83 protein-coding genes, 6 tRNA genes, 1 pseudogene and 1 riboswitch are annotated in these 91556 nt (G+C 53.5%); of the genes and pseudogenes, 59 read left to right on the top strand and 31 right to left on the bottom strand.

Annotation, left to right across the window (positions count from 1 at the left end):
* Positions 1-349, top strand: a pseudogene (locus KHW85_RS06020) (GNAT family N-acetyltransferase); the annotation flags it as partial.
* A gap of 54 nt (positions 350-403) precedes the next feature.
* Here the strand turns inward: KHW85_RS06020 and KHW85_RS06015 are convergent.
* From KHW85_RS06015 to lpdA, 7 genes are all read right to left on the bottom strand, one after another.
* On the bottom strand, positions 404-1180 hold the full coding sequence (locus KHW85_RS06015) for an amino acid ABC transporter ATP-binding protein (RefSeq protein WP_009409338.1): 777 nt from the start codon (positions 1178-1180) through the stop codon (positions 404-406).
* A complete protein-coding gene (locus KHW85_RS06010) occupies positions 1177-2073 on the bottom strand; it encodes an amino acid ABC transporter permease (RefSeq protein ID WP_291457504.1) in 897 nt (298 codons plus the stop codon). The genes KHW85_RS06015 and KHW85_RS06010 overlap by 4 nt, the downstream gene beginning before the upstream one ends.
* A 35-nt stretch (positions 2074-2108) precedes the next feature.
* Positions 2109-3038 carry an ABC transporter substrate-binding protein gene (locus tag KHW85_RS06005; RefSeq protein WP_291459174.1) on the bottom strand — a complete coding sequence of 310 codons (930 nt, stop codon included), beginning with the start codon at positions 3036-3038 and terminating at the stop codon, positions 2109-2111.
* 133 nt (positions 3039-3171) lie between these two features.
* A complete protein-coding gene (locus tag KHW85_RS06000; RefSeq protein WP_009409341.1) occupies positions 3172-3867 on the bottom strand; it encodes a DUF4191 domain-containing protein in 696 nt (231 codons plus the stop codon).
* Positions 3868-3963: 96 nt separating this feature from the next.
* A complete protein-coding gene (locus tag KHW85_RS05995; protein WP_009409342.1) occupies positions 3964-4542 on the bottom strand; it encodes a YagU family protein in 579 nt (192 codons plus the stop codon).
* Positions 4543-4736: 194 nt separating this feature from the next.
* Positions 4737-6512 (bottom strand): 2-oxoglutarate dehydrogenase, E2 component, dihydrolipoamide succinyltransferase, encoded by a 1776-nt coding sequence (sucB, locus tag KHW85_RS05990; protein ID WP_291459173.1) that lies wholly within the window; start codon positions 6510-6512, stop codon positions 4737-4739.
* 25 nt (positions 6513-6537) lie between these two features.
* Positions 6538-7911: a dihydrolipoyl dehydrogenase gene (gene lpdA / locus KHW85_RS05985; protein ID WP_291459172.1), complete on the bottom strand. Its 1374-nt coding sequence runs from the start codon at positions 7909-7911 to the stop codon at positions 6538-6540.
* A 191-nt stretch (positions 7912-8102) separates the two neighbouring features.
* On the opposite strand from lpdA, the gene KHW85_RS05980 reads away from it, so the two are divergent.
* Positions 8103-8624: a hypothetical protein gene (locus KHW85_RS05980; RefSeq protein WP_156335461.1), complete on the top strand. Its 522-nt coding sequence runs from the start codon at positions 8103-8105 to the stop codon at positions 8622-8624.
* Here the strand turns inward: KHW85_RS05980 and KHW85_RS05975 are convergent.
* Complete coding sequence (locus KHW85_RS05975; RefSeq protein ID WP_156335462.1) at positions 8621-9082, bottom strand: tRNA (cytidine(34)-2'-O)-methyltransferase; 462 nt, start codon at positions 9080-9082, stop codon at positions 8621-8623. The genes KHW85_RS05980 and KHW85_RS05975 overlap by 4 nt on opposite strands.
* A gap of 1 nt (position 9083) precedes the next feature.
* Positions 9084-9623, bottom strand: a complete 540-nt coding sequence (locus tag KHW85_RS05970) for a YbhB/YbcL family Raf kinase inhibitor-like protein (protein WP_156335463.1) — start codon at positions 9621-9623, stop codon at positions 9084-9086.
* 35 nt (positions 9624-9658) lie between these two features.
* Here KHW85_RS05970 and KHW85_RS05965 point away from each other — a divergent pair, with 35 nt between their 5' ends.
* From KHW85_RS05965 to KHW85_RS05950, 4 genes are all read left to right on the top strand, one after another.
* On the top strand, positions 9659-10192 hold the full coding sequence (locus KHW85_RS05965; protein ID WP_291459171.1) for a hypothetical protein: 534 nt from the start codon (positions 9659-9661) through the stop codon (positions 10190-10192).
* Positions 10167-11768 carry a DNA polymerase Y family protein gene (locus KHW85_RS05960; RefSeq protein ID WP_291459170.1) on the top strand — a complete coding sequence of 534 codons (1602 nt, stop codon included), beginning with the start codon at positions 10167-10169 and terminating at the stop codon, positions 11766-11768. The genes KHW85_RS05965 and KHW85_RS05960 overlap by 26 nt, the downstream gene beginning before the upstream one ends.
* Positions 11769-11794: 26 nt before the next feature.
* Positions 11795-14974, top strand: a complete 3180-nt coding sequence (locus KHW85_RS05955; protein ID WP_291459169.1) for a DEAD/DEAH box helicase — start codon at positions 11795-11797, stop codon at positions 14972-14974.
* A gap of 61 nt (positions 14975-15035) precedes the next feature.
* Positions 15036-18296, top strand: a complete 3261-nt coding sequence (locus KHW85_RS05950) for an error-prone DNA polymerase (RefSeq protein WP_291459168.1) — start codon at positions 15036-15038, stop codon at positions 18294-18296.
* Between the two features lie 7 nt (positions 18297-18303).
* Here the strand turns inward: KHW85_RS05950 and KHW85_RS05945 are convergent, their stop codons facing one another.
* Genes KHW85_RS05945 through KHW85_RS05930 form a run of 4 tightly spaced genes read right to left on the bottom strand, consistent with a single transcriptional unit; the run spans position 18304 to position 23419 of the window.
* On the bottom strand, positions 18304-19599 hold the full coding sequence (locus KHW85_RS05945; RefSeq protein WP_291459167.1) for an AI-2E family transporter: 1296 nt from the start codon (positions 19597-19599) through the stop codon (positions 18304-18306).
* Complete coding sequence (locus KHW85_RS05940) at positions 19592-21394, bottom strand: AMP-binding protein (RefSeq protein ID WP_291459166.1); 1803 nt, start codon at positions 21392-21394, stop codon at positions 19592-19594. Before KHW85_RS05940 ends, KHW85_RS05945 begins: the two co-directional genes overlap by 8 nt.
* A gap of 31 nt (positions 21395-21425) precedes the next feature.
* The gene (tgt, locus tag KHW85_RS05935; protein WP_291459165.1) at positions 21426-22745 is read right to left on the bottom strand and encodes a tRNA guanosine(34) transglycosylase Tgt; all 1320 of its coding nucleotides are present in this window, start codon (positions 22743-22745) and stop codon (positions 21426-21428) included.
* A complete protein-coding gene (locus tag KHW85_RS05930; RefSeq protein WP_156335469.1) occupies positions 22742-23419 on the bottom strand; it encodes a queuosine precursor transporter in 678 nt (225 codons plus the stop codon). Before KHW85_RS05930 ends, tgt begins: the two co-directional genes overlap by 4 nt.
* A 93-nt stretch (positions 23420-23512) precedes the next feature.
* Here KHW85_RS05930 and KHW85_RS05925 point away from each other — a divergent pair, with 93 nt between their 5' ends.
* Positions 23513-25123, top strand: coding sequence for an ABC-F family ATP-binding cassette domain-containing protein (locus KHW85_RS05925; RefSeq protein ID WP_291459164.1), 1611 nt, complete (start codon positions 23513-23515; stop codon positions 25121-25123).
* Positions 25124-25154: 31 nt separating this feature from the next.
* On the opposite strand, the gene KHW85_RS05920 is transcribed toward KHW85_RS05925, so the two are convergent.
* Positions 25155-27620 (bottom strand): DNA topoisomerase IV subunit A, encoded by a 2466-nt coding sequence (locus tag KHW85_RS05920; protein ID WP_291459163.1) that lies wholly within the window; start codon positions 27618-27620, stop codon positions 25155-25157.
* A 66-nt stretch (positions 27621-27686) separates the two neighbouring features.
* Between KHW85_RS05920 and KHW85_RS05915 the strand changes: the two genes are divergently transcribed.
* Positions 27687-28220 (top strand): DUF5998 family protein, encoded by a 534-nt coding sequence (locus KHW85_RS05915; RefSeq protein WP_291459162.1) that lies wholly within the window; start codon positions 27687-27689, stop codon positions 28218-28220.
* Complete coding sequence (locus KHW85_RS05910) at positions 28210-29352, top strand: alkaline phosphatase family protein (protein ID WP_291459161.1); 1143 nt, start codon at positions 28210-28212, stop codon at positions 29350-29352. The genes KHW85_RS05915 and KHW85_RS05910 overlap by 11 nt, the downstream gene beginning before the upstream one ends.
* Here KHW85_RS05910 and sepH read toward each other — a convergent pair.
* A complete protein-coding gene (gene sepH, locus KHW85_RS05905) occupies positions 29349-30320 on the bottom strand; it encodes a septation protein SepH (protein WP_291459160.1) in 972 nt (323 codons plus the stop codon). The genes KHW85_RS05910 and sepH overlap by 4 nt on opposite strands.
* 172 nt (positions 30321-30492) lie before the next feature.
* Between sepH and KHW85_RS05900 the strand changes: the two genes are divergently transcribed.
* The 4 genes from KHW85_RS05900 to KHW85_RS05885 are packed head-to-tail and all read left to right on the top strand — an operon-like array spanning position 30493 to position 32489.
* The gene (locus KHW85_RS05900; RefSeq protein WP_019126066.1) at positions 30493-30795 is read left to right on the top strand and encodes a DUF4193 domain-containing protein; all 303 of its coding nucleotides are present in this window, start codon (positions 30493-30495) and stop codon (positions 30793-30795) included.
* An 18-nt stretch (positions 30796-30813) separates the two neighbouring features.
* Positions 30814-31458, top strand: a complete 645-nt coding sequence (locus KHW85_RS05895; protein WP_009409365.1) for a DUF3710 domain-containing protein — start codon at positions 30814-30816, stop codon at positions 31456-31458.
* A complete protein-coding gene (locus KHW85_RS05890; protein WP_009409366.1) occupies positions 31451-31828 on the top strand; it encodes an OB-fold nucleic acid binding domain-containing protein in 378 nt (125 codons plus the stop codon). Before KHW85_RS05895 ends, KHW85_RS05890 begins: the two co-directional genes overlap by 8 nt.
* Entirely contained in the window at positions 31818-32489 is a 672-nt protein-coding gene (locus KHW85_RS05885; RefSeq protein ID WP_291459159.1) for a DUF3159 domain-containing protein, read from the top strand. The genes KHW85_RS05890 and KHW85_RS05885 overlap by 11 nt, the downstream gene beginning before the upstream one ends.
* Before the next feature lie 12 nt (positions 32490-32501).
* Here KHW85_RS05885 and KHW85_RS05880 read toward each other — a convergent pair whose 3' ends face one another.
* The gene (locus KHW85_RS05880; RefSeq protein ID WP_291459158.1) at positions 32502-33185 is read right to left on the bottom strand and encodes a TrkA family potassium uptake protein; all 684 of its coding nucleotides are present in this window, start codon (positions 33183-33185) and stop codon (positions 32502-32504) included.
* A gap of 3 nt (positions 33186-33188) precedes the next feature.
* Positions 33189-33839 carry a TrkA family potassium uptake protein gene (locus tag KHW85_RS05875; RefSeq protein WP_009409369.1) on the bottom strand — a complete coding sequence of 217 codons (651 nt, stop codon included), beginning with the start codon at positions 33837-33839 and terminating at the stop codon, positions 33189-33191.
* Positions 33840-33961: 122 nt separating this feature from the next.
* Here KHW85_RS05875 and KHW85_RS05870 point away from each other — a divergent pair, with 122 nt between their 5' ends.
* Together KHW85_RS05870 and KHW85_RS05865 are read left to right on the top strand one after the other, a co-directional pair.
* Positions 33962-35950: an APC family permease gene (locus KHW85_RS05870; RefSeq protein ID WP_291459157.1), complete on the top strand. Its 1989-nt coding sequence runs from the start codon at positions 33962-33964 to the stop codon at positions 35948-35950.
* Positions 35951-35964: 14 nt separating this feature from the next.
* Positions 35965-37227, top strand: coding sequence for a TRAM domain-containing protein (locus KHW85_RS05865; RefSeq protein ID WP_291459156.1), 1263 nt, complete (start codon positions 35965-35967; stop codon positions 37225-37227).
* Positions 37228-37343: 116 nt separating this feature from the next.
* On the opposite strand, the gene KHW85_RS05860 is transcribed toward KHW85_RS05865, so the two are convergent.
* Positions 37344-39341, bottom strand: a complete 1998-nt coding sequence (locus KHW85_RS05860; RefSeq protein WP_291459155.1) for a prolyl oligopeptidase family serine peptidase — start codon at positions 39339-39341, stop codon at positions 37344-37346.
* A 149-nt stretch (positions 39342-39490) separates the two neighbouring features.
* Here KHW85_RS05860 and dxs point away from each other — a divergent pair, with 149 nt between their 5' ends.
* Positions 39491-41398, top strand: a complete 1908-nt coding sequence (dxs, locus tag KHW85_RS05855) for a 1-deoxy-D-xylulose-5-phosphate synthase (RefSeq protein ID WP_291459154.1) — start codon at positions 39491-39493, stop codon at positions 41396-41398.
* Here dxs and KHW85_RS05850 read toward each other — a convergent pair.
* Both KHW85_RS05850 and KHW85_RS05845 read right to left on the bottom strand, forming a co-directional pair.
* Positions 41384-42622: an HRDC domain-containing protein gene (locus KHW85_RS05850; protein WP_291459153.1), complete on the bottom strand. Its 1239-nt coding sequence runs from the start codon at positions 42620-42622 to the stop codon at positions 41384-41386. The genes dxs and KHW85_RS05850 overlap by 15 nt on opposite strands.
* 3 nt (positions 42623-42625) lie before the next feature.
* On the bottom strand, positions 42626-43174 hold the full coding sequence (locus KHW85_RS05845) for a DUF3000 domain-containing protein (protein ID WP_291459152.1): 549 nt from the start codon (positions 43172-43174) through the stop codon (positions 42626-42628).
* Positions 43175-43336: 162 nt separating this feature from the next.
* Here KHW85_RS05845 and KHW85_RS05840 point away from each other — a divergent pair.
* From KHW85_RS05840 to KHW85_RS05795, 10 genes are all read left to right on the top strand, one after another.
* A tRNA-Gly gene (locus KHW85_RS05840) sits at positions 43337-43409 on the top strand.
* A 1-nt stretch (position 43410) separates the two neighbouring features.
* A tRNA-Val gene (locus tag KHW85_RS05835) sits at positions 43411-43482 on the top strand.
* Between the two features lie 49 nt (positions 43483-43531).
* Positions 43532-43604: transfer RNA gene (locus tag KHW85_RS05830), tRNA-Gly, on the top strand.
* 38 nt (positions 43605-43642) lie between these two features.
* A tRNA-Cys gene (locus KHW85_RS05825) sits at positions 43643-43713 on the top strand.
* A 1-nt stretch (position 43714) separates the two neighbouring features.
* Positions 43715-43786 (top strand) — tRNA-Val (locus KHW85_RS05820).
* Positions 43787-43884: 98 nt separating this feature from the next.
* A tRNA-Leu gene (locus KHW85_RS05815) sits at positions 43885-43970 on the top strand.
* Between the two features lie 113 nt (positions 43971-44083).
* Complete coding sequence (locus KHW85_RS05810) at positions 44084-44788, top strand: DsbA family protein (RefSeq protein WP_291459151.1); 705 nt, start codon at positions 44084-44086, stop codon at positions 44786-44788.
* Entirely contained in the window at positions 44788-45810 is a 1023-nt protein-coding gene (locus KHW85_RS05805; RefSeq protein WP_291459150.1) for a GNAT family N-acetyltransferase, read from the top strand. The genes KHW85_RS05810 and KHW85_RS05805 overlap by 1 nt, the downstream gene beginning before the upstream one ends.
* 74 nt (positions 45811-45884) lie before the next feature.
* Positions 45885-46982 (top strand): FAD-dependent oxidoreductase, encoded by a 1098-nt coding sequence (locus KHW85_RS05800; protein ID WP_156335487.1) that lies wholly within the window; start codon positions 45885-45887, stop codon positions 46980-46982.
* A gap of 22 nt (positions 46983-47004) precedes the next feature.
* Positions 47005-47316: a DNA primase gene (locus KHW85_RS05795; RefSeq protein WP_291459149.1), complete on the top strand. Its 312-nt coding sequence runs from the start codon at positions 47005-47007 to the stop codon at positions 47314-47316.
* A 69-nt stretch (positions 47317-47385) separates the two neighbouring features.
* Here the strand turns inward: KHW85_RS05795 and KHW85_RS05790 are convergent, their stop codons facing one another.
* A complete protein-coding gene (locus KHW85_RS05790; protein ID WP_291459148.1) occupies positions 47386-48303 on the bottom strand; it encodes an aldo/keto reductase in 918 nt (305 codons plus the stop codon).
* A gap of 88 nt (positions 48304-48391) precedes the next feature.
* On the opposite strand from KHW85_RS05790, the gene KHW85_RS05785 reads away from it, so the two are divergent.
* Together KHW85_RS05785 and KHW85_RS05780 are read left to right on the top strand one after the other, a co-directional pair.
* The gene (locus KHW85_RS05785; protein ID WP_291459147.1) at positions 48392-49249 is read left to right on the top strand and encodes an undecaprenyl-diphosphate phosphatase; all 858 of its coding nucleotides are present in this window, start codon (positions 48392-48394) and stop codon (positions 49247-49249) included.
* 26 nt (positions 49250-49275) lie between these two features.
* Positions 49276-49959 (top strand): HAD family phosphatase, encoded by a 684-nt coding sequence (locus KHW85_RS05780; protein WP_291459146.1) that lies wholly within the window; start codon positions 49276-49278, stop codon positions 49957-49959.
* On the opposite strand, the gene KHW85_RS05775 is transcribed toward KHW85_RS05780, so the two are convergent.
* A complete protein-coding gene (locus tag KHW85_RS05775) occupies positions 49953-50798 on the bottom strand; it encodes a PD-(D/E)XK nuclease family protein (RefSeq protein WP_291459145.1) in 846 nt (281 codons plus the stop codon). The two genes, KHW85_RS05780 and KHW85_RS05775, sit on opposite strands and share 7 nt — an antisense overlap.
* An 81-nt stretch (positions 50799-50879) precedes the next feature.
* Between KHW85_RS05775 and KHW85_RS05770 the strand changes: the two genes are divergently transcribed.
* The 24 genes from KHW85_RS05770 to KHW85_RS05655 all read left to right on the top strand — a co-directional run bounded on the left by KHW85_RS05770 (position 50880) and on the right by KHW85_RS05655 (position 73876).
* Positions 50880-51914, top strand: a complete 1035-nt coding sequence (locus KHW85_RS05770) for a tRNA (adenine-N1)-methyltransferase (RefSeq protein WP_291459144.1) — start codon at positions 50880-50882, stop codon at positions 51912-51914.
* Positions 51901-53415 (top strand): proteasome ATPase, encoded by a 1515-nt coding sequence (gene arc, locus KHW85_RS05765; protein WP_291459143.1) that lies wholly within the window; start codon positions 51901-51903, stop codon positions 53413-53415. The genes KHW85_RS05770 and arc overlap by 14 nt, the downstream gene beginning before the upstream one ends.
* Positions 53412-54974, top strand: coding sequence for a depupylase/deamidase Dop (gene dop / locus KHW85_RS05760; protein ID WP_291459142.1), 1563 nt, complete (start codon positions 53412-53414; stop codon positions 54972-54974). Before arc ends, dop begins: the two co-directional genes overlap by 4 nt.
* 2 nt (positions 54975-54976) lie before the next feature.
* The gene (locus KHW85_RS05755) at positions 54977-55162 is read left to right on the top strand and encodes a ubiquitin-like protein Pup (protein WP_048713483.1); all 186 of its coding nucleotides are present in this window, start codon (positions 54977-54979) and stop codon (positions 55160-55162) included.
* Position 55163: 1 nt separating this feature from the next.
* A complete protein-coding gene (locus KHW85_RS05750; RefSeq protein ID WP_291459141.1) occupies positions 55164-56564 on the top strand; it encodes a proteasome accessory factor PafA2 family protein in 1401 nt (466 codons plus the stop codon).
* Positions 56561-57571 carry a hypothetical protein gene (locus KHW85_RS05745; protein WP_291459140.1) on the top strand — a complete coding sequence of 337 codons (1011 nt, stop codon included), beginning with the start codon at positions 56561-56563 and terminating at the stop codon, positions 57569-57571. Before KHW85_RS05750 ends, KHW85_RS05745 begins: the two co-directional genes overlap by 4 nt.
* Positions 57572-57618: 47 nt before the next feature.
* Entirely contained in the window at positions 57619-58839 is a 1221-nt protein-coding gene (gene aroC, locus KHW85_RS05740) for a chorismate synthase (protein ID WP_009409392.1), read from the top strand.
* Positions 58836-59366 carry a shikimate kinase gene (locus tag KHW85_RS05735; RefSeq protein WP_291459139.1) on the top strand — a complete coding sequence of 177 codons (531 nt, stop codon included), beginning with the start codon at positions 58836-58838 and terminating at the stop codon, positions 59364-59366. The genes aroC and KHW85_RS05735 overlap by 4 nt, the downstream gene beginning before the upstream one ends.
* A complete protein-coding gene (aroB, locus tag KHW85_RS05730; protein WP_291459138.1) occupies positions 59338-60417 on the top strand; it encodes a 3-dehydroquinate synthase in 1080 nt (359 codons plus the stop codon). Before KHW85_RS05735 ends, aroB begins: the two co-directional genes overlap by 29 nt.
* Positions 60387-60950, top strand: coding sequence for a shikimate kinase (locus KHW85_RS05725; protein ID WP_291459137.1), 564 nt, complete (start codon positions 60387-60389; stop codon positions 60948-60950). Before aroB ends, KHW85_RS05725 begins: the two co-directional genes overlap by 31 nt.
* Positions 60951-60977: 27 nt before the next feature.
* Positions 60978-61541, top strand: a complete 564-nt coding sequence (gene efp / locus KHW85_RS05720) for an elongation factor P (protein WP_034251928.1) — start codon at positions 60978-60980, stop codon at positions 61539-61541.
* Positions 61542-61543: 2 nt separating this feature from the next.
* Positions 61544-62089, top strand: a complete 546-nt coding sequence (gene nusB / locus KHW85_RS05715; RefSeq protein WP_291459136.1) for a transcription antitermination factor NusB — start codon at positions 61544-61546, stop codon at positions 62087-62089.
* 441 nt (positions 62090-62530) lie between these two features.
* On the top strand, positions 62531-62842 hold the full coding sequence (gene mihF / locus KHW85_RS05710) for an integration host factor, actinobacterial type (protein ID WP_009409399.1): 312 nt from the start codon (positions 62531-62533) through the stop codon (positions 62840-62842).
* Between the two features lie 31 nt (positions 62843-62873).
* Complete coding sequence (gene gmk / locus KHW85_RS05705; protein ID WP_291458120.1) at positions 62874-63431, top strand: guanylate kinase; 558 nt, start codon at positions 62874-62876, stop codon at positions 63429-63431.
* Between the two features lie 37 nt (positions 63432-63468).
* A complete protein-coding gene (gene rpoZ / locus KHW85_RS05700; RefSeq protein WP_009409401.1) occupies positions 63469-63735 on the top strand; it encodes a DNA-directed RNA polymerase subunit omega in 267 nt (88 codons plus the stop codon).
* On the top strand, positions 63713-64951 hold the full coding sequence (coaBC, locus tag KHW85_RS05695; protein ID WP_009409402.1) for a bifunctional phosphopantothenoylcysteine decarboxylase/phosphopantothenate--cysteine ligase CoaBC: 1239 nt from the start codon (positions 63713-63715) through the stop codon (positions 64949-64951). Before rpoZ ends, coaBC begins: the two co-directional genes overlap by 23 nt.
* 5 nt (positions 64952-64956) lie before the next feature.
* Complete coding sequence (gene metK / locus KHW85_RS05690) at positions 64957-66144, top strand: methionine adenosyltransferase (RefSeq protein ID WP_291459176.1); 1188 nt, start codon at positions 64957-64959, stop codon at positions 66142-66144.
* Positions 66141-66743 (top strand): vitamin K epoxide reductase family protein, encoded by a 603-nt coding sequence (locus KHW85_RS05685; RefSeq protein WP_291459135.1) that lies wholly within the window; start codon positions 66141-66143, stop codon positions 66741-66743. Before metK ends, KHW85_RS05685 begins: the two co-directional genes overlap by 4 nt.
* A 61-nt stretch (positions 66744-66804) precedes the next feature.
* Positions 66805-68766, top strand: coding sequence for a primosomal protein (locus KHW85_RS05680; protein WP_291459134.1), 1962 nt, complete (start codon positions 66805-66807; stop codon positions 68764-68766).
* A gap of 21 nt (positions 68767-68787) precedes the next feature.
* Positions 68788-69732, top strand: a complete 945-nt coding sequence (gene fmt / locus KHW85_RS05675; RefSeq protein WP_291459133.1) for a methionyl-tRNA formyltransferase — start codon at positions 68788-68790, stop codon at positions 69730-69732.
* Positions 69732-71207 (top strand): transcription antitermination factor NusB, encoded by a 1476-nt coding sequence (locus KHW85_RS05670; protein ID WP_291459132.1) that lies wholly within the window; start codon positions 69732-69734, stop codon positions 71205-71207. The genes fmt and KHW85_RS05670 overlap by 1 nt, the downstream gene beginning before the upstream one ends.
* On the top strand, positions 71204-71869 hold the full coding sequence (gene rpe, locus KHW85_RS05665) for a ribulose-phosphate 3-epimerase (RefSeq protein ID WP_048713523.1): 666 nt from the start codon (positions 71204-71206) through the stop codon (positions 71867-71869). The genes KHW85_RS05670 and rpe overlap by 4 nt, the downstream gene beginning before the upstream one ends.
* A 34-nt stretch (positions 71870-71903) precedes the next feature.
* Positions 71904-72028: riboswitch (FMN riboswitch) on the top strand.
* A 56-nt stretch (positions 72029-72084) separates the two neighbouring features.
* Positions 72085-72855, top strand: a complete 771-nt coding sequence (locus KHW85_RS05660; protein ID WP_291459131.1) for an ABC transporter permease — start codon at positions 72085-72087, stop codon at positions 72853-72855.
* A 25-nt stretch (positions 72856-72880) separates the two neighbouring features.
* Positions 72881-73876 (top strand): ABC transporter substrate-binding protein, encoded by a 996-nt coding sequence (locus KHW85_RS05655; protein WP_291459130.1) that lies wholly within the window; start codon positions 72881-72883, stop codon positions 73874-73876.
* A gap of 59 nt (positions 73877-73935) precedes the next feature.
* On the opposite strand, the gene KHW85_RS05650 is transcribed toward KHW85_RS05655, so the two are convergent.
* Complete coding sequence (locus tag KHW85_RS05650) at positions 73936-74193, bottom strand: hypothetical protein (RefSeq protein ID WP_291459129.1); 258 nt, start codon at positions 74191-74193, stop codon at positions 73936-73938.
* Positions 74194-74339: 146 nt separating this feature from the next.
* Between KHW85_RS05650 and KHW85_RS05645 the strand changes: the two genes are divergently transcribed.
* From KHW85_RS05645 to KHW85_RS05625, 5 genes are all read left to right on the top strand, one after another.
* Positions 74340-75257 (top strand): WYL domain-containing protein, encoded by a 918-nt coding sequence (locus KHW85_RS05645; RefSeq protein ID WP_291459128.1) that lies wholly within the window; start codon positions 74340-74342, stop codon positions 75255-75257.
* Positions 75250-76224 carry a WYL domain-containing protein gene (locus KHW85_RS05640; RefSeq protein WP_291459127.1) on the top strand — a complete coding sequence of 325 codons (975 nt, stop codon included), beginning with the start codon at positions 75250-75252 and terminating at the stop codon, positions 76222-76224. Before KHW85_RS05645 ends, KHW85_RS05640 begins: the two co-directional genes overlap by 8 nt.
* A gap of 77 nt (positions 76225-76301) precedes the next feature.
* Positions 76302-78956 carry a DEAD/DEAH box helicase gene (locus KHW85_RS05635; protein ID WP_291459126.1) on the top strand — a complete coding sequence of 885 codons (2655 nt, stop codon included), beginning with the start codon at positions 76302-76304 and terminating at the stop codon, positions 78954-78956.
* Between the two features lie 83 nt (positions 78957-79039).
* Positions 79040-80527, top strand: coding sequence for an apolipoprotein N-acyltransferase (gene lnt / locus KHW85_RS05630; RefSeq protein ID WP_291459175.1), 1488 nt, complete (start codon positions 79040-79042; stop codon positions 80525-80527).
* Entirely contained in the window at positions 80527-81285 is a 759-nt protein-coding gene (locus KHW85_RS05625; protein WP_291457900.1) for a polyprenol monophosphomannose synthase, read from the top strand. Before lnt ends, KHW85_RS05625 begins: the two co-directional genes overlap by 1 nt.
* A gap of 71 nt (positions 81286-81356) precedes the next feature.
* Here the strand turns inward: KHW85_RS05625 and KHW85_RS05620 are convergent, their stop codons facing one another.
* The 8 genes from KHW85_RS05620 to pepN all read right to left on the bottom strand — a co-directional run bounded on the left by KHW85_RS05620 (position 81357) and on the right by pepN (position 88404).
* Positions 81357-81722 carry an RNA polymerase-binding protein RbpA gene (locus KHW85_RS05620; protein WP_019126022.1) on the bottom strand — a complete coding sequence of 122 codons (366 nt, stop codon included), beginning with the start codon at positions 81720-81722 and terminating at the stop codon, positions 81357-81359.
* A gap of 222 nt (positions 81723-81944) precedes the next feature.
* The gene (locus KHW85_RS05615; RefSeq protein ID WP_051007844.1) at positions 81945-82463 is read right to left on the bottom strand and encodes a MerR family transcriptional regulator; all 519 of its coding nucleotides are present in this window, start codon (positions 82461-82463) and stop codon (positions 81945-81947) included.
* 146 nt (positions 82464-82609) lie between these two features.
* A complete protein-coding gene (locus KHW85_RS05610) occupies positions 82610-83368 on the bottom strand; it encodes a MerR family transcriptional regulator (RefSeq protein WP_009409420.1) in 759 nt (252 codons plus the stop codon).
* Positions 83365-83799 (bottom strand): FHA domain-containing protein, encoded by a 435-nt coding sequence (locus tag KHW85_RS05605; protein ID WP_009409421.1) that lies wholly within the window; start codon positions 83797-83799, stop codon positions 83365-83367. The genes KHW85_RS05610 and KHW85_RS05605 overlap by 4 nt, the downstream gene beginning before the upstream one ends.
* A 67-nt stretch (positions 83800-83866) precedes the next feature.
* A complete protein-coding gene (locus KHW85_RS05600) occupies positions 83867-84664 on the bottom strand; it encodes a DUF881 domain-containing protein (protein ID WP_291459125.1) in 798 nt (265 codons plus the stop codon).
* A 2-nt stretch (positions 84665-84666) separates the two neighbouring features.
* Complete coding sequence (locus tag KHW85_RS05595; protein ID WP_009409423.1) at positions 84667-84999, bottom strand: small basic family protein; 333 nt, start codon at positions 84997-84999, stop codon at positions 84667-84669.
* A gap of 1 nt (position 85000) precedes the next feature.
* Positions 85001-85828 carry a DUF881 domain-containing protein gene (locus tag KHW85_RS05590; RefSeq protein WP_291459124.1) on the bottom strand — a complete coding sequence of 276 codons (828 nt, stop codon included), beginning with the start codon at positions 85826-85828 and terminating at the stop codon, positions 85001-85003.
* Complete coding sequence (gene pepN / locus KHW85_RS05585) at positions 85825-88404, bottom strand: aminopeptidase N (RefSeq protein WP_291459123.1); 2580 nt, start codon at positions 88402-88404, stop codon at positions 85825-85827. Before pepN ends, KHW85_RS05590 begins: the two co-directional genes overlap by 4 nt.
* Positions 88405-88482: 78 nt before the next feature.
* On the opposite strand from pepN, the gene KHW85_RS05580 reads away from it, so the two are divergent.
* The gene (locus KHW85_RS05580) at positions 88483-90042 is read left to right on the top strand and encodes a UDP-N-acetylmuramoyl-L-alanyl-D-glutamate--2,6-diaminopimelate ligase (RefSeq protein WP_291459122.1); all 1560 of its coding nucleotides are present in this window, start codon (positions 88483-88485) and stop codon (positions 90040-90042) included.
* A 37-nt stretch (positions 90043-90079) separates the two neighbouring features.
* Positions 90080-91556: ribosome biogenesis GTPase Der (der, locus tag KHW85_RS05575; protein ID WP_291459121.1), on the top strand; the 1477-nt coding region annotated here is incomplete at its 3' end.

Below are 91556 nucleotides of genomic sequence, written 5' to 3'. Positions count from 1 at the left end.
TTCTTTCGCTCCCGATTGGTCCTATATCGCGGTGGATCGACGTTCCGATCGCCCTCGGATTGCAGGTTTTACGCTTGTTTCAAAGTACGAGCAAGATTGGCCTGCACTGGGGTGGAAAGAAGGCTATATCGACCACATCGGTGTTGGAGACGAGTGGAGGAATACTCCGGTTCTTGATGCCTTAGTGGTTGCCTCGATGCGCGCACAAGCACAAGACGGCATGGATCTTATCGCAACGGGAATTGCTCAAACTGAAGGTTCCGCAACGCTATCAGTTTTTGAATATCTGGGTTTTCGAGTCGTTGGTCAGCAGCGACTTTACGCAATAGATATCCCGGATATCTCCTAAGCCTGAGCTAAGCCTGAACCTTTGAGATATCCGGGATCAATCAGAACTCTATTGTTAGAGGACCTTTGAGAAGAACTCCTGAGTACGGGGATTTTGCGGATTCACAATTACGTCCTCGGGGCTTCCTTCTTCAACGATCGTTCCGCCATCCATGAAGACAACGTGGTCAGCTACCTCACGCGCAAAACCGACCTCGTGGGTAACGACAACCATCGTCATTCCTGCCTTTGCGAGATCCTGCATGACGCTCAGGACTTCGCCGACGAGTTCGGGGTCTAGGGCAGAAGTGGGTTCGTCAAAGAGCATGAGTTCAGGTTTCATCGCCAAGGCGCGAGCAATCGCCACGCGCTGCTGCTGGCCACCGGAAAGCTGCGAGGGATAGTGGTTCAGACGATCGCCCAAACCAACTAATTCCAAGTACTCCTGGGCTTCTCGTGCAACTTCTTCCTTAGGGCGCCCCAAGACCTGAATTGGGCCTTCCATAACATTCTCTAAAGCAGTCATGTGTGGGAAGAGGTTGAAACGTTGGAAAACCATTCCGATTTGTGAGCGCTGACTTGCAATTTGCTTGTCCGTTAGGTCATGCAGTACCCCCGTTGAGGGGTCTTTTCGGTATCCCAAAAGCTCACCATCAATGAAGATTTCCCCTGCAGAGATTGTCTCTAGCTGGTTGAGACAACGCAGCAGCGTTGACTTACCTGAGCCTGAGGGTCCCATGATCACGCAGACCTCACCGTTGGCGATATCGAGATCTATCCCGCGCAGGACGTGGAGGTCGCCGAAAAACTTATGGACTCCGCGGATTTGAATGAGCGCAGACTGATCTGTCATGGTGTTACCTCGATGAAAGTCGTATCTACAGACTGATTGTCAGGATCAAATCCTTTGCCGAAGTATGCTTCGATGTGACTCTGGATCCACATGAGGATACTGGTGACAACCAAGTACCAGATTGCAGCTGCAATAAGCAAAGGAATTGGCTGGAATAGTTCTTGTCCCTTTTGGTTCGCAACGAAGGTTAGCTCAAGAGTGTAGGGGATTGCGCTGACCAGAGAAGTGGTCTTGAGCATCGAGATCGTCTCGTTACCAATGGGTGGGACAATCACTCTCATAGCTTGAGGCAAGATAATCCGACGGAAAATCTTCCCGCGAGACATTCCCAGAGCCGTTGCGGCTTCCCATTGCCCTTTATCCACCGAGAGCAGCCCCGCACGGATAATTTCGGCAAGGTAGGCACCTTCGTTGAGGCCGAGCCCGATAAACGCCATCCAAAATGGTGTGAACCAGTCTCGAGTCTCGAAGGAAAAGCCGAATTCGGTTCCGGGAATTCCCAAGCTAATTGTCTGGTAGAGAGTCGGTAGTAGTGACCAGAAAATCAGCTGCGTATAAATAGGCGTTCCACGGAAGAACCAAATATAAGCAGAAGCTACACCGCGTAAAACAGGATTGATTGACTGGCGCATGATCGCCATGGTGATGGCAAGCACTGTCCCCAGTGCCATGGACAAAACCGTCAAGACGATTGTCATCATCAGGCCGGTGATGATCATTTTTGAAAAGAGCCATTTCCACACCACATCCCACCTAAATTGGGGGTTTGTGACAAGGATGTAGGCCAATCCCAATGCCAAGAGTCCAACGATAATTGCGCTGATCCAACGACCTAGGTGAAAGACAGGGCGGGACTGGATTAACTCAACCCCGTCTTTGGTCTTTTCGGACATAACGAGAATTCCTTAAAGATGCTAGCGAGGAAATATCAGACCTGCGGGTTAATTTCTGCAGTCTTGAGCGCACCTTGGTTCGATCCGTAGGTTGCGAGGATCTTCTCAACGTATCCGTTGTCCATCAGGTACTGGACAGCTGCCTGGATGGCCTTCGTGAGTTGCTCGTTGTCCTTAGGAACAATGATTCCCTGCGGCGCAGATTCGACGACATCTCCGACCTGCTCGAGCGAACCATTAGATTGCTCAATGGTGTAGCCAATAACGGGGGAGTCAGCAAGGGTTGCATCGTACTGACCGCTGGCAACGCGCACTGCAATGTCAGTTTGAAGGTCGTGAGGCATGATCTTCACGGCCTTTTCGCCCTTCGCGGTGCAGTCATTAGACAGCTGAGTGATGTAGTCGAATTGGAAGGTTCCGTTTTGGACGCCAACAGTTGTTCCGCACACGTGCGTAGGATCAAAGTTCTTGGGATTGCCCTTTGCAACTGCGAAGGCGGTACCAGTTTCGATGAAACTGACCATGTTGACTTCCTTCTCACGGTCAGCAGTGATCGTGAAGCCGGAAATACCGATATCGAACTTCGAACCAAGCGAAGGAATGATTGTCGCAAATTCAGCGTGTTCTGTGGTCGCGCCCTTCAGGCCCATGACATGCGCGATCGCATCGGCCATATTGACGTCATAACCGGTGGGGGTGGTGCCATCTGACTTGAAGAACTCTGCCGGTGCATAGTCGATTGATGCGCCGTTCTTCAGCACCCCAGCTTTCTTGATGGAATCGGGAACCAATGCCTCAATTTCAGGGACAGCTTGGATCGATGAGGTATCGAAACTGAGATTCGCTGTCTGAGAGGTGGATGCTGAACCATCTGCTGAAGGCTTTTCGTCGGGGTTTGAGCAAGCTGCGATACCTGCTGCGCTCAGCACCAGAATGGATGGAATTGCAATAAGTTTTGTGTTCATGATGTCTCTCCTTGAGTTCTGATGAAATAAGCATACATCAGAATGCATATTATGCATAAATTGGAACTGGGTGAGCCCTCACACAAAAATTGAGGCCTGTGAACAACTTGGTTCACAGGCCTCAAATGAAAGATCAGCGTCCGCGCAGTGCGCGTCGGTTAGGACGCATCCGGGTAGGATCAATTCCCTTGGGGATTGGTGCAGACGTGCGGTCCAAAGCGCTCAGGCGCTGGTTGACCAGAGGTACTTCATCGCGAGTAAGCGTCTTTTTGAGTGAGCGAAGTTCGCGTTGAAGCTTTGCTAAACGAACCTGTCCCTCTTCGGTACCAACCTGAATGGTGGTTACGGTGACGTTGCGCATGATTCGCTGCGCCTTCTTGCGTTCCTGTTCAAGTAGAGAACGAACACGGGAACTGGGGCCTTCGGAAATGAGCACAATGCCAGGACGGCCGATAAGACGCCAAACAAGATCCTGTTCGGGGTTTGCGGCGATTGGCTGTTGATTGGCAATCCAGCCACTGCGGATGCGGCTAATCACCATGTATACCTGGCCAACAGTCCCCTCGACCTGGGCATATGTTGCGCGTTCGGTAAGAGTCGACAAGATGATGGTCGAGATCAAAACACCGATGAGCAGGCCGAGGAGGATGAGTGAGAACCAGCTACCGTGGATAAGTGCCGCAGCTAGAACTCCAAGTGCGGTTGCGACGACCGTAACGCCGATCATCAGCCAACCGATCCAAGGATAGGTTCGTGCGGCAATTCGGTACGCATCCATCAGATTGTGATAGAAGCGCCGTTTTTTCTGGGGTGTGCTGTTTTCGCTCATAACGGGTCCATCTTAGCGGTTTTTTCGTCTCTCACAGAATGTGAAAGGGGGTGTGGGGATCATTTGATCCCCACACCCCGATTCCGCTCTGCTATCTCAGCGAGTTGCAGCGGCCAGAGGGACCTCTGCATCGGGTTCATGAGTGATGCGGTTACGCAGGTCGCGGCGAACGATTTCGATCGACCACATCCACACAATATGTCCAAGTGCTTCTGAGAAGTGCTCAGCCCAGCTCTGTCCGCCTTCAACCCAGGGGAAGGGGGATGGGACTGTACCCATGAGGGGCATGAGGACAAGGTGGAATCCGATCCAGACGAGCAGACCGAATGCGGCACCTTGCCAGAGCTTAATTCCGGGGAAATATTCCGCGACAATGCAGTAGAAGAGTGCAAAGACAATCGCGAAGGAGAAGTGGATGATGAAAGAATAAATCGGCAGGTTATCGTTTCCGTTGAAAGAAACTGTTGTGTGAACCTGATCGGGGGTCATCCCGAGCTGCTCGAGGAGCATCTGTGGCGGGTTTGTTGCGTTGCGCTCGGGGGTACGAGGCGGGAAAGGAACTTCCCATCCGAACTTAACGATTGCGGAAAAAAGACCGCCGATGAGGCCGACGACTGCGGCTGTGCCAATGCGACGGCGTTTGGGATCAGTCTTCTTAAAAAGGTTTTTGAACATCTTCAGGCATTTCTATCGATACTGCTGCGTACGGACACCGAGGACGTCGCGAGGCGACGCAACCTCGCGTATCGGTTGACAGTCTCTCACCTTTGAACGTAGATCGCTAGGCGGTGGGCTTGTTGATGACAAGGTGAAATAAAAGTGGTGGGCAAGCCGAAGCTTGCCCACCACAGTGATGAAATTGGTGAGGTTCACAGGCCGAGTTCTGACTCGAATGCAGCTTCCTCAAGTCGGCGCTTCACATCCATGAGGAACCGCGAAGCGTCTGCACCATCAACCAGACGGTGATCGTAGGACAGTGAGAGGTAAACCATCGAACGGATTGCGATCGAATCGTTGCCGAGCTCGTCCTTTACAACCACCGGGCGCTTCACGATTGTGCCCACGCCCATGATCGCGGTTTCAGGCATGTTGAGCACTGGAGTATCGAAAAGTGCGCCACCCGAACCTGTGTTCGTGATGGTGAAGGTTGAGCCCGAAAGCTCATCAGCACCGATCGTTGCCGAACGTGTGCGTGCAGCAAGATCGTTGATTGAACGCGAAACGTCGGCGATCGACATTCCCTGGGCGTTCTTGATGACCGGGACTAGCAGGCCGCGCTCCGTATCTACCGCGATGCCAATGTTCTCGTGATCGAAGTAGGTTACTTCCTTGTCATTAATCGTTGCGTTGACCTTGGGGTGGAAGCGCAGTGCTTCGGTCGCAGCCTTAACGAAGAAGGGGAGGAAAGTCAGCTTGGTGTTCTCACGCTGAACAAATGCGTCCTTTGCGCGCGCACGCAGAGCGGCGATCTTCGTAACGTCGACTTCAATGACGGTGGTGAGCTGGGCAGCGGTTGCGAGTGATTCGACCATGCGACGGGCGATGGTTTGGCGCAAACGCGACATCTTCTCAGTGGTTCCACGAAGCGGTGATGCCTCGCGGCCGGAGAAGACATTGTCGCCGGGGGCTGCTGCGGCGGCAGCGGTCTGAGGTGCTGCGCTCGCTGCAGGAGCTGCAGGAGCTTGCGCTGCCTGACGTGCCTTGATAGCGGCCTCGACGTCTTCGCGACGAATTCGGCCACCGATCCCGGTGCCGGTCACCTCTGCAAGCTCAATTCCTGCCTCGCGCGCCAGCTTGCGGACGATAGGCGTCACATAGCCGGTTTGGGAAACCTGTGCGGGAGTAGATGCAGAAGACTGGGCCAGCTGGCCAGTTTCTGCGGTCTGAGCCAAGGAGGCGGGAGTCGGGAAGGGATTTACCGGTGCTGCGGGAGCCGGTGCAGGAGCCTGAGGTGCCGGGGAAGCAGGAACAGGTGCTTGCTGAGCCGGAGCCGCAGGTGCTGCTGCCGGAGCAGCGGGTGCCGCAGGTTCACTGGGGGCAGCCGAGGGAGCCTGAGCAGTAATCACTGCAAGGACAGTGCCAACCTCAACCGTTTCGTCTTCCGGTACGCGAATTTCTGCGAGGAAGCCTGAAGCGGGAGCGGGAACTTCGGAGTCCACCTTATCGGTCGAAACCTCAACCAGCGGTTCATCGGTTTCAACTGCGTCGCCAACAGACTTCAGCCAAGTGGTGACGGTGCCTTCTGTTACCGATTCGCCGAGCGCAGGCATGACGACCTCGGTTCCGCTTACCGGTGCCGAGGCCGGCGCAGGAGCGGAAGCAGCGGGTGCGGGTTGTGCCTCGGGAGCGGGCGCCGGGGTGGGTGCGCTTTCCTGTGCGGGGGCAGGAGAGTCTTGCGGGGCCTCGGAAGCATCACCGATGAGGGCTAGCTGTGTACCGACCTCGACGGTTTCGTCTTCGGGAACAAGAATTTGAAGAAGAACACCTGCCACGGGGGAGGGAACTTCAGAGTCGACCTTGTCGGTGGAAACTTCGACCAAGGGCTCATCGAGCGCGACGGTGTCGCCCACTGATTTGAGCCAGGTGGTCACGGTGCCTTCGGTCACCGACTCGCCCAAAGCGGGCATGATCACTGCGGTTGCCATGTTCAATCTCCTTGTCGGTGACAGGTTAGTTGTGTGCGTGGAGAGGCTTGCCGGCCAGAGCCATGGCTGCCTCGCCGATAGCTTCATTTTGCGTCGGGTGAGCGTGGATGAGTGCTGCAAGATCCTCTGGGTAGGCTTCCCAGTTGACCATGAGCTCTCCTTCGCCAACCTGCTCGCCAATCCGCGTGCCAATTCCGTGGAATCCGACGATGGGTCCATCTTCTACGGAAACGAGCTTAATGAAGCCCGTTGCTCCAAGGATATTCGACTTTCCGTTGCCCGCAAGGTTGTATTCGACCGTGCGTACCTTGTCGCCGTACTTTTCGCGTGCCTGCTTCTCGGTCAGGCCAACAGAGGCGATTTCGGGTTCGCAGAAGGTTACGCGTGGAATTCCGGACTCGTCCATCATCGTGGGGGAGAGGCCGGCAATTTCTTCCGCTACAAAGATGCCCTGCAGGAAGCCGCGGTGTGCAAGTTGAAGTCCGGGAACGATGTCTCCGACTGCGTAGATGTTGCCCACCCCGGTGTGCAGTCGCTTATTGGTGAGAACGAAGCCGCGCTCCATCTTGATACCGGCTTCTTCGTAGCCCAAGCCTTCGGTGACGGGACCGCGTCCAACTGCAACCAGGAGAACATCGGCATCGAAGGTCTTGCCATCTTCTGTTGCGACGTGAACGCCGGAGTCATCCTGTGTCGCGCCGGCAAAGCGGGTATTGGTGTGGAAAGCAATGCCGCGCTTACGGAATGAACGCTCGAGGTGCTTAGAAACGGCCTCGTCTTCGTTATTTGCAAGGTGGGGGAGCGCCTCGATGATTGTGACTTCCGCACCGAAGGAACGCCAGACGGAGGCGAACTCTAGGCCAATGACACCGCCGCCCAATACGACAGCCTTCTGAGGGACCCATTCCATTTGAAGGGCCTGATCAGAAGTGATGATACGGCCCGAAATGTCCAGGCCGGGGATCGAGCGAGAATAAGAACCTGTCGCAAGAATGATGTTGCGGCCAACGATGCGCTGTCCGCCTACCTCGACGGTGTCAGGAGAGGCCAAGCGACCCCATCCCTGGATGACGTCAACGCCGCGAGACGAAAGCAGGCCCTGAACGCCTCGGTACAACTTATTAATAATGGAATCGCGATACTGGCCGACCTTTGCCATATCGATTCCCTGGAAGCTCGCCTGGATTCCGAAAGTGTCGGATTCGCGGACGGTGTCAGCAGTCTCTGCTGCGTGCAGGTAAGCCTTGGTCGGGATGCAGCCACGGTGGAGGCAGGTTCCACCAACCTTGTCACCTTCGATAAGGGCTACTTTCAATCCCAGCTGGGAGGCGCGTAAAGCCGCGGCATAGCCACCTGAACCCGCACCCAGAATGACGAGGTCGTATACAGACTCGCTCACGTGTTCCACTCCTTGATAATGAAGAGAACGGACCTTCAATGTCCGACTTAGGTCCCATTCTTCCACTAGTCACTACTTTTGTCCGTCACAAAATCGTCTACTCGGCGGTTAGACAGCACACATGTTTTCATGCAAAAAGTCGTGGGGAGCGGCGCGGAGCAACTAGTATGGCAGTGGATTAAGGAGGAAAGGTGAGCGAAGCGGTTCACGAGCAATCTCAGGATAATCGCCCACCCGCACGCGGATCGGGACGACTGGTTATTGCCCTGTACTGGATTTTTAGCGTCACTGTCACTCTGCGAGCTCTTGCTGATTCCTATTATCTGCGGGAGATACCGTTGTGGGCGCGCATCGTTGCGGTGCTTATCGGTGTGATTTATGTAGTTGCTGCTATTAGCCTGACGCACAATGGAAGGCGTATGCGCATCCTTGGGTGGTGCATGATTGCTCTGTGCCTTATTGGACCTCTTGCGTGTGGCGTAGCTGGAGCTTCCTTGTCCTCAATGAGGCTGATGCCGAATGCTTGGAATGCTTTCGGCGCTGACTTCGCCTATCTCCCACTGGTTGTTGCCGCTATCGGCGCCATATGGATGTGGCTCTCTAATCCGCGAAGGATTGTCGAAATTGCCGAGCAGGTAGAGCGACCCGGTAAGGGGATTCTTTCCTCGAAAAAATTAGAGGCCTTGGAAGAGGCGGAAGCGGCCCGCGGCTAGATTCCGTTCGGGAAACCCAACTGACGCCAAGCCTCGTAAAGCGCAATCGATGCGGAATTTGCGAGATTGAGTGACCGCACTCCCGGGAGCATCTGAATGCGTACGCATTGAGTGATGCGGGGGTGAGTCATTGCCCATTCGGGAAGGCCGACCGATTCGCGGCCGAATAGCAGGCCATCTCCATCGGCATAGTGAACCTCGCTGTAATGATTTGAGGCATGTCCAGTAAATGCCCAGATGTGTCCGGGAACTTCGGCTAAGGCATCTTCAAAATTGGAGTGGACCTTGACGTGTGCCAGATCGTGGTAGTCCAATCCTGCGCGCTTGAGCTTGGTGTCGGACATGTCGAATCCCAGTGGTTCAACTAAGTGAAGAAAAGCTCCGGTGCACGCAGCGAGGCGAATTGCGGCGCCGCTATTTCCTGGGATTTCGGGTTCAAGAAAAATGATGTGAAGCATGTCAGTTCGATGGTGTTTGGTGTGTTGCGGTCAAGGTTGCGCGGGCAATGGTGTGTTCTAGGGCCTCGAATGAATACATTGCTGGTGAGGTGTCGTCATCGCAGCCTAGGGTTGGAACATCTAGGGCGTGAACGGAAAAGATGTAGCGGTGGGGGCGGTCGCCCGCTGGCGGCGCGGCGCCGAAATATGAATGATCGCCATGATCCCCTCGAAGGTGGAAGGCGCTTCCATCAAGTTCAAGATCGGAACTGCCGGCTCCGCGTGCAAGAGATGTACATGAGACGGGGATGTCGATCACCATCCAATGCCAAAAGCCCGATGGTGTGGGGGCATCTGGATCAAAGCAAGAAACAAAGAAGCTTTCTGTCTGATCGGGGAAGCCGCTCCACTCTAAGTGTGGCGAGATGCTGCCGCCTTCTGCTGTGTGCAGTTTTGGCATGGGGAGGCCATTGCTTAGATCTTGTGACACCACGGTAAATGTTGCACTGGGGGGAAGCCCTTCGTACGGGTTGGAAGCAAGAGGGCGATCAAAGAGGTGCATGCGCATATTCTTTCACTTCTTCAGAAGGAACCAAAGTGGACGCAAATGAGGGAGAGGTGCATACACTAATAGAACACTTGTTCGATCGGGGTGATTTTATGAAGCGTTTAGACCTTGCTCGTCAAGTTCTACGTGATACCGAAAATCGCCTGGGACTTGAGAAAAGTCAGGCTTTTTCAGATCTTTCATCGCGCTGTGTGGGGGTCTGGGAATACGGTGGGACTTATCCGCAATTGATTCGTGTCATTCTTTCTCTTGGCATCGAAGAGGCTTGCTGCGCTTTCATTGGAAGTGATGATTTTGGCTGGGAATATGCCTTTAAACAGGGATTGAATCTGGCGCGTTGCCTCTACGTTCCCTCCTCCTGTGCGGATGCGCAGGTAATCTCACTTCTTCTTCCGCATTGTCGATTGGTCTATGTGGACCGTTGTGTATTAGAGCTTCGTGATATGCGACGTTTGGGCGCCCAGGCGCGAAAAGAAGAAACAATTTTGCTGACTAAGTACCCATGGGTTGGCTTCAGTCGTCCATGGGGAGAAGAGTTTGGTATTTATCAAAAGGCGGGATGATATGCGCTGTCTCATGGTGTGGATTCCCAACTGGGAAATTAATGCTTTGGTAGTTGATATTCCTCCGGGGGCTCATGGAGCAATTGAGGAACGCGGTTTTCTTAAGACAGTGACTCCCTCTGCGTGGAAATGTGGTGTACGACAGGGAATGCGCGTGTCGATGGCACGTTATCTATGTCCAGATCTGCTTATTCTTCAAAGTGACCCACGTAGGGAATTGAACTCTTTTGAAGTAATTGTCCAAGCTTGTGAGCAATGGGTTGCGGGTATCGCCTGTGTGCGTCCGGGGCTGGCATGGGCCCCCGCCTCTGGAGCGGCTCGATGGAGCGGCAGTGAAGAACAGCTGGCCGAAAATATTGTTGATTCAATTTCTCGGTGGAGTGGATCAGAAAGCAATGTGGGGATAGCATCCGGACCCCTTGCAAGTTATGCAGCAGCAAGGCGTGGCATTATTGTGCCCCCAGAGCGTACTCAAGAGTTTCTCGATCGCATTGACCTTGCGCAATGTCTTCCATTATTTCCCCAAAAACAGCACGAACAGCTACAACAGGTCATTGATACGTGCCGCTCAGTGGGAGTGATGCACGGGCGTGATTTGATGCGCATCGGAGAAAGTGCTCTGTATACACGTTTTGGAAATATTGGTCGGCAGCTCTACGAATTATTTAGCGGGAAAGATCTTTGGATTCCGAAACATGAAATTCCTGTACGTGAAGTGCAAGTGGATGAAGAATGCGAGGAAAGCATTGAGAATGAAGAACAGGCCGCTTTCTGTTCTCGCCGTTTAGCGCGTCAAGTCTGCGAAAAGCTTGAAAGAGAGCAGCTGCGTTGCTCGAGTATCGTGATTACTGCCCGCGATCAGAGCCATGAAACTTACGAAAGACAATGGTGGGGAATCGACGGGGATGAAGAAGAAATTGCAGATCGTATTCGCTGGCAGCTTGTAGCTTGGCTTTCTTCTTCCACTACCGAGGAAGGGCTGAATCGCATCAGTGTTCAAGCCTTGCATTGCACGCCTTCAGCAGGGGTAAGCGCTCTATGGAAAACTCATCACTCACCTAAGCGTGATTCCGCCCTTCGTAAGATTTGCGCTTATAAAGGCGAAGATGCTGTTCGCCTCCCATGTCTAGTTCCGGGCTACACCCCCATGCAAAGAGCAGGCTTTGCCTGTATTGATCAAACAGCGACGAGCTCCAGTGATCTCCTTTACCCCGAAGGCGCAGTAGAAGATGCTCCCTCGAAGGTATACGCCACGCCTCTTCCGGCTTTTCTCTACGCTCATTCTTCTTTGCAAGAGCATGTGCAAGTGGCAGTTAGTGATCGTTCTACGCTCACGCATAATCCCAAAGAAATTGTTGCAGTAATTTCGGGGCGGCAACACCGATACGGGGTGCTTTCCTGGAAAGGTCCATGGAGTATGCCGCACTCGTGGTGGCAAGAGACGGCCGAGGCTATTGCCCATGCCCCCTGTACGCACTACCTCAGAGTGAGTTGTGAAAATTCCTCGGATCTTCTGCTGATGTGGGAACAAGGCTCTTGGAGCGTTGCTGGAATGTATGAAGATCGTCAAGGCTAATCATTCAGATGGATTATCCTGAAGGGATGGGTACGTCACCGATTCGTCAAGCTCTTCGCGCCTGCAGTGAAGAAGATGCAGTTGCACTTCTTGGGCACGCCTTATGGGCGCAGGCGGCTCTTGCAGATGGGCGCGGTGATGTTCAGGAAATAGCTTGGAGCGATACCGAGGCTTCGGCCCGCGTCCGCGCACCGGGCGTCATGTACCGAAGCGTCATTCGTTACGTAGATTCCTCAAAGACGCATCTTCATTTGACGTGTTCTTGTTATCTCGCAGGTGCTTGTGTCCATGCAGCGGCCTTGCTTCGTCGCGCTCGGCTCGAATGTGGTGAAGATTCTGCCACGCAAAATTCGGCAGGCTCAGTGTGGATGAGCGAGTTTGAAAGCTTGTTATCCACAGATGGTGCTCAAGCTATGGGGCTTATTGTTGACGCTCACGATCCTGCTCAACCGGTATGGCTGACTCCGTTGGTGCTTGTGCGCAATCAAGAAGCTCGTCGTCTCAGTTGGTCTGAACTTGCACAGTCTCAGTGGAGTGGCCTCTTAGATACGCTTTCGCCGCATCACCTCACAAGCTTGCGACGTCTCTACCAAAGCAGTAGAAAATCGAGTGAATATTCGCCTGGCAGCTATGACGTCTCGCTGGAATCACTGGGTCGCAGTGCACCCATCTGGCTCTATGAGCTTCAAAAATCGGGGGTTGTGCTTCTGACGCCACAACTCCATCGATTCGACTTTCAGATGAATTCTTTTGCTGTTGCGATTGATATGAACCTCGGCAGAAAAGGACTTGAACTCTGCTATAAACGCGAACAAATTGACCGGGCTGGTACAACGCTGCCTTTTCCGCGGCGTGCTGATGCAATGGGGCTGACCTTCATTAATGGAGGAGAAGGTGCAGTTGCAGATCCCATCGATCAAAACGAGCTGGCCCCCCTCAATGAGGTTTGTGTTCGCATTCCAATGTCTGCAATTGGAGATTTCATCAGGAATGAACTTGCCGCACTTCGTGCACACTACCGATGTATATCCTCGATGAGGACTTTCCCCTTTGATGAACTCCTGCCACAGTTGCGACTGTGCCTGCGAGAGCGAAATTCACAGTATGCCTATGTATGTTGGGCGGTGGATTACAGCTTAGATAAGAAGCGGTTCCGCTCTTATTTGCCCCCGCAGACAAAAATTAGTCATCTGAGCGATTCTCTTGCTCGTGACTTTGATGCTGCCCACGCAGCATTACGCGCTTACTTTCCTGCTGCCTCGCTGGCGCCAACCCTTCACGAACTGCTCATACCGCTTCCGCAAGTCCCCGAGCTGCTTCGTGCATTAAAAAATAGCTGGCCGCTGGATTCGGTGACCTGGGATATTGATCAGCATCTTGAAGAGACTCGCATCGTTGACGAGAAGCTGCAGATTAACGCACAGATTCAGGCAACGGATTCTCCGGACTGGTGGAATTTGCGCGTTACTGTTCGCGTCGGAGATGAAGAACTACCGATCTCTCGCGTCCTCAGTGCGCTCTCTGAGGACCAGGACTATATTCGCCTCGATAATGGTCGTTGGCTCCATCTTGAGGGCGTCGATATCGATCGCTTACGCCTACTTCTCCGGCAGGCGGCGCAACTTCACCGATCGCGTTCTCTCGATAATATTTCGCTGACTACCTCCCAATTTGGACTCTGGGAAAACCTGAGTGAGTTCGTCGATACGCGCGAAGAAGACCTTCAATGGAGAAGGCGCATTGACGGTCTCAGAGACTTGGCCAAGGAAGAAATAAAAGCGCCCACCGAGGATGAGCCAGGAATGCGTCCTTATCAGGCGATGGGCATGCATTGGGTTCTCAATAGAATTCGGGCAGGTTTTGGTTGTGTCCTTGCCGATGATATGGGACTTGGAAAGACCAGGCAGATCCTGGGGGCAATTGAAAAGTTTCGACGTCATACCAGCCATCCTGTTCTGGTTGTCGTCCCCACCAGCGTCATGTCGAGCTGGCAGGATGAAGCTGAAAGTTGCTTCCCGGAAATGGCGCTCTGTCTCATTCAATCAACCTATGCGCGTGACCCACAGGGATGGAATGGCTTGGATCGTGCGGATGTTGTTGTCACCTCGCATACGCTCTTTCGTATCGACTGTGAGCATTGGAAAAATAGAGAGTTAGCGGGCGTCGTCATCGACGAAGCTCAAGCCGCCAAAAACCCTCGCACGCAACTGTATCGATACCTGAAAGATCTACCTGTTGCCTGGCGTGTGTGCATCAGTGGAACTCCAATTGAAAACTCTCTTGAAGATCTCTGGTCACTCATGTCTTTAGCAGTCCCGGGGCTCCTCTCAAGTCATTCTTCTTTCAATGAGAAATTCCGGCGTCCGATTGAAGCAGGACGTTCGCCTGATCTTCTCAATCTTCTACACTCACTGATTGCTCCGTTTGTTCTCCGGCGAACGAAGGAAGAGGTCGCGCCCGAACTGCCTGAGCGTGTTGAAACTCTTCTTCCTGTGCCGCTGGGGCGCAAACAGCGACAAATTTATGACCGCTATTTGACCCGCGAACGTGCACGTCTTCTTCATCTTGAACTGGAAAATGACACTCGTGAGCGATTCGAAGTTTTGGCTGCGCTTACGCGTCTTCGTCAATTGTCTTTGGATCCTGCCCTAGTTGATCAGCGGTATGACTCTGTCGGCTCGGCAAAGATTGATCTGCTATGCGAACACTTGGAGCAGATTCTTCCGCTGGGGCATAAAGTCTTGGTTTTCAGTCAATTTGTTGCTTTCTTGGAACGAATTCGTCGTTCCTTGGACCAACGTGGGATTGTCTCCCTTCTTCTTGAAGGAAAAACACGTAACCGTCATGCAGTGATCGATGAATTCCAGCATGGAGACGTTCAGGTGTTCCTAATTTCCCTTAAGGCTGGGGGAGTGGGGCTTACCCTGACTCAGGCGGATTATGTCTACATGATGGACCCTTGGTGGAATCCTTCAGTTGAGGCGCAGGCGGTGAATCGTGCGCACCGTATTGGTCAGGATCGCAGGGTAAATGTTTATCGCTTGGTTGCTCAAGACACTATTGAAGAAAAGGTATGTCAGCTTCAGGCCCACAAACAGCTGCTTGTCGACAGTGTTGTGGGACAAAACTTAGGAGAAGGGCGTAGTTCCACTGATATTCAGCAGCTACTTAAGCTCATCCAAGAAGACCGGGATGGGCGTGTTTAGCTCGATCTTTTCTTGAGATAAATTCACTGCATATCGAACATATGTTCGATATGCTGATTGGGTGGGATCCCATCACTTTGCTGAGCTGCACGCGCATTCGTACTTCACTTTTCTTGAAGGGGCAGATGCGCCAGAGGACTATGTTTCTTCGGCGCAAAATCTGGATCTGAGCACTCTTGCTCTGCTTGAAGTCGATGGAATGTATTCCCTTATTCGGGCTTTACAGGCAGCGAAAGAATCTTCTTTTCCCCTTCTTATTGGCAGTGAATTAACTCTAGATGCGAGGCAGTTCTCCCGATATAGCTCATCAAAAGAAGTCGCTCGGGGGTGGGGGTTACCCAAGGGGTGGGAAGATCGCGGAATTCGTCTTCCTGTCCTTACGACCTCGGCGCAGGGATATCGAGATCTGTGTCATCTTATGAGCGAGTACACGCTAACGCACGATGCCAAGGAAAGCCCGGCCCACGACCTCGGCAATATTGCTCAGATGGGGGATATCCGTATTTTGACGGGAGGAAGCAGGGGGCCTCTGCGACGGATTTTGCATGCGCAGGGGCATACGCAGGCCGATCGTTTCCTTAAGGATCTCATCGCTCTATTTGGACGTGAACGCGTTCTTCTTGAGAGCGTGTTGATGCCTGGACAAGACGATCTTGGCCGCGAGCTTGCCGAACTTGCGCAAGCTAATTGCCTGACTCTTGTCGCAAGTGCTGCTCCTGTTATGGCCTATCCGCAATCGAAATATCGAGCAGATCTTTTGTGTTCATTGAGGCAGGGGCGCAGTCTTGATGATCTTCAGTATCGGCTTCCCGCACAGCACGCCTTCCTGCGAAGTGCCAAAGAAATGCTGGCCCTGCATCGTAGTGCGCCTCAGGCAGTGAATAATGCCTTCGAATGCGCAAACGAGTGTTACTACCCCTTATCTTTTGATTCTTTGGATCTTCCCGATACGGAAGTTCCCCCAGGCCACACGACGATTTCCTGGCTCAGGGAACTCACCTATTCTCGGGCAGTAGAAATTTACGGTGAGCGCAGTGCTTATCCGCAGGCGTGGCAGGTGATCGATCATGAGCTGGCAATTATCGAAAAACTAGATTTTGCGGGTTATTTCCTGATTGTTTATGACATCGTCGATTTTTGTCGTCGCTCTGGGATCATGTGTCAAGGCAGAGGGTCAGCTGCAAATTCTGCTGTCTGCTACTGCTTGGGTATCACAGCTGTTGATGCGATCAAGCATCATATGCTTTTCGAACGATTCCTTTCTCCGGGGCGATCGGGGGCTCCCGATATCGATATTGATATTGATAGCGCACGTCGTGAAGAAGTCATTCAATATGTGTATCGCCGCTATGGGCGAAGACGCGCCGCGCAGGTCGCGACCGTGATTACCTATCGTTCGCAACTGGCCTACAAGGATGCAGCTCGAGCTTTGGGTATTGCACCTGATAGTGTGCCTACTCGCGCTCAGCGTCGGGAGTGGTCCCAAAGCAGTGATTCATCGACTTCGCAAGAAATGCTTGGAACCTGCGCGCAGCTTCTGAGCGGTCTTCCACGTCATATGGGCATTCATTCGGGAGGCATGATTTTGACGAAGCAACCCGTGAGCGAGGTATGTCCCATCCGTTGGGCCCGTACAAGTGGGCGCAGTGTTATTCAGTGGGATAAAGAAGATTGCGCTGATGCCGGGCTGGTGAAGTTTGATCTTTTAGGACTGGGGATGTTGGGGGCGCTTGGAGGAATCTTTGATTCTCTTCAAGAATCGGGCGTGCGAAATTCTCGGGGAAAAGTTCTTTCTTTATACGAACTCGAAGATGAAGATCCTAGGGTGTATGACCTCCTGTGTGCGGCCGATACAGTAGGGGTTTTCCAAGTGGAATCACGGGCACAGATGAATGTACTTCCTCGGCTTCGACCTCGGTGTTTTTATGACATTGTCATCGAGGTTGCCTTGGTGCGTCCGGGGCCGATTCAAGGGGAGGCCGTCCATCCCTACCTGCGTCGTCGCCGAGGAGAAGAGAAAGTGAGCTATCTGCATCCACTTCTTCGTCCTGCTTTGGAAAAGACCTTGGGAGTTCCCCTGTTCCAAGAACAGATGATGCATATCGCTATGGATGTTGCAGGCTTCAGCGCTACGCAGGCGGATGAACTCAGGCGTGCCATGGGTTCTTCGCGCAGTATCCAAAAAATGCAGAAGCTTCGTGAGCCTTTCATGAAGGGGCTGCAGCAGCGCGGTATTCCTCAAAATATCTGCGAGGAAATTTTTACTCAGGTTCAAGGATTTGCCGATTTTGGTTTTCCCGAATCGCATTCCTTTTCTTTTGCCTACATCGTGTACGCATCGGCCTGGCTGAAGGTTCACTACCCCGAGCATTTCTATGCGGGGATTTTGTCTCATCAACCGATGGGCTTTTATTCGCCTTCCTCGCTGATTCACGATGCACGAGGCCATGGCCTGCTTGTGTGCCCGCCTGACGTTAACCTTTCGGCTGAGAAAACCCAGGTTTTCCCCGTCAATGAAATTGAGCGTGTCATTGGTGCGCAGGCACTTGCCGAGGCGCGTGGAGAGGTAGTCCCCGGAAAAGAAGGGTTGGTTGATCCTCACGCGCGCTGGGGAATTGTGATAGGGCTTGATGCCATCAAAGGGCTTGATCGATCTCGTATCCAGAGGATTGTGCGCGAACGCCAGGATGGCTTGTATGCAAGCTTCGAGCAGCTGGCATCCAGAGCTAGGCTCCGCAGTGCTGATCTGGAAAAGATCGCCCAAGCGGGAGCCCTAGATTCTTTGGGATATGAGCGACGCGAAGGAATCTGGGCAAGCGGTAGCTTGGGTCAAGACGGAGGAGATTCTGAGGAATACCAACCAATGCTTGATGGTTTTGGCCTGGAATACCATCTTCCCGAGCTTCCGCCTTTGGACGATTTTGCCCGCATCAATCTGGACTATGAGTCCATGGGGATGTCGCCAAAACAGCATCCTCTTGTGCTTCTTCGCCCCGAGATGAATGCTCAGGGGGTGACGCCTGCCTGTGGGGTCACCGCGTGTGAGAACCGTGCTCACATCAGAGTAGGAGGAATTATTACCCATCGTCAGCGTCCCAGTAGTGGCGGAGGGGTCCTCTTCCTGAGCGTAGAAGATGAAACCGGAAGTGTGAACGTTACGGTTACCGAAAATACGTGGCGGCAGTTTCGCCAAGAGGTCATGGCTCCGGCGGTTATTGTCGACGGCTACTGCGAAAACCTGTATGGGACACGAAGCGTACGCGCCTTCCGTATCTATCCGATGAATACGGAGCTATGCGTGCGCTCACGCGATTTTCGTTAAAGCGGGGTTATACACGCTCGCGAGGCACGTAGAGCTCAGAGAAGATTGACCAAATCACCGAAATAATCGGGATTGCAATGATTGCTCCCAATAGCCCAGCGGTGAAGGTTCCCACCATGACACCGATACCCACGACAACGGGGTGCAAGGATACCTGGTGTCCCATGATGAGCGGTTGAAGAATATGGCCTTCGATCTGGCCAATCAAAGCAATGCCCAAACCAACGATTGCAGCGGTAACAATGCCCTTGGCTGCAAGAGCAACGATCATGGCAAGGATCATCGCTGTTGGAGCACCAATAAGCGGAATGAAGGCACCGATGAAAACCAAAATTCCCAGCGCAGGAGCTACGGGGACTCCCAGTATCTGCAAGAAGATGGCTGCAAATAGACCATCTGTTCCAGCTACCAGCATGGTTCCACGTGCATAGCCGGAGAAGGTTGCCCATCCTGCTTGCGCTGCACGGTTTGTCACTGCTCGCCGGTGATAGGGAAGAAGCGCGACAAACCATGACCACATCTGGTTGCCGGAGTGCAAGAAGAAGATTGTGATGAAGAAGGCAAGGACGAGGACCGAAGCAACGACAGCCGCACTCGATACATTCGCCACAGTCTCGCTGAGCAATCCCGACCAATTAGAGGCAAGGAATTGCTTGCCTTGGTTCATCAGGGTTTCATTCAGATGAGTGAGATCGTTGATGGGGATTTGGAAAGGGAGCTTGAGATGGGAAACCAGATCAGAGACCTTAACAAGCCCGTTTTCGACCTCGACAAGAAGGTTCGGCCATTGACCAGCGATTGAAGTAATCACCAGTGTCATGAGTGCGACAAAAGTGCCGATGAAAGCCAGAAGAGAGGCAAAGACAGCTAGCCATCGATTCAACCAACGGCTGAGGAAATTTGTCAGGGGATTCAATATTGCGGTCAGAAGAAGTGCAATAAAGATCGCAACGAAGACAGGGGTGGCCTGAGCAATTGCGAAAACCACTGCAGAGATGACGATGATCACGCCGATAATCGCCCACGAGCCAACTCCCGCCTGGGCAAGCCAGCGAGGAACAAGAGGCTTACGGGTCGTGCCGTTAAGAACTCGGCGGCTACTTGAGGGGGTGCGCGTAGGCGGAGTCCACTGGACTCTCGGCGGAGCCTGGTGGTGTCGAGGCGTCGCCTGAGTTCCGCTGCGCGCCTTGAGACGTGCAGCGGTATGCGATCCCAGTCGTTGAGCTCCTTGGGAGAGAGAAGTGACAAGCGCCCGTGAATGACGAATCAGGCGCGTCGCTTGGCGCTGAGGTTTCTCACTCATTCTCGTCGCTCTTCTGCTCTGTTGAAGTATCGCCAGGGGAGAGGCGCTCACTTACTGCTGCCGCGGCCTCGCCAATTGCTCTTTGAGCGCTTTCAATCATTCGGTTTGCGGGGTCAAGAAGCTGTTCCTTGACCTTGCGACGCATGACTTTACCCAGCGGATTGCGTGGAAGGTCAGTGATGATCGCAATCTGGCGCGGAAGGGCGTAGTGAGAGACATATTTCTCGGCCCATGCGCGCACCTGTGCAAGGGTAATCATCGGTGCGTCATCTTCCAAGATCAACGCCGCGGTGACCTCTTCGCGCGCTTCGCCCGCGGGAAGTCCAACCACTGCAACATCCTTGACGCCGGGCATCGAGCGAATTGCTGCTTCGACCTGCGAAGGGTATACGTTGAAGCCACCCGAAAGGATGAGCTCCTTCTTGCGATCGGACATTACAAGGAAACCATCCTTATTGATCGCAACGTCGCCGGTACGTAGCCATCCGTCTTCAGTGAAGACGCGAGCAGTTTCTTCGGGCGCATCAAGGTAGCCACTGAAGACCTGAGGGCCTTTAACGATGATTTCACCGGGAGTGCCGTCTTCAACATCGATGCTGGGGTCTTCAAGGTCGACCAAGCGGACATCGGTCGAGGGAAAAACGACGCCCAAAGCGCCGTGGTACCGGTTATCGGCAAGGGGGGAACCGGCGATAACGGGAGATGTCTCGGACATCCCGTATCCCTCGATAATCATCCCATCGGTTGCCTCTTCCCATTGCTGAGCCAGAGTCTTCGAGAGTGGCATCGCGCCGCAAATCGACCACTTAATCGTCTTCAGAGCGACGTTCTTTTCAGCAGCGCGATTCATTACGCGTTCGAACATCGGGGGAACTCCGACAAAGAACGTCACAGGTCGGCGCTTATGTGCTTCCAATGCCAAATCGACATCGAACTTTGGAAGGAGTAATTGCGTAGCAGCAAGATGAACTGCCGCGCACATGAAGAAGGTCAATCCGTAGGCGTGGAAATAGGGCAACAGTGAGTAGAAGGTTTCAGCACCTTCGTGAAGCTTCCATACCCACATGCGACATTGATTGACATTCGTTCCAATGTTGCGGTGGGTGAGAGGAACTGACTTGGGAACGCCATTCGTGCCACCGGTATGAAGGATGACCGCTAAATCATCACCGGTTGCTTGGGGAGTATCAGGATGAACCAGTCGTGCATGAGCGACTGCCTGATCCCAGGAGCGGGCATCTTTAGGACGCGCGGCACGCATTTGTTCGCGAGTCTGCCGTGCTCGTTCAATTGGAAGGCTTAAGAGCATTCGTTGTGAGCGTGGCATCCCGGCCGAGATATCGACAGTAAAAATCGTATCCAGCGATTTATCGCCCTCGCGAATAAACGCGTCAACCGATTTTTCCCAAACGATTGCGACTTTTCCGTGGTGGCGATCGAGTTGCTGGTGGATTTCTTCAGCTGGTGCTAGTGGATTGTGCTCTGCAGCGACGACACCAATGCGCATGCAGGCATAGAAGGCAACTAATGCCTGCGGGCAGTTGGGAAGACAAATGGCGCAGACATCGCCACGGCGCAGGCCAGTCTCGATGAGTACTTGTGCGGCTCGCAGCACCTGCGCATAGAGCTGAGCGTAGGTCAGGGTAGCGCCAAAGTAGTCGACTGCAATGCGCTCGGGATAGAGCCGCGCGGAGGTCTCCAAAAGAGTGATCAACGATGTATCCGGCACGGGTACCTCTAGTGGCGTTCCCGGGTCGTATTGCCTGCGGGATTGCAATGTGAGGTCTGAAACCATGTCCACTCCTAGTAGAAAACTACTACTTACGTTAGCGTAGGTTAGCGCGCCCGGCGCCTGAAAAACGCCCAAGCATTTCCTCTTTAAATGCTGAGTATTCGCCGTTGTCGATGGACTCTCGAATGGCATCAACCAAGCGGACGGTGAACCACTCGTTGTGAATCGTTGTCAGCGTCGAAGCCAAGATTTCCTTCGCCTTAAACAGGTGATGGACGTATGCGCGGGTGTAATGCGTGCAGGTATAGCAACCGCAGCCATCGACCAGGGGAGTGAAGTCACGCTTGAAGCGAGCGTTTGTAATATTGAAACGACCGTCGGGGGAGTAGATTGCTGCATTTCGCGCAACGCGAGAAGGGTTCACGCAATCAAAGGTGTCTGCGCCGGCCTCGACGCCGCGGAAAAGATCGTCGGGTTCGGAAATCCCCAGAAGGTGGCGAGGGCGATCCTCGGGGAGCTCAGAACTCACCCAAGAAACGATTGTTCCCAGATTTTCCTTCTGCAGTGCGCCGCCAATACCGAAACCATCGAAGATCTGACCGTTCACGTCCATCTCGGCCAAGGTGCGGGCGGCATGTCGGCGAAGATCCTCGTATTGCGCTCCCTGAACAACGCCCCAGAGCTGTTGGTAGGGCTTTCCGACGCGCTCATTAGTGAGACGTTGATGGATCGCCAAGCACTGACGGGCCCATTCATGGGTACGTTCAAGGGATTCTTCTTGATAGAAACGAGGGTGAAGCAGCGAGGTCAGCTCATCGAAGGCAAACATAATGTCCGAGCCCAATTCGTGCTGAATACTCATCGAGATTTCGGGGGAGAAACGGTGCTTCGAACCATCGACGTGGCTAGAGAAAATTACTCCCTCTTCATCGACAACAGCACGTGAAGCTTTGACAGCCTGCTTATTGAGCTTGGGATCATCGAAGCTTGCTTGACCGCTGAACTCGGCTGAAAGCACCTTCTTAAACCCTGCGCCCAAAGAAAGAACCTGAAAACCGCCGGAATCCGTGTAGGTCGGGCCACCCCAGTTCATGAAGGAACCGACGCCACCGGCCTCGTCAACAATGTCCGAACCCGGCTGCAAATAAAGGTGGTAAGCATTGGCAAGTACAGCCTGTGCACCTAGACCGCGCACCATCTCTGGGGTCAGGGCCTTGACATTCGCTTTCGTTCCGACAGGGATGAAGGCAGGAGTTGAAATAGTGCCGTGCGCGGTGTGAATCGTGCCGGTTCGCCCCAAGCCTGAAGCGTAGTCAAGACGCGTTCGGCAATCGAAACCGCGGTCGCGATCTGATGTAGGGAAAGGGCCAGTGAACTCGGCTGGTTTACTGAGCCAATTTGAAGAAGTGCTCATGCCAGGACCTCGTCACTCTTCAAGTGCTCGACGCGGCGCACCAATGCGATCACGCGGTAAGTGATGGGGAGGAAGACAACTTCAATACCGACCTTGTAGACATAGCCGGTGACGATGTAGTTCACGAATTCCATCCCAGGGATGATGCCCGCAAAAGCAATCGTGCAGAAAATTACGGTATCGAAAGCTTCACCAACCAGGGTCGAACCAATCAGACGCGCCCACAGGTGCTTAGCACCCCAGCGCTCCCTGATTTTGACCAAAACCAGCGAGTTCATGAGCTGGCCGACCAAATATCCGCAGATCGATGCGGCAACAATGCGTGGAACAAAGCCGAGCACTGCGACAAAAGCATCCTGATTTTCGTATCCCGGACCAGCTGGAATTGATTGGACGACCCAGAAGGTTAGCGAGGCCAACAGAGATGCCGCGAAGCCCATGATGATGACCCTACGTGCCCGTGCAAAGCCATAGACCTCAGAGAGGACGTCACCAAGAATGTAGGTGAGCGGGAAGAGGACGGCACCGCCATCGAAAACCAGATGGATTGGACCCGCATCAAGCGCCGTAACTTTCGTTGCTGCGATATTCGAAATCAAAAGGAAAGCAACGAAGCTAACAGCAACAATGTCGTACACACGAGGCTGTGCGCTGCGTTCGGCGTGCTCGGTCATCAATCTCAACTTTCTATGCGCGTGAGTTAACCCTTCTATTGTGCCTGCTTGGTGCGTGAGCACGCGCGCTGGGCACCCCGTTAGAATGACAGAGTGATCAACGTTTCTCACTTTTCCTTGCGGATCGGTCCGCGCGAGCTCATTTCAGATGCCTCTTTCAGGATTGATAAGGGGATGTGCATTGGATTAGTTGGTCGCAATGGCGCGGGTAAGACAACGACGATGCGGCTTTTGGCCGGAGAAGAAGACCACGGCGCCGCTCAGTATGAAGGCACGATTACACGTAACGGAACGGTTGGATATCTTCCCCAAGATCCGCGCGAAGGTGATCCCGATCAGCTTGCACGCGACCGAATTATTTCGATTCGCGGTATCGACGCGATCATTAAGAAAATCAAGCGTTCCGAACAAGAAATGTCGACGACCGAAGGTACACGCCAGCAAAAAGCCATGGAGCGTTACGTTCGTCTAGACCACGAATTTACTCAGGCCGGAGGTTGGGCGGCGAATGCGGAAGCCGCGCAAATTGCCCACTCCTTAGGCTTAGATGATCGCGTCTTGGGACAGACTCTCTCAACCCTGTCGGGCGGTCAGCGTCGGCGGGTTGAACTTGCTCGCGTGCTTTTCTCGGGTGCGGATACCCTTCTGCTTGATGAGCCGACAAACCACCTCGATCACGACTCCATCCTGTGGCTTCGCGATTGGATCAAAACTTTCCCCGGTGGTGTCTTGGTGATCTCACACGACGTGAAACTTCTGGGTGACACTGTGAATCAGGTGTTCTACCTGGACGCTAATCGCGCGCATGTCGATATTTATCATTTGGGATGGGCTGCATACCTCAAACAGCGCGAGGAAGATGAGAGGCGACGCCGAAAAGAACGAGCTGTCGCGCTGAAGAAAGCCGAACAATTGCGCGCTCAGGGTGAAAAAATGCGCGCAAAGGCCACCAAAGCCGTTGCTGCTCAACAGATGCTTCGTCGTGCTGAAGAACTGGTCGCCTCTGTTGGAAGCGAAGAGGTCCAAGAAAAGGTTGCGCGCTTGCGTTTCCCCGAACCTCTTCCCTGCGGAAAAGTGCCGCTGAGTGCACAGGGGCTGTCGAAGAGTTACGGCTCTTTGGAAGTTTTTACCGGTGTTGATCTTGCCATCGACCGCGGGTCAAAAGTTGTCGTCCTGGGGCTTAATGGCGCGGGTAAAACAACTCTTCTTCGCCTACTTGCCCGCGTTGAAGAACCCGATAGCGGAATTGTTGAAGACGGCCATGGCCTCAAGCTTGGCTACTACGCTCAGGAACACGACACCTTGGATATGAATGCCACTGTTAAGGAAAACATGGCTCATAGCGCCCCGGGGTTTGACGATACACATGTGCGTAATGTCTTGGGTCAGTTCCTATTCAGTGGAGATGATGTCGACAAACCGACACACGTACTTTCGGGTGGAGAAAAGACTCGCCTAGCACTGGCAACCTTGGTTGTGTCGGGTGCAAACGTTCTTCTTTTGGATGAGCCGACGAATAACTTGGATCCCGCCTCGCGCGAAGAAATTCTGCATGCGCTCCATTCCTACGAGGGCGCCGTTGTTCTGGTCACCCACGATCCGGGTGCCGTGACGGCACTTGCCCCCGAACGCGTGCTGGTCCTTCCCGATGCCGATGAAGACCTTTGGGATGATTCCTATCTGGACTTGGTGACACTCACCTAAGCCCAGATAGAACAAACACGAGGCCGCTATCTCAACCGATAGTGGCGATTGCGTGCGTAATCGGGGTTCCCGAGGCGTCGCGACGTTCGTCGAGCGCGGGAAGCTCCACCGGAGTTCCATCGGCCGAGGCTGCGCGTGGGTTATCCCCAACCCAGGCGATATCCAAGCGGTCCTCTCCACGAAGGAAACGCTGGACGCGTACGCCTTGGGTGCCTCGTCCCTTGTAGGGGTATGCGGCTAGGGGAGTGACCTTTGCGGTTGTTTGTCCGGTCCCCGGGAGCGCCCCGGCAGCACCGGCCACGGTAACGACCACGGCCTCGTCGGGGCTACTCACCGACCAGAAGCCCAGCACGTTCGCCTCATCTGAAAGCTTCATTCCTGCCATTCCCGAGGCCGTGCGTCCTTGTGGGCGGACCTTCTCGGCCGGAGTGCGAAGAAGCTGAGCGTCGGAGGTGATGAAAACAAGGTCGGAGGTATCGCTGCTGGGGCCGAATCCCACCAGTTCATCTCCCTTTTCAAGTGAAATAACTTCCCATTCATCGCGCTGAAGCACATCGGGCTTCAAACGCTTGACGACGCCCATGCGCGTGCCCATTGCCATGACGGTATCGGCTTCGGGATCAAGCAAGCCGACTGCAGGCGCATCGGTATGGATGAGCAGAGCACTGGGAGTTGCAGCCGCGAAAGACAATCCGGTTTCAAAGCGCGGAAGCGCGGGAAGATCGACAACGTCAATGCGGTGGGCAAGGCCATCGGAGGTGACGACTGCGATCTGCGAACGAGCAGAGGTCGAAAGCTGTGCACGGATTCCGTCGTGCGATGCGCGAGGGCCGGCTTCGATAGGATCTGCACCTTCTACTCTGGCGAGCGATCCTGCCGCCGAGAGGACAACAACACACGGATCATCGGGAACTTCGAGCGACATTGTCGTCGCTTTTCCAGTTGCGGCCGGGATCGCAGCGAGTGCGGCGCCGGGCTGCGCCTGGTCAACCTGGGTGCCGGTTGCTGAAAGAAGAAGGGTCCGACGAGGCGTTCCCAAGCGTGCTGCAACCTCTGAAAGTTCCTGGCTGATGAGCGCGTAGAGACGATCTTGAGAGGCCAAGATCTCTTCCAGCTCTGCGATCTTTGCATTGAGCTCATCGCGTTCAGTTTCGAGTTCGATACGAGAGAACTTTGTGAGTCGACGCAGGCGCAATTCAAGAATGTGGTTTGCCTGGACTTCAGAGAGATCGAAAGCAGTCTGGAGGCGTTCGCGGGCGGTTTCGACGTCATCGGAAGAGCGAATAATGGCAATGACGTCATCAATGTCGAGAACTGCAATGAGCAAACCCTCAACCAGATGCAGGCGATCACGACACTTTCCAAGGCGGAAGTTGCACCGACGAGTCGTGACATCGATTCGATGATCAAGGAAAACTCGGAGCATATCTTTGAGCCCCAGCGTCCTTGGTTGGCCATCAACCAATGCAACTGCGTTGATCGAGAAGGAATCTTCTAAAGGGGTGCGAGCATAGAGCTGTTGGAGTACTGCTTCGGGATTAAAGCCGTTTTTGATCTCGATGACCAACCGCAGGCCGTGAATGCGGTCGGTGAGGTTCTGTACTGCCGAAATTCCCTTCAAACGACCAGCAGAAACATTCTCTTTGATCTTCTCAATGACCTTCTCGGGTCCGACCATATAGGGCAGCTCAGTGACGACAAGGCCCATCTTTCGTGCGGTGACACGTTCAACCTGAACCTTCGCGCGAGTCTTAAATGCGCCGCGGCCAGTTTCGTAGGCATCCTTGATCCCCTCAAGGCCAACGATTACGCCGCCTTCTGGTAAGTCTGGGCCGGGTACATAACGCATGAGGTCAGCAACGGAAGCATCGGGATGCTTGAGAAGATACTGCGCTGCTGCAATTGTCTCTGAAAGATTGTGGGGTGCGATATTCGTTGCCATACCCACAGCGATACCTGAAGCGCCATTGACGAGAAGCTGAGGGAAACCGGCAGGGAGGACCTCCGGCTGCATGAATTGATTGTCGTAGTTGGGAACAAAGTTGACGGTGTCTTCATCAAGGGATGCGACCAAGTCCAAGGCTGCCGGGGCCATCCGCGCCTCGGTATAACGCGCGGCAGCGGGACCGTCGTCAAGGGAGCCGAAGTTTCCATGTCCATCAACCAAGGGCAAACGAAGGTTAAATGGCTGGGCCAATCGAACCAGTGCGTCATAGATTGCCGAGTCACCGTGAGGGTGAAGCTTACCCATTACCTCGCCGACAACTCGCTGAGACTTAACGTGACCGCGATCGGGACGGAGCCCCATTTGGTCCATCTGGAAAAGAATGCGGCGTTGAACGGGCTTCAAACCGTCGCGTGCGTCAGGGAGAGCGCGTGCGTGGATGACAGAAACAGCGTATTCGAGGAAGGATCCCCTCATTTCTGTCGAGACATCAATTTCTGTGATGTTCTGATCAGCATCGGGGAGATTGAGCTTGTCGTCCTTCGTTCGCATGGGTCGATTCTCTACGAAATTGGCGTAAAACCGCCAGGTACACGCCGCTCTTGATAGAATTGGACGGTGAAATTAGATCGCGATATCGAGCGTGCTGGCTTCTTCCCTGACCTTGCAATTCGAGCCGTTCATCGCTTACTCGGCAATGAAGAGGTCCGTGCGTCGCTTGTTCAGGTTGAAGCGGCATTCGATCGCGGGTCAATGTTCCGCCACTTAACAGTTCTTGTTCTCACTCAGAGTTGCTTTATTCAGGTGCACGTTGATGAGGGGGATAACCACAGTGCTGTTGTAGTTTCGGCTGCCCGTCCTATTCGTGCGATATCGGGAGTTTCAGTTCAAGAAGTCATTGCTGATCCCACTCAGGGACACGAGGTGTCTGAGATGACGATCAGTATTGATATGGGCTCTCAAAAGCGCAGCGATATCGAACAGCTCCGCTGTGATGATCCGACATGCCAAGCCGATCATGGTTTCATGGCCCGTAGCTATCCCGATGATATTTCTCTTCGAGTCTCGCAGCTGGCAGATGGCTCGCGTACATATACGGACGCTCAAGTTTTGGTTGATGCTCTTCTTGAGGTGGTCCGTAATGCTCAATGACCATCTCCGGGCTACAGGAGCCTCCTTACCGAGCGCGGATGATTTTCGTCTGACGCAGGTGATTCCCGCAGTGATGGGAGCAGTTGAACCCGAATTATCGCTCGCTCGGCCCGATCTTTCCTCAAGTTTGGGACTGGAACGAGCCAAAGCCGCAGTAGTCATTCTGGTTGACGGCCTGGGCTTCATTCCTCTAATGGATCACTTAGGACACGCGCGAAACCTTCGTGGATTCCGGGATCAGATCCACACTGCTTACTCGGTTGTCCCATCGACGACTGCTGCAGGTATTACCGCCTGCGGAACGGGTCAGCTTCCTGGTCGCACCCGCATGGTTGGTTACAGCGTCCTTCATGGCGAGCGCCTCTTTAACCTGCTTGCCTTCACGGATGGGATCGATCCAATGCAGTGGCAAGAATGCCCGACCTTCTTCGAAGAGCTTTCTGCTGCTTCGGTCCCGTGCGCGACCATCCTTCCAGCCAAGTTTGCTGGCTCTGGACTCACTTCAGCCGCTCTTCGAGGTGCCCGTTTTGTTCCTGCCACGTCATGGGAAGAACGGTGCCAGGCAGCAATTGACCAGATTCGCTCTGGGACAAAGTTGGTGTATCTCTACTGGTCTGAAATCGATGCCGCCGGTCATGCTCACGGGGTGGGATCAAGCCAGTGGAGCGATGCATTAGAAGATTTCGACGCGGGACTTGGACGCTTCCTGAGCTCGCTTCCAGACGATGTTCGCGTTGTCCTTACCGCCGATCACGGCATGGTGAATATTGATTTTGACCGGCTTTATAACGTCGCCGAGCTATCTCCCTTAAGTCAGGGCGTACGCGCAGTCGCTGGGGAAACACGAGCAGTTCATGTTCACTGTTTTCCGGGTACAAACGAGCTGCAAGTGAGGAACCGCTGGGAAGAATTCCTTGGAGAGCATGCATGGGTAGTGGGAGCTGATGAACTACCGGCATTGATCGGTACGGGCCCAGGTCTTGCCGAGAGCGGCGATTTCGTTGTCTTCTCACGAGGCCGTGGTGGGATAGTCGATAGCCGCACTCAAAGCTCGGGAGCTATGACACTGATCGGCGTCCACGGCTCTCTAACACCCGATGAAATGCTGATTCCGCTAGCGGTGCTTGCTTAGGGACGCGAGCCAAAAACGATCTCGTCCCAGCTTGGAACGGAACGCCTCTTTGACTTTTTCGCAGCAGCGGGAGCTTGAGGAATATCTTCAAGCTGTTCAAGCGGCAGGGGTTGATCTTCAACGGCCTCTGTTGTTTCCGCAGATTCTTTTACCTCTGAGGAACTCTTTCGTGCCTCGGTTAAAGAATGGATACGCGCTGCCAAGGATTCAACCCCGGCGGGCAGATGGGGACGCTCCTCTGAGATCTCCTCTTCGTCTTCCTCATCATCGAGCTCATACTCAATTTCTTGGGGCTTTCCGCGTTGAGCATTGAGCTGCTCGACCAGTGCTTCACGTTCTTCAATATCAGAGCGATCCACAGAGACAACGGGGGCCGGAACAGGAAGTGAAGTAAAACTCTGGACTCCGGTCGGGGAGGCGGTCTCGGTCAGCCAACGGGCTTCCTCGTCAATGGCCTCGAGATGGCCGGAAGCCTGTAAACGCCACTGCGCACCGTGCTCGACGGCACCCTGAATGAAAGTCAAGTGAATGACCCAAGGGGAATCGGCCTGGCGCGATGCTGACCAATGCAAAGAATCTGGGGAAACTCCTCGGGCTGCCAGACGGTCAACAACCAAGTCTCCCATAACAGGCGAATCAGGAAGATTTCCAATAGGGCTGGAAAGGGCGCGCTGAAGTGCATAATCCTTCTCTGCCTGAACGGGAGCTTCGAAGCGAGTGATTTGCGAGACCTCAACATTGTGTTCGCGTGCGATATCGACAGCTCGTGCACCAGAGCGAAGCAAGGCTTGGATTTCACGAGGACGCAAGGGCTTATCTTCGGTAATCGCCTCGATCCGCGGACGATCGCGACGGACGGCACCTCGCAGTTCGTCTGTGATCGGGGTGGTGTAACGACGGCCTTCACTGTCGGTGAATACCAGTGTTTCCTCGTCTGCACCTACTCCGAGAAGATCAAGATCGATCATCGCTTTTCCTCCTTGCTTCGTGGTCAAATTTTCTCAAAGATGGCGTTAAAATCCTTGATTGTCGGGGCGCGTGTCCTTTTCGGTAGCGCAAAAATTTTCAACGTGTTACCCTGCAGCGCAGCGAATGTGTTACGCGAGAGCGCAATACATGATGAGAAAAAGGGAGGACAAAATGGCCACCGATTACGATGCACCTCGTAAGAATGACGATGATGTTGCAGAGGACTCCATTGAGGAGCTGAAGTCGCGTCGCAATGATTCTGGTTCGGCAAATGTCGACGAGGATGAAAATGAGGCCGCAGAGAATTTTGAGCTTCCCGGTGCAGATCTTTCGAAGGAAGAGCTGACGGTTCACGTCGTTCCCAAGCAGGATGACGAATTTACCTGCTCAATGTGCTTCTTGGTCCATCACGCTTCTCAGCTTGCCTACGTCGATGACAACGGACAGCCCGTCTGCACTGAGTGTGCTGGCTGAGCGTGAGATAATTCAGTTATGTTCGGACGTTCACGCAAGGAAGACACTGTTCAAGAAGAGGTAGAAGAGGAAGCGCGCCCCCAGCTCTACGACGAGTCAGAACTGTGGCAGATCCCCGGCCCCCGCGAAGAATATGAAGTTGATACCTCGGTCGATTATGTTGACCTAGGTTCACTGCGCATTCCTGCCGTACCTGGAATGCAGATTCGTGCACAAGCTGGTGAAGATGGTCAAAGCATCATTCGAATTATGTTGGTGCTCGCTTCTTCGGGGCTCCAGTTCTCTATTGCCGCCGCGCCGCGTTCGGGTGGAACCTGGGATGAACTTCGTCCACAGATTCGTGCCGCCTATGAAGAGGGCGGCAGCACAGTTCGCGAAAAGCACACTCGCTACGGTGATGAGCTTGAAGTTGATGAGGCAGTGACGCTTCCCGATGGGAAGAAGGGCACCACGCGGACCCGAATTATCGGGCGTGAGGGTGACCGTTGGTTCGCGCGAATCGATATGGTCGGTCCCGCAGCATTGGGCGGTCAAGAAGCTGATGACTTCGAGGAGCTCATCGATCGGGTTGTTGTCGTACGCGGCGACGAACCTCGGCCGCGACTGGATCTATTGCCACTTCATCTTCCCGATCAAAGCGCAACACGAGTTCCCAATGTTTAAGAAACTCATCGACCGCGCAGTGAAAAGGCTTTCGCTGAGTCGTGAAGACATCGACGCTAACGATGAGAAACAGAGCCGGGAAGAACGCGGGCGTTTAGCCGTCGCTGACGTACAGGATCGCCAAAAAGCGATTCTCTTTGGGACGATTCAATCGGTCACCTACTATCCGGAAAATATCCGTCCGCTGATTGATGCCACCCTCTTCGACGGAACGGGGACAATTGTCCTTCGCTGGCCGGGACGCAGTGACATCCCCGGTATGCATGCGGGAGTTCACCTTGAAGTCGAGGGAACAATTGGTGTCAGCAATGGGGTAAAAGTGATGACAAACCCGCTCTATCGTCTGATTGCAGAGGACAATGTCGAATAACCGATACGCGTGGCTTGCCCAAGATGAATTTTCGGCCTCTGATGTTCTTGGGGGAGCGCGCGGTATTGCCGAGGCCGTGGTTCCCGGCCTCGTATTCTTAGGTTGCTACCTACTCAGCGGTGCGCTTCTGTTGTCCGCGATCGCCTCGGCATTGTGCTCAGTGCTATTTGCAATCATCCGTCTCATTCAGCGGCAGTCGATTGTCCAATCTCTGTCAGGGCTTCTTGGGGTTGGAATTGCTCTGGTATGGGCACTCGTCTCGGGGAAGGGAATTAACTTCTTCACCTGGGGTCTTGTGACAAACGCAGCATGGGCATTGGTCTTACTGGTCAGCTTGGTTATCGGGTGGCCACTTGTTTCGGTACTTTTTGGACTCTTAACCGGGCGTCCCATTCGTTGGGTGAAAGAGCCGGAGGCGCGCGATCTCGCAGCTAAATGCGTGTGGCTGACCTTGGCCTGGTCTGCAGTCTTTATCATCCGCTTGGCTGTTCAAGTACCCCTGTGGCTGAACGAACAAGTCGCGTGGCTTTCAGCAATGAAGATCGCGTTGGGAATCCCGCTTTTTATTCCTGTTGCCTGGCTGACCTGGTGGCTCTTGAAGGATGATTTCCGGCTGCATCCTGCGCATTCCGATTCTGCGCAGGATGTTGAAGAGAGCTAGCCCTTCTTTTATCTAGGCTTCGGCTTCTACTTCCCTTGTCAGCATGCGGTTGAGCGCGGTGAGAACCTGACCTCCGCGATCTGAAATCAGCAGGACGAGTTCGTCACCAGCTTGATAGGAATCATCCGCCTGAGGCGCAAAAGGTGCGCCATCACGTAAGAGCGCGCTCAAGACAACACGAGGTGGGAAGGCGACGTCACCGATGCTCCTGCCAATGATTGGGGAGTTGTCCGGCAAGACGAAGGCGTACATTGCAGCCTGTGCAGAATGGAAGGCGAAGAGCTTCACTGGGGTTCCGACGGAGATCGCTTCCTCGACCAAGGCAGTCATAATTCGCGGAGTCGAAACGGGAACGTCCACGCCCCAGGAGGCGTCAAATAGCCATTCGTTCTTTGGATTGTTTTGGCGTGCAACAACACGTGGGACGGCGAATTCAGTCTTTGCAAGAAGCGAAATCACCAAATTTGCTTTGTCGTCACCGGTTGCTGCCAAGACGACATCGGCCTCACGCACGCCCGCTTCCGAAAGCGCTTCGGGTGAGCAAGCATCGGCAAGAATCCATTCGGCGTCAGCTACTGAAGCGACACGCAGTTGGTCGGGTTTCTTATCGATTAAGGTCACGTCGTGACCGTGATCGAGTAGTTCAAGGGCGACCGAGCGTCCTACGGATCCAGCTCCAGCGATAACAATCTTCATCTCTTAGTCCTCAAGGCGTGGTGCGCGTGTCAAGATGTCACGCAAGGGAAGTGGATCTTCACCAGAGATTGCGAAATACAACTGGTCATGTTCCTGGATGACCAACTCTGGACGGGCGGGAAGAATCGTTCCCAAGCGGGAGACGAAGGCAATCCGTTCACCCGTCAAGTTCTCGACTGTGGGGAAAGAAAGCCCATACCAGTCAGCGATAGGAGTGGCGGTGACCAAAGAAACCAATCCAGAGGGGTGCGTCCACGTCACAGCGGCATCAGGCGGCATCAGGCGGCGAAGCACCGATTCCGTTGTTCGTTTGACGGTGGCAACTGTGGGAATCCCCAGACGTTCGTATACGAAGGCTCGTTCTGGGTCGTAGATTCGAGCAACAACACGCTCGACATGGAAAGTCTCGCGCGCAACGCGGGCGGCAATAATGTTCGAATTATCGCCATTTGATACCGCAGCAAAGGCGTAGGCATCTTTAATTCCCGCCTGCTTTAAGGCATCGCGATCCATACCAAGTCCAGTGACTCGGCGGCCCGAAAAGTCCTGAGGAAGGCGTTGAAAAGCCTTGGAATCAGAGTCGATGACAGCGACGGAGTGTCCTTGCGCATCCAAAATAGTAGCAAGACTGGCGCCTACTCGGCCGCATCCCATAATCACAAAGTGCACACTCCAACGCTACTCGCACAAAGCGCTCATGGCATCTGTTTGACACAAAAGTTGCTCTGTACGCGTCCAAAAGTGACGCTCTGTCATCCAGAGGATACGCTTAAGAGGTGTCATCATTCGTTGAGTCCGCAAAACGCGTATTAATCGGACGTCCAATTCGTTCCAAGGCGGCGGCCCGTCAACTTCTCCCAAAGAGACTTGCTCTTCCGATCTATGCCTCTGATGCGCTTTCGTCTGTTGCCTACGCGCCGGATGAAATTCTCCTCACCCTGGCATTGGCAGGTTCTCTTGCTCTCATCAAGTCGGTGTGGGTCGGTGTAGTTGTCGCCTGCGTTTTGGCTGTCGTTGTTCTGTCTTATCGGCAAACCGTTCATGCCTACCCTTCAGGTGGCGGCGACTACGAGGTTGTCACGACGAATCTTGGCCCCAGCTGGGGACTACTCGTGGCCTCGGCACTTCTTGTCGACTATGTGTTGACGGTTGCGGTGTCAATCTCTTCCGGCGCAAACTACCTGACCACGATCTTCCCTGGCCTTCGTGGTTCAGAAGTTCCCATTGCGGTTGGACTGATTATTTTCCTCACTCTCGTCAATCTTCGAGGAACGCGAGAAGCGGGGACAGCATTTGCGATCCCAACCTATGCCTACATGATTGCTATTGCAGTGATGATCATTGTTGGCTTTGTGCGACTATTCATGGGGAACCTTCCCATGGCGGATAGCGCTGCTTATGACATCCACGCAGCAAGTTCACACCTTGATGGGCTGACCGGTTTGGGTGGAGTTTTCTTGCTCATGCGTGCTTTCTCTTCCGGCTGCGCGGCCTTAACGGGGGTCGAGGCCATTTCAAATGGCGTGCCGAACTTTAAGCGTCCGAAATCGCGCAACGCAGGAATTACCCTGCTGATGCTCGGTGGTATCGCCGCTTCGATGATGATCTCCATCCTCGTATTAGCACGTCATACGGGGCTCCAGATGGTTGACGATACCTCGATGGTTTATCTCCACGGCAGCGCCCAACCTGATGTGCACTTCGCTCCGGTCATCAGCCAATTGGCCTCGACGATTTTTGGCGACGGCTCGCTTCTCTTCATTTTCGTGACTGCAGTGACGGGCTTTATCTTGATCCTTGCGGCAAACACCGCTTTCAACGGCTTCCCAACCCTGGCCTCGGTTCTCTCGCGTGACTCCTTCCTGCCTCGTCAGCTTTACAAGCGTGGTGATCGCCTGTCGTACTCCAATGGCATCATGGCCCTCGCTGTGGGTGCTTCGGCATTGGTGATTCTTTTTGATGCAAGCGTCACCCGATTGATCCAGCTCTATGTCGTTGGTGTCTTCGTTTCGTTTACACTTTCCCAACTGGGAATGATCCGTCACTGGAATAAACGCCTGCGCCTTCCGCAAAATGGCGGTGAACGCAGCAAGGTGCTTCGCTCGCGTTCCGTGAACATCATCGGCTTTATGATGACCGGATTCGTTCTTGCTGTCGTTTTGGTCACGAAGTTTACTCACGGTGCATGGATTACTGTTTTGCTCATTGGGCTGGTCTTCACCATCCAGCGTTTAATTCGCCGCCACTATGACACGATTCGTGGCCAGCTGCGGGTGGAGGATTGGCATACTCGGCGTGCCCTGCCTTCACGCGTTCGCGCTTTGGTTTTGGTCTCGAATTTATCGAAGCCTTCAATGCGTGCCATCGCGACCGCACGCGCACAGGCTCCCATCAATTTGGAAATTGTTTCAGTCGTCTCAGACCTCGAGGAAGAAAAGCATATTCGTCGCGAATGGAAGGAATCAGGTCTTCCTGTTCCTTTGACACTGGTCGCCTCACCATTTAGGGACATCACGCAAATCGTCATTTCTTATGTACGCTCAAGGCGTCAGCGTTCGCCAGAAGAAATGCTGGTTGTGTATATTCCAGAGTTCTTGGTCCGGCACTGGTGGGAGAACATTCTCCATAACCAGATGGCCTTGCGGTTATCTCGATCTCTTTTACGAATCCCCGGCGTCGTGCTCACCATTGTCCCCTGGAAGCTTGGCGAAGATATCCAGGTCGATGGAACCCAGAGCGTCAATGATCCTTTTAAGCGCCAGTGAGGAGAGATTCACGCATGAGCGATTCTGATGAACTGATTGAGCTCACAATCGGGGCGCCTGCGCATGGTGGCGCCTGTGTTGCACGCGATGATTCCGGGCGCGTTGTTTTCGTTCGATTCGCCCTTCCAGGTGAGAAGGTGCGCGCGCGTGTCATCGATTCACAGAAGCGTATGTTGTGGGCCGAGGCCGTCGAGATTCTTGAGCCCAGCCCTGATCGAATTCCCAGCGTGTGGCCGGCAGCTGGCCCAGGTGGCGTAGGTGGGGGAGAACTCTCCTTCGTCACTCCCGAAGGAGGACGTCGGTGGAAAACCGATGTCCTCGAAGACCAATTGCGACGTATTGGTCGTGAGTGCGTCGCCGAGCAGGTCGAGGCCATTGGGGGAGTGAGCGTTCAACCGGCACCCGGTGATGAGAACCTTGAAGAACTTCTGGGACGACGCACACGTATCGAGTGCGTCGTGAATGAAGCAGGACGACTCGGTATGCGCCGCTATCGCTCGCATGAGATTCAAGTGCTGGATTCTATGCCTTTAGCTGCCAAGGAGATCAATGAACTCGATGTCTGGGAGGGGAATAAGGTTTTTTCTCACCTTCCCGAGGGTTCGCGAGTCCGTTTGATTGCTGCTCCCGGTCAGCCGCCACTGATTTGCACGGATGAGGGCTGCTGGGATGCCCAGGGAGATGCATGGAAGGGACCCGTAACGTGGACAGTTTCCCGCGAAAATGGAGCGGATCAGTATCGCGTTCGGCCTCAAGGTTTTTGGCAAACGCATCGTCGTGGAGCTGAAGTTTTAGCCCGAAATGTTGAGGATATCATCGCCTCGCTCGGTGCTTCCCGGATGATGGAACTTTACTCGGGGGCAGGACTCTTTTCGTTGCCGCTTTCGCGCCTTGTGGGCAGCGCTGGGCACTTGGTGACCCTTGAGGTTGACGAGGCTGCCGTTGCAGATGCCGTGGCAAACGTTGGTAGTGACGTGCTCGATGCTTTTGTTGGCGACTGTGATGCTCCTGCGGTGCACGAACTCAATAGTGAATTGGGGGGTGCGGAGATTATCATCGCTGATCCTCCACGATCCGGAGCTGGCAAAGAAGTCTGTCGTGCGATGGCCAGTACCGGGGCAGAGCACATTCTGCTTGTGTCCTGTGATCCCGCTGCGGCTTCACGTGACCTGCATGATCTTCTTGAGGAGGGCTACCGGATCGCCGATATGCGTGCCTGGGATCTATTCCCCTACACGCACCACTTTGAAGTCATGACGGTACTGGAGAGGATCTAGAGCTTTTCGCTTGACTTTGATTTAAAGGGGATATACCTACTATCAGTTCCGATGCAGTTGGGGGGCAGGCTCTGCGCCTGCCCCCCAACTGCATTCAATCTCGTCTAGGACGAGTTTTAGAGGTTTTCGATCTCGAGGTTCACGGGTACCTTTGCGTTTAGCTTCCAGACCTGCGAGTAGAAGCTGAGTTCGCTTTCCCACGAATCCTTAATATGCGCTGCTGAACGGAATCCGTGGCCTTCACCGGAGTAGAGACGCAGTGCCACTGGGCGGCCGCTGTCACGGAGGGCCTTGAACATGGACTCTGCTTGCGAGGGAGGAACGACCTTATCTTCTGTACCCTGCAGCAATAGAAGTGGTGCGTGGATCTGATCGACCTTGTTGATCGGAGACCGCTCGGCCCACACGGGATCAGAAAGATCATCCGAACCAATCAGGAATTTATCGTAGTGCGACTCGAACTTGTGAGTGGTTGCTTCGAGCAACTTGAGGTCACCAATACCGAAGAGCGAAGTACCAGCGGTGAAAACATCGCTGTCAGCAAGAGCTGACAAAACCGTATAACCACCTGAGGAGCGACCTCTGATCGCGATGCGCTGAGGATCAGCTAGTCCTTGGGAAACCAAGTATTGTGCACCTTTGGCACAATCTTGCACGTCAAGGACACCCCAGTGCCCATTCAGGCGCTGGCGGTACTTGCGACCGTAGCCAGTTGACCCGCGGTAATTGACATCAAGGAAGGCAAATCCACGAGAGGTCCAGTATTGGACAGCAATTGATAGCCCTGGACGAGCAGAGGATGTCGGACCTCCGTGAACATTGACGAGGAGCGGAGGAAGGGAACCCTCAGGAGCAGTGAACTCGGGGTTCTTCGGTGCGTAGTAGAAACCGTGGACAGTCTCTCCGTCGCTACTGGTCCATGAAACTGCTTGAGCGACAGAAATCAGATCTTCGCTCAGGTGCTCTTGAGAAGAAGATCGGAGTACTCGAGATGCCCCACCAGAAACCTCAACGATTGCGGGTTCGTGGGTTGCGCAATCCGCAAGGGTAACAACACGGCCTTCGTAGCAGGCAACATTTCCGGTTGGCCACCACGGGGTACGCCACTCTTCGCACATACCGTTATCCAAGCGAACAGTGCCCAGATGCCACGTCCCGTTTTCTGCCCATGAGCAAATGAGGTTTTCGTAGTCGAAGTTATCGTAGGAATGAAGGCCAAGCTGCCAGTGAGGATGCGAGAATGCACGTGCACTGGGATGCAAGGGGCGTGTGCGAAGGCGAGTCATCCACGCGAATTGATCTTCGTCATCATTCCACTGGAACCCCTCTGTGCGATAGAGGTTCGCCCAACCGGAGGAGTCATCGACGTGGATTAGATCCCCATTTAGGGTCCAACGTGGTTCATAAACGCAGACTTCTGGCTTATCAACCAAAATCAACGAGGCCGCGATCTTACCCTCGAAATCCAATGAGCCAACATGGAGGGTGGAACGTGTCCATGCCATATTGGGGTGGTTCCATGAGAGCCATGCGAGTTTGGTTCCATCGGGACTCAAGGTCGGGGATGAGACAAAGTCAGACCCACCAAAAATCGGGATGATCTCGAAAGCATTGCGCGCTGCTCGTCCATCCAGAGGAATTGCAACAAGCGAATTGACTGGTTCGCCGGGATTCGAATGATCCTCTGCTACCGCATAAACCAAACCGCGAACGTCGGCGATTTCGAAGTCACCGTAGCGAACTTTGCCCAAAGGAGTGAGCGGAACCAACTGACGCCTCGGATCGCGAGTATTAAAGGCATAAACGCGACCGTCGAAGCCATCAGAAAAGACGATGAAGCCGTCGGAAACCGCGTATGCTCGTCCGCCATATTCATGGACACGGGTGCGGACGTCAGGGAGACGAATGCCATCAATGAGCGGAAGAACTTCGGAGATTTGCCCCATAGAATCCGCGCGCAGAAGAGTATTTCGACCGTTATCGCGGGGGTTACCTTCAACCCAGTAGGTATCGGTTTCGTCGACGCGAACCTGTGACAGCTGCACTGATGTCTGAGTGTAGGAATCGGCTTCGACCGGAGAGTCCCACTGTCCATACGGACGTTGCACGCTCATCGTGTCTCCTTCTCTATACGTCAAGTCGTCGCGCCTTCATTCTAATTCCTGCATTGATAACGTGCTTTGAAGTCCGATTGCGCTGCACACTTCTCCTCTTAGCGCGCATCGTTCGGCTCATCAGTCACCATGACACTAGAATCTTGTCCATGACCCATGCCCAAAATCAGGCCTCTTTATTGAGTACGATTTCTTCGCCCAGTGACCTGAGGCGTGTCCCAGCGGCAAAACTGGACGATTTAGCGGCACAGATCCGCGCGAAGCTCATTGAAGATGTCTCAAAGACAGGCGGGCACCTTGGGCCAAATTTGGGCGTTGTTGAATTGACTATCGCTCTTCACCGAGTTTTCCGTTCACCTGCAGATACGATCGTTTTTGATACCGGTCATCAGACGTACGTTCATAAATTGCTGACAGGACGCCAAGACTTTTCGAAGCTTCGACAAGAAGGTGGCCTGTCGGGATATCCCAGTCGCGAAGAATCCGTCCACGATGTTCTTGAAAGCTCGCACGCATCTTCATCTCTGTCGTGGGTTGATGGTATTTCCCGCGAGAAATCTCGACGCGGTGATCCGACATGGACGATTGGCATCATTGGTGATGGTGCACTGACAGGTGGGATGGCATGGGAAGCATTAAATAATATTGCTTCTGATCACAAGCGACGCGCAATCATCATCGTCAACGACAACGGTCGCTCCTATGCGCCAACTATTGGTGCCGTAGCCCGCCATCTTGATCTTCTACGTTCTTCTCGAAATTACGAAAAGGCGCTGTCGTGGGGTAAACGGACTCTGATGAATTTTGGGGAACCCGGACGCGCAACTTACGGAGCTCTACACGGCCTCAAAAGCGGCATTAAAGACGCCCTCATTCCGCAGGCAATGTTTGAAGACCTCGGACTGAAATACCTGGGACCTGTTAACGGCCACGATATTGCAGCGATGGAAGAGATCTTTAATCGTGCACGCGCCTTGCATGAGCCCGTCCTGATCCATGTCATGACGCAGAAGGGACGTGGCTACAGCCCTGCGGAAGAAGATATTGCAGATCGCTTCCATGCAGTGGGGAAGATCCATCCCGAAACGGGTCTTCCTATCGCGCCAGCACGATTTGCTTGGACCAGTGTGTTCGCCGATGAGATTCGTCAGATCGCACACGAACGCGAAGACATTGTGGGCCTAACTGCTGCGATGATGTTACCTGTCGGCCTTGGCCCCTTCAAGGACGACTTCCCTTCGCGCGTGGTTGATGTGGGGATCGCAGAACAGCATGCGGTTGCCTCTGCCGCTGGAATGGCCTTCGCGGGAGCGCACCCGGTTTTTGCGGTGTACGCGACCTTCCTGAATCGAGCATTTGACCAAATTCTTATGGATGTTGGGCTTCACCACTGCGGCGTGACCTTTGTTCTTGATCGAGCCGGAATTACCGGTGATGACGGGGCATCCCACAACGGAATGTGGGATATTTCGATGCTGAATTCCGTTCCTAGCTTACGCCTAGCTGCCCCGCGTGATGAGGCGACGCTACGCGAAGAATTGCGCGAAGCCGTAGCGGTAGATGATGGGCCGACAGTCCTTCGTTATCCGAAGGGCGCCTTGACTGATCCAATTGTTGAGCTTCGTCGTGTGGGTGGCTGCGATGTCCTCAAGGACTGGGATGAGGGCGCTGAAGTCTCAAAGGTCTGCATCGTTGCCGTGGGCTCGATGGTCCCAGCTGCCATGGAAGCAGCTGCTCTTCTTGAGAATGATGGCTTGGCGAGCGTACGCGTGGTTGATCCCCGCTGGGCTCTTCCAGTTCCCGAGGCCTTGGTTGGCCTTGTCGAAGGAGCTGAGCTTGTGCTCAGTGTCGAGGATGGCTTAGTTGATGGTGGATTTGGGTGGTCACTGCGTGATCTGCTTTCTTCGAATGTATCGACGCGATCAATCCCAGTCGTCACCGCAGGTATTCCAAAGGAATTTCTACAGCAGGCTAGCCGAGCGAGCATTGTGACGGCCCTTGGTCTTGACGCACAGGGCCTCAGTGAAAGAATTCGCCACGCTTTAGCGGGAGAGTAGATCACTCAGGGAGCTGGCCATCAACGAGATCTGCCAGGGGCGTGCACCCTGCGCGGTGAGGAAATCGTCGACAGGCATACCCAATCCCTGTTGGGTGTGTTCCCAAGCCAAAGCGCGCTGAACCCGTGGCTCGAGGACAATTTCTGGACTAATTTCTAGGGTTTCGGCTTGCTTAGCAACGGCCTCGCGAACCTCAAGAAGAAGCTCGTGTGCTTCGGCATGAATACGTTGCCAATGCCTGACGCTAGGAGTATGCCCGTCGTCTTCCGTTCGATGTCGGGGTGGAAGTTGGTTTTCTGGAAGGGCTAGTGCGCGGGTGACTGCATCAAGGAAATGCTGCGCGTAACGACGTGCCTGAGGTGAACGAAATTCGGCAATTGAAAGAAGATTGTGGCGAGTCCTTGGCGGACGTTGAGCAGCGTGGATAATTCCACTGTTTCGTACCAAGCGTCCGGGAGCAAGGTCAATTTCGCGCGCAATCGCATCGCGCTCGATCCAAAGCTCACGTGCGATTGCGAGAGCTCGTTTGGAGGTCAACTTGCCAATGCCGGAAATCGAACGCCAACGATCTTTTTTCGGCGAAGGCGGGGCGGCCTCGGCAATGTGTGAAAACTCCTGCTGCGCCCACGAGGTGCGGCCAAGGTCATCCAAGCGCTCTTCAAGGGAGTCTTTAAGAGCAGTCAGGAGCTCAACATCAAGAACCGCGTATCGCAGCCAATCCTTCGGAAGAGGGCGCACCGACCAATTTGAGGCCTGATGATCTTTCACGAGTGTCAGTCCCAAGACTTGCTCACAAACTGCGGAGAGTCCGAAGTGAGTCATTCCCAGCAAGCGTGATGCGACTTGTGTATCGAATAATGCCGGAATTTCCAGGCCGAGTTCACGCAGGTTTGGGAGGTCTTGAGAAGCGTCGTGCAGAATCCAGGTTGAGTTCATACTTGCTTGAAGGGACTCAAGGTGGGGGAGAGCCGCAGTGTCAATCAAGAATGAGCCGACGTCCTCGCGTCGCAGCTGGAGGAGATAGGGCGAAGAACCGTAGCGAAAGCCTTGAGCTCGCTCGACGTCTACTGCAACTGGAAGGGAAGAAGCCGAGAGGTCCTGTGCAGCCCGTTCCAAAGCATTTTGAGTGTCGATAATTTCTGGGATTCCATCGCGAGGGAAAGCAATGAGCTCGGGGTCCTCGCTGTCTCCCACGGCGATGCCGTAGGGATTTTCAATGAGCACGTTCTATGCCCTCTCAAGGAATCGTTGATTTTCAACACCGGCGATACGACACATGAGATCTTGCCACGCCAGAAGGTGCTCGCCAATCCAGGGAGTATTCGGTGTGAGCGAAACACGAATCTCAACAGCGAGAGTCGACCCCATGAGGATCAGGCCTCCAAAAGATTCACTGACTTCTTTGCTCACAGTGCCCGTAAGATCATGGAAACCAGCGCCGCGCTCTTCGAGGCAGTCGTGAGTCCAGTTCCACAGTGCTTCTGAAAGCAGGGGGTCAGAACTCATATCAGCATCAATTTGCGCACGGAGCTGTGCGACAAGTCGGAAAGGCCCGTTCCAACCCATTTGTCCGTTGGGATCATGGAGGATCACAAAACGACCGAAAGCAAGGGCTTCGTCGTGGGCGGTTTGTGCCGTGCGAAGTGCGAGTGCAGCAGTGAAAGGAGCAAGTGCGCGCGGTGCGGGAACTTCCTCAATTTCGACATGAGGATGAACAGCACTGCGTAATGACATGAGTGCTGTTCGAAAATCCTCGGGTGGTGCCACTTTGATCACGTCCTCGACTTTATGAGTCCGTGTTATCAGGCAGTGGAAGGCGCGCCGCCGCGCGCTGAAAAAATCAGGTGTGAGCGGGGACACGCCGTCTTGATTTGTGTTCCAGGTGCAAACCCTGTTAGCCTTTCATCCGTTGCAAAACCGTTCCGGCGGTTTGATAACGCGGATGTGGCTCAGTTGGTAGAGCATCACCTTGCCAAGGTGAGGGTCGCGGGTTCGAGTCCCGTCATCCGCTCGGGCGATTGGCGCAGTGGTAGCGCGCTTCCCTGACACGGAAGAGGTCACTGGTTCGAACCCAGTATCGCCCACTGTCGTTATCTAACGACGGACAAGGCCCCAGTCCGATTGGGACTGAGTGCGGATGTGGCTCAGTTGGTAGAGCATCACCTTGCCAAGGTGAGGGTCGCGGGTTCGAGTCCCGTCATCCGCTCTAACCTTCCGAAAATCCTTGAGGTTGAGGTTGGATAGGGTGGGTTGGCCGAGAGGCGAGGCAGCGGCCTGCAAAGCCGTATACACCGGTTCGAATCCGGTACCCACCTCGGGCGATTGGCGCAGGGGTAGCGCGCTTCCTTCACACGGAAGAGGTCACTGGTTCGATCCCAGTATCGCCCACGGAAATTTTGAAACGCATAGATGAATGTCGATTTGTGACTGGCGTCCATGCGTGTTAAAGTTTCCAAGCCGCAAAGCTTTGGCTTTGTGAGTCACCTGCGCGGGTGGCGGAATAGGCAGACGCGCTAGCTTGAGGTGCTAGTCCTCGTATTAGAGGGTGGGGGTTCAAGTCCCCCTCCGCGCACAGAACCCGGGGATCTTCGGATCCCCGGGATTTTTCTTTGCACTGGTAACTCCTCAATACGCAACGTAACCTGTGCATAGGCGAACGTGCTCTTATCCCCGAGGAGAGACTTCATGCATGTTGACGTATGGGCAGACTTTGCATGCCCTTGGTGTTACCTCGGTATCCATCATCTGCGTGATGCTCTCACGCGTTTCGAACATCGCGACCAGGTCGAGGTTCGTTTCCACTCCTATTTGCTTGATCCCGAGCAGTCTGCTGTTCTTGAAATGTCTCAGGCGGATTTCTTGGTCCACACGCATCCAGGCATGAGCCAAGAGGAAGCTGCTGATGCTCTTATTCACGTCGGTGAGCTTGCTCGTGCCGATGGAATTTCTCTAGATTTTGATTCCTTGATCGTTGCGCCGACGTCGTTTGCGCATAAAGCGATGGCGGCTGCGCGGGAAATGGACGAAGAATCCGGAGTGACGAGCGGGGCCGGGACGTATCAGTTTGCATATGCCGAAGCCTTGTTCCGTGCTCGTTTTGAGATCGGTTTGAACCTAGCGGATCCAGATGTGCTGATTGGTTGTGCACAGGATGTACGGATCCCTGAAATGCTGGTTGTTGACGCTCTGAGCGACCCCGTCGCCTCGTCTGAAGTTTTCTCGGACTACCAGATCGCTGTACAGATGGGAATTGACACTATTCCGACCTATCTCTTCGACCGGAGTCTTGTTGTCCAGGGAATGCACGATACCGAAGCGATGAGGCGAATTCTGACGACTGCGTGGGAACAGGTCCACCCCAATGCATCAACACAGGAGGAAACACACTGATGGAACCCTTTGACGTTCATGGTCAAAATATTGTCTTAGTCCCGCTGTCCGCAAACGATGCGGCGGATCTTACTGACGCATTGCAGGATCCAATTTTTCACGAAACAACGTCGATTCCCTATCCCTACACCCTGTCAATGGCTGAAGAGAATCTTGCAAAGGTACCTGCGAAGTGGGAGCAGGGTAGTGCTGATTGGGCGATTCGCAGTGCCCATGATGGACGTTTCCTTGGGCGCATCGAGCTCATTCGTAATACTCATTTTTCTGACCGTTATGAAGTTTCGTACTTTGTTCGCCATGATGAGTGGGGCGAGGGCATTGCAACAGAGGCTGTGTCCCTTGCTCTAGATACAGCATTTGAGAAATTTGGCGCTTCTCGAGTTGAGTGGGCGGCGTACGTAGGAAATTGGGGATCCTGGAAGGCCGCGTGGAAGAACGGTTTCCGCAAGGAAGGCATTGCGCGCCTTCCTGGATACGAGGCCTGGGTAGGAGGCATTCTTGCCACTGACCCGCGCACACCCGCAGGTCCGTGGGACGGACCTAGCGCAGGCGCCCCCGAAGTCTTGGATTCATCGCGCCCACAAGCTCTTGTCCAGCAGTTCCACACTACCTACTTCATGCCCGACCGTATTCGAGATCATCAAGAGCCAACTCTTGACTATGAGCGTCTCCATATGCGAGTGAGCTTGATCCGCGAAGAGTTCGCTGAGCTGCTCGGAGCCTTGTACGGAAAGGAAGCACGTGCAATCGTTGAAGAAGCGACGCAACGTGCAACGGAAGCAGATGATGGAACGCGAGACATCATCGAAACGGCTGATGCTTTAGGCGATCTGGTCTACGTGATCTATGGCATGGCCCTGGAATCAGGAATCGATTTGAATCGTGTTCTTGCAGAAATTCAGGCGTCTAATCTGTCGAAGCTCATGCCCGATGGCAGCGTGAAACTCCGTGAGGACGGCAAGGTATTGAAGGGGCCAAACTTCTTCACACCGAATATTGCTCGAGCCCTTGGTCAGGAATAACACACTTTTTGCACTCGTTGCTCTCTGGGTTTTCAGGGACAATGGGAGGTAACCAACGAGAGAAGGAGAGCACTGTGGCCCGAGTCGTCGTTGTCGGTGGCGGGTACGGTGGTGTCACCGTCGCCAAAGGACTTGATCCTCTTGCCGAAGTCATTCTGGTCGAGCAAAAAGACCAGTTTGTTCACCATGCTGCGGCTCTGCGTGCCGCAGTCGATGAGGCATGGCAGCATTCAATTTTCATGCCCTATTCGAATCTTCTGAGCAATGGTCGGGTCATTCACGGAACGGTTTCTCAGGTTGAGGGGACTCGAGTTCATATCTTCGGTCAGGACCCGATTGATGCTGACTACGTTGTTCTGGCAACAGGTTCAACTTATCCATTCCCAGCAAAGTACTCGGCTTCGCGTTCTGATGTTGCAAAGGCTCGCCTGAAGCAGTTGCACTCCTACCTTCACGGTGCCCGCTCCGTACTCTTGGTAGGTGCCGGAACCGTTGGTATTGAATTCGCAGGGGAACTGCGCAATGCCTTCCCGGACCTAGAAATTACCTTGGTTGAAAAGCAATCTGAGCTTCTCCCGACTCAGGGTTTTGCTGATGAGTTGCGCGATCAGGTTCGCGAGCAACTGAAGGAGCTCAATATCCGCCTCATTGAAGGTTCGGAGCTCGCTTACCTTCCGCCATTCAATGTTGGTGAACTTGGCCGTTTCGTCGTTGAAACGAAGGACGGTCATCGTATTGAAGCTGATATGTGGTTCCAGTGCTATGGTGCCCGTCCGAATACCGGTTATGTTGCAGGTACCGAGCTGCAGTCCGCGGTTCGTCCAGACGGTGCTCTCAAGGTGGCACCAACGCTTCAAGTCGTCGGCCAAACCAATATTTACGCGATCGGTGACGTTACGGATGTTCGCGAATCAAAGCGTGCTGATGCCGCTCGGGCACAGGCGCGCATTGTGATCTCGAATATCTCTTCGCAGCTGTCTGGTAAAGAACCTCAGGCAACCTACAACCCCAGTGACGAATGGGTGATCTTGCCGCTGGGACCTGAGCACGGCGTATCCCAACTCCTCGATTCACAGGGTAATTCGCGTATTTTAGGCCCCGACCAAACAGCAGAGATTAAGGGCGCTGATCTGATGGTTTCTGTGATTAGGTCCCAGCTGAACTTGCCGTAGACATCGTGTAGGATGTGTGACTATGACCACGAAACCTCGTCTTGTCCTAGATCAGCTGATTGCCGCTTTCGAGAATCACTACGAGGTGGCTTCCTCTGATCAAGTCGATGAACAGGCACTTATCGATGCTGAAGAAGCTCTCCGTGATGCCTTCTTCACCTACGATGACGTGCTTTTCACGCAGTTCGAAGTTGAGCTTCCTTTCGACCTCATCGTTTCGGATGAGGAAGACGAGGAAGAAGACTTTGACGACGACGACGATGAAGATGATGAAGAAGTCGATGATGATGACGATGGATTTGTCGATCTTGATGAGGATGAAGACGAAGACTAGTCGGTCAAGTTGTCTTTAAGGTGTGCGGGCAGTTGCTACTGCCCGCACACCTTTATTTAATGCCCGCTCCTATTTAGCACTCACTTCACTTAATACCTGGCGAATCGGAAGTGGAAGGTCAATGCGTCCATTGAGTATCTGCTCGAGTTGTACGAGATTTCGAGGCCCGATGATTGCGCTTGTCACTCCCGGTGTGCCCTCTACCCATGCCAAAGCAACGTCAGCGATCGAACATTCCAGCCCATGTGCCGCCTGAGATAATGCTTCGACAATCGGAAGACTGCTCTTTAGGTATGGCTCGACACTGGAACGCAGATGTGCGGATGCGGCCCGTGAATCAGGTGGTGTTGTATGGCGATATTTTCCTGTAAGCACGCCCCCAGCAAGCGGTGAATGAGCGAGAAACCCAAAGCCGTTGTGTCGTGCTCGCTCGAGCAGGGGAGAAGAGCATAAGAGTGAGTATTCTTCTTCGACGGCGGCCAGAGGAAGTCGATCTGACTGTGCCCACATGAGTGCACAATCCCAGGTGTCGCGGTGACTTAGCCCAAGGTAGTGCGCGCGTCCGCTGGAATAGGCCCATTCGAGCGCCGATAGAGTTTCCTCGAGCGGAATTCCTGTAGGGGACGGAGTTGCTAACCAGAGGTCAATGAAATCTGTTTCGAGAATCGCAAGTGTTGTATCTAGGCAGCGGAGCATATCTCCGCGAGAAGCAGAGAGCTCATTGGCTCCTTGAGAGAAACGCATTGCACCACGCAATGCAATCCTGACTCGGTGACGGCCAACGGCGCGTAAGGCCTCGGCAAGAACGCTGAGAGCGCGTCCGGAACCGTGGAGAGGGCTCACTTCTACGAGAGTCCCTCCAGCGTCAACAAAGGATTTGAGCATTGCGCATGCCTGATCTTCATCTGTGTCGCGTCCCCAAGTCAGTGTTCCCAAACCCAGACTGGACACAGAAAGTCCATGTGTTCCACATTGACGAATCTCCATAGAGATAAGCCTAGAACGCGCAGGCTATGACGGCATACACATGCCCATCTTTGGCTAGCCTCAGGCCAAGCGCCGTAGAGTTGGAGATATGAACTGGCTTGATGCAATCATCCTTGGACTTGTTCAGGGCTTGACGGAGTTCCTTCCCGTTTCGTCCTCCGCACATATTCGCATTGTCGGTGAGCTTACGGGCTCAACCGATCCGGGTGCTGCTTTCACCGCAATCACGCAAATCGGTACGGAGCTCGCGGTTGTCATCGTCTTCTGGAAGGACATTGTCCGCATTCTCAGCGCTTGGTTCCGATCTTTGCCGCTGGGTGCAAAGGAGAATCGAGTACCCTCAAGTGATCCAGATGCGCGAATGGGTTGGATGATTATCGTCGGTTCCCTTCCGATTTGTATTTTGGGTCTTCTTTTCCAAGATGCGATTGATACGGGCTTGCGTAACCTGTGGATCACTTCGGCGATGCTGATCGTTTTCGGCCTACTTTTGGGCTTTGTCGATCGCTATGCACCTCAAGAGCGCGATCTGAAATCGATGACATGGAAGGATGCCCTTCTCTACGGTCTTGCGCAGGCAATGGCCGTGATCCCGGGTGTCTCTCGTTCAGGTGGAACGATTACCATGGGGCGTTTCCTGGGCTACACCCGTGAAGCCGCTGCCCGCTATTCCTTCCTTTTGGCAATGCCGGCTGTGTGGGCTTCAGGGCTCTACAAGGTGGCAAAGGTTGTGACCGGCAGTGAGACCATTGCTGTCGGCCCGACAATCGCTGCAACAATCATTGCTTTTGTCGTCGGCGTCGTTGTGATCTTGTGGTTCCTGAAGATTATTTCCACTCAGTCCTATGCGCCCTTTGTTTGGTACCGAATCGCAATTGGTATTCTTGTAGCTCTTGGTCTGTTAAGCGGTTTGCTTTCCCCCTTGGGAACAACGCCCGCTGCGTGAATCTTGTGTGAAGGACGTACGAAAGTATGACTCTGCCTGAGGCAATTCTCTTCGACATGGATGGCACCATCGTCGATACTGAGCCCCTGTGGGAGGGCGCGGAAGGACAGGTGCTCGCCGAGATGGGGACACAGATGACCCCGCAGATGCGCCAAAAGATGTTGGGGTCTACTTTGCCGCGGATGGTGGCAATTTTGCGTTCATTTGCCCGCAATCCTCTTGACGAGGCCGTGGTTGCCGATCGTGTTGAGCAGGGGGTGATCGATCGCTTCGATGCGGGATTGCCCTGGAAAGACGGTCTGGTTGAACTCCTGAGCTGGTGCCATGAACACTCAATTCCGACAGCGGTCGTTACTGCGACGCGACGGCGAGTTGCATCCAGGGTCCTTGAGCATGTACCCGCAACACCCGGTTTTACGAACGCAATTTACGGAGATGATGTCTCGGAAGGAAAACCCTCACCAGAGGGCTACCTCAAAGCTGCTGAGCTTCTTGGAGTTGACATCCGTCGCTGCATGATTGTCGAGGATTCGCCGGTTGGTCTTGAAGCTGCTTCTGCCAGTGGCGGAGTGGCCGTCGCAATCAAGGGAGCGGCGCCAGAAGAGTTCGCCGCTGATTTTCCCTATATTCGCGAACTCAGTGACCTCAGTGAAAGTGTCATTGAGTCGATTATGGAAGGGCAACGACCGAACTTCGTTCGCGCTCACTGACTAGATTGCTGCGGACCCATTGCCAGTAAACGTTCCACGCCACTGGCTGGAATTTCAGGTGTAGTCCCATCAAACAGTGGACACATCGAACGCACTCCACACCAATTGCAAAGCGGGTTGCGTCGGGGAGCGAAATAGCCCTGCAAAGCGTCCCTTCTCATCGATTCCCAGGTCCGGGAAAGTTCTTCACTAAAGCGGGAAATATCAGCGGAATCCGGATCAAAGGTCAGCACCTTTTGAGAGGCGAGATAAACCAACTGTGTACGCCTCGGCAGTCGCTTTGTGAGAGAAAGCAAGAGGGCGTAAAAACGCATCTGAAATAATGCTTCCTCTTGAAAACGCGGGGAAGGAGCCTTCCCGGTCTTGTAGTCGATGACCCTCAGATCTCCGTTGGGTGCTTGGTCGACTCGATCAATGTAACCAAGGAGATTCACTCCTTGCGAAGTTGTTGCCTCGACAAGGGCTTCGGTAGACAGCGGTTCAAGCGCTTGAGGATCTTCGATCGCAAAATAGTTAGTGATCATCGAATGCATTCGTTCGCGCCAGCGTTCGAAGTCCGCATGGTCTGAAAAAAGATTCATGACACTTGGGTCGCCAGCAAGAGTCTTCTCCCATTCGGTACGTAAAAGCTCGATAGCGAGTGTCTCATTGCGTTCTTCCCTTGGCAGGGCATAGAGGTTTTCCAAGGTGCTGTGAACTGTTGTCCCAAGAAGTGTTGCTTGCGTTGGAGGTTCTTTAACGCGGTCGACGACATGCAGGCGAAACTGCAGTGGGCAGCGCTGGTACTCTTTGGTGCGGCTTGCCGAAAGTGCAGGTCGGCTTGGGAGTGAATTCCTCATACATCTACCGTAACCAGTTCCACCTTTTCGCGCGGGGTTTAAACAGGCAGTTCATCCATGCGCCGCGGTAGTGTAGAGGCGATGAGCACACATGAACATGAAGCCCAGGGCCTTGGCCAAGAACGTCACCGTGGTCCTCTCCGAGAAGGGGAGCGTGTCCAAATCCGCGACCCGAAGGGGCGTTTGCACACCGTTATTTTGGTTTCTGGTGGTCGTTTTCAGTCCAATCGTGGCTTTATCGATCACGATGATTTAATTGGGCGCCCTGATGGTCAGGTCGTCACCACCGAAGAGGGCCGCCAGTTCCAAATTCTGCGCCCGCTTCAAGTTGACTATGTCATGTCAATGCCCAGGGGCGCTGCAGTCGTCTACCCGAAAGATGCTGGGACGATCGTTCACTACGCAGACATTTTCCCTGGTGCAGTAGTTGTCGAGGCCGGCGCTGGGTCGGGTGCTCTATCGATGGCTCTTTTGGACGCAGTAGGGGAGCGCGGCAGGCTGATTTCTGTCGAAAGGCGCGAAGAATTCGCACAGATTGCACGCGATAACGTTGAACTCTGGTTTGGTGCTCCGCATCCGGCGTGGGATCTTCGGGTCAATGATCTGGCAGATGAACTCAATGCCATGCCTGCCTCGAGTGTTGATCGCGTGGTCCTCGACATGCTCGCTCCCTGGGAGAACTTGGATGCGGTTGCACACGCGCTTGTTCCCGGCGGTGTTCTGTGCTGCTACATCGCGACCGTGACTCAAATGTCCCGGTTAATCGAGGATCTTCGTTCCTCTCAGAACTTTACCGATCCCGTCGCGTGGGAGACGCTCTCACGTGAATGGCACGTTGATGGCCTAGCTGTGCGACCCGAGCATCGAATGGTTGCCCATACAGGATTCTTGATGATTGCCAGGCGTCTTGCTCCGCAAACTACTCCTCAGGAACGCTCAACGCGTCCAGCGAAGGCTGCTGAAGGCCTCGAAGGGGCGTGGAATAGCGAAGATGACTGGAGCGAGCAGAAAGTGGGTCTTCGCGTCAGCTCGGATAAGAAAATCCGTAAGGTCAAAAGGGACCTCGACACTAAGGCGCGAGCGTGGGTAGAAGGGCGTAGCGATGACGAACAGTGACGCTGCACTCTCAATTCTTGAACAGAAGAATGCCCATCTGAGTGCGGCTCTCACTCAGGCGCGTCAAGAACTTCTCCGCCTGAGGGAACAACTCAAGCATTTAAATCAACCACCGCTGACCCTGGGAGTTTTGCATCGCGCGCAGCCTTCTTCGCGTGTTCTTGAGGTCTATGTTTCAGGCCGCCTTATGCGTCTCGCGGCTGATACTTCTCTCGACATCACGTCAATCTCGCCGGGGCAACAGGTTCTTATTGACGACAAGATGATTGTTGTCGGGATCGGCGAATATTCGCGAACCGGCGAGCTTGCACAGGTTGCGGAACTTATTGGGGTGGATCGCGCTGTAGTCACTGCTGAGGCCGGAAGTCATCGCATTGTTGAACTTGCTGGTCCGCTACGCCACGGTACTCTTCGGCCCGGAGAGAGCGTTTTGGTTGACCCTCGTACTTCCTTTGCCTATGAACGTGTTATTCGCCAAGACGTCGAGCAACTTCTCACTCCTGAAATTCCCGATGTTACTTTCGATGACATCGGCGGACTAGATGCTCAGATTGAGACAATTCGGCAGGCAATTGAACTTCCCCTGCGTCATCCCGAGCTATATCGGCAATACGGTTTGCGGCCGACAAAGGGAATTTTGCTCTACGGGCCCCCGGGTTCAGGAAAGACGCTGATCGCCCAAGCGTTAGCACGATCATTACGCGAGTTCAGCTCTTCAGGTGAGGGCTATTTCCTCTCAATTAAGGGCCCAGAGCTTCTCACCAAGTTCGTTGGCGAGACAGAACGACAGATCCGTGCAATTTTCGCGCGGGCTCGTGCCTTGGCTTCGTCGAAGGTCCCAGTCGTGATCTTCTTCGATGAGATGGAAGCTCTTTTCAGAACACGCGGTACTGGAATTTCTTCCGATGTTGAGACGATGGTGGTTCCACAGCTGCTCGCTGAAATGGACGGCGTCGAAAGTCTTGACAACGTAGTCATTGTTGGTGCCTCAAACCGGGCTGACATGATCGATCCCGCGGTCCTTCGCCCTGGAAGGCTTGATGTACGCATCCGCATTGATCGCCCAGATGAACGTGCAGCGAAGGATATTTTCAGAAAGCATCTCGACCACTCTGTGCCGCTTGCACAAAACGGTCAGCAGCTGAGCCATGACGAGATGATCGATAGGGCGGTTAGCAGCCTTTATCGACGCGATGACAATTCGGCTTTGCTGTCTGCTCGAAGTCATTCCGGTCAGGAACGCATCATCTATCTTGCCGATATTGTTTCGGGTGCGATGATTGCAGGAATTGTGGAGCGCGCGAAGAAATACGCGATCCTCGATGCAATCGAGAACGGTACTCAGGGGATGACGCTCGATCACGTGACGCGCGGCCTCGGCGATGAAATTCGCGAATCAATGGAACTGGCAACCCGACAGGCTCCAGCGGACTGGGCGCGCACGATCGGTCTGGATCAAGATATCGCTGATATCCATCCCTTGAAGGAGAACCAGCAATGAGCTCTCATATGGTGATGAGTACCGAGACTGAATTCGGTATTTATTCTCCGGACAATCCTGGTGCCGATCCGGTTGACCTATCCTGCCGGATAGTTGATGCCTACTCGGCTCTCTCGCGCCGCGGTACACCTACGGAGGGTAGCCAGCCAGTTCGCTGGGACTACACGGCTGAAGATCCTTTGAATGACTTGCGCGGTATGAGGCTTTCGCGTGCAGCTGCAGATCCTTCGATGCTTACCGATGACCCCTATCACCTTGCTCCTTCGGGCGGAAGTGAAAGACTTCCTTTGCCGAGGCAGTCAAGTGGATATTTGCCCGCATCGGTGTCATCTGTGCTGACCAACGGAGCCCGGCTCTACGTTGATCATGCTCACCCAGAATATTCTGCGCCTGAAACGCTTAGCGCACGCGATGGAGTCCTGTGGGATCGTGCCGGCGAGGTCATTGCTCGACGAATGATGTCAGCAGCTCGTGAGCGCGGAGACGAGATCGTGTTGGTTAAGAACAACACGGATGGTAAGGGCGCAGCATACGGTACCCACGAGAACTATCAGATCAGCCGTCGCATTGATCTCGATGACCTTATCCGAGGCCTCACCCCGTTCTTCGTAACCCGCCCAGTTATTTGTGGTGCAGGACGCGTTGGAATCGGCCAGCGCAGTGAATTTGCCGGTTTTCAGATCTCGCAGCGAGCTGACTTTGTCGAAAATGAAGTTGGCCTAGAGACTACCTTTAACCGTCCGATTATCAATACTCGCGATGAAGCTCATGCGAACCCAGCCTACTTTCGTCGCCTTCACGTGATCGGCGGAGATGCCAACCAATTCGATTCCTCGCTCTATCTTCGCCTGGGAACGACCGGCTTAGTGCTCAAAGCAATTGAGGCCGGCCTCGGAATGGAATGGGATGCTCTTGCGATGGATGATCCGGTTCAAGAAACCTGGAACATCAGCCATGATCCGACGCTGACTTACAAGGCAGGGCTTGCAGGAGGTGCGCGAAGCGCCCTCGACATTCAAAAGATCTATGTCGATTTGGTCTCTGAGACCTTCAGTCGCGTGGGTATTGAACTGAGTGCAGACGAAGAACTAGTCCTGAAGTACTGGGATGATGTCCTTACGCGTATGTCTGAGGAGCTATTTAGCGTCGCCACCGAGGTTGAATGGGTTGGGAAGTATCAGCTTCTCGATCGTCAGCGCCAGCGTCTGTCAACCACGTGGGACGACCCTAAGCTTGCTGCGATGGATTTGCAGTGGGCGGATTTGCGTGAGGATCGTTCTCTGGTGGCTGCGCTTGATCGGGCCGGTCGTGTGAAGCGGATGTTCACTCCTGAGGAAGTCGAACATGCTGCAGATTGGGCGCCAGAAAATACTCGTGCTTACCTGCGTGGATATGCAGTGCGGAACCTTCCAGGACTGATCGCCGCATCGTGGACATCTTTGTGTGAAGCGCAGGGCGATCAGATGATTCGCCGTCCTATTGTTGAGGCTGCCAGTATTGATTCGTCGGTCCTTTCCGATCTTGAGCACGGTACATTAAGCCGTGTAGAACAGGAGTAGATATGAGTCTTTCGCAATTGTTCGCAGGTGGCGCTGGTCATGAGGATGATGAGGCCGCGGGTCAGGTACAAGCTCAGGCTTCCTCCCAAAGTGATTCTCTAGACGAACTTCTTGATCAGATTGATACCGTCCTTGAAACGAATGCTGAATCTTTCGTCCAGGGCTTTGTCCAAAAGGGAGGCCAGTGAGGTGAAGCGACGGGTCATCGGAATCGAAACAGAGTACGGGCTAACCTGCGCAACACGCTCTGGGGCTCGTGCTACTCACGATGCCGATGCTGCTGCGCACCTGCTTTTTGAGCCTTTCGCACAGGGCGGTCGGGCTCCTAACCTGTATCTGCGCAACGGTGGGCGACTCTATCTTGATGTTGGCGCACACCCCGAATATGCAACTGCAGAGTGTGACACTCTTCTTGACCTTCTCGCACAGCATCGTTGCGGTGATGAGCTGCTGAATCAACTGAATGATGTGGCGCGTAGCTCGCTTAGCCAGCTGCCAGATCCCGAAGAAATTTACCTTTTCCGAAATAACGTTGATTCAGCGGGCAATAGTTTTGGGTGCCACGAAAACTACCTTCTGCACCGTCGTCGAGATTTCCGACAAGTTGCGGATGGACTGGTCGCCTTCTTTGTCACGCGCCTAATCCTTGTCGGTGCGGGACATCTACGCAGGCAGGGGACCCAACTTAGTTACTGCTTCTCCCAACGCGCGGAGCAAATGTGGGAAGCCGTTTCCTCTGCGACAACGCGTACACGGCCAATTATTAACACCCGCGATGAGCCCCTGGCTGATGCAGGTCAGTACCGACGTCTTCACGTAATCAGCGGAGACACGAATGTTTGCGAGGCAACCACTTTCCTTAAGGTCGGCATGACCGCATTGGTTCTTGATGCCGTCGAGGAAGGTATGGACCTTAAAGATTTGGAACTTGCTGATCCAATGATGGCAATCCGTCAGATCAATCATGATCTTTCCGGACAGAACAAAATCGCTATGGTCAGCGGACCAGATTTAAGTGCTGTTGAGATCCAAGAGCGCATTTTGCAGCGCGTCATCGATGTGTTGAAGATCGATCGCACGTCGGACTCCTCAGAACCTACAACCCAAGCGATTATCGATCTGTGGCAACGGGGGATTGATGCACTCCGCAGCCAAGACTGGTCGGGGATTGATCACGAACTCGATTTTGCGATTAAGTACCGTCTGATCCGCGAGTACCTCAAGCGGAAGCAAACGACGCTTGATGATCCCCGCGTTGCACGGCTTTTGCTCTCGTATCATGACATCGGTCCTCATGGTTTGCGGCAAGCTTTGGAACGTACAGGAGCAATGCGCCGCATGACCACGGATGAACAGGTGAACAATGCATGCGTGAACGCTCCCCAGACAACGCGTGCCCACCTTCGCTCGAAGATCATCAATGCCGCTGAAGAGGCTGGCGTTGAACTTGCTCTCGATTGGGTTCGTGCGGCACGGATTGACGATCCGAATCGATACGTTCTGATGAACGATCCTTTTGCGACATCGTCATTGGCGGTCGATGAATTTATCTCTGGCCTTGTTTCAACACACGAGGTTTTTCCTGCATGAGCGGAAAACACCTTTCTTCGCGACTTCATCCGGTCGCTCAGGAACACGGAGAAGAAACGGGGCAGGCACGAAATCCTTCGCGCCGCAGCGGCCGACGGATTCTTGTTGTCCTTTCCGTATTGTTCCTGGTCTGCGCGCTCATTCTTGGATTGATCTGGTTCCTTCGTCCTTCTTCTGAGGAGGCCACGGAAGGACAGGCGCCTCGCTCGGTATTGAGTGCAGTCGAGGTCTCTGGTCGTGTTGGTGCAACACCGACACTTAAACTGAGCCAGCCCCTTCAAATTGTCAGTACAAAACACCAGATCTTGTCGCAGGGCGACGGTCGCGCCATTACAGCGGGAACACCGGTCCTACTCTCAGTGACAGTATTTGACTCAACAACGGGTGAGATTCTGTCTCCTAACGGGCGCCCGCGTCTTATTGACGGACGTGCCGAAGATGACTCCCTTTGTGCTGATATGGCACACGAAGTCAAAGGACGGGCTGAGGGAAGTCGCCTGCTCTTCGCGCGTCCACTTCCCTCAGTTTCTGACAGTACGGCATCTCCCACACCGACTGCCCGCTCAACCAAGGGTGAAATTGTCGTCATCGATATTCTCCCAACTTTGGCCTCGGGGCAGGCATCTGCCCAAGCCAGCGGCTCGGGGCCACTTGAAGTGACGATGCGAGATGAGGGCCCCATCATTAAACATGGGGATCAACTTCCGACCGGACCGACAACTCAGCCACTCCTGACGGGGGCGGGAGCGCAGGTGCGTTCTGATGACGACATAGTCGTTCAGTACTTTGTCAGTGGGTGGACTGATGGAATCGAGCGGCAATCGACCTGGCGTACCGGCGTGCCAGAGCGGGTTCGACTCAGTGAGCTTATGCCTGGACTTCGTCCGCTTCTTATTGATCAGAAAGTCGGCTCTCGGTTAGCGATTACTTTGCCTCCTGATCAGGCGACCGGTGACGATACCTTGTGCATCGTGATTGATATTTTGGCAACCACCCCAACCTCATAATGTGGCTGCTCTCGAAGCGTTCGCGCTGGTTATGAGAGACTACAAACATGCTCAGATGGCTTACTGCTGGTGAATCACACGGTCCTGCATTGGTTGCTACCCTTGAGGGCCTTCCTTCAGGTATCGAGCTTACGACCCAGACTATTCGCGATGCCCTTGCGCGTCGGCGCTTAGGAGCCGGTCGTGGTGCTCGCCAAAAGTTTGAGGCCGATGAGGTTCGTATCCTCGGTGGAGTACGTCATGGTCGAACCACCGGTGCGCCGATCGTCATTGAGATTGCTAATAGCGAGTGGCCTAAGTGGGAGAAGGTCATGTCCGCCGACCCCGTCACGCGTGAAGATCTATTGATCGACGCTGGCAAGGGAGACGAACGTGAGGTTGCGCGTAATAAGCCCTTGACGAAGCCTCGCCCGGGTCATGCGGACCTGCCCGGAGTTCTTTCCTACGACCTCGCGGAAATTCGTCCTGTACTTGAGCGTGCAAGTGCACGAGAAACTGCAGCTCGTGTTGCCCTTGGCGCCTGCGCCGAGGCCTACCTTCGCCAGCTTGCTGGAATTCAGTTAGTTTCCCACGTGGTTGCTGTTGGCCCTGTTCAGGGACAGTCAGGTGCCCTTCCATCACCTGAGGACGAGGCTGCACTGAACGCTTCGCCCATGCGCTGCCTAGATGCTCGCGATGAGGCGCGATTCCTTGAATGCGTTGAGGAAACACGCTCCTTGGGAGATACCGTCGGCGGTGTTGTTGAGGTTGTTGCATGGGGTGTTCCGATCGGTGTTGGTACGCATGTTCAGTCGGATCGCCGGCTTGATACTCAATTAGCCGCGGCATTGATGTCGATCCAGTCTGTCAAGGGCGTCGAAATCGGTGATGGCTTTGCGCAGTCGCGTCTTCGCGGTTCACAGGCTCATGACGAGATTGAGCGTGTCGATGGACGCGTTCAGCGCAGCTCGAACCATGCCGGTGGTATCGAAGGTGGGACATCCAATGGTCAGCCGATTGTGGTCCGTGCTGCTTTCAAGCCAATCTCAACTGTTCCTCACGCGTTGAAAACAATTGATCTGGCCAATGGAGAGGAAGCTCGGGCACTCCACCAGCGCTCTGATACCTGCCAGGTAGTTCCCGGCGCTGTTATTGCCGAGGCCGAGGTCGCCTTGGTTCTTGCGCGCGCGATAGCTGACCATGCCGGAGGGTACTCCCTCTCAGAGTGTGCGCGTAATCTCTCTGCTTATCTTTCTCGTATTGATGAACGTCTGGGGAACGTGCAGTGACCAGACAGCAGATCGTTCTTGTCGGTATGCCTGCTTGTGGAAAGAGCAGAGTAGGACGGGAACTTGCGGTGGCTCTAGGGCTTGAACATCGTGATTCAGATGCCTTGATTGAGGAAACTACCGGCCGCAAAATTCCGGAGATTTTCTCAACCGATGGTGAGGATTACTTCCGACAGCTTGAAGAAGAGGTTATTAAGCAAGCTCTGAGCTATCCGGGGGTTCTCTCTTTAGGCGGGGGAGCGCTCACCCGAAAAGCGACCCGTGAACGCCTGCGCAACTGCTTCGTGGTCTATATCAAGGCGGAGCTGTCTGAATTACTTCGCCGATCGCAGGGTTCGGATCGCCCTCTGCTCGCGGGGGATACACAGGCGCGTCTTGAAGAGCTGTGGGAAGCACGTAAGGAATATTTTCCGGAGGTTGCCTCGCTAGAGGTTCAAACCAGTTCAGAACCTGTTATTCATGTTGTTGAGCAAATTCTTCGAGAAGTTGGTGAAGACGATGAGCGTGACGATTCCAGTCAACGTTGATACCCCCTACGACGTCGTTATCGGAAGGAATCTGGCGAAGGAAGTCCTTCAGCAGGTCTTACGCGAGAATACGACGAAGCTTCTCATCGTTTGTGCACCACACGTGAGTAATTACGCTCGTGAATGTGCATCTCAGCTTGAAGGCTTAGGTTACGAGGTTTCTACACAGATTCTTCCAGATGGGGAAGAAGCCAAAACCATTGAGGTCATGGCCTCGCTGTGGGATTGTGCCGGAAGATTTAGACTCGGTCGCGCGGATGCTGTGATTGCTATCGGTGGGGGAGCCTCAACAGATGTTGGGGGTTTCCTTGCCGCTTCGTGGCTGCGTGGCATTGATTTCATTGCAGTGCCCACCACCTTGCTCGGGATGGTTGATGCCTCGGTTGGAGGGAAGACCGGTATCAATACTCCCGTAGGTAAGAACCTTGTTGGCGCCTTTCATTCTCCACGGCGCGTTGTTGTTGATCTTGATCGCCTCGAGACCTTGAACCACGACGACTATCGCGCGGGGCTTGGTGAGGTTGTTAAATGCGGCTTTATTTCAGATCCTGCGATCCTCTCGATCGTTGAAGCTAATCCCGAGGCTGTTTATGATCCCCGTTCTGAGGAGATCGCTGAACTCATTGAACGATCCATTGCCGTTAAAGCTCAAGTAGTGAGCGCTGATCTTCACGAGAGCGGTCCCCGTGAATTCCTAAACTACGGACATACGCTGGCACATGCGATCGAAAAAATTGAGAACTTCCACTATCGCCACGGTGAGGCAGTGGCTATCGGTTGTGTGTTCGCAGCTCATCTTGCGCAGCGTCGGGGGATGCTGAGTGAAGCAGAGGTTCAGCGTCATATTGACGACTTCTCTGCCCTTGGACTTCCAACATTCTATGAAGGGGCATCGATCGATGCATTGCTTGAAGTGATGCTTTCGGATAAAAAAGTGCGGGCTGGAGTTTTGCGCTTCGTTCTTCTTGATGGAGTGAATCATCCTGTTACGGTGAAGGTTAATCCACAGGAAGTTATTGATTGCGCACTCTCGATGGGAATGCGACAGTGAATGCGCGTGAGCATCCGACTTTGGTTCTTGTTGGAACCTCTGGAAGCGGAAAAACATGCGTTGCACAGGAAATTGCAAAAACCTGTGGCTTACGAGTGCAAGAAGATCAAGAACTTCTTGAATCGTCATATTCACGCTCATTTGATGAATTAGTGCTAGACGAGCACTTCCCATTGCAAGAAGCGCTGGAGAGCGTTGGAATCCAGCTTTTGTCCGGTGACTGCGATATTGCCGTGTTGTCGCCCTCGCAGGTCAATAGTTCATGGATTCTTTCCAAGCTTTCGCAGCTGATCGATGAAGGCACTTCAGTTGTCCTTCTGAGGACTTCCATCGATGAGGCTGCGCGTCGCGTGGGACTCAATGCGCCGCGTTCTGTGGGATTGGGGACGCCAAGAGCGCTATTTGCTGCGATGAGTCGGCAATTGGATCGCACTTATCAAGATCTGGCCACTTTCTCATGTGATACTGGCGAAAATACGGCGCGTGAGGTAGCGGATACCATCATTGCGGCGTGTAAGATAGCCACGGTTTAAGCTCACCCGATTTGGGAGGATTTTATAGTGGCAACGACAAATGATCTGAAGAACGGCACCGTCATGGTGATCGACGGCCAGCTCTGGCAGGTTGTCGAGTTCCAGCACGTTAAGCCGGGTAAGGGCCCCGCATTCGTTCGCACCAAGATCAAGAATGTCCTGTCTGGCAAGATCGTTGATCGCACTTTCAATGCGGGAATGAAGATCGAGACCGCGACGGTTGATCGCCGCGACATGACCTACCTCTACCAAGATGGTACCGACTACGTCTTCATGGATTCCTCTACCTACGAGCAGATCAATGTCCCCGCAGAAGTTGTTGGCGACGCTGCTCATTTCATGGTTGAGAATCAGGATGTGATTGTTTCTCAGCACGACGGTACGGTTCTCTTCATTGAACTTCCCGCCACCGTGATTTTGACGATTGCTCACACCGAGCCCGGTTTGCAGGGTGACCGTTCTTCGGCCGGTACGAAGCCCGCCACGCTCGAAACCGGTTACGAGATTCAGGTTCCGCTCTTCATGGAAGAGGGGACCCGCGTGAAGGTTGATACCCGCGATGGTTCCTACTCCGGCCGCGTGACTGACTGATAATGTCTCACAAACATCAGTTCACTTCTCGTACCAAAGCACGTAAGCGTGCCGCTGATGTCGTCTATGAGGCAGATCAGCGTGGCATGGGGCGCAATGCCACTGTCTTGCGTGATCTCCTCCGTGAGCGCAAGGTCATTACAGCAGCACTGACACCTCTCCCGGATTATTCGATTCGTATGATCGAAGGTGTCGCCGACGAGCTGTACCGGATTGATCGTTTGATTGATACTCATGCTCGTACCGGCCTTGATCGAATTCCCGCAGTCGATCGCGCAGTCCTGCGAGTCGCGGTTTGGGAAATGCTGTCTAACTCTGAAGAGGTTCCTCCGGTTATTGCAATCGACGAGGCAATTTCAATTGTTAAGTCGATTTCAACGGAAGAATCCGCAGGCTTTGTGAATGCGATTCTTGATGCGATTCGTCAAGATATTGAGTCTCCTTCATGGTCTCGGCGCTCAAGCGAGGTCGACAATGGCAATGAGCCTGATGAAGAACTCAGTGCGGATGAACTGACAGAGCTAGATGATCTTCTCAACGAATACTGAAATAGTGTGAGTGATAAACGGGGGTGCCTACAGGCACCCCCGTTTATGACACTCCGAACGCATCAGTCTGGGTGTGATGTTTGACACAAAAGACTGTGAAGGAAGTTGTTCCAACTTTTCACACTCGCACTTCTCTTTCATTCCTGCTATAGCCACCTGTTCGGATTTCAGTTTGTTTTTGCGATGCTCTAAGAGTTTCCCGCCCTGCAGGTCACAGGCAGTTTCTACTTCAAAATTGATGGCAAGAGTTTCCCCGCAGTGAAACGGATACTGAGCAATCACGTTCTTAAACGCACATCAGTATTGATGTTTTTTTGAATGAGTCCTCACTCGTTTTTTGCCCGTGTTGCGCGCATCGTCGGTTGCAGTTGCACCAAAAACTATCAAAATAGTGCGATGCTTATTCCTGTCAGGGGAATCTAGAAAAAGGAGCGTAGTGAGATGGCACTGCCAGATCTGACTCCGCAACAGCGAGCCCAGGCTCTTGAGAAGGCGACGCGCGCTCGTCGTCGGCGCGCTGAGGTGAAGGATGCGCTCAAATCGCGAAAGATTACTCTGTCTGAAGTCATCGACATGGCTGCAACAGATGATGCAATCGCGAAGATGAAGGTGCGTTCTTTACTGGAAGCCCTGCCTCGAGTCGGTGTAAGTACTGCGGAAGCATTGATGAATGAGATCAAGATTGCGCCTTCAAGGCGTGTTCGAGGTCTTGGTCAGGTGCAGCGAGAAGAATTAATTCGTCGCTTCGGCTGAACTTTTAAGCCAGCTGTGGCAGCATACAGGCATGTCTTCATCTACGGTTACTGTCATTGCAGGTCCCACGGCTGTTGGTAAGGGAACTGTGATCGCGCGCTTGCGCGAGCTATTTCCTGAAGTTGAACTCTCGGTTTCGATGACAACGCGTTCTCCGCGACCGGGAGAAATCGACGGGGTGCACTACCACTTTGTCAGTGAGGACCAGTTCGCCCAGCTTATTGATTCCAAACAAATGCTGGAGTGGGCACTCGTTCACGGGAAATATCATTACGGAACACCGCGTGGTCCAGTTGATGATGCAGTTCGACGCGGAGTGCCTTTCCTGCTCGAAATCGATGTTGCTGGTGTGCGTCAAGTTCGTGAATCGCTTCCGGACGCTCGCTTTGTTTTTATCGCACCGCCGTCGTGGGAAGAGCTTGTCTCTCGCTTAGTCGGTCGCGGTACTGAAGACCCCGCTGAACAAGAGCGACGTTTGCGTACTGCAAAGGTCGAGCTTGCAGCTGCAGATGAGTTTGATGTCACCATCGTTAATGATGATTTGGAGCTTGCTGTCCATGAACTAGCCCATGTGATGGGGCTAGAATAGAAGCCGGTTCTTGCCAGTTACATCAGGAGAGATTTGCATGTCCGGAATTGTTGCGCAGCCCGAAGGCATCACCTACCCGCCGATTGACGACCTGCTGGAGCACGTCGATTCAAAGTATGCCTTGGTGATTTTTGCTGCCCGTCGTGCTCGCCAGATCAACTCCTACAACATCCAGCTTGAGCAGAACATGATCCAGTTCGTCGGACCCGTTGTAGAAACTGAAGTCGACGAGAAGCCCTTGGCGATCGCACTTCGCGAAATTGATGAAGGCCTGTTGACCCTTGAGTCAGCACCCCAAGCCTGATCAGCAGCCCGCTCACATCGTTCTCGGTGTGTCAGCGGGCATTGCTGCATATAAAGCCGTTTTCCTTTTGAGAATCCTTCAAAGAGACGGCTACCGTGTCCGCGTTGTTCCAACACCTTCTTCACTTGAGTTCGTTGGGCGAGCAACCTGGGAAGGGCTCACTCTCGAGAGCGTGAACACCGATGTTTTTCATGGTGGGGGAGCGGACCACGTTGAGTTAGCGCGGGGTTGTGCCGCTATTGTTATTGCACCCGCTACCGCTGATGTTATTGCTCGGATAGCGAATGGTCAGGCCAATGACCTTTTGACAACCACTGTTCTTTCCAGTGATTGCCCTGTAGTTATTGCACCTGCTATGCACACGCAAATGTGGCGTGCGGCTGCAACGCAGGAGAATATTGCCCGGCTTCTGAAGCGCGGATATATCATCGTTGGCCCGGAAGATGGTGATCTTGCTTCCGGTGACCACGGGGCTGGTCGTATGAGTGAGCCTGAGGTTATCGCAGCACACGTGCGCAAAGCATATGGCGTATCAGGTGACCTTGTGGGCAAGAGAATTCTGATCACCGCCGGTGGAACTCGTGAAGCGATTGATCCAGTCCGTTTCCTTGGTAACCGCTCGAGTGGGCGACAGGGAATTGCGATCGCCCGCGAGGCCCTTAGTCGCGGGGCCGAGGTTACTTTAGTAACTTCCAATATTGATGCTGCTCTTATTCCTCAGGGATGCAGCGTGATCGATGCTCCTTCCGCTCAAGATGTCTATGACGCTGTGATGTCTCATCTTGGGTACAGTGATGCATTGGTCATGGCGGCTGCGGTTGCTGACTACCGCCCACGGGCGGCCTCGGCCTCGAAAATCAAAAAAGAAGAGAATGAATCAGCGCCACCTCGCATCGAACTCACGGAAACGACTGATGTTCTACGCAGCGTGAGTTCGTCTCCCAATCGCCCTCGCGTGGTGCTTGGCTTTGCGGCTGAGACTGGCGATCAAAACACCGTGCTGTCCTATGGGGCAGCGAAAGCCAAGCGTAAAGGTGCGGACTATCTTGCTGTGAATGCAGTGGGTGCCGATATCGGATTTGGCGATGTTCCCAACTATGTATATGTCCTGAACCAAGAGGGGTCGGTAGTGACCCAAGGTGGGGGAACGAAGGCAGACGTTGCCCGAATCCTCATTGATCTCATTTCACAGCGGTTCGATACGATGGAGGCGTGAGCGATATGCGTAAGTACTTTACTTCTGAATCCGTAACCGAAGGTCACCCCGATAAGGTCTGTGACCGAATTTCTGACTCGATTTTGGACGCTCTTCTTGAGGCCGATCCTCAGTCGCGTGTTGCTGTGGAAACAATGGTGACAACCGGTTTGGTTCATGTGGCCGGCGAAGTTTCAACCAACGCTTATGTTGAAATTCCGCAGATTGTTCGCGAACAGATCCTCGAGATCGGCTACGACTCATCCCGCAAGGGATTTGACGGTGCCTCCTGCGGTGTTTCCGTGTCTATTGGTGCCCAAAGCAGTGATATCGCGGATGGCGTGGATCATTCCTTGGAGACGCGTTACGGTTCAAATGAGGATCGTCGTGAGGCTCAGGGCGCGGGCGACCAGGGCATGATGTTCGGCTATGCCTCGGATGAAACTCCTGATCTTATGCCTGCTCCAATTTGGCTCGCGCACAAGCTAGCAGAGCGTCTTGCTGCAGTTCGCCATCAAGGACTTGCTCATGGTCTTCGTCCTGACGGAAAGACGCAGGTCACTCTCGCTTATGATGAGCAGGGCATTCCTCGCGAGATCGATACGCTTGTCATTTCGACTCAGCATGACCCCGAGCTTGGCATGAGTGAACTCGAAGAGCAACTGCGTGAACTGGTTGTTTCTCCTGTGCTCGAAGAGACGGGCTTGGGGCTTTCAACTGAAACAATGAAGCTTCTTGTTAATCCTTCTGGGCGCTTTGTTATCGGTGGACCTGCTGGCGATGCCGGTCTGACCGGACGCAAGATTATTGTTGACACCTACGGAGGCATGGCTCGCCACGGAGGCGGTGCTTTCTCTGGCAAAGATCCGTCAAAGGTTGACCGTTCGGCTGCATACGCAGCGCGTTGGATCGCTAAGAATATCGTTGCCGCGGGCTATGCAAAGCGCTGTGAGATTCAATTGGCCTATGCAATCGGTCGTGCGCATCCAGTCGGACTTTATGTCGAGACCTTTGGTACCGGAACTGTGAGTGATGACGTTCTTACCGATGCCATCACCCAGTGCTTTGATCTTCGCCCTGCAGGAATCATCGAAGACCTTGATCTTCTACGACCGATTTACGCGCAGACCGCTGCTTACGGTCACTTTGGTCGTCCGATTTTCCCCTGGGAGCAGACGGATCGTGTGGCTCGTCTCCAGGAAATTCTTCAATGAGTGCTACCCCTTGCGCCGCCCGTCCGACAAACCGCGGAACTGCCATCGAAATGGCGGTTTCGGGGATCATCGGTCTATGCGCGTCCTTCGTCCTCTCGATCGAGGCGTGGCAGTTGGCGGCGGATCAGGGACGAACATTTAGCTGTGACGTTTCTTCGGTCCTGTCGTGTTCTGCGGTCGCAGCCACTCCGCAGGCTCGAGTTTTGGGATTCCCAAATGCTTTTTTGGGGATCTTTTTCGAGGCCGTTGTTTTGACCGTTTCCTTCGCCCTCATTGCAGGGGTACGTTTTCCGAAATGGTATTACCTGGGGGTTGAAGCTCTCTATACCATCGGCCTGCTCTTCGCATATTGGCTCTTCACGCAATCGTATTTCGTCATTCACGTTTTGTGTCCTTGGTGTTTGCTCATCACGATAACGACGACGCTTGTGTGGTTTGGACTTACACGAGTATGCATTTCTCAGGGAGTGCTCCCCGCACCTGCGTGGTGGAAGTCTGTGATGAAGGCCGGTGGAGACTGGCTGGTCGTCGTCCTCGTTATTGCAGCTGTTCTTGCGATGATCGTTGTGCGATACGGTTCAGTACTTTTCGGTAATTGAACAGTTGGTGCTCAATCGGTCTTCAAATGCCGGTTCAATGTGCTGAACTAGGTGTATGGTGATGGACGCGTTGCCCCTTCCGGGTTTTGAATCAGACCGTGATGTGCCACGGTTGATCGCGCATGTCTATGTTGGCTCTGACCTACCACACCTCGATTACCCGCTGGATTATCTCGTCCCCACCCAATGGGAATCGATGGATCTCACTGGATTTATTGTGCAGGTCCCCCTCGCGGGACGAAAACAAATTGGATGGGTACTTTCGTGTGAAAAACGCAGTAACATCGACGCGGCCATCCGTGAAATTATCGATGTTGTTTCGACTATTTCAGTCGTTTCGCCGAAGACATTTGAATTAGCTTCCTACATAGGCAAGCGTTTTCTCTCAACCGCCTCTACGGTCTTGGGAATCGCCGTTCCTCCAAGGCGCGCACGGGTTGAGCAAGAATCAATGTCCTCAAGGCCTGTTGAGTTGAAGATCGGGCAGGGAGATCCCTGGCAAGCTTTTGAACTCGGCCATGCATTTCTTGAACATGTGAGTCAGGGTGAGTACCCGCGCGCCGTATGGACATCAATTCCGGGACGATCAGAATCTGAAATCGCGCATCTTATTTCTTCCGTTCAGAAAGCCGGAAAGACGGCTCTTATCGTTGTGCCGACTTCTCGAGTTGCCGGTGAACTAGCATCTTCGTTGTCTACGATCTTTGACGCATCGATCCCCATTTACACCACAGAGCAGACGGCCAGCGAGCGCTACCGTTTGTACCTTCAATCGAAGATAGGGACGCATCGCGTGATCGTTGGAACGCGTTCGGCGGCGTGGCTTCCCATGAAGGACCTCGGATTGATCGTTATCTGGGGCGATGGGGAGGACCATCTTCGTGAACCGCGCGCTCCGCGCACTGATGCATTGGACGTGGCGGTTGCACGTTCACACCTTGAACATGTCGCTCTTGCTGTCGGAAGCTACTCTCGCTCGGTGAAAGCGCAGTATCTTGTCGAACGCTCCTGGGCGATTTCTCTTACCCCACAACGCGAGGTATTGCGAGCATCGACGGGACGTTTTGTCGTCGCTGATTCTTTTGATCAAGAGCGGCAGGGAAAGTCTGCTTTTACTTATCTGCCACCGGATGCATTCTCTTGTATTCGTGCGGGATTGAAAGAGGGACCCGTTCTCATTCTTTCTGCGCATTCGGGATATATCCCTGTTGTCGGTTGTTCTCGCTGCGGAAGACCTGCCCGCTGCGAATACTGCTCAGGACCGCTTCAATTAGAGGCTGACCATTCGATAGTGTGTTCATGGTGCGAACGCAAGACCGAGAATTGGTCGTGTCTTAAATGCCAGGGGACAACCCTTAAATGGTGGCGCCTTGGCTCTGAGCGTATCGGCGAAGAAATCGGTCGTTCTTTCCCTCAAATTCCTTTAACCATCACTCAAGCGAATGACGAAACGCGTCCGTGTGTTGGTCCCGAAGCTCGGATAGTTGTCTCTACTCCTGGCGTGGAGCCCAAAGCTCAGGACGGCTACGCGGCAGTTATTATCCCCTCAGCCGCTGCGCTTGCCTCGAGGCCTGAGATGTGGGCCCCTGAAGAAGCGCTGCGCAGGTGGCTGAACGCCGGCGCACTGGCCCGTCCTCACGCTCGAATATGGGTCTCTGCTGGGGTCGAACACGCGCTTGCGCAGGCACTCATTAGATGGAGTCCCGAAGACTATATTCAGCAGCTTCTTGATGAACGCAAGGTTCTTCGTTTCCCACCAACTGCATCAATCGTTGCAATCGATGGTCCTCTTGACCAAGTGAATGCTTTTTGTCAGGATCTCCCCGCAGAGTTAATCGGTATTGTTGATGCGCCTTCGGTTGGGAAGATCGGACATCGTCCGGATGATCGGCGCGCTCTTATTCGCTGTGCGACAGCTGATTATCCTCAACTCGCACAAGTACTTCGCGAACGTAATGGTGTGCGTTCGGCACGTAAACGCTATCCGCTTCGCCTCACCTTGAATCCTCCTGAGCTGTTCTAGACAAGCCGATACACTATGAGCGTGCGTATTGTTTTTGCAGGTACCCCTGAGCCGGCGTTACCGACCCTTGAAGCCCTGATTTCCTCGCCACATGAGGTCGTCGGCGTTATTACTCGTCCTCCAGCAAAGAGCGGTCGTGGGCGCCGTCTAGTCCCATCGCCCATTGCGCAGCGTGCAAGTGAAGCTGGAATTGATCTCTTCGAAACCTCGTCTCTTAAAGGAGACGAGGCCTTGGACCGCATTCGTGCGTGGAATGCTGATATCGCGGTTGTTGTCGCCTATGGCGCTCTGATTCCTCTGCGTGTGCTTGAGGCTCTTCCGCATGGTTGGCTCAATCTTCATTTCTCAGATCTGCCTTTCTTCCGTGGTGCAGCTCCCGTGCAGTGGGCAATCCTGTCGGGGCTGAGTGAAACTGCATCTAGCGTTTTCCAGCTAGAAGAGGGGCTGGATACGGGTCCCGTTTTTTCTCGCCAAAAGGTCGAGATCGCCGATCAGACCAGCGGTGAGCTCCTCGATGAGATGGCGCGTTTAGGCGCTCAGCAAGTTCTCGATGTGGTGAATGCAATTGAGGCTGGACAAGCTCTTGCACAGCCACAAGTCGTTCCTGAGGGTGTGGAACTCAGCTATGCCCGGCGCTTGGAACCCAGTGATGGTGCTGTCTCCTTTGATGAGAGTGCCCGCCAGACGTGGCTGAGAATCCGCGCGGTGATTCCCAGCCCAGGTGCATATACGGAGTTTCGTGGGCAACGACTCAAGCTAGGTAAGGTTTCTTTGACCGATGTTCCTACCCCCGGCCCCGGCCGTCTTATCGTTTCGAAGAAGAGCGTCCTTGTTGGCTGCACGGACGTCTGTGTTGAGCTTGGTCAGGTTGCTCCCGCCGGGAAAAAATGGATGGATGCAGCTGCATGGGCACGCGGCGCGCGATTGGATAGTGATACGCGACTCGGTGAAGGGATAGCGCTCTGATGGCAACTCACCGTTATTCCGATGGATATCGTTCCTTCCGCGAAGCGGATCCCGCCCGTCAGGTTGCCTTCGAGGTCCTAACACTGGTGCGCAATGAGGATGCCTACGCGAATCTGGTTCTTCCAAAAGTTCTAAAATCTTTTGAAGGACAGGCTCATCTCGATCAACGTGACCGAGCTTTCGCTGTCGAACTCACCTACGGAACCCTACGCGAACAGGGATTCCTTGATTGGGTGATCTCTCGAAACTCTTCCCGTCCGCTTTCCGATATCGAAGGCGGCATCGTTGATATCCTGCGTCTTGGTGTTTATCAGTTGCTGCGTATGCGAGTTCCCGACCACGCTGCGGTTTCTCAAACTGTCGATCTTGCACGGCAGTATCTCAGCGCCGGTCCAGCAAAATTCATTAATGCTGTTTTGCGTTCTGTGATCCGTGAGGGTGACGAGGCAAGGCAGGAAGCTTTGAATGAACTTCCCGAATTAGAACGCCTGGCGATCGAATATTCTCATCCGCAATGGATGGTCGAAGAATATAGTTGTGCGCTCGTTGCTAACGGTTGTTCCAGTGAAGAGATTGCGGAGCTTCTGGCTGCTAACAACCAGGCACCCTACGTTTCTCTTGTCGCACGCCCAAGCCTCATTGAGGTTGATGAACTTGCTGATCAGTGTCTTGATCACTTGCGAACTCGTATTGCTGATGGCGAGGTATCTCCCTACGCTGTTCTTCTTGAGTCCGGGGATCCAGCCCGTATTCCTGCAATCAGGCAGAGGCGAGCAGCGGTTCAGGATGAGGGTTCTCAACTTGCCGGGATTTTGGCAGCTCAAGTCCCCGTGACGGGGAAAGATCAGAGCTGGCTCGACCTTTGCGCAGGTCCCGGAGGTAAAGCGGCGCTGGTCGCTTCATTAGGTGTTGAACGAGGCGCTCAGCTTGTCGCCAACGAGGTGCACTCTCATCGGGCGCGCCTCGTCGAAAAGACCCTTGAACTCCTTGATAACACTGAAGTCGTGTGCTCCGATGGAACACGCTTTGGTGGTGAGGGCACTCGCTGGGATTTAGAGTCTTTCGACCGGGTGATTATTGATGCGCCGTGCTCTGGCCTTGGATCGATGCGTCGTCGGCCGGAATCACGTTGGCGCAGAAATCAAGATGACGTCTCGCAGTTGGTTTCCCTTCAGGCAGAGCTACTCGATCGAGGAATCGAATTGACCAGGCCTGGGGGAGTGACGGTTTACATCACCTGCTCGCCGGTCGTGCAGGAAACTCTCGATCAAATTTCACGTGTTCTCTCCGCGGGACGTGTCGAGCTGGTGGATCTGCGTCCTGTGGCCTCGCAAATTACTCCCAGGCCCCTTAACCTTCCTCAAGCAGAAGGAATTGCTGCTCGAACAATTCAGCTTTGGGAACACCGTAACGAAACCGATCTTATGTTTATTGCTGCTCTCAAAAAACTTCCAGTAGCTCAGGAGCTCTCATGACCACGCCGCTCATTTCGCCTTCGATTCTTAATTGCGATATCGCCAGACTTGAGGACGAACTGAAAAAGATCTCCAGTGCCGATATCGCTCATGTTGATGTCATGGATAATCATTTTGTCCCCAACCTCACATGGGGGCTTCCCGTCGTGGAGGCCTGTGTAAACACCGGCATCTTGCCCATTGACGCTCACCTGATGATTGAAGATCCAGATCGATGGGCACCTGCGTATGCAGAAGCCGGCTGCGCGTCGGTCACCTTCCATGCCGAGGCAGCCTCAGCACCGATCCGCACTGCCCGGGAAATCCGACGTCTGGGTGCCCGTGCTGCTCTTGCACTCAAGCCTTCGACGGACATCACGCCCTACGTCGATATTTTGCCGGAATTCGACATGATTTTGATTATGACGGTTGAACCAGGTTTTGGCGGTCAGAGTTTCCTTGAATCGATGCTTCCAAAGATCCAGCGAACGCGGGAGGCCATCGCCTCTGCATCTTTGGATATTTCGATTCAAGTAGATGGGGGAGTTTCCCGTAAAACTATTGAACGTGCTGCTGACGCGGGCGCAACAAATTTTGTTGCAGGGTCGGCAATCTTTCGTGCCGACGACGCATTTGAGGAGATCGCAACACTGCGTTCTCTTGCGCAATCGCACATGCACTGAAGATGACACTCGCTTCCGCGCGTGCCAGAATAACTATGTACTTCGGGGTCGGTGTAAGTCCGAGCCGGCGGTGAAAGTCCGCGACCCGCATCATTCGATGCGGTTGAACTGGTGTAACTCCAGTACCGACAGTTAAAGCCTGGATGGGAGAAGTAGTTGAGTGGGCCTAGTGTCTGCTGAGCGGCTGCATAGCTCGAAGTGCGGGAAGGATTACCGTGAGCCGTCGAGCACCTCGCCGCTTCACTGTTATCGCCCCGCTTGTCGTCATCGTCTGCTTCGTATTCTTTTGGTGGGCGATCACCGCTTTTAGTGGGATTCAAGCGTGGCGTCTTCCTTCGCCGTACGCCGTCCTCGCCCGAGGATACTCCCTTGTTCAACAGCCTTCGCTCTGGCTCGCTTTTGCGCGAACCGGAGTCGAGGCCCTAGTCGGTGGATTCATTGGTGTGTGCGTTGCACTTCCATTGAGCTACCTGATCTTCCGTTTCCGTACCATCGCCGAGGCTATTGAGCCCCTTTTAGGGACCTCGCAGGCTTTACCCGCCGTTGCCTTGGCACCATTTTTGGTCCTCTGGTTCGGCTACGGGGTGATTCCAATTTCGATGCTCTGTGCATTGATCGCTTTCTTCCCTATTCTCATCTCCTCCCTGGTCGGCTTACGCTCCTTGGATCGCCAAGTATGCGAGGCAGCACAGCTTGACGGGGCAGCAGGGATCACGATGGCGCTGAAGATTGAAATTCCACTTGCGTCACCAGCGATTCTTGCCGGTATTCGCAATGGCTTTACTTTGTCCATTACCGGTGCTGTCGTAGGGGAAATGGTGATGGGAGGAAAGGGGTTAGGAATGCTCCTTTCTCAGATGCGCACGAATGTCGATACGGCAGGAATGTTTGTTGTGATCGTGCTCCTGTGTATACAGGCAATTGTCATCTACACACTCATGTCCGCATGGGAAAAGCGCTCACGCCTGATGGTTGAAACAGACTAGGTGCGACATACTATTGGAGAGCATTATGCGTCCTATTGTTCGTGGAATTGCCGGTTTACTTACGGCAGTATTTGTGATGAGCGGCTGCTCCAGCACCTCCTCGTCATCCGACACAACCGTTATTGGTTTGACCTATGTACCAAATGTTCAATTCTCTGCGGTTTATCTTGCTGAGGATAATGGCGATTACTCCAAGGAAGGGATAAAAGTCGATATCCGGCATCACGGCAATGATGAAGGAGTATTCACCGCTCTTGTGAGCGGACAAGAACAACTTGTCCTTGCGACGGGTGACGAAGTAGTGCAAGCCAGATCGCAGGGCATGGATGTGATTTCGGTGGGCCAATACTACCGTGAGCAGCCCAACGTGATCTTGACCCGTGCCGATACCGGAATTAAGAGCATCAGTGATTTGAAGGGGAAGAAAGTAGGAATTCCGGGTGAATACGGATCTTCATGGCTTGCCCTTCAAGCGTACTTAGCTAGCGCCCACATGACGACTTCTGATATCAGTGTTGTCTCGATTGGTTATACCCAAGTTTCTGCACTGAATAATAAAGACGTTGATGCAGTTGTCGGCTTTGCCAATAACGATGCTGTTCAGCTTTCAGCTGCAGGCGTCGATACCCGTGTTGTCGACTGTGATTGCACCATTCCTTTGGTTTCAGCATCTCTGGTCACGACATCGAAATGGGCGAAGGAAAATCCTGAAAAGCTGAAGAAAATTCTTCGCGCAACACAACAGGGGATGACAGCTGCGGTCGAGCATCCAGATCAAGCATTTGCTGCCACTGAGAAGCGTGACACTACCCTGACTGATGATAAAACGCGCTCTACAGCCACCCAGATTCTCAATGCGACGAATCTACTGATTTTGGGAGCGAATTCGAAGGTTTCATTGGAACAAGATCAAAATCGCTGGCAAGAGATGCTCAACTTCATGTCATCAATTTCGGGGCTTCTCGAGCATGAAGTCACTCTTGATCAAGTGATGACAAACGATTACATCCCGCAGTCGTAGTTTTGCGGCTTCAAAATAGTGATTCCCTCAGCTTGCTGAAATCCAGGCTGAGGGAATCACTATCTTCGGTAATTCCTAAGAGTTTGCAGGAGAAGGCCTTCAATTTCGACCAGTGCGCAATAAACGTAGATATCAGCGCGATCCAACAATGCAATCAGCTCGTTATACGAGATGAAACCAATATGAATCTGAGCTGCTAGGGGAGTGGCGAGTTTGCATAGATCGCGCTCCAGCGGTCCGCTACCTGCAAGATAAAGATCAATGTTGTGAGAGTGACGACCACCATAAAAAATCGCGGGCTGAACGAGCAAGTCCATTAGTGGCATTCGTAAAATCGCTTGCCGATAGAAGAATTCGCATCGCGTTCTCCGCGTGTATTGGTGAACAGTGTGTTTAGTAGCTGCAAGGTCTTTCGCGCACTAGGCTAAAGCGTGCATCAATTTTGTCACAAGGAGGGGGCATTGTGGAGAGCAACGATACCAGTGTGCGTATCCTTGACCTGCTCTTTGAACTCACTTATGCAGAACGCGGGCGTTCGCGTTCCCAGATTCGCAGGCTGACACACTACCGAAAATTGAGCGATACCGCGTTCGATTCAGCTTTTACTCGCGATAAAGAGACGCTTAAAAAAATTGGTGTCGACATTGAGGTCAAACCCCGCGGCGATGAGCTCATTTACCGTTTACACCGGTCAAATCCCGAGCTGCTTAAGCTTTCACTCGAAGAACTTTCGCTGCTCGACTTAGCCTCGACAGCATGGAATGATCCGTCAACAACTGAACTTGCCTCTACAAAGCTGCGGGCGTCTTCAGCAGAAAATCGTAAGTCTTCGATTGATTTTCATCTCTCGGGCGCTGAACATGTCCTTCCATTATTCCAAGCGATCACTTCAGCTAGCGTTGTTTCCTTTGCATATAGAAGTCCCAGGGGAACCGATAGCCGCGCTGTGGAGCCATGGAATCTCCTCATTTCAGGCTCAGCAATTTATCTTCAAGGCTATGATCTTGACCGAGGCGATGAACGTAGCTTCAGGCTTTCGCGCATTCTGCCTCCGATCGAGGTGCTTGGAGAGCCCGGCGATGCCTATCCGCGTCCTTCTGACCGCCCAACGATCGGTATTTCACGTCCACTTGAGCCGAGCTTCTTAGCCAGAGTAGGCAGTGAAGCGTGGAATAGCGCACTGCGCGACGATAAAGCTACGGGGGCAGACACGGAGCAATGGCAACGCTTCCGCGGCCACGTTGCCCCCTATAGTTTCTGGACACATTTCATCTTGTCTCATGCTCACGATGTTGTCCCGATCGGGCCGACTGAGTTTGCCTCGGATTTACAGAAAAAACTCCAGAGTGCGTTGTCTCTGAACGGAGGCCAAAATGCCTGAAGAAGCTCCAGTTCAGGTCGCACGGATACTCGCCATGGCCTCGTGGATTATGGATAATCCTGGCCACAATGTTCGTCAGATAGCTCAGCATTTTGGCCGAAGTTCACGCCAAGTTCGCCGTGATTTAGAGTACATGGGGCAAATCGGCGACTCGATGATTGATCGTTCCTACGGGCTGGATTGGGATCTGTATGAGACAGAGGGAGTGGTGGTTCTTCGCGGGAGCTTGACCCCCTCTCTTCCTAAGCTCACCCCTGCCGAGGCCGCGGCTCTCCTAGTTGCCCTGCGTGCTCTTGCGCCTTACCTCAGTGAGTCTGAGGAAGAGGTTTTGCTGAGTACTGCTGCGAAACTTGCCTCTCGTGCAAGCCAAGAGGAGGGAGAGGTGCGAAGCGGTTCTGAGGTGATTCACCTTGAGCGGGAAAGCTCAAACTCTTCAGAGCTACAGAAAGAGAACAACGCTCAACACGTTATTGATCTGCGCTACGCGATAGATGATTTGCGCGAGGTGTCTTTTGAGTACCTCGGTGTTGAAGGATCTTATACTCGCTGCGTCTATCCGCTTGGACTCAAACACTTAAGTACCGGTTGGATTCTTGATGCATGGGATCCGATTCGGGAAACTCACAGGAGCTATCGCGTAGATCGGATGAATAATCTTGTTATCGGCGAGAAGCATCCGAGGGTATCAATTCCTTCTGAGCCTGCTCCTTCAACGCTGACGCTGACGATTTCCTCAAATGCGCGATGGATATGCGAGGACTTCGAATCTACTGTGATTTCTGAAGATGCAGAGATGATCACATGTTCCTTGCCTATTTGGAACGAGGAATGGATCCTTGCGCTGCTGTGTGATATTTCGGCCGATATCATTGAATGTCCGTCGGAGTGGATGCAGCGCGTCAGTGAGTACGCTCGGAGCGCGATGGAAATTTGGGAAGAGGCCAAGATGATCAGGAGCGAGGCGTGAGTCCAAAGCGAAAGAGACGCCGCGCGAGTATGGAGGCCGCCGAGCCACAAGAATCTTCCTGGTCGCCAGCAGAGGGAATGGCACAGTTTCGACAGCAGCAAAAGATTGATCGATCTTTCAGAAGCCGCTACGTAGAGGGCTTGAGCTTCACCCCTGATCACTTCCAAATCGAAGCAATGGATGCTTTAGAAGCTGGCCACAGTGTGCTGGTTGCAGCACCTACCGGCGCTGGGAAGACAGTTGTTGGCGAATTTGCCGTCGCGCTTTCGCTTTCGACGGGTTCGCGCGCCTTCTACACAACACCGATTAAGGCGTTATCAAACCAGAAGTTTACTGATTTTCAGAAGCGCTATGGCGAAGCGCGCGTTGGTCTATTGACTGGGGATACGTCGATTAATCCAGATGCTCCCATCATCGTCATGACGACAGAGGTCCTGCGCAACATGATTTATATGGGAGCAGACCTCAGTAACTTAAGTCATGTTGTGCTGGATGAAGTTCATTATCTAGCCGACCGTTTTCGTGGACCTGTCTGGGAAGAGGTGCTGATCCATCTTCCTCAACATACAAAGGTCATTGCTCTTTCTGCGACAGTGTCGAATGCCGAAGAATTCGGAGAATGGATTGGCCAAGTTCGCGGTTCTTGCGATGTCATTATCTCCGAGACGCGACCGGTGCCTTTATTCCAACACATGCTTGTCGATGGAGAACTTTACGACGTCTACGCGCCATCACGACGTGGTTCTGGGCAATCTCAGCGTTTGAACCCAGAACTGCTCTATGCCTGCTCTCCGCAAGGTCGACGCGCTCATCAACGGCGTTTCCGTTCACGTCCAGCGACTGTCATTACCCTTGATCGTGCCAATCTGCTTCCCGCAATTGTTTTTATCTTTTCGCGGGCTGGGTGTGAGGATGCTGTTCGTGAAGTGATCGCCTCGGGTGTTACTTTGACGAACCGATATCAGGCAGAGCAGATCCGGCGTATCGCAGAGGACGCTACGGCGATGATTCCTCCCGAAGATTATGCAGTTTTAGGTATTGACTCTTGGATTAAAGCTCTGGAACGAGGCATTGCAGCTCACCATGCGGGTTTGCTGCCCCTGATGAAAGAAACCGTTGAAAAGCTATTCTCAATGGGGCTTATTCGTCTTGTCTATGCGACAGAAACACTTGCGCTGGGAATCAATATGCCTGCGCGTTCGGTGGTCATTGAGTCGCTCCAGAAATGGAATGGTGTCGAACACGTTCGCTTATCTGCCGGTGAGTTTACACAGTTATCTGGCCGTGCGGGTCGACGCGGTATTGATATTGAAGGCCACGTGGTTGTTAGCGGACGTAGGGATATCGCCCCAGAGGAAGTTGCCGCTCTAGCCTCGAAACGAACATACCCACTGGTGAGCGCTTTCCATCCGACCTACAACATGGTTGTCAATCTTCTTGCGCATTCGACACGTAAGGCAACGCGCAAGGTTTTAGAATCTTCTTTTGCACAATTCCAAGCCGATTCTTCGGTTGTCCACCTCGCCCAAAGCGCACGCGCATTAGAACGTGAATTGGATTCCCTGGGAGAGGGAGTCAATTGTTCACGTGGTAACGCTCAAGAGTATTTCTCCATGCGTGATCGGCTCGCACGAATGGAGAAAGAAGCCTCACGAGAGCGTAGCCTCCAGCGAAAGCAGCAGGATCAGGAGGTTTTCCGTTCCTTGAAGCCCGGGCAGGTCTTCGACATTGGTACTAAGCGGAAAGCGCGTCGTTACCTGCTCTTGGAGCTTCAGCACTCCGCTGACCTTCGCCCGCTGCTTCGTACTCTTGGTGCCGATGCTAGGTTGCATACTCTGAGCGTAGATGACCTTTCGGGTGTACTTGAACTCGTTGCGCGCCTTCGCCTTCCTCCCTCCGATGCCTTACGGCGTCACCGCGGACGTGAGGAATGGGCACAGCGGATTCGTACCCTTCGATCTGAGCGCGTTGGGGGCAGGAAAGCTCTTGATTCGCTGCCGATTGAAGCAGAGATTTTTCAGCTTCGCATGGCGATTAAGTCGCATCCCGTACACTCGTGTCCGCATCGCGAGGAACACGCACGTGCCGGTCACACTTGGGCGCGAAAGAATGCTGAGTACGAGAAGCTTCTCAAACGAATCGATGGACGCACGAACTCGGTTGCACAACAATTTGATCGAGTGTGCGAAGTCCTTGATCGAACGGGATTCCTGAAAAACGATCTCGTAACAGATTCTGGACAGCTGCTGCGTCGTATTTTTGGTGATCGAGATCTGATCGTTGTTGAAGCCCTTAGACGAGGTGTCTGGGATCGTCTTTCGGCTCCCGAACTCGCTGCAATTGTTTCGACGTGTGTTTACCAATCTCGAGGCGAAGAATCAGCAGCGGTTGAACCCTGGACTGCTTCATCAAGCGTGTTGGCGCAGGCGTGGGAAGAAACTCTTTCGTTATCACAGGCGGTGATGTCGGTGGAGAAGAGCGTTGGGGTTCCTCAATCCCCAGAACTCGATCCGGGGCTTGCACAGGCAGTGATGGCATGGGCCAATGGGGCAACGTTGACGACCGCCATCTGGGGGACGCCTCTTCTCGCTGGTGACTTTGTCCGTTGGATTCGGCAGGTAGTAGATTTGCTCGACCAGATTGCCCATGTTGCCTCTGCAGAGACTTCAGCGGTCGCTCGTCAGGCGCGCAGACTTATTCTGAGAGGAGTTGTCTCTTGGGAAGGGGAGTAAAGACAGCGCCTCAGAAAAGGTTAAAGCGAGGATTTAAAGGTAGCGCTATTGACCTTGTGCTTTGCTTAATTGCCGGCATTGGCATGTGGGCAGCCTTTCCGGATATTTCACTTCCTCTTGTGATAATCCCGTCCTTTGCATTGCTTCTTTCTCGTGTTGATCGTGTCGGTGCATGGCGGGCCTTTGTCTACATGCTGATCTGCGGGATGACTTTCTGGCTATTGCTTATTCCGTGGACTATTCAGGCGACGGGCGGTAGCAAGTTGCCATGGATTGCGTTGAGTTTTGTGGAAGCAATCTTCTTCGCTGTGTGGGGCTCACTAGAGAGTGGTCTTATGCGGCTTTCGTGGGCGAAGTCCGCCGCGGGGCAAGCGTTTGTAACTGCTGTTTCTTGGGTCGGTATAGAACAACTTCGTTCTCATTTTCCATGGTCGGGCTTCCCATGGGGAAATTTGGCATACCCACAGGTTGCGACGCCTCTGGGGCGTCTTGCTCCTTGGGGTGGGGAAGTGCTTGTGAGCGCTGTGGTTGTCGTCTGCGCAGTGCTACTACGACGAAGTTTTGATTTTTCGCGCGAGGATCAACATTGGTATTCGCGACCTTTATGCTTTGCATCTGCGTGCGCCTTAGTCATTATTCCCATGGCGCTTCCTCTGCATGCCTCTCAGGAAGAAGGATCGATCAAGGTTGCTGCAATCCAAGGAAATATTGAGCTTCCTGCTCTTGAGACATACTCTCAGATTGGGAAGGTTACTGGAAATCATGCGCGATTGACCAGTGAGCTTGCGCAAATGGGGGAGAAGGTCGACCTAGTCGTCTGGGGCGAGTCTTCAACTGACCGCGACCCCAAATATAACCGGCTGATAGCAGACCTTATTTCTACCTCGGCAAAGGATATTGATGCGCCAATTCTTGTCGGGATCACACGTGTAGATCAGGATCGTCGATACAACTACATGGGAGTCTGGTACCCCGATACTGGACTGAGCGAATCCTATTACGGCAAACAGATTCCGGTACCTTTTGGGGAATACATTCCGGCACGATCACTCGTTTCGCGGCTTGCGACCGAGGCGGCCCAAGTAGGGATTGATCTTGAAGCAGTCAATAATTCATCGCGTTTCGATGTTCAGTTAGAAGACGGTCGCACTGTCCCTCTTGCGCTTGGAATCTGCTTCGAAGTGGCTTATGAAGATCTCCTTGCCGAAGGCGTGAATTCTGGTGGTCAAATCATTGCGATCCCCTCCAACAACTATCACTTTGGGACCAGTGCGGAGGGCGCACAACAGGCGCAGATTTCACAATTTCGGGCGATCGAATTTGCTCGCTCGACTGTGCAAGCATCAACGACTGGAAACTCCGTCCTTGTCAGGCCGAATGGAAGCCTTCTTTCTCAAAGCGGACGGATGCAATCAGCAACGCTCACTGGTGACCTGCCTCTTCGAAGCTCATTGACATGGGCAGCACATTTTGCGCCGTATTCCGCTAAAATTAGCTGGGTGCTCACTGGAATTCTTCTGGTTGCACTCGCATTTCAAACCATTTCTCGTTCACATAGAAAGCGCCGCTGATGACCGACTCGATGATGTATGAAACCGGCAGGGGAGTGGTGGCGGTTATTCCCACCTATTGCGAGGTTGAGTCTTTGCCAGGTCTTCTCACGCGCATTCATCAGGTGCTCCCGGAGCTCAACATTCTTATTGTCGATGACTCTTCTCCCGATGGAACGGGGGAATGGGTCCAAGAGCGCATGAAAACTGATTCGCGCCTTCATCTGTACACGCGGCCTGCGAAGTCTGGTCTTGCTACTGCATATGTTGAGGGACTTGGACAAGCCCTTGAGATGGATTTTGACTTCCTCATCCAAATGGATGCAGATGCATCGCATCGTCCAGAAGACCTGCCCAAACTACTTGTACGAATGGCGGGACCTGATCAACCTGATATGGTCATCGGTTCGCGGTGGGTTCCGGGTGGAAAAACGAATGGCTGGGCACCCTGGCGGGTTGCACTGTCACGTGCAGGCAACGCGTATATCAACTTCTGGTTGGGAACTCGAATTAAAGATGCAACGGCGGGCTTGCGTGTTCACCGAGCCTCTTGGCTGCGTGAGACTGGGATTCTCCAGAAGGTCTCAACGGTTGGTTTCGGTTTCCAAGTTGAAATGACGACTCTCGCTGAGTCCATGGGTGCGACGATCGTCGAAGTTCCTATTACCTTCGACGAGCGAGAACTTGGGGAATCAAAGCTCTCCGGTGCGATCTTTGTAGAAGAGCTGGTCATGGTGACGAAGAACGGTATAAAGCGCAAATTCTCTTCGCGTCGCTGAAAAAGGCAGAAAAATAATGTGGGCCCGCCAAGGTGGCGGGCCCACATTATGTCAAGTTATTAAGAGGTCGATCAGCCCTTGCGGTAGTGGCCCTCTAGGCGCAGCTTGCCTTCGCGTAGAAGAGCGAGCTGTTCTTGAAGAACCTCGTTAAGCTCTTCGATCGAACGACGCTCAAGAAGCATGTCCCAGTGAGTACGTGCGGGCTTAGCGGGCTTTTGTTCTTCGTCTTCCGTTGCCTCGCCAATAAGCTCAGCCATTTGTCCGCATTTACATTCCCATGTTGCAGGCGGTGTTGCTTCGCTTGCGAAGGGAACTTCAAATTGGTGTCCGTTTGTGCATAAGTACTTTGCTGTGAACCGATCGGCGAAGACGACGCCATCTTCAGATTCCATCGACTTAGCACCGATTTGCATTCCGCGTAACGCGCGATCTGCCACCTTGATCCTCCCGCAGTAATAATCGAATAGTAGAAGTTTAGCTGATAAAGGGCTGAGCAGTGTTCTAACTATACTTTCAGCACATTAGCCGCGATCCGATAATGTACATTATGTCAAGTAATGGGAATTTGGACGAGAGCTAACAATTCGTGCATGACGTAGCCACTCTCCCATGAATATGCATATGAGATGTCGGCGGTCGAGTGAGCTGAGGCAAAGTGATTAGGAAACTGAACGCTTCATTGCACGACGAGCTGCAAGTTCGTCAACAAGAACATTTTCTTCAGCTCGCTCACTAGGAAGCTCGGCCAGAGAACCTTCGAGCTCACGCCAAACGCGACCAACAGCGATTCCAAAGACGCCTTGACCGCCTTGGAGAAGGTCAATAACTTCATCAGTCGAAGTGCATTCGTAGACCGATGCTCCATCGCTCATCAAGGTAATGGAGGCAAGGTCATCAACACCGCGACGGTGAAGTTGAGTGACTGCAGTACGGACCTGCTGAAGAGATACCCCTGCGTCAAGCAGCTTCTTGACGATCTTGAGGACAAGAATGTCCTTAAACGAATACAGACGCTGCGATCCTGATCCTTTAGCCGCACGGACTGAAGGCTGAAGCAAGCCGGTGCGTGCCCAGTAATCGAGCTGGCGGTAGGTAATTCCAACTGCTGCACAGGCAACAGGGCCGCGGTAACCAACGTCGTCACCGTCGCGCCCCTCCAAAGGGTCACCAAAGAGCATAGGCTGACGCCCCTGCATGCTACCCAGCGGTTCTGCGCTCACAAATGCTCCTTGGTTTATGGAATGACCGAACTGAAATTAGATTACGAAGTTGAAGCGTTCCGGTCAATGAACGACACGGCGAGCCTTCAAGTTCAAGTTGAAGGTTACACCCCTCCGTCGGTCAATTGCGACAAAGCTACTCGCAACATCTCGTGATGAAGTTGCGCAAACCTCTCCCCTAGCTCGAGGCGTCGGCTGTTCTGCCGTTCGCGATCAATCGCACGATCACGAGGAGTCTGGGATAAGACTGTCTGATCGATAAGATCAGCGCTTCGCTCAGCTCCGTGACGCACCGAGCGCAAGGTTCGAGCGTCAACTCCCAGGGCCTCGAGCTCACGAATCTGCAAAATCACCTGGACACTTCGCGAAGGAAAATAGCCTGCAATATCTGGTGTAACCAGACCAAGAGACACATAGCGTTCAATCGCTGCAAGCTCGCATCCTGTCAGATCCGCAAGGTCTGCAGCGGGAATCGAACGACGATTCCCCAAAGAAACGACTTTGCCCTCCGAAGCAACGACCTGGGCCGCACGTCGACGGGAGACTTCGTGCCCTGCATCAAGTGCTCGAAGTTGATCACGAATCACATCAAGAGGCGAATAGGAATCACGCTGCGAAGCCAAAACGTAACGGAGACGTTCAAGATCAGCTTGGGAATACTTTCGATACCCAGCAGAAGTACGCGCAGGGACTACAAGCCCTTTGTCTTCAAGGAAACGTACCTTTGACTGCGTGATTGCAGGAAACTCAGCCTTGAGGCGTTCAACCAGTTGACCGATTGAAAGCTCTGGCTCACGACTAATTCCGCGCGGCCAGGGTTCAACAATTTCTTCCGAGGCCTTGCGCTGAGCGCGCGCACTCATTGGGCGTTAGGTGAGGGCTGGTAGGTCAGGCGGTACTTGCCAATCTGTACCTCGTCTCCAGCGTGGAGCTCAACCTGCTCAACACGTTCACGATTGACATAAGTACCATTGAGCGAGCCGGAATCGCGGACCGTATGTCCACCATCGCGAGACAGGAACTGGCAGTGCTTACGTGAGACAGTGACGTCGTCCAAGAAGATATCTGCACGAGGCGAACGGCCTGCGTTTGTTACTTCCGCATCCAAGAGGAATCGTGCACCCGAATTAGGTCCGCGTTGAACAATGAGAAGTGCAGAGCCGGCAGGAAGAGCATTGACTGCGTCCTGATCGCGCGCGGACAAAGGCATTGGCGCGTCAGCGACTTCCTCGACAGTATTCAGGCTGAAGACCGAAGTTGCAGTCGGGTCAAACTCTTGGCTCTGGTTTTCCATTACTCGCTCCAGTTCTGAGGGACAATAGCAACAGTATAGTGTGGTGGCCTAGTGTTCGCGAAGGCTTTTAACCGATTTGCTTTGCAAATTCCGGTGACTTCGGCGTCGAAATCGAGGTGATCTTCAGGTCTTTTATCTGCGTGATTGTTACTGAAGCACCTTTTGCACGCATCTGAGCCGCGCTACCTGCTTGAATCTCTAAAGCCGTAGAGATGGTCTGTGAATCACCGATAACTTTCCATACGTATGGGCTTGTTAGAGCCTGTCCGTCTACGCTGATGACTCCCCCGTCGCTGGTGAAACTTGATGAGACGGTGACGCGATGGCCGTTAATTTCAGAAGCCTCAGAACCAGCATTTCTCAGTTCACCCAGCGCCATCACAAAATGAGTTGCACTCAGAGAATGTGTGGGATCGCTGATCACCATCTCAATCCCGGGACCATGGACGGCGACCTGTCCGGAATTAATTTTTGCCTGCTCTTCAGCTTTCTTTGCAGTATTTGCTGCAGCCTCTTCTTTTTGCGACTCGTCCTCAAGTTGACTGACTTGGGATTCGAGCTTCCCTCGTTCAACACGAAGGTTTTGTTCCTGGACAGAAAGATTGTCAAGGAGTTCGACCAGTTCTTCCTGACTGAGCGAGGTGAGCGGGTCTGTTCGTTGTGCTCGAACTTGAGTGACTAAGGCAATCCCAAGGATTAAGCAGATGACAAAAAGTAAAAGATGCGTCCCCCGTGGCATTGCCAAAATCGCTGCTTTGAGGCGCGTCCCCATGGGTTTTGATGAGGAGTCGTTGAGTGCCTTCTCCCCCGCTTTACCCATCTCATCCTGGGCAGTCGCTTGGCTCTTCTTCGCGTGCTGTCCCATTCTTAGGCCTTAAAAATCAATCGACGGATCGAGGCAGTGTTCGAGAAAATACGAATTCCGAGAACCACAACGACTGCAGTTGTCATAGCTGAGCCAACGCCCAACTGCGTCCCCAAGAACACCAATAGGCAAGCGACCACGACATTCCAGAAAAAGGACATCACGAAAACACGGTCTTGGAATGTTCCTTCAAGCCAAGCTCTACCCGCACCCAGAAGGGCATCGAGGCCAGCAACAACAGCGACTGGTAAGAAGGGCTGAAGCCATGTGGGGACAGTTGGGTCGATGAGGACACCAACGACAATTCCAAATATCAGACCAAGAACTGCTAACACCTTAGTGCCCCTCTTCGATGGTCTCACTCCAACGAGTTGACCGGTTATCGCGTGCGTTGAGCGTCATTTCTTTAACAGACTGCGCACTTAGTTTAATTCCTGTGAGGGATTCTGCACTGGACAAGTAATCCCCCGTTGAACCGCGAACCAACGACAACGACAAGGTATTTGCATCACCAATTGCCTCGATCGTATACGGTGAAGAAATCGGTGTTACGTCAACCAAGATCGCTGAACCAGCCGTTCGGATGAAAGAACCGGGACCAATTCTTTGGCCGTTCACACTGACTGCTTCAGCCCCGGCACCCCACAGAGCATTCACAACCATTCGAATATCTTGGTCACGTACCTGTCCTTGACCGCTCTGCCGTGAAGATACCGCATTTGCCGCATCAGTAAGCGTTACTTTCAGTCCCGCCCCACTCACTGGAGTATCAGCATTTGCCAGCGCTGTTGCAGCATCTTCGTGAATACTGCTTTGTCCCTGTTCGGCTGATAGCTCTTTCACATGCGTGCGAAGCTTTGCGACTTCGTCTCTCATTTGGGTGATTTGCTGCGTTTGAGTCTGAGCATGACTCAAAAGAGATGAGTGCACATCTCCTCGAGCTTGAGCGCGTAAACCACTGATTGCAAACCCCGCACCAATACCCAATGCGATTGCGATGAGAATCGTGACTGTGCGATGGAAAATCGAGGTAGTGCCGTAACTAGCTTTCGCGTGATAGGTCCCGTATCCAGCATCCAAAGGATTCTCAAGGATTGCCTTCAAGAGGGACATCGATGCAGCAGGATCATTACCTGGCGACGAAGAGGTCTGCTGGCTACTCATTGCCACTGCTTCTGACGAGAATAAGCCCGTTCAAGGTCATCGAGTTTCTCAATGATCAGGCGTGTAAGTGCGGGTGCAGCCTCTGAGTGCTCCTCAAGCCAAATCTTTGCAGCCTCAATTGCATTCTCATCCAAGTTCTGACGCTCAATGTCAATAGACAACGGGAAACCGCCCTCAACAAAACGAATCCCGAGACCCATTGACGATTTCTTCCAAAATGGGAGCAGCTGAGTGAAATACTGCGTCACGTAGCCGGGGCTACTCCACGTTGAGTCGTTGAGGCCTTGCAATGAAGCACTTAAGTCAAGGTTCGACATTGTCGATCCGTGACAAATTTCATTCCAAACCTGTGAACGAATATCGGCATCCGGAAGCGCCGCACGCGAGCGGATCCAGCGGGTGCGGTTCTCCCCCGTCGGCGAGACTTCGAGCCAGGATTCCAACTGCTTCTCGGTCACGAGGCCTCGAGCTGCGCAACCCCTGCGAAGATCCCACGCACTCTCCTCACCCTCGATGAAAGGAAGTCGGTCGCTGCGGTGACCGTTGGCGAGCTCAAGCACGGCCTCGGTATAGGTCTCATCTCCACATGCAATCCAGACGTCAACAAACAGGCGAAGGGCAGCGCGGCCTCGGTCACGGGAAGCATGACGCATGAACTTAGCAAGCGTGTTCAGGATCTCGCGATCGCAACGATCTCGTGAACTGTGAGGAAGGAATGAGCGGGCGACTCGGATTGTTGCCAGCAGACGCTCAAAAATGGCATCCTCGCTTTCCTCAGCCATATGGGTGAGAGCTGAGTGAATGTAGTCGCGTGGATCTAATTCACCGCCGCGAAGCGCACTAAAAAGATTGGACCAAATAACTGCGCGAGTAATAGGACGTTCAATGGTCGACACACATGCGAGCGCAGTTCGCATCGAATGCTCATCAAAGCGAGAAATCGCATAGGTCAAATCGAGGTCATTGACGACCACCAAATCGATGTCTTGCGCACTACCAGTATCAGTAAGCTCCGGAGGAACGTTAACGCTAGAATCGGCTTTTTCTACGCGCACTCGCAAATGGCACTTTTCTCTCAAAACACCGTTATTTGCCGTCCAAAATGAGATCTCAAGGCTGTGTGGACGAGCGAGCCCTTCCTGATGTACATGGAGACCCGTCAGACGGCCTGCATCATCGCTTGTCCAGCTGAGCGAAAGAGTAGAGGGGCCTGTTGTCAGGAGCCATGCGTCCTTCCATTTCCCAAGATCTTCGCCACTGGCCTCTTCCAGTGCTCCCAAGAGATCCTCTAGGCCGGTTGAAGAGTGGGCAAATCGCTGGAAATACAGTCGCACACCCTCGTAGAAGGTTTCTTCACCAACCCATGCAACAAGCTGCTTAAGGACTGCTGCACCCTTTGCGTACGTAATACCGTCAAAGTTGTTTTTCGCAGCGGGGATATCAGGGATATCCGCAACGATGGGGTGCGTTGTCGGGTACTGGTCTTGGGCCAATGCCCAGGCTTTACGGCCAATAGCAAATGAGGCCCACTCCCCCGCGTAAATTGTCGCCTCAGCGGCAGTTGTGGTTCCTTGGTTTTCCGCAAAGGACTCTTTGAGCCAAAGATTTTCCCACCATGCCGGAGTGACCAGATCGCCAAACCACATGTGGCACATCTCGTGAAGGATTGTGTTCGCACGCTTTTGCCGTAGTGCAAATGATGGCGTATCACGGCTCAGATAGTTCTCATTGAAGGTGATACATCCAGGATTCTCCATTGCTCCCAGATTGTATTCGGGAACAAAAATCTGGTCGTAGCTTCCCCATGGGAAGGTGTAACCATAATGTTCGTGATAGTGATCTAATCCGGCACGCGTGACAGCTAGGATGTCATCGCTATCCATTGAACTTGCCAATGCCTGGCGGCAGAGCAAGCGAAGTTGCAGTGTTGCAGTGTTGCCATCGCCTGCGCTTCCTTCCCAGCTCCCACCTTCAACGAGCGCCCATTGGCCAGCCACGACCGCTGTGATATAGCTCGACAAAGGCGGGGTGGTCGTGAAGTCCCACAGCGTGACGCCGTTGCCGCAATCCTTAGAGCTTCCAATCCCGTTGGAAGTCACGACCCACTCACGAGGCGCATAAACGTGGAAAGTCCACGTGGGTTTCATATCAGGTTGATCGAAGCAGGGCCACGCGCGGTGGGCATCTTCAGGCTCAAATTGCGTGTAAAGGTAGTAGCGTCCATCCTCGGGATCGCGATAGCGATGCAGCCCCTCCCCTGTTGTCGAAAAACGACAATCGGCTTCAACGCTAATCGTGACCTCACGGTTGGTCGGAACTGCGCTAATGTCCAGGCGTTCACCGTCGTAGGTGAATTGATCGGATGCTAAAGGAACATCGTCAATCGAGACTACTTGGACTTCGCCAGCGACGTCGACAAAGAGCGTCGGTTCCTGACAGACAAGGGTCATGCGCGAAAGAACGCGGTACGAACTTTTCTCAGTTGCCGCTTCTTCGAGGTGAAGTGTGACATCAATGTGTCGGACTGTAACAACGGCTGAACGGTGACGTGCATCTTCACGAGTCAGGACATACATGCCCTCATTTTAGAGAAATTTTGTGTTGACGTGTCGATGAAGAAGCTTTTCGTAAAGCAAGCGGATAACCTAAAAGTTATGACTTATGCCAACGATATTCGACCGATTACGTCACCAATTCCGCTCTCTGAGGCACTCGAGGGGGTTCAGGAGGTTGATTGGTCACTGTGCCCCGATGCCGAACTACCCGTTTCTGGTGTCAGTGTTTCGTCGATTGATATTGAAGATCATTGGGTTTTCGTTGCCATTCCTGGCCTGGTCCAGCATGGTATTCGCTTCCTCCACGCAGCCGTCGAAGCAGGTGCCTCAGCAGTTGTTACAGATCGCGAAGGATCCAAGCGTGCACGTGAGATGAACCCAGATATTCCGATTGTTGTCGTAGCGGATCCGCGTCGTGCGAGCGCAACTATCGCGGCGAATATCTATCGCCATCCGGCCTCGGCACTCAAAACGGCTGCCGTAACGGGGACAAATGGGAAGACCACAACGACTTATCTTCTTCGTTCCATCCTGCGCAGTACATTTAACGATCCTGCACTGTGCGGGACTGTTGAGATTCGTGTTGGCGACCTCGTCATTAATTCGGAGAAAACTACTTCCGAGGCTCCCGAAGTCGAGCGAATTCTTGCTCTTGCTCGCGAAAAAGATTGCGGTGCAGCGATTGTTGAGGTCTCAGCGCATGCACTGAGTTTGAACCGTGTTGATGACATTATTTTCGATGTCGCTGCGTTTACGAATCTTCAACATGATCACCTCGATTACTACGGTGACATGGAGCATTACTTCGAGGCCAAGAAGAGTTTGTTCACTCCGGCGCACTCGCGCTGCGGTGTCGTCTGTATCGATGATGAGTGGGGCCTTCGTTTGGCTCAAGAAAGCGAAGTGCCCGTTACTACAGTTTCGGTTTTCTCCCATCGCGAGGCCGATTGGACTGTTCGACGCATCAACTTCGATCGCGCAATCCCCGCTGTCACCTTTGATCTGGTGACCCCTCAGGGCGATGAACGCCTCATTCGTATGCCGATGCTCGGTGAAGTTAATGTCCAAAACGCCGTCGTTGCACTGGTTGCAGCACTGCAGTTGGGATGTGAGTTCGAAGCTGCAGTTTCGGCACTTGAAGGTGCGGAACAGATTCCCGGTCGTATGACCTCCGTCAATCCCGATCCAGGCGCACAGCCACTTGTCATTGTCGACTTTGCACATACCCCAGAGGGACTCGATTGGACCCTCAAATCCGTCCGCGAGTTAACTCGTGGCAAGCTCGTTTTAGTGTTTGGAACCGATGGCGATCGCGATGCGACGAAACGTGAGCCTCTAGCAGAAATCGCTGCTCAGCTTGCCGATGTTTTATGGGTCACCGATGAGAATCCGCGTACTGAAGATGCCTCGTCTATTCGCCAGCAACTCCTCAATGGAATTCGGCGTGTTCGTCCTGATTTCCATGACGTTACTGAAGTAACCACATGTCGCCGCGACGCAGTACGTCAGGCAATTCTTGCGGCAAATGAGGGAGACATTATCGTCATTTCCGGAAAGGGTGCCGAATGGTATCAAGATATCCAGGGAATCAAGCACGTCTATAACGATGTTCCCGTCGCTCGTGAAGTGCTGGAACAAGACATTCGCGCGCGCCTGTAACGCGCTTGTCATCACCGACTACCGATAGGATAAGGACGTGACTGAAGAATACCTCGAGAACACAGAAGCCTTCGACGAAGGTCAAGCAGAGCTTCGTGCACGCGCGATGCGTGACTCCCTTGACCAGTTTGAGCTTGATGACGAAGATCTTGCCCTGCTCAACGGAGAATTCGAGAATTCTGATTCTCAGGACAGCGAATTCGGTCTTCCTGTTCTGGCAGTGATCGGGCGCCCCAACGTCGGCAAGTCAACATTAGTCAACCGCATTATCGGCAGACGTGAAGCGGTTGTTCAAGATACCCCTGGTGTTACGCGAGACCGCGTATCGTATCCTGCCGATTGGGCAGGCCGTCACTTCACACTTGTTGATACTGGTGGCTGGGAAATTGATGTCAAGGGCATTGATCGATCGGTCGCCGAACAGGCAGAAATCGCGGTTGATCTGGCAGATGCCGTACTGTTCGTTGTCGACGCGACTGTCGGCATGACAGATACGGATGAACGTATCGTCTCTATGCTTCGTAAGAGTGGTAAACCCGTCGTTCTCGCGGCGAACAAGGTTGATTCCGCGATGCAAGAAGCTGAAGCGGCCTACCTGTGGTCACTCGGAATGGGTGAACCCTACGCGATTTCTGCACTTCACGGTCGTGGCACCGGTGATCTACTCGATGCGGTGATGGCTGTGCTTCCTGAAGTATCTTCCGTGGCTACGGTGCTGCCTTCGGGTGGTCCCCGTCGAGTTGCTCTGATCGGACGTCCGAACGTCGGTAAATCGTCGCTGCTCAACGCTCTGGCGGGTTCTGAACGTGTTGTCGTTAATGAGCTTGCCGGTACGACTCGTGATCCAGTTGATGAGCTCATTGAGCTTGACGGGCAGCAATGGTGGTTCGTCGATACCGCGGGCATTCGCCGCAAGATGCACCGAACAACGGGTGCTGACTACTATGCGTCAATTCGAACCCAAGCCGCCCTTGAAAAGGCAGAACTTGCGTTGATTCTTTTCGACGCTTCAGAGCCGCTGACAGAGCAAGATATTCGAGTTGTACAGCAGGCAGTTGATGCCGGCCGTGCGGTCGTCATCATCAACAACAAGTGGGACTTGGTTGATGAAGAACGCCAAGCTCAGCTTCGTTCAGAGCTTGAACGAGAGCTTGTTCAAGTCTCATGGGCACCGCGAATTAACGTGTCGGCGAAAACAACTTGGCATATTAATCGTCTGACGCGCGCGATGGAGACTGCACTGGATAGCTGGGAAACCCGCATTCCCACGGGGCGCCTCAATGCCTTCCTGGGTGAACTGGTTGCAGCGCATCCGCACCCCCTTCGTGGCGGGAAACAACCTCGAATTCTCTTCGCGACGCAGGTGTCAAACATGCCTCCACGTTTCGTCATCTTCACGACCGGGTTCTTGGATCCCGGATATCGTCGATTCATTGAGCGTCGTCTGCGCGAAGACTTTGGATTTGAGGGCTCCCCCATCCAAATTTCGGTACGTGTACGCGAGCGTCGTCGTC

This window comes from Actinomyces sp. oral taxon 181 (genome assembly GCF_018370895.1).
GTDB lineage: Bacteria > Actinomycetota > Actinomycetes > Actinomycetales > Actinomycetaceae > Pauljensenia.
The sequence above is the reverse complement of the archived record's forward strand: the minus strand, read 5'-3'. Positions and strand labels throughout refer to the sequence as shown.

Bases quoted from the DNA above. Each gene is read 5' to 3' on its own strand.
- KHW85_RS06015 (WP_009409338.1), bottom strand. From the start codon at position 1,180: ATGACAGATCAGTCTGCGCTCATTCAAATCCGCGGAGTCCATAAGTTT.
- KHW85_RS06010 (WP_291457504.1), bottom strand. From the start codon at position 2,073: ATGTCCGAAAAGACCAAAGACGGGGTTGAGTTAATCCAGTCCCGCCCT.
- KHW85_RS06005 (WP_291459174.1), bottom strand. From the start codon at position 3,038: ATGAACACAAAACTTATTGCAATTCCATCCATTCTGGTGCTGAGCGCA.
- KHW85_RS06000 (WP_009409341.1), bottom strand. From the start codon at position 3,867: ATGAGCGAAAACAGCACACCCCAGAAAAAACGGCGCTTCTATCACAAT.
- KHW85_RS05995 (WP_009409342.1), bottom strand. From the start codon at position 4,542: ATGTTCAAAAACCTTTTTAAGAAGACTGATCCCAAACGCCGTCGCATT.
- sucB (WP_291459173.1), bottom strand. From the start codon at position 6,512: ATGGCAACCGCAGTGATCATGCCCGCTTTGGGCGAGTCGGTGACCGAA.
- KHW85_RS05975 (WP_156335462.1), bottom strand. From the start codon at position 9,082: ATGCTTCACATCATTTTTCTTGAACCCGAAATCCCAGGAAATAGCGGC.
- KHW85_RS05970 (WP_156335463.1), bottom strand. From the start codon at position 9,623: ATGCACCTCTTTGATCGCCCTCTTGCTTCCAACCCGTACGAAGGGCTT.
- KHW85_RS05955 (WP_291459169.1), top strand. From the start codon at position 11,795: ATGGGTACGTCACCGATTCGTCAAGCTCTTCGCGCCTGCAGTGAAGAA.
- KHW85_RS05945 (WP_291459167.1), bottom strand. From the start codon at position 19,599: ATGAGTGAGAAACCTCAGCGCCAAGCGACGCGCCTGATTCGTCATTCA.
- KHW85_RS05940 (WP_291459166.1), bottom strand. From the start codon at position 21,394: ATGGTTTCAGACCTCACATTGCAATCCCGCAGGCAATACGACCCGGGA.
- tgt (WP_291459165.1), bottom strand. From the start codon at position 22,745: ATGAGCACTTCTTCAAATTGGCTCAGTAAACCAGCCGAGTTCACTGGC.
- KHW85_RS05930 (WP_156335469.1), bottom strand. From the start codon at position 23,419: ATGACCGAGCACGCCGAACGCAGCGCACAGCCTCGTGTGTACGACATT.
- KHW85_RS05920 (WP_291459163.1), bottom strand. From the start codon at position 27,620: ATGCGAACGAAGGACGACAAGCTCAATCTCCCCGATGCTGATCAGAAC.
- KHW85_RS05910 (WP_291459161.1), top strand. From the start codon at position 28,210: ATGCTCAATGACCATCTCCGGGCTACAGGAGCCTCCTTACCGAGCGCG.
- sepH (WP_291459160.1), bottom strand. From the start codon at position 30,320: ATGATCGATCTTGATCTTCTCGGAGTAGGTGCAGACGAGGAAACACTG.
- KHW85_RS05900 (WP_019126066.1), top strand. From the start codon at position 30,493: ATGGCCACCGATTACGATGCACCTCGTAAGAATGACGATGATGTTGCA.
- KHW85_RS05895 (WP_009409365.1), top strand. From the start codon at position 30,814: ATGTTCGGACGTTCACGCAAGGAAGACACTGTTCAAGAAGAGGTAGAA.
- KHW85_RS05890 (WP_009409366.1), top strand. From the start codon at position 31,451: ATGTTTAAGAAACTCATCGACCGCGCAGTGAAAAGGCTTTCGCTGAGT.
- KHW85_RS05885 (WP_291459159.1), top strand. From the start codon at position 31,818: ATGTCGAATAACCGATACGCGTGGCTTGCCCAAGATGAATTTTCGGCC.
- KHW85_RS05880 (WP_291459158.1), bottom strand. From the start codon at position 33,185: ATGAAGATTGTTATCGCTGGAGCTGGATCCGTAGGACGCTCGGTCGCC.
- KHW85_RS05875 (WP_009409369.1), bottom strand. From the start codon at position 33,839: ATGGGATGCGGCCGAGTAGGCGCCAGTCTTGCTACTATTTTGGATGCG.
- KHW85_RS05865 (WP_291459156.1), top strand. From the start codon at position 35,965: ATGAGCGATTCTGATGAACTGATTGAGCTCACAATCGGGGCGCCTGCG.
- KHW85_RS05860 (WP_291459155.1), bottom strand. From the start codon at position 39,341: ATGAGCGTGCAACGTCCGTATGGACAGTGGGACTCTCCGGTCGAAGCC.
- dxs (WP_291459154.1), top strand. From the start codon at position 39,491: ATGACCCATGCCCAAAATCAGGCCTCTTTATTGAGTACGATTTCTTCG.
- KHW85_RS05810 (WP_291459151.1), top strand. From the start codon at position 44,084: ATGCATGTTGACGTATGGGCAGACTTTGCATGCCCTTGGTGTTACCTC.
- KHW85_RS05805 (WP_291459150.1), top strand. From the start codon at position 44,788: ATGGAACCCTTTGACGTTCATGGTCAAAATATTGTCTTAGTCCCGCTG.
- KHW85_RS05795 (WP_291459149.1), top strand. From the start codon at position 47,005: ATGACCACGAAACCTCGTCTTGTCCTAGATCAGCTGATTGCCGCTTTC.
- KHW85_RS05790 (WP_291459148.1), bottom strand. From the start codon at position 48,303: ATGGAGATTCGTCAATGTGGAACACATGGACTTTCTGTGTCCAGTCTG.
- KHW85_RS05785 (WP_291459147.1), top strand. From the start codon at position 48,392: ATGAACTGGCTTGATGCAATCATCCTTGGACTTGTTCAGGGCTTGACG.
- KHW85_RS05780 (WP_291459146.1), top strand. From the start codon at position 49,276: ATGACTCTGCCTGAGGCAATTCTCTTCGACATGGATGGCACCATCGTC.
- KHW85_RS05775 (WP_291459145.1), bottom strand. From the start codon at position 50,798: ATGAGGAATTCACTCCCAAGCCGACCTGCACTTTCGGCAAGCCGCACC.
- KHW85_RS05770 (WP_291459144.1), top strand. From the start codon at position 50,880: ATGAGCACACATGAACATGAAGCCCAGGGCCTTGGCCAAGAACGTCAC.
- arc (WP_291459143.1), top strand. From the start codon at position 51,901: ATGACGAACAGTGACGCTGCACTCTCAATTCTTGAACAGAAGAATGCC.
- dop (WP_291459142.1), top strand. From the start codon at position 53,412: ATGAGCTCTCATATGGTGATGAGTACCGAGACTGAATTCGGTATTTAT.
- KHW85_RS05755 (WP_048713483.1), top strand. From the start codon at position 54,977: ATGAGTCTTTCGCAATTGTTCGCAGGTGGCGCTGGTCATGAGGATGAT.
- KHW85_RS05745 (WP_291459140.1), top strand. From the start codon at position 56,561: ATGAGCGGAAAACACCTTTCTTCGCGACTTCATCCGGTCGCTCAGGAA.
- aroC (WP_009409392.1), top strand. From the start codon at position 57,619: ATGCTCAGATGGCTTACTGCTGGTGAATCACACGGTCCTGCATTGGTT.
- aroB (WP_291459138.1), top strand. From the start codon at position 59,338: ATGAGCGTGACGATTCCAGTCAACGTTGATACCCCCTACGACGTCGTT.
- nusB (WP_291459136.1), top strand. From the start codon at position 61,544: ATGTCTCACAAACATCAGTTCACTTCTCGTACCAAAGCACGTAAGCGT.
- mihF (WP_009409399.1), top strand. From the start codon at position 62,531: ATGGCACTGCCAGATCTGACTCCGCAACAGCGAGCCCAGGCTCTTGAG.
- gmk (WP_291458120.1), top strand. From the start codon at position 62,874: ATGTCTTCATCTACGGTTACTGTCATTGCAGGTCCCACGGCTGTTGGT.
- rpoZ (WP_009409401.1), top strand. From the start codon at position 63,469: ATGTCCGGAATTGTTGCGCAGCCCGAAGGCATCACCTACCCGCCGATT.
- metK (WP_291459176.1), top strand. From the start codon at position 64,957: ATGCGTAAGTACTTTACTTCTGAATCCGTAACCGAAGGTCACCCCGAT.
- KHW85_RS05685 (WP_291459135.1), top strand. From the start codon at position 66,141: ATGAGTGCTACCCCTTGCGCCGCCCGTCCGACAAACCGCGGAACTGCC.
- KHW85_RS05680 (WP_291459134.1), top strand. From the start codon at position 66,805: ATGGACGCGTTGCCCCTTCCGGGTTTTGAATCAGACCGTGATGTGCCA.
- KHW85_RS05670 (WP_291459132.1), top strand. From the start codon at position 69,732: ATGGCAACTCACCGTTATTCCGATGGATATCGTTCCTTCCGCGAAGCG.
- rpe (WP_048713523.1), top strand. From the start codon at position 71,204: ATGACCACGCCGCTCATTTCGCCTTCGATTCTTAATTGCGATATCGCC.
- KHW85_RS05655 (WP_291459130.1), top strand. From the start codon at position 72,881: ATGCGTCCTATTGTTCGTGGAATTGCCGGTTTACTTACGGCAGTATTT.
- KHW85_RS05650 (WP_291459129.1), bottom strand. From the start codon at position 74,193: ATGGACTTGCTCGTTCAGCCCGCGATTTTTTATGGTGGTCGTCACTCT.
- KHW85_RS05640 (WP_291459127.1), top strand. From the start codon at position 75,250: ATGCCTGAAGAAGCTCCAGTTCAGGTCGCACGGATACTCGCCATGGCC.
- KHW85_RS05635 (WP_291459126.1), top strand. From the start codon at position 76,302: ATGGCACAGTTTCGACAGCAGCAAAAGATTGATCGATCTTTCAGAAGC.
- lnt (WP_291459175.1), top strand. From the start codon at position 79,040: ATGTGGGCAGCCTTTCCGGATATTTCACTTCCTCTTGTGATAATCCCG.
- KHW85_RS05625 (WP_291457900.1), top strand. From the start codon at position 80,527: ATGACCGACTCGATGATGTATGAAACCGGCAGGGGAGTGGTGGCGGTT.
- KHW85_RS05615 (WP_051007844.1), bottom strand. From the start codon at position 82,463: ATGCTCTTTGGTGACCCTTTGGAGGGGCGCGACGGTGACGACGTTGGT.
- KHW85_RS05610 (WP_009409420.1), bottom strand. From the start codon at position 83,368: ATGAGTGCGCGCGCTCAGCGCAAGGCCTCGGAAGAAATTGTTGAACCC.
- KHW85_RS05605 (WP_009409421.1), bottom strand. From the start codon at position 83,799: ATGGAAAACCAGAGCCAAGAGTTTGACCCGACTGCAACTTCGGTCTTC.
- KHW85_RS05600 (WP_291459125.1), bottom strand. From the start codon at position 84,664: ATGGGACAGCACGCGAAGAAGAGCCAAGCGACTGCCCAGGATGAGATG.
- KHW85_RS05590 (WP_291459124.1), bottom strand. From the start codon at position 85,828: ATGAGTAGCCAGCAGACCTCTTCGTCGCCAGGTAATGATCCTGCTGCA.
- pepN (WP_291459123.1), bottom strand. From the start codon at position 88,404: ATGTATGTCCTGACTCGTGAAGATGCACGTCACCGTTCAGCCGTTGTT.
- KHW85_RS05580 (WP_291459122.1), top strand. From the start codon at position 88,483: ATGACTTATGCCAACGATATTCGACCGATTACGTCACCAATTCCGCTC.